The following is a 115,343-nucleotide window of genomic DNA, read 5'->3' as shown; positions in this document are numbered from 1 at the left end:
TCCCAGTTATCGTCATGGGTGTTACCCAGCGCGACGGTAATACCGCCCTGCGCCGATACAGTATGGGAACGGGTTGGGAAAACTTTGGATAACAGGGCACAAGTCTGGCCCGATTGGGAGATTTGCAAGGCGGCGCGCATACCTGCGCCACCTGCGCCGATCACCACGGCATCAAATTCTCTGACTGGCAAACTCATTTACACACCCCACACCACAACAAATCCATAAATTGCGTACGACAGCAGCGCAACCACAATCACAAACTGCAGCAGCAAACGGGTTGCTACTGGTTTCACGTAGTCAGTCAGCACTTGCCACATTCCAATCCAGCCGTGGATGAGAATCGAGAACAGCGTCAACATGGTGAACACTTTAGTGAAGGCAGATGAGAAGAAGCCATGCCAGACGTCATACGTCAGCGTGCCTGTCATCACGACAAAACCGAGGATGTAGATGATGTAAAGCGTCATTAAGATTGCAGCAGCACGCAGTAACAGCCAGTCATGGATACCGTTGCGTCCTAATGCAGAAGCATTGCTTACCATACGAGGACTCCAGCCAAAATTGAGAGCACGACAGTGATAACAAAAGCCGCTTGCGCGGAACGGGTTCCCACCTGCAGGGTTTCTTCCATAAAGCCAAAATCAGCCAACATATGACGAATACCGCCCACGACGTGATACGCCAGCGCAGTTAAAATGCCCCACATGATGAATTTGGCAAAGAAGCTATCCATGATGGATGCCGCTTGCAGGAAGCCTTCAGGAGAAGAGAGGGAGAGACCCAGTAACCAGAGCAGAATTCCGAGAGCGACAAAGGTGATCACGCCGGAGACGCGGTGGAGAATGGACGATATTGCAGTAACGGGAAACCGGATCGTCGAGAGATCCAAGTTAACAGGTCTTTGTTTTTTCACGGTTTTGCCCACACAGCTCTTTTTTATTTTGCTTCCTCCGGTCCTGAGTTGCATCAGAGACACAGCGTGTGTTCAGACTGCAACCGCCACCAAAATAGCAACATCCAGTGTTAAATAAAGCGGGTAAAACGCTGGGTGGCTCCTGGTGTCAGGGTGTTCCGGAGACCTGGCCGCAGTATAGGAGGATCACATTCTGATTACAATTCCCCTACAATCTCTTTGGTCACATTTAGGCTGAACAGTGATCACCTTCACGAATTTCACAATTTATACATTTTTAATTATCTGATTTGACAAAGAATCAACATTTCAGTTACAAACAATCGCATTAAAGCCCTATGATGCACAAAAGTTATGGGGATACACTTTCCCCTAAGCTCAAGTTATGTAACATTGCCAATACAAGTTATATAAAGCATCAGGTTATTGGTTACCAAGAAGTTATGTCGTGACAGGAACTTTAACATCCTCGATGTGCAGCATGTCATGCCCCGATGCCACCGAATGGCCCAAATTCAGCGTTTACTCTGTAACCTTGCCTAACCAACGTTACCGTAGAGTGATGCTGGGAAGATTGTGGTTTTATGCAACATGGAGGCTATTCTGGTGTCTAAGATCCTTACCTTAAAGGCGCTATGGAGACGAAATAATGACAGATAAAAAAGTGACGCTAACCCTACAAGATAATACGTCTGTTGAACTGGACGTGATGCAAGGCACGCTGGGACAAGATGTTGTTGATGTCCGCGCCCTTGGCTCTCAAGGCCTGTTCACCTTCGATCCCGGCTTCACCTCTACGGCGTCCTGCGAATCTAAAATCACCTTTATTGATGGTGACGAAGGTATTCTGTTACACCGTGGTTTCCCGATTGATCAGCTGGCAACCCACTCAAACTATCTCGAAGTGTGTTACATCCTGCTGAATGGCGAAGCCCCGACCCAAGCCCAGTTTGAAGAGTTCCGCACCACCGTTACCCGCCATACCATGATCCACGAGCAAATCACCCGACTGTTCCACGGCTTCCGCCGCGATTCGCATCCAATGGCGGTGATGTGTGGTGTGACCGGTGCGCTGGCGGCGTTTTATCACGACTCTTTAGACGTCAACATTGAACGTCACCGTGAAATCGCTGCGTTCCGCCTGCTGTCGAAAATGCCGACCATGGCAGCGATGTGCTACAAGTACTCGATTGGCCAGCCGTTTGTGTATCCACGTAACGACCTCTCTTATGCCGGTAACTTCCTGCACATGATGTTCGCTACCCCGTGCGAAGAGTACAAAGTGAATCCAGTACTGGAACGCGCGATGGACCGTATTCTGATTCTGCACGCCGACCATGAGCAGAATGCTTCAACCTCTACCGTGCGTACCGCAGGCTCTTCAGGCGCGAACCCGTTTGCGTGTATCGCCGCCGGTATCGCTTCACTGTGGGGACCGGCGCACGGCGGTGCCAACGAAGCGACACTGCGCATGCTGGAAGAGATCAGCACCGTTGATCACATCCCTGAGTTTGTTAAACGTGCGAAAGATAAAAACGATTCGTTCCGTCTGATGGGCTTCGGCCACCGCGTTTATAAAAACTACGATCCACGTGCCACCGTGATGCGCGACACCTGTCACGAAGTGCTGAACGAACTGGGCATGAAAGATGATCTGCTGGAAGTGGCAATGGAGCTGGAACACATCGCGCTGAACGACCCGTACTTCATCGAGCGTAAACTCTATCCAAACGTCGATTTCTATTCAGGCATCATTCTGAAAGCGATGGGCATTCCGTCTTCCATGTTTACCGTGATCTTCGCGATGGCGCGTACCGTGGGCTGGATTGCACACTGGAAAGAGATGCACGACGAAGGCATGAAAATCGCCCGTCCGCGTCAGCTGTATACCGGTTATACCGAGCGTCCATTCACCTCGGCGCTGGATAAATAAGAGAAAGGCGGCCATCTGGCCTAATGCTGGTCAGTTAAGCCAACGACAAGTGCGCCGGCCGGGGACACTTTTGGTCCGTCTGTCCTCGCGCCGCTAGCGCGGTACCTTCACATCGCTCGTCTGCCTGACGGACCGGCGGAGACGGGACCTCCTTGTCCCGGCTCCGCCTTTCGCCCGCGTTCTGCGGGCTCTCCTGGCTTCCTCGCTTCGTTCAGCGCTGCGGATTGCCTGCCCAAAAGTGTCCCCGGCCTGCTCATAAGCTTCAGTGCGTGTTATTGAAAAGGGCATATTTGCCAGGGGCGCTGGCGCGTCTGCTGCGGCATAAGGGCTATTCGCAGCGCTGAGGCTTTTACGTTGGGCCAGGAGCCTCACGCATGGATGCGTGAGGCAGTTCGGGGCGGCCAGGACGGCCGATCCCCGAACGATCCGTCGGCACGACGTGAAAGCCGAAGGCACCGCGCCAGCGGCGCGAGGACGGCCCGTGACGCAGCTGATGTGTCAGAGCCCGCACCAAATTTAAGAAGCATTAGGCCATCTGGCCGCCTTTTTTATTGCGCTACAACTGGCATCCCGGACACCAATAAAACGGCCGCGATGACAGCACGCCCTTCTCAATCACCGCTCCACATCGCCGACACTGTTTGCCCTGCCGATGAAACACCTCGAAGCGAAAAGCTGCCTCTTCGTGATACTTCTTCATGCTGCCACGCATCTGATACGACAAACGCGGCACCGCCAGCATCGCTTCACTCAATGCCGTCAACTGCTGCTCGCTGAGATCCTGCGCCCGATGCGACGCCAGCAATCCGGCGTGCCACAAAATCTCCACGCGCAGATAATTGCCGAGGCCGGCTAAAAAGGCCTGATCGAGTAACAAGCCGCTGAACTGGCGACGGCGAAAACGCGGCGACAGTAAACGCTCGCGCACCTCCTCAACCGTTAAACTGGCATCCAGCACATCCGGGCCTACACGTTGCAAAAACGGATGTGCCGCTAAGGTATCAGCATTGAGCAGCTCAATATCCGATGCGCTATACAGCAAAATGGTTTTATCGGCGGTAGCGAGTCGCACGCGCAGCTGGCGCGTGGTATTCGGCTGCGTGCCGGTTGGCACCACGCGCCACACGCCGTACAGCTGATTGTGGCTGTAGAGCGTCAAACCGTTAGAGAAGTGGGTGAGCAACGCTTTACCGCGTGTTTCGAAGGCGTTGATGGTGGCATCCATCAGCGCCGGTTCGTAGGTTTTCAGCTGTGGAAAGGCAAACCACACATCGGTGAGTGGTTTGCCGACCATTGCCTCTGCCAGCTGATCCGCCGCGCGGCGGATCTCCGGTCCCTCAGGCATAACAACTCCTGTTAATGCGTGGCGCCACCGACGACGCGGATATCATTTTCGGTACTCAGGATCACCTGCAGCGAGGTTTCCAGCGCCTGAATCACGCTAGACGTCGCCATGCTGGCCACGCCGGGATGGTGCACCGCTTGTTCCGGCATATACGGAATGTGGATAAAACCGCCGCGCGCCTTGCTGTTGGTGGTGTGAATCCAGTGCAGCAGGCTGTACATCACGTGATTACAGGTGAAGGTGCCGGCAGTTTGCGATACCGAAGCCGGCACGCCCACTTCGCGCAGCGCGGCAACCATCGCTTTGATCGGCAGCGTGGAGAAATAGGCCGCCGGGCCATCCGCTTCAATCGGTTGGTCGATAGGTTGCTGCTGGTTGTTATCCGGAATACGTGCGTCGTCCACGTTAATCGCGACACGTTCAACCGTAATATCGGCGCGGCCGCCAGCTTGCCCAACACACAACACGCGATCGGGTTGAATCTCGTCCAGCGCGCGCGTCAGCACTTCACCGCAGGTGGCAAACACCACCGGCAACTGGCGTACCACAATGCGCGCACCGGCGATCTCTTTGCCGTCGAAGGTGCGCACGGCTTCCCACGAAGGGTTAATAGTTTCGCCACCAAAGGGCTCAAACGCCGTCATTAACACCGTTTTCATTACAACCTCACAAGAACATCAGGAAGTAGAGCAGGAAAATATTCACTACCAACAGTAGCACACCGGTTGGCACCTGAGCCTTGATCACCGCGTTGCGGTCCGGCAGCTCCAGCAGGCGCGCGGGCACGATGTTGAAGTTGGCCGCCATCGGCGTCATCAGCGTGCCGCAATAGCCGGAGAACATACCAATCGCCGCCATTACCGCCGGATTGCCGCCGTGCTGCAGCACCAGAATCGGAATACCAATGCCGGCGGTCACAATCGGGAAGGCAGCAAACGCATTACCCATCACCATGGTCAGCAACGCCATACCCACCGCATAGACCGCGACGGCAATCAGACGATTATCCACCGCCAGATACTGCTCGGTGAGATGCGAAATCGCCGTGCCGACACCGGCACTGGTGAACAGCAGGCCAAGCGTGGCAAGGATCTGCGGCAGGATAAACGCCCAACCCACCGCATCCAGCAGACGACGGGTTTCCTGCATCGACTGCAGCGGCTTTTCGTGGGTGATTTTCAGCGCGATCAGCCAGCCCAGCAGGCAGCCAATCATCATTGAGAACAGCGTCACCAGCGTGGAGTGATTACCGGGACCAAACACGCGGTCCTGCAAGCCGGGAATATGGTTAAACGCCAGCACGCCAATCACCGTTACCAACGGGATCGCCAGCGCTGGCAGGAACAGTTTGTTATGCAAGCGTTTAGCGCTCTCCTGTTTCTGCTCATCGCTGCGCTGATGATAACGACCCAGACGCACGCCACCGAAACCGGCAATCAGCGCCATTAACACCACGGCCACGCCCACGCCAATATGCAACCAGCGGCGCCCCAATTCAGCATCGCCTGCCCATTGCCCCATCAGCTGGTAAGCACCATCACCAATCAGGAAAATCAAACCATACAATGCCCAGAACAGCCCGGTGGTAAAACGACGCGGGTTAGCGCTGTCACGCCAGGAAAGCACGGCAACCACCAGCAGGATCACGCCTGCCAGCCACATCAAATATTGTTGCTGGAACATTACTTCCCTCCTTTGGCGTTCAGCGCCTGCTGGTTTAACGCGCCTAATTCACGCGACAGTTGGCGATCAAGACGCACCAGACGAGCTGAATGAATGAGGAAAGCACAAAGAGCGGTCGGGATGCCCCACAACGCGATATGCAGCGGTTCGGTGCTGATACCGGCAGATTCCTGCATGAAGTTATGCATGAAGATAATCGCGCCAAAGGCAACGAAGATATCCTCGCCGAAGAACAGACCGATGTTATCGGTCGCCGCAGACATGGCGCGCAGACGATGGCGCACGTCTGGCGGGACGTCACCGTAACGGTTTTCGGTAGCGCCTTCAGCCATCGGCGCCAGCAGCGGACGTACCATCTGCGGATGGCCGCCAAGACTGGTCAAGCCCAGCGCGGCGGTGGCTTCACGCACAAACAGGTAGACGATCAGTAAGCGGCCGGCGGTGGCGGTTTTGATCTGCGCGATCCAGCTTTGCGCACGCTCTTTCAGACCATGACGCTCCAGCAAACCGATAACAGCCAGCGGCAGCAGCAGAATCAGCGGCAGGTTGCGCGTATTGAGGAAGCCTGAGCCGAGTTTTTCCAGAATGTCTGCCAGCGGCAGATGCGCCGCCAATCCGGTGACGAAGCCCGCCACAATTACCACCAGCACCGGGTTAAAGCGCAGCACAAAACCCAGAATGATGGCGGCAATACCCAACAGCGGCCAGAGGTTTACCACGTTATCCATGTTGTTCCCTTATGTGAAAAGACAAAGCCCGGCGTGATGCCGGGCAATGAGTAAAACGTTATGCGCTGGTGACAGCAATCTGATGTGTCGCAAAGGCGGCGCGCAGCGTGCGGGCGAACTGCAGCGCGTGTGCGCCATCGCCGTGTAAACAGACGGTTTCGGCGTTGACCTTGACCCATTCTCCGCTGATGCTCTGCACTTGGCGCTGCTGTACCATCGCCAGCGTTTGCGCCAGCGCCTGATCGGCATCTTCAATCATCGCGTGCGGCTGGCTGCGTGGCACTAACGCCCCGCTCGCCAGATAGCCGCGATCGGCAAACACCTCTTCGCGGGTGCGCAGACCATGATGCGCCGCCGCCGCAATCAATGCGCTGCCCGCCAATCCCACCAGAATCAATCCGCTATCCACGGCTTTCACCGCGCGCGCAATGGCATCCGCCAGTTGTGGATCGCTCGCCGCCTGGTTGTACAGCATGCCGTGCGGCTTGACGTGCACCAGCCGTTCGCCTTCGCTCTCCGCAATGCTTTTCAACGCACCAATTTGGTAGATCATCTGCGCATACACGGTTTCCGGCGGTAGCTGCATGGCGGTACGACCAAAGTTTTCCCGATCGGGGAAACTTGGATGGGCACCAATCGCTACGCCAGACGCTTTCGCCCAGCGCACCGATTGCAGCATGGTTTGCGCATCACCGGCGTGAAAGCCGCAGGCGATATTGGCTGAACTCACCAGCGTCAACAGTTCCTGATCGCTAGCGCTGCCTTCGCCGAGATCGGCGTTAAGATCAATCTTCATGTGCCAATCCCCAGGCTATTTGGTCGAAGGAGCGTTGTTGATGCTGTTTGGCGTGAATCGCGTCTTCCAGCGTGCAGTGGATAAAGTGAATCGGTTCGCCGAGGCGAATTTGCGCCAGATGATAGAGATCGGCTTCGATGATGCAGGCAATACGCGGATAGCCGCCGGTAGTTTGTGCGTCCGCCATCAACACAATCGGCTGACCATTGGGCGGCACCTGCACCACGCCGGGCACTAAACCGTGCGACAGCAAATCGCGCGTCGCATCGCGATGCAGTTGACGTCCCTGCAGGCGATAACCCATGCGGTTACTTTGCGGACTGAGCTTCCACGGGCTGCGCCAGAAACCCTGTTGCGCCTCACGCGAGAACTCGTTATATTCCGGGCCCGCTAAGGCGCGGATGCGGTTGCCCCACAGCAGCTGCCGCACGCCGGCTTTATCTTTGAAGTCGCGCGTCGCTTGGCCCAGCGGCAGTTCGTCGCCGTCCTGCAGTTTACGTCCCTGCCAGCCGCCAAACGCCGCCTTAAGATCGGTACTCACCGAACCGAGCATTGCCGGCACAGCAAAACCACCGTTGACCGCCAGATAGCTGCGCATGCCGCGCGTTGGCGTTGCCAGCGTCAGCACCTGCCCTTTTTTCACCGGCAGACGCCAGCCGGTCCAGACCGGTTTGCCATCCAGATCGGCATTGCAGCCCGCGCCGGTCAACGCAAACCAGCCATCACGGGTAAACTGCGCTTTAAATTGTCCCAGCACGATTTCCAGCACCGCGCTCTGCTCGGGGTTGCCTACCAGCATATTGGCGGTGCGCATTGCCGGTTGATCGAGCGCGCCGCCAACGCTGATGCCGTATTGGCGGAAGCCGGTGCGGCCGTGATCTTGTAACGAGGTCATCATGCCCGCGCGGAGAATTTTTAACATACGCCCTCCTGCTGCGGCACAAAGCGCACGCTATCGCCGGGGCGTAACAGTGTCGGTGGATGCTGGAGTGGATCGAACAGGCTAAGCGGTGTGTGACCAATCAGTTGCCAGCCGCCAGGCGCGGCTAAGGGATAGATGCCGGTTTGGCTGCCGCCGATGCCCACCGAGCCGCTCGGCACCAGCACGCGCGGCTCAGCGCGGCGTGGCGTGTGTAAACGCTCATCCAGGCCGCCGAGATAGGGGAAACCAGGCTGGAAGCCGATGAAATAGACCACGTAATCGATGCTGCTGTGCAGTTCTACCGCTTGCTTTGGCGTCATGTTGGCGCGATCCGCCACCACCTGCAGATCGGGCCCGCCCGCGCCGCCGTAAACTACAGGAATCTCGACGCGGCGCGATTCCGGCAGCTGCGCTTCGCTCTCTTCCCACCAGCGCTGCAAACGCTCAATGGCGTCCAATGCATTGAGTTGCGGGTCGCGCAGCAGCAACGTCAGGTTGTTCATTCCAGGAATCACTTCCTCTACCTGCTCGTTCTGCTGCAGTCGCTGACACAATCCCCAGATGCGCTGCTGACTGGTCAACGAAACCGGCGGTTCCAGTTCCAGCACCACCGCGCGCTCACCTAGCAGATAACAACGTGCTCGTTGCAAAAACAACCTCCTGGTCAAATTCAAAACATAACGTAGGGTCGCCATTCATAGCGACCGGGCATCACGTTTATGCGTAAAGGCAATAAGTTATGCGAAAGTGACAGAGATGTGTCAACAGATTTGCGCCCTTAAACGCAGGTTAAGGGCGTGAGAATGGAAGAATCAGGCAGGATTATCGATGTCGATAAAGGTCACATCAAGGCCATGATGGGCGGCTAACCATTCGCCCAGCGCCTTGATGCCGCCGCGTTCGGTCGCGTGGTGTCCGGCGGCAAAGAAGTGCAAACCTTGTTCGCGCGCGCTGTGGATGGTTTGTTCAGAAACTTCGCCGGTAATAAAGGCATCAACGCCAAAGGCTGCTGCGCTATCGATAAAACCCTGACCGCCGCCGCTGCACCAGGCAACGCGCTTGATCAATGCCGGCGCATTATCGCCGCAGTGCAGCGGTGTGCGACCTAATCGCTGGGCAATTTTCTGCGCCAGCGCCGTGCCACTCACTGGTTCTGCCAGCTCGCCCCACGGCACCAGCGGTTGAATCTCGCCTTTCACTTCAATATCAAACAGGCGCGCCAGCTGCGCGTTATTACCTAACTCGGAGTGCGCATCCAGCGGCAGATGCCAGCCATACAGGTTGATATCATTGGCTAACAGCGTACGCAGACGCTGGCGCTTCATGCCTTTGATTACGGGCGCTTCGCTTTTCCAGAAGTATCCGTGATGCACCAGCACCGCATCGGCGTTGCGCTTCACCGCTTCATCCAGCAGCGCCTGGCAGGCGGTGACGCCGGTGATGATGGTTTTGACCTCGGCGCGTCCTTCAACCTGCAAACCGTTCGGCGCATAGTCGCTGAAGGCGCTGTTATTCAGCTGCTGATTGACGATCTGTTCTAACTCGACATTATTCATTACGGCTCCCTGACCGCCTCAAGCCGCGCTGCGAGCGCGCTCAAAGGCGTCTAGTGTCTTTTTACGTGCGTCCTTATGATCCACGATTGGCGCGGGATAATCGAGTTTCTTGTTATTTTTCTGCGCCCACACCTGCGGCTGATGGATATCGCTGTCGGGCACTTCCTTTAATTCCGGCAGCCACTGACGGATAAACTCGCCCTGTTTATCAAAGCGCTCACCCTGCGTGGTGGGATTGAAGATACGAAAATAGGGCGCGGCATCGGTGCCGGTTGACGCTGCCCACTGCCAGCCGCCGTTGTTAGCGGCCAGATCGCCATCAATCAGCTGCTGCATGAAATAGCGCTCGCCTTCACGCCAGTCGATCAACAGATCCTTCACCAGGAAACTGGCGGTAATCATGCGCAAGCGATTGTGCATCCAGCCGAGCGTGTTGAGCTGGCGCATGGCTGCATCAACGATCGGATAGCCGGTTTTACCCTGCTGCCAGGCTTTTAGGTGCGCTTCGTTTTGCTGCCAATCGACATTGCGCGTCCAGTCGACAAACGGCTGATGCTTACACAGCGCGGGAAATGCCACCATCAGATGACGATAGAACTCGCGCCAGATCAATTCGTTCAGCCAGGTAAAAGCTTTGCCCTCGTTAAGCGCATCGGGATGCTCTTTTAATACGCGGTGCAGGCACTGACGCGGCGACAACACGCCTATCGCCAGATAAGCCGATAACCGGCTGGTGCCATCAATGGCCGGCAAATCACGTTGATCCGGATAATGTTGCACCGCCTGTTTGGCGAAGTGGCGCAGCTGTTTTAACGCGGCCTCTTCCCCTGCCGGGAACAAGCTGTCATCAAAAGCTTCACAGGGATAATCAAAGGCGGGAATCTTCTTTTTGATGCTGATGGGCGCGCCGTCACGCGCTTTCGGCGCGTGATAGCACTCCGGCAAGCCCTGATGCAGGCGACGAACAAAGGCTCTGCTGAACGGCGTGAACACCTTGAACATGGTATTACTGCCGGTTTGCACGCTGCCCGGCGGCAACAGCAGGCTGTCGTCGAATCCCTGACAAATCACGCCCTGCGCATCCAGACGTTTTTCTGCCCTGGCATCGCGTTCTCGTTCATTGATTTCGTACTGATAGTTGTAGAACAGCGCATCAACCTGCTGCTGCTGGCAAAATTCCGCCAGATAATCAATCGAAGCGGCAAAGTCATCACACTGATGGAAGTGCAAAGGAATGCCGCGTTCGGCCAGCGATGTCTGCAACAAAAGGAGATTTTGCTGGATGAACGCCGCCTGCTTAGGTGCCATGTGGTGCTGCTGCCACTGCTGTGGTGTGGCTATAAACAGCGCAATCACTGTAGCCTGGCTATCGCGGCAGGCAGCGGCCAGCGCCATGTTGTCATTGATGCGCAGATCGTTACGCAACCAAACTAAATGGGTGGTCATAAAGCCCCGAAATTATTGTCCGTAGCGCAAACGCAGCGCTTCCGGATAAGGATCAAAGTAGCGCTGTTGTGCCAGCCATGGATGCGGATATTCCGCCATGTAGTGTTTCAGCATGGTGATCGGTGCTAACAGTGGCTGCACGCCAAGACGATAGCGATCAATCAGTTGCGCCAGCTCCTGACGCTGCGGCGAACTCAGCTGCGGACGGAAGTAGCCTTGTACATGCATCAGCACATTGGTGTGATTACGTCGCGATGCCTGATGTGACATCAGGTGCATCAGGCGATTGCGGTACTCAAAGGCGTAATCCTCCAGCGAATCCCACTGATCCATCGCCGCGACAAAACGACCCATTTCGCGATACTCATCCTGCGCGTGAGAAAGCAGCAGCAGTTTGTAGCGGCTATGGAAGGCCATCAGCTTGTGACGTGATAATCCGCTGCGCCACATTTCGTTGAATTCATGCAGCGCGTAAACGCGGCCAATAAAGTTTTCACGGATAGCGTCATCGTGCAGACGACCATCCTCTTCCAGCGGCAGCCACGGCATCTCTTTCTGCAGAAATGCAGTAAACATGCCGGTGCCTGCTTTACGGTTGTTGTTGGTTTCAGGCTCGTAAACGCGGACGCGTTCCAATCCACAGCTTGGCGATTTGGCACACAAAATGTAGCCGCACAGATGATGCAGCGACTTGACCCGCTCAGCGGACCAGCGCTGCATCTCTTCTGTCACCTCTTCGCCGCCATCTTTACTGAAACAGAGATGGATATTTTCATCGCTCTCTTTTACCAGCCGCAAAGCCGGACGCGGCGTCGGCAAGCCAATCGCCATTTCGGGACATACAGGTTCAAAGCGCACAAATGGCACGAGTTCGTCCGTGGCGAAGGCAAAACGTTTGTGGCCGCCATCAAATCGGACGTTATCCCCGAGCAGGCAAGCGCTGATACCAACAGGAATTTTCTCGCTCATACTTGTACAACCTCAGAAATCTTGTAGAGATTTTAAGTGTAGCTGAAATGCGCGGGGATAACAGCGCTAACGCGCGGTGGGCGTGAATTTATCGAAAAAAAAACCCGGCGCTTCGCGGGAAGTCGCCGGGTTAATACTGCGCTGAAATCGCTTACCAGTGAATGCCGGCAGCCGCTTCCGACTGCGCCAGCCAGACCGGTTTAGTGCTGGTTTTGCACCACATACGATGCAGGTAACTGTACAAACGCGCGCGATCCGAGCGGAATAACATTACTGGCAGCGCCAGCAAACCGATTGCTACCACCAGCACGCGGCGCAGTACGATTTTATACAGTGGATATGCTCGATCCATTTTTTGGCCCCCTTGTGGTAAACATTGCGTTGAAATGTGATCTGGTTCAGATATTACCCGTTGTTGTGTAATTTTACTACTCATCCGACCACTTTATTTGCGCTTTTTTCCATCAATTTAAGTGGTGATGAAATTTAGTTACAGGATTGTAAATTTAACGATCTCTTCAAGTTAAAAACTTCGTGACGGACGTCGGGCCGCTTTATTGCTAAAGTGATGCGTTAACTTTTTTGCCGCTGGAGGCAGCGTGACGACCATCTTGATAGTGGAAGATGAAAAAGAGATTCGCCGTTTCGTGCGCCTGGCGCTGGAGAGCGAAGGCCTGAAAATTGTGGAAGCGGAGCAACTGCAGCGCGGCCTGATTGAAGCGGCAACGCGTAAGCCCGATCTGGTGATCCTCGATCTCGGCTTGCCGGATGGTGATGGCAATGACTTTATCCGTGAAGTGCGCCAGTGGAGCAGCATGCCGGTGATTGTGCTGTCTGCGCGTAGCGATGAGCAGGATAAGATTGATGCGCTGGATGCCGGTGCGGATGATTATCTCACCAAGCCGTTTGGCATTGGTGAACTGTTGGCGCGCGTGCGCGTGGCGCTGCGTCGCCATCAAAGCAGCCAGCCTGAACCGATTGTGAAATTTGGCGAAGTCAGCGTCGATTTGGCGGCGCGGCGCGTGCTGCGCAACCAACAGGAAGTGCATTTGACGCCGACCGAATTTCGTCTGCTGAGCTTACTGCTGAATAATGCCGGAAAAGTGCTGACCCAGCGTCAGTTGCTGAATCAGGTTTGGGGCCCGAATGCGGTGGAGCACAGCCACTATTTACGCATTTATATGGGCCACTTGCGGCAGAAGCTGGAAGCGAATCCCACGCAGCCCAGCCATTTGCTGACCGAAACCGGCATCGGCTATCGATTTATGCCATAAAAAAAGGCCGCTAAGCGGCCTTTTCTCTTCACCGCCCTATCAGGCGTTTTTCAGTACTTCGCTAACAATCTCAACCGCTTCTTTCTCGATTTGCTGACGATGTTCAGCACCCAGGAAGCTTTCGCAGTAGATTTTGTAAGCGTCTTCGGTACCTGATGGACGCGCGGCAAACCAGCCGTTTTCCGTCATCACTTTCAGACCACCGATTGACGCACCGTTACCCGGCGCGGCAGTCAGGCGTGCGGTGATCGGATCACCCGCCAGCGTATCAGCGCTCACCATTTCTGGTGACAGCTTAGACAGCGCCGCTTTCTGTGCCGAAGTCGCCGGAGCCTGCAGACGGTTATAGCTTGGCGCACCAAAGCGCTCTGCCAGTTCGTCATAATGCTGCTGCGGGTTCTTGCCGGTGACCGCTGTGATTTCAGCGGCCAGCAGACACATAATGATGCCGTCTTTATCGGTTGACCAGGCTGAGCCATCGAAACGCAGGAAGGATGCGCCAGCGCTCTCTTCACCGCCGAAACCGAAGCTGCCATCGAACAGACCATCAACGAACCATTTGAACCCAACCGGTACTTCTACCAGCTTGCGGCCAATGTCGTTGACGACGCGGTCGATCATTGCGCTGGAAACCAGAGTTTTACCAACAGCAACCTCTTTGCCCCACTGTGGACGATGCTGGAACAGGTAGTTGATCGCTACCGCCAGATAGTGGTTCGGATTCATCAGACCCGCAGGCGTGACGATGCCATGGCGGTCGTAATCAGGATCGTTACCAAAGGCCAGGTCGAATTTGTCTTTGTACGCCAGCAAACCGGCCATCGCGCATTCAGATGAGCAATCCATACGCACCACGCCATCTTTATCCAGATGCATGAAGCGGAAAGTCTGGTCGACCGCGTCGTTAACGATGGTCAGATCAAGATTGTAGTGCTCAGCAATGCGCTGCCAGTAAGCAATACCGGAACCGCCTAATGGATCGACGCCAATTTTCAGGCCGGCTTTCTGGATGGCGGCGAAGTCAATCACCTGCGCCAGACCTTCAACGTACGGCTGGATCAAATCCTGCTCAACGATGTGACCGCTCGCCCATGCCTGATCCAGCGGCAGACGTTTCACGTCTTTCAACTCGCCTTTGATCAGCTGGTTAGCGCGATCTTCCACCACTTTGGTGACGTTGGTATCAGCCGGGCCACCGTTTGGCGGATTGTATTTGATACCGCCATCTTCCGGTGGATTGTGCGAAGGCGTGATAACGATGCCGTCCGCCTGCGCGCCGCCGCGTTTATTGTGCTCAAGAATCGCGTTAGAGATAGCAGGCGTTGGCGTATAGCCGTTGTCCTGCTGCACAATCACGTCCACGCCGTTAGCGGCCAGCACTTCCAGCACGGACAGAATCGCCGGCTCAGACAGCGCATGCGTGTCTTTACCGACGTAGCATGGACCGGTGATGCCATTCTTTTTGCGCTCTTCAGCAATCGCCTGCGCGATCGCCAAAATGTGCTGTTCGTTGAAGCTTTGGCGTCCCGCGCTGCCGCGGTGGCCTGAAGTGCCAAATTTCACCGCATGATCCGGATTCGCCACATCGGGCTTCAGGACGTAATACTGCGAGGTTAATTGTGCAACGTTAATCAAATCGCTCTGCTGGGCAGGCTGCCCGGCACGGGGGTGATTGGCCATTGGCGCTTCTCCCTGACGCTTCAGTTAAATGGTGCCGCGAACTTTCTCTGTCAGTTCCTGTGGGAACTGCATAGCCAGCATGATGTGTTCCACCATGCTGCATTTGCGACCTGTATTGGTATTCGTGATCACCCAGTACGGCGTGCCGGGAACGTGCTTCGGCTTGGTATGGGTGCCATTTTGCAGCAGCGTGTGCTCGTCGCCCGCAAAGTAGACGCGGGTACGGCCCTGCAGCGAGGCAGTCGCTTCAGCAAACGCCGCCGGATCAAGACGATAGAGCGTTGACAGTACCAACATGAAGCGGTTAACCGCCTTATTCTGCTCGGCATATTCATCGGAGAGCAGCAGCTCACGTACCGCGCGGACGCGATCCTGAGGACGCGCTTCGCGGCTGGCAGGTTGCGCTTCTTTCACTAATGCACCAGCGGCGGGCGCAGCAGGTGCGCTCTGTCCGGCGGTGAACTTCAACATGCGGCGCAAAATATCAGTGGCGCTTTCACCAATGTGCTGCGTGTGGCTGGCAATATAACGGTAGAGTTCTTCGTCAACTTCAATCGTTTTCATCTTTTTCCGTACGATTCTGGCAAATGACAGAACCACGCATTAGTGCAACGGCCTTAGCAAAATCCAGTCGTGCAAAACGTGAGCGGGTTCTAACATAAGGATTATAAAGTTAAATCCGTGGCAGCCGATAGCGTTGGCAACGTTTCCGGGCAAAAGTCGGAATATGCCCTAATGCCCATCGGCCTGACTGCTGGACAGGTGAATCCATGATAACCTAAGCCAAGGTCACAACCGTAAGAACTTTAGCCATGATTTTGAACGCCCGTCTGCAAACTGAACAATCTGCCCCCGATGCCACGCCGATTCTGTTAATCCATGGTCTTTTTGGCAGCCTTGATAACCTTGGCGTGCTGGCGCGTGGGGTGCGTGATGCACGTCCGACGCTGCAGGTTGATGTGCGCAACCACGGCTTGTCGGCACGTAGCGATGAGATGAATTATCACGTGATGGCGCAGGACATCGTCGAAACGCTGGATGCGCACCAGATCGACCGCGCTGGTGTGATTGGCCATTCGATGGGCGGCAAAATCGCCATGGCGCTCAGTGCCATCGCGCCGGAACGCATCGAAAAAATGGTGATGATCGATATCGCACCCGTTGATTACCAAACGCGCCGTCATGACGAAATTTTTGCCGCTATTCGCGCCGTTACTGCCGCAGGCGTCACGCGCCGCAGTGAGGCCGCTGAGGTAATGCGCCAGCATATTGATGAAGAAGGCGTGATCCAATTCATCCTCAAGTCTTTAGCCGAGGGCGAATGGCGCTTTAATGTGCCGGTGTTGTGGGATAACTACAGCACCATCTCCGGCTGGAAAGAGATTCCTGCATGGCCGCATCCGGCACTATTTATCCGCGGCGGCGATTCGCCTTATCTGGATAATCAGCATCGCGATGCGCTGCTGCGTCAGTTCCCGCAGGCGCATGCACATGTGATCAGCGGAGCTGGACATTGGGTGCACGCCGAGAAACCCGATGCGGTGTTACGCGCCGTTCGGCGTTTTTTTAACCTGTAAAAGCAAAAGCTTGCCGCTTGCGCTTTAGGGTTGGCGTCAGGGAAGGCGCTGGAGTATGATGTCGCGCTAAAAATTTGCCACGGATATTTTTTCGCCGTGGTCGGGCCGATAATGTTTTAATCGCGCAGCGCCTTTCCGCCGTTCGCGCCCACTCAGTTTTACAAACCATGGCAAAAGAACAGACAGACCGCACTACGCTTGATCTCTTCGCAGACGAGCGGCGTCCTGGTCGCCCGAAAACCAGCCCGCTGACGCGTGATGAACAGTTACGCATCAACAAACGCAACCAGCTCAAGCGCGATAAAGTGCGTGGGCTGCGTCGTGTTGAGCTGAAGATGTCGAGCGAGGCGGTTGACGCGCTCAGCACGCTGGCCGATCAGCAAAACATTAGTCGCAGCGAATTGATTGAACAAATGCTGCTGGCACAGCTCAAACTGTCGTAACGCGCGAAGACCGCACGCTGGAACACAAAGTCACGGCTTTACAAGTTCCGCACTTTTTACCGGTCTGCTATTATTCGCATAACTGTGCAGTCAACTTACTTACTTTCACAATCAGGATTCAAGAGGTTACCTAACCCATGGCAATCGTAGGCATTTTCTTCGGCAGCGATACCGGCAACACTGAAAACATTGCAAAGATGATCCAGAAACAACTGGGTAAAGATGTCGCCGAAGTGCATGACATTGCTAAGAGCACCAAAGAAGATCTCGATGCATTCGACATCCTGCTGCTGGGCATTCCTACCTGGTATTACGGCGAAGCGCAGTGTGACTGGGATGATTTTTTCCCGACGCTGGAAGAGATTGATTTCAATGGCAAGCTGGTAGCGCTGTTTGGTTGTGGCGATCAGGAAGATTACGCCGAGTACTTCTGTGACGCGATGGGCACCATCCGTGACATCATCGAGCCAAACGGTGCGGTGATTGTTGGTCACTGGCCAACCGAAGGCTATCACTTCGAAGCCTCTAAAGGTCTGGCCGATGACAAAAACTTCCTGGGTCTGGCGATTGATGAAGATCGTCAACCAGAATTGACCAACGAACGTGTTGAGAAGTGGGTGAAGCAGATCTTCGATGAGCTGCAGCTGAAAGAGATTATTGAAGCTTAATTCCCTGCTCTGCCCGATGTGCGCGCTGCCTCACATCGGGCAACGGAATTTCCTATAAAAATAATAGCTACGGTTTTTTAACTTTTCCCCGCAAATCTGTAGAATACCCGCAATGGTCATCCGCTTATTCCTCTGGCAGTAGAATGAGGCTGAGTGAAATGGAATCCAAAACCCAAGCGTCCTGAAGACGTTAGTGACGTTATCCTTACAACCTTTGGTGATTAAGGACGTTGCCTTGGTTTTCATTTCACTGCTTGAGTTCTATAATGAGACGCAAATGAGAATGCGCGTTGACCTAAACATTCAAGGCCCCTGCGCCGCAAGTGACTAGCAAAGTAACAGGACAATATCCGCATGACTGACAACAACTCCGCATTGAAGAAGGCTGGCCTGAAAGTCACGCTACCCAGACTGAAAATTCTGGAAGTGCTTCAGGGACCCGGCCCCGAGTCCCATCACGTCAGTGCGGAAGATTTGTATAAGCGCCTGATCGATATGGGCGAAGAGATTGGTCTGGCAACGGTGTATCGCGTTCTTAACCAGTTTGACGACGCGGGCATCGTAACCCGTCATAACTTTGAAGGCGGCAAATCTGTCTTCGAATTGACTCAGCAACATCACCATGATCACTTGATCTGCCTGGATTGTGGCAAAGTTATCGAATTCAGCGATGAATCAATCGAAACGCGTCAGCGTGAAATTGCCACTCGCCACGGCATCAAGCTTAGCAACCACAGCCTGTACCTGTATGGTCACTGTGCTCTGGGAGACTGCCGCGAAGACGATACGCTCCACGATAAGTAATTGAGTGTGCTATGCAGTATAAAAAAACCGGCTTAAGCCGGTTTTTTTATATCTGAAATCAGGCAACGAGCGTTTCCTGCAAGTAGCGCCAGCGCGGAATGGCGGTGCTGCAATCCAGTACCGCCAGAGAAATGCGGGTCTGATTGGTGCCATTCATCATCTGCAATTCACGATACTGAATTGTGACTTCCTCACTTTGCTGCGAAATGATGGCGTGCTCACTGGTGGCAATTCGCATCCCTTCACGCTGCCCCTGCAACTGGCGAAACAGTGTTTCCATCTCATTAAGATCAAGCTGTTTACCCTGAGGCGTGACCATTTTGAAATCGGGATGAAAGTACGACAAGAACAGATCAATGCTGTCATCACTGCCTTCTGCCTGATTGAAAATACGTTCGATAAGCTGATGTAAAACCACCACGCTATGTTTGGCTTCCAGGGCGAGACTAGTCATTTTTTATCCTTTGATTACCCGCAGAGCAACGGCTGAGAGCGCATAGCCTACCTGAAAAAAAGTTTTTCACACTGGCAAATGGTTTAATTTTGCTAAAGTCAGAATAGTCGCAAATAAGGAATTAAAGGCTAATTGCAGTGAGCAGCATAAAAGGTCGTATCTGATTAAATCGAGACAATAAAAAAGGGCGATTACTCGCCCTTTCATGATCTTATCGTGCTAGCGACAAAATGTATTAATCGCCGATTTTTGCCCAGGTATCACGCAAACCAACGGTGCGGTTAAACACCAGTTTGGATGGCTGTGAATAGACGCTATCAGCACAGAAATAGCCTTCGCGTTCGAACTGGTACGGTGCCATTGGATCGGCTGCACGCAAACCTGGCTCAACGAAGCCCTGTTTGATTTCCAGCGAGTTCGAGTTGATGGTGGTGAGGAAATCCTCAGCCGCGCCCGGATTTGGCACACTGAACAGACGATCGTACAGGCGGAATTCCGCTGGCAGTGCGTGAATCGCAGAAACCCAATGGATAACGCCTTTCACTTTACGGCCATCGGCCGGATCTTTGCTCAGCGTATCAACATCGCAGGTACAATAGATGCAGGTGATATTGCCTTCATCATCCTTCGCCACTCGCTCGGCACGGATTACGTAAGCATTACGTAGACGCACTTCTTTACCCAGCACCAGACGTTTGTACTGCTTATTGGCTTCTTCACGGAAGTCCGCGCGATCGATCCACACTTCACGGCTGAATGGCACTTCACGCGTGCCCATCTCAGGTTTGTTCGGATGATTCGGCATGCTGATAATCTCTTCGTGACCTGCAGGCAGGTTCTCGATCACCACTTTCAGCGGATCCATTACGGCCATCGCACGCGGTGCGTTTTCATTGAGATCGTCACGAATGCACGATTCCAGTGAAGCCATCTCCACGATATTGTCCTGTTTGGTCACACCAATACGGCGGCAGAACTCACGGATGGAAGCGGCGCTGTAACCACGACGACGCAGACCAGACACGGTCAGCATACGTGGATCGTCCCAGCCCTCTACAACCTTCTCGCTCACCAGCTGAGTCAGTTTACGCTTCGACATCACCGCGTATTCAAGATTCAGGCGTGAGAACTCGTACTGACGCGGATGTACCGGAATGGTGATGTTATCCAGCACCCAATCGTACAGACGACGGTTATCCTGGAACTCCAGCGTACAGAGAGAGTGGGTAATGCCTTCAATCGCATCCGAAATGCAATGGGTGAAGTCGTACATCGGATAGATGCACCACTTGCTGCCAGTCTGATGGTGATCGGCAAACTTAATGCGATACAGCACTGGATCGCGCATCACGATGAAGCTGGAAGCCATGTCGATTTTGGCACGCAGACAGGCTTTGCCCTCTTCAAAACCGCCATCGCGCATCTTCTGGAACAGCGCTAAGTTCTCTTCCACGCTGCGATCGCGATACGGACTGTTTTTGCCCGGCGCCGTCAGGGAACCGCGATATTCACGGATCTCATCTGCTGACAGTTCATCAACATAGGCCAGGCCTTTGTTAATCAGCTCAACCGCATAGTTGAACAGTTGGTCGAAGTAATCTGAGGAGTAACGAATGTTGCCGCTCCACTCAAAGCCCAGCCATTGCACATCACGCTTAATGGATTCGACAAACTCCAGATCTTCTTTTACTGGGTTAGTGTCGTCGAAACGCAGATTGCACTGACCTTGGTAGTCTTGCGCGATACCAAAGTTCAGGCAGATAGATTTCGCATGGCCAATATGCAGATAACCATTGGGCTCAGGCGGGAAACGGGTATGCACACTGCTGTGCTTACCGCTCGCCAAATCTTCGTCGATGATCTGACGAATAAAGTTCGTTGGGCGGGCTTCAGCCTCACTCATCTCAAAATCCTCAAAAACTATAACGGGTGATTTGTACCACGAAGTAACGGAGTATGATCCACAAAGCGCAGGAGGGAAACAACCGTTTGTTGGTCGTTTTAAAACAAAAAAGGCAGGAATCGCTTCCTGCCTTCTGGCTCAATCACAAGGACTTAGCCTTTAACCTCGTACAGCGGGGTTTGGCCTGCAACCACTGAACCGGTTGCCAGTAAATTCAAACCAGCGAAATCATCGCTATTGCTGACCACAACCGGACTGATCATCGAGCGGGCGTTGGCATTGAGAAAGTCCAGATCCATTTCCAGGATTGGCTGGCCTGCAGTGACCGTTGCACCCTCTTCAACCAGACGCGTGAAGCCTTTACCTTCCAGTGCCACCGTATCCAGACCCATGTGCACGACGATCTCGACACCGTTTTCCGCTTCGAGGCAGAACGCATGGTTGGTATTGAAGATCTTCACCACGGTTCCGGCGGTTGGCGCAACCACGGTTTTACCGGTTGGTTTGATCGCCAGACCATCGCCGACTGCCTTGCTGGCGAACGCTTCGTCAGGCACATTTTCCAGCGCAACAATGTCACCGGTTACCGGCGCCAGCAGCGTAGCAATCACGGCTTTTTCACTGTTCAGCACGGCCTGAGGTTTTACTTCAGCAGCAGGCGCAGCCGTTGACGCGGCAGCGGATGCCGCAACCGGGCCTTTGCTCAGGACAGTTTTCATGGCCATCGCAATGCTTTCTGCCTGAGTACCGACGATGACCTGCACACTTTGTTTGTTCAGGCGGATCACACCTGAAGCACCAAGACGCTTAGCCACACCTTCATTAACCTGCGCAGAATCTTTAACGTTCAGACGCAGACGAGTGATACAGGCATCAATATGGGTCAGGTTTTCTGAGCCACCTACCGCCGCAATGTAACGACGTGCCAGAGATTCAGTTTGGCTTTCACCGTTGCCGCTGTTATCGACATTTACGTCATAACCATCGGTTTCATCGCCCGCAGAGAGTTCGCGGCCCGGTGTCATCAGGTTGAATTTCTGGATGGTGAAGCGGAACACCGCATAGTAGATAACGAAGAACACCAAACCTTGTGGGATCAGCATCCACCAGTGCACCGCCAGCGGGTTACGCGTTGACAGTACCATATCCACCAGACCCGCACTGAAGCCGAAACCGGCAATCCACTGCATGCTCGCGGCGATGAACACTGAAAGACCGGTCAGTGCCGCGTGAATCACATACAGCACCGGCGCCACGAACATGAAGGAGAATTCCAGCGGTTCGGTGATACCGGTAAAGAACGCTGCAAAGGCAGCTGCCAACATGATACCGCCGACTTTGGCGCGGTTTTCTGGGCGGGCGCAGTGGTAAATTGCCAACGCTGCACCTGGAAGACCGAACATCATGATTGGGAAGAAGCCCGCCTGATAACGACCAGTGATGCCTGGGATACCGGTACCTTCAGCGATAGACTGCGCGCCGCCGAGGAATTTAGGAATATCGTTAATGCCAGCAACGTCGAACCAGAATACCGAGTTCAGTGCGTGATGCAGACCAACAGGAATCAACAGACGGTTAAAGAAGGCGTAGACGCCCGCACCGATTGAACCCATTTTCTGGATATGTTCACCAAAACTCACCAGTCCACCGAAAATGATCGGCCAGATGTACATCAGCACGAAAGCGACGACAATCATCAGGAATGAGACAAGGATCGGCACCAGACGGCGGCCGCTGAAGAATGACAGCGCTTTTGGCAGCTCAACGTGGCTGAAGCGGTTATAAACCTCAGCAGAAAGAATCCCCACCAGGATACCCACAAACTGGTTATTGATTTTACCGAAAGCGGCAGGTACTTGCTCCACCGGTATTTTCTGAATCATCGCTACCGCAGCCGGTGAACAGAGTGTGGTCACCACCAGGAAGCCGACGAAACCGGTTAACGCTGCTGCACCGTCTTTATCTTTTGACATACCGTATGCCACACCAATGGCAAACAGCACGGACATGTTGTCGATGATCGCCGAACCGGATTTGATCAGCAGTGCCGCCAGCGCATTACCTGCGCCCCAGCTATCTGGATCGATCCAATATCCAACACCCATCAAGATTGCCGCTGCCGGCAGAGTCGCTACCGGCACCATAAGCGCGCGGCCGACCTTTTGCAGATATCCTAATACACTCACCTTATTCTCCCCCTATGAGACTGGCGTTTTGCCGTGGCGCAGGTTGATTTTATTATCCCGTCGCCCGGTACCTTGATGACACTTTTCACCACGAGGCGCAGTGTAAAGACAAATTAATTCGCCTCGCAAATTAAAACCACTACAACTGTGACTTTAATCACCAAAATGGTGGTTTGATAATGCGAAATGCTAGCCAGCACCACAAACTTATTTTATGATGAAAAATATCGAGTCGCACTTTTCCCGGATGGCTACGCTTAAACGCATTACGCTTAAAGGCAGAAAACTGTCAGAGAAACGGCAACTCCACATTTCCAATCTTAATTGAGGTGAAGACATGAGACTGATCCCTTTGGCCACACCGACCCAAGTGGGTAAATGGGCTGCACGCCACATTGTTAACCGCATTAATGCGTTTAAGCCTAGCGCAGAACGTCCTTTCGTGCTGGGCCTGCCAACCGGTGGAACACCGCTGGAAGCTTACAAGCACCTGATCGACATGCACAAAGCGGGCCAGGTTAGTTTCAAGCACGTTGTCACCTTCAACATGGATGAGTACGTTGGCCTGCCAAAAGAGCATCCGGAAAGCTATCACAGCTTTATGTATCGTAACTTTTTCGATCATGTTGATATTCAACCGAAAAATATCAATCTTCTGAATGGCAATGCCGAAGATATTGACGCAGAATGTCGCCAATACGAAGAGAAGATCCGCGCTTACGGCAAAATCAATCTGTTTATGGGTGGCGTAGGCAACGATGGTCACATCGCCTTTAACGAACCGGCTTCTTCACTCTCCTCACGTACCCGCATCAAAACCCTGACGCACGACACGCGCATCGCAAACTCACGTTTCTTTAACGGTGATGTGGATCAGGTGCCGAAATACGCCCTGACGGTCGGTGTCGGTACGCTGCTGGATGCCGAAGAAGTGATGATTCTGGTTACCGGCCATCTGAAAGCGCAAGCGCTGCAGGCGGCGGTTGAAGGTAACGTCAACCACATGTGGACCATCAGCTGCCTGCAGCTGCATGCCAAATCTGTCGTGGTCTGTGACGAGCCAGCCACCATGGAATTGAAAGTTAAAACCGTGAAATATTTCCGCGAAATGGAAGCGGAAAATATGAAAGGTGTGTGAGAACACGTTGTAACAAAACCTGCTGCGTTCAGGCAGCAGGCTTAGCCGGGAGAGAGAAACGATGTACGCATTAGTGAACGGCCGGATTTTTACCGGCCATGAAATTCTGGACAATCATGCGGTTGTGATTGCAGATGGCCTGATTGAGCGCGTGTGTCCGCGTGATGCCCTGGACGCGGCAATTGCACAGCAGGATGTGGCTGGTGCGTTTATCGCTCCTGGTTTTATTGATTTGCAACTCAACGGCTGCGGCGGCGTGCAGTTCAATGATGACATCAATGCACTGAGCGTTGAAACGCTGGAAATCATGCAGCGCGCCAACGAGAAGTCAGGCTGCACCAGCTATTTGCCGACGCTGATTACCAGCACCGATGCGCTGATGAAACGTGCCGTCGAAACCATGCGCGCCTATCTGGCGAAGCATCAGAATCAGGCGATTGGCCTGCATCTGGAAGGTCCGTGGCTGAATAAAGCCAAGAAAGGCACGCACAATCCTGAGCTGATTCGCCTGCCGGATGCCGAGCTGGTGGATTTCCTCTGCACCAATGCCGACGTCATCACTAAAGTCACGCTGGCACCTGAAAATGCAGGCAGCGAAGTGATTCGTAAGCTGCGCAATGCCGGCATCATCGTTTCAGCCGGTCACTCCAACGCAACCTATGAAGAAGCAAAAATCGGCTTCAGCGCGGGCGTCAGTTTTGCCACGCATCTTTATAATGCTATGCCAACCTTCGCCGGACGTGAGCCAGGTCTGATCGGTGCGCTGTTTGATTCGCCTGATGTATACTGCGGCATCATTGCAGATGGTTTACATGTCCATTACGCTAATGTGCGCAATGCAAAACGCATTAAAGGCGACAAACTGGTGTTAGTGACGGATGCCACAGCACCGGCGGGCGCGTCGATTGATCAATTCATTTTTGCAGGCAAAACAATATACTATCGCGATGGCCTGTGCGTGGACGAGAACGGTACGCTCAGCGGTTCTGCCTTGACCATGATTGAAGCGGTGCAGAACAGCGTTGAACATTGCGGTATCGCTCTTGATGAAGCGCTGCGTATGGCGACGCTCTATCCGGCGCAGGCGATGGGTGTGGAGAAGCAGTTAGGCACGGTCGAAGCAGGAAAAGTCGCCAACCTGACTGTCTTTACCCGCGATTATCAAATCACTAAGACGTTCGTCAACGGAGACAACGTCCTCAGCGAGTAAGCATTGAATGACCACTGGCGGCCAGTCTCAAATAGGAAATGTTGATCTTGTTAAACAACTCAATAGTGCTGCCGTCTATCGGCTAATCGATCAACAAGGGCCGATTTCGCGCATTCAGATTGCCGAACACAGCCAGCTTGCGCCCGCCAGTGTCACTAAAATTACCCGCCAGCTCATCGAGCGCGGCCTCATCAAAGAGGTGGAGCAACAAGCCTCCACCGGTGGGCGCCGCGCCATCTCCATCATCACTGAAACCCGTCATTTTCATACTATCGGCGTGCGCTTAGGACGTAATGACGCGACGTTGACGCTGTTTGATCTGAGTGGGAAATCGCTGGCGCAGGAAGATTATCCGCTGCCGGAGCGCACGCAGGAAACGCTGGAGAATGCGCTGTTCAATGCCATCAGCGCCTTTATGGCGGCGCATCAGCGGAAGATTCATGAGCTAATTGCCATCTCGGTGATTCTGCCTGGTTTGGTTGATCCCATTAACGGCATCATTCGCTATATGCCGCACATCGCGGTAAGTCACTGGCCGCTGGTTTCCAGCCTGAAAAAACGCTTTAACGTCACCAGCTTTGTGGGCCATGACATTCGCAGCCTGGCGCTGGCCGAGCACTACTTCGGTGCAAGTCGCGATTGCGCAGACTCCATTCTGGTGCGTCTACACCGCGGAACCGGTGCCGGAATCATCGCCAACGGCCATATTTTCCTCGGCAGTAACGGTAACGTCGGCGAGATTGGCCATATTCAGGTCGATCCGTTGGGTGAACGTTGCCACTGCGGCAACTTTGGCTGTCTGGAAACCATTGCAGCGAACGGTGCGATTGAAAACCGCGTGCGTCATCTGCTCAATCAAGGTTATCCCAGCACCTTAACCTTAAATGACTGCCTGATGCCGCAGATATGCCGCGCCGCTAACCACGGCGACGCGCTGGCGTGTGAAGTGATTGAGTATGTCGGCCGCTATTTAGGAAAGGCGATTGCTATCGCCATCAACTTGTTCAATCCACAAAAAGTGGTGTTGGCCGGTGAAATTACTGAAGCCGATAAAGTGCTGTTTCCTGCCATTGAAGGGTGCATTAACACGCAGACGCTTCCCGCTTTCCGTAAAAACTTGCCGGTGGTGCGTTCCGAGCTCGATCATCGCTCGGCGATTGGCGCCTTTGCGCTGGCAAAACGCGCTATGCTGAATGGCATTTTGCTGCAACATCTGCTGGAAGAGTAATCACCAGCCTGCTTATTTAGCAGGCCCGACCGGATGCAATCTATGACGATTAAAAGCGTAATCTGTGACATCGACGGCGTGTTGATGCACGACAATACCGCCGTTCCCGGCGCGAACGAATTTCTGCAGCGCATTCTGGCGAAGGATATGCCGTTGGTGGTGTTAACCAACTATCCTTCACAAACCGCGCTGGATCTGGCGAACCGTTTTGCCAACGCCGGCATTGACGTCCCCGATTCAGTGTTTTACACCTCAGCGATGGCTACCGCCGATTTCCTGCGCCGTCAGGAAGGGAAAAAAGCCTACGTGATTGGCGAAGGTGCGCTGATTCATGAGCTGTATAAAGCCGGCTTTACCATCACCGACGTCAATCCAGATTTCGTCATCGTTGGTGAAACGCGCTCCTTCAACTGGGAAATGATGCATAAAGCGGCTTTCTTCGTGGCCAATGGCGCACGTTTTATCGCTACCAATCCCGATACCCACGCGCGCGGCTTTGTTCCGGCATGCGGAGCGCTCTGCGCGGGCATCGAAACCATTTCCGGCCGTAAACCGTTTTATGTCGGCAAGCCGAGTCCGTACATCATGCGCGCGGCGTTAAACAAGATGCATGCGCATTCGGAAGAGACGGTCATTGTCGGCGATAACCTGCGCACAGACATTCTGGCCGGCTTCCAGGCGGGTCTGGAAACCATTCTGGTGCTGTCTGGCGTATCCACGCTGAGTGATATTGATGCGATGCCTTTCCGCCCGGACTGGATTTATCCTTCGGTTGCCGATATCGACCTGTTCTGATTCCAGCCATCACCTCTTCTTATAGCCCTGCTCATGCAGGGCTTTTGTTTTTTCTGGGGTTAAGCCTGACTTTGTTGCTCACGGCATGACCACAAAACGAACAAAAATGCCATTTCATTAGATACCATCTAAAATAACTGCGTATTAATTGAATAATATTCAATATTACTCGCTCATCAACATTCTTTTTATCAAAGAATCGCAATTTTGCTTGCGCTAACACCACCATTTAGCGCATTTTCTTATGCATCACGCAGTCAAGGCTGCCGGACAAACGTAGAAATAACTTCGCCACAAGGTGAGATCAGGAGTCAGTTATGTGTTCAATTTTTGGTGTGCTGGATCTGAAAAGCGATCCTATTGAGCTGCGCAAGAAAGCGCTGGAATCTTCTCGTCTGATGCGTCATCGCGGCCCGGATTGGTCAGGTGTTTATGCAGATGATAAAGCCATTCTGGTGCATGAGCGTTTGTCGATTGTTGACGTTAACAACGGCGCACAGCCGCTGTATAACGCTGACCACACCCACGTACTGGCTGTTAACGGCGAAATTTACAACCATCAGGCGCTGCGTGCTGAATTAAGCGATCGTTACGCTTTCCAGACCGGTTCTGACTGTGAAGTTATTCTCGCGCTGTATCAGGAAAAAGGCGTCGATTTCCTCGACGAACTGCAAGGCATGTTCGCCTTCATCCTGTGGGACAGCGTGAAGCAACAATATCTGATTGGCCGCGATCACATCGGCATTATCCCGCTGTATATGGGCAACGACGAGCACGGCAACCTGTATGTCGCTTCCGAGATGAAAGCGCTGGTGCCGGTGTGCCGCAGCATCAAAGAGTTCCCGCCGGGAAGCTACATGTCGAGCGCCGATGGTGAAATCCGTCGTTACTGGCAGCGCGACTGGATGGAATATTCCGCCGTTGAGCACAACACCACGGATGCCGCCGAGCTGAAGCATGCGCTGGAAGAGTCTGTAAAAAGCCACCTGATGTCTGACGTGCCTTACGGCGTGCTGCTGTCTGGTGGACTGGATTCATCCATCATCTCTGCCGTGACCAAACGCTTTGCTGCAAAACGCGTAGAAGATGCGGATAAGAGCGATGCATGGTGGCCGCAGCTGCACTCCTTCGCGGTTGGCCTGGAAGGTTCACCCGATCTGAAAGCCGCGAAATCGGTCGCTGAACATCTCGGCACCGTGCACCACGAAATCCATTTCACCGTGCAGGAAGGTCTGGATGCGATTCGTGACGTGATTTACCACATCGAAACCTATGATGTGACCACCATTCGCGCCTCTACGCCGATGTATTTAATGTCGCGTAAGATCAAAGCGATGGGCATCAAAATGGTGTTGTCCGGTGAAGGTGCAGATGAAGTCTTTGGCGGCTACCTCTATTTCCATAAGGCGCCAAACGCCAAAGAATTCCACGAAGAGAACGTGCGTAAACTGCTGGCTCTGCACATGTTTGACTGTGCTCGCGCCAACAAAGCGATGTCCGCATGGGGCGTGGAAGCCCGTGTACCCTTCCTCGACAAGAAATTCCTCGACGTGGCGATGCGCATCAACCCGGCAGACAAACTGTGCGGCAGCAACGGCAAGATGGAAAAACACATCCTGCGCGAATGCTTCTCTTCTTATCTGCCCGAGAGCGTAGCGTGGCGTCAGAAAGAGCAGTTCTCTGACGGTGTTGGCTACAGCTGGATCGATACGTTGAAAGAAGTGGCGGCGAAGCAAATTACCGACCAACAGTTGTCGACTGCCCACTTCCGCTTCCCTTACAACACGCCGAACTCGAAAGAAGCGTATCTGTATCGCGAGATCTTTGAAGAGTTGTTCCCGATTGCCAGCGCCGCAGAGTGCGTGCCGGGCGGTCCATCAGTGGCCTGTTCTTCTGCTAAAGCGATTGAGTGGGATGAAGCCTTCAAATCAATGGATGACCCATCAGGTCGTGCCGTTGGCGTGCATCAGTCCGCGTATAAATAAGGTTTTTACTCAACAAGATAAGGGGCTCAATCGAGCCCCTTTTTTATGCAATCTGTCGTGCAACCTTTGAAATTTGCCGAATAAATCACCAGCCTGGTTACAAGCCAGACAAACAGGCGTTTTAAGGCGAAAAACGGCAAAAAAATTGTTGACGCTACAAGACTCAATACGCATAATGCGCCCCGCAACGCCGATGAAGGTTACGCGAAAAAGATGGCTACGTAGCTCAGCTGGTTAGAGCACATCACTCATAATGATGGGGTCACAGGTTCAAATCCCGTCGTAGCCACCATCTTTTTGCGGGAGTGGCGAAATTGGTAGACGCACTAGATTTAGGTTCTAGCGCCGCAAGGTGTGCGAGTTCAAGTCTCGCCTCCCGCACCATTTCAGTCTTCGGCAGCCGGATGGGGTATCGCCAAGCGGTAAGGCACTGGTTTTTGATACCAGCATTCCCAGGTTCGAATCCTGGTACCCCAGCCAATCCGGATTATGTTGTGGATACAAAGTCGACGAATGGGATATCGCCAAGCGGTAAGGCACCGGTTTTTGATACCGGCATTCCCTGGTTCGAATCCAGGTATCCCAGCCATCGTCGGACGCAGTAAGCAGTACAAAGGCTACGTAGCTCAGCTGGTTAGAGCACATCACTCATAATGATGGGGTCACAGGTTCAAATCCCGTCGTAGCCACCAAATTATTGGGGTGTCGCCAAGCGGTAAGGCTCTGGTTTCTGATACCAGCATTCCGGGGTTCGAATCCCTGCACCCCAGCCAAAAAAAGACAATTTGATAAAACACCTATTGGGGTGTCGCCAAGCGGTAAGGCACTGGTTTCTGATACCAGCATTCCGGGGTTCGAATCCCTGCACCCCAGCCAAATTGCACAATAAAGCCCGCTTATGCGGGCTTTATTGTTTTCTGCGTTCGGAAATTAATCAGGAGCGCATAAAGCGCTCCCTACGATCATAAACCTAATGCGTAACGCAGCACCTTGCGTTTCAACGCTCCAGCATTCTCGGCCGCAATCAGCGCCAGATTTCGCGCAAAGCGCAGCGGCGGCAGCTTATTGCTAAACGCGAAGTAGAACAGATCCATCCCACCTTGCATCAGCAAGTTGTCCTTATAACGCTGGCGATGATAGCGCTGCAGCACAGCGTCCGATGACCAGAGTTCAGCCTGGTTGCGCGCCTCGACCAGCGTCGTGATCAACGCATCCACATCCCGATAACCCAGATTAACGCCCTGCCCGGCCAGCGGATTGATGGTATGCGCCGCATCACCCACCAGCGCCAATCCCGGCATCACATACCGTGTGGCATGACGCCGCACCAACGGGAAAGAGGCAGCAGTTTTCACCCGAACACGCCCAACGCGTGCTGGGAAGTGAGCATAAATCTCTTTCTCCAGCTGCTGGAGCGGCAAACTTTGCAGCTGGCGGATGCGCGCGGGCGCGTCGTACCACACCAGCGAAGCGCGACGATCAAACAGCGGCAGGAAAGCGCGCGGCCCTTGTGGCGTAAACTGCTGCCAGGTGGAATCGCCAGCATCCTGCTCGCACTCCACGCTAATCAGCATGCAGGATTGCGCATAGTGCCAGCCACGCACGCCAATGCCCGCTAACTGCCGCACACGCGAGTTGGCGCCATCTGCGCCGACCACTAAATGCGCATCCAGCGTTTGGCCGTTATCGAGTTGCACATGCCACCCGGCGCGATGCGATTGCAAACCCTGTAAGCTCGCCGGGCAAATCAGCGTGATGCCCTCTTCCTGCATTTTTTCCCACAGCGCACGTTGCAGCACGTTGTTTTCCACCATAAAGCCCAGCTCAGGCAGCCCAAGCGACGCCGCATCAAACTTCACATGCGCGTTTTGCCACTCCCAGGTTTCCAGCTGGCGATAAGGTGCACAGCGCATCGCCTGCACGCGCGGCCAGACATCCAGTTGCTGTAACAACGCCACCGAAGAGGCACCAATGGCGGAGATACGCACATCCGGCTCGCTGCTGGCATCAAAGATTGCGGGTTCCGCACGTTCAATCACCGCCACGCGGAACTGCTGCTGCGCCAGACCACATGCCAGCGCCGCACCGACCATGCCACCACCCACGATCACCACATCAAAATGTGAATCCTGCATCGACTCTAATCCTTCTTTTTGCCGTGAGGCCTTCCAGCATCACGTTGATAGCTAAAGTGTACCGGAAATTAGCCGCGCGATGCGATGCAGATACGTGAAGCCTGGTAACAACAGCGTCGAAGCATTACAATACGCGCCCTGCACTTCGCTTGAATCAATGGCTAGTTCGATGACCAAAAAACTGCACATAAAAACCTGGGGCTGTCAGATGAATGAATACGATTCATCAAAGATGGCCGATCTGCTGAACAGCACGCACGGCTACACCCTTACCGAGGAAGCTGAAGAGGCGGACGTTCTGCTGCTCAACACCTGCTCTATCCGTGAAAAGGCGCAGGAGAAGGTTTTTGCTCTGTTAGGTCGTTGGAAAAAGCTGAAAGCAACCAATCCCGATCTGATCATCGGCGTGGGTGGCTGTGTCGCCTCGCAGGAAGGCGAACGCCTGCGTCAGCGCGCCAGTTACGTCGATATCGTCTTTGGCCCGCAAACGTTGCATCGCCTGCCGGAGATGATCAACACCGTGCGCGGCAGCAAAAGCCCGGTTGTTGACATCAGCTTCCCGGAAATTGAGAAGTTTGACCGCCTGCCAGAACCGCGCGCCGATGGCCCAACCGCCTTTGTGTCGATCATGGAAGGCTGCAACAAATATTGTACTTTCTGCGTGGTGCCTTATACCCGCGGCGAGGAAGTCAGCCGTCCGAGCGACGATATTCTGCTGGAAATCGCCCAGCTTGCCGCTCAGGGCGTACGTGAAGTTAACCTGCTGGGCCAGAACGTCAACGCCTATCGCGGTGCCACTTTTGATGGCGACATCTGCACCTTTGCTGAATTGCTGCGCTTAGTGGCGGCGATCGATGGCATTGACCGAATTCGCTTCACCACCAGCCATCCGATTGAATTCACCGATGACATCATCGAGGTTTACCGCGATACGCCAGAGCTGGCGAGTTTCCTGCACCTGCCGGTACAGAGCGGTTCGGACCGCATCCTGACGCTGATGAAGCGCGCACACACCGCACTCGAGTACAAAGCGATCATCCGCAAGCTGAAAGCCGCGCGTCCGGATATCCAGCTGAGCTCGGATTTCATCATTGGATTCCCTGGCGAAACGCAGCAGGATTTTGAGCAGACCATGAAGCTGGTTGGCGAAGTGAATTTCGATGTTAGCTTCAGCTTTATCTACTCCATGCGCCCGGGCACGCCGGCCGCCGATCTGCCCGACGATGTGACAGAAGAGGAAAAAAAGCAGCGTCTATTCATCTTGCAGGACCGCATCAATCAGCAGGTGATGGCGTGGAGCCGACGCATGTTGGGCACCACACAGCGCGTGCTGGTGGAAGGCATTTCACGTAAGAATGTGATGGAACTGACCGGCCGCACGGATAATAACCGCGTGGTGAACTTTGAAGCGCCGGTAGAAATGATCGGTAAGTTTGTTGATGTCGAAATTGTTGATGTCTATGCCAGCTCCCTGCGCGGCGTGCTGGTGCGCACCGAAGATCAAATGGCGCTACGTGTGGCCGAAAGCCCCGCTTCGGTGATTGCTCGTACCCGCAAAGAGAACGACATCGGCGTCGGCATGTTCCAGCCTTGAAACCTCGAACGTTGAGCGACAGCGCACAAAGCGCTGTCGCCTGTTTCATCCCAAAGCCCTTGCTTTCCACAAGTGCTGCCCAAATATCGTTTCTGAAGCTTGCGCCTCGGCGTAGCGCCATAAATAATTCCATAAAGATGTTGAGAGATTGCTCTTCAGCATCCGGCACACTTTTTCAACTGGCCCTGAGTGACCTTAAGGATTCATTTGAATATCGAAACGCGTGAAATCGCCCTTGAACCGGCAGATAACCAACGACTGATGAGCTTGTGCGGTCCGATGGATGACAATGTGAAACAGCTGGAGCGCCGTTTGGGCCTTGAAATCAAACGCCGCGATAACCAGTTCACGCTCACTGGCCGCTCGCTGTGTGTGGACGCCGCCGTGAATATTCTGCGCACGCTGTACGTTGATACCGCCCCGATGCGCGGACAGATAAAAGATATCGAACCGGACCAGATTCACCTGGCGATCAAAGAGAGCCGCGTGCTGGAACAGAGCGCTGAGAGCGTGCCGGAGTTCGGCAAAGCGGTGAACATCAAGACCAAACGTGGCGTGATCAAACCACGTACGCCTAATCAGGCGCAGTACATCGCCAATATCTTCGCACACGACATCACTTTTGGTATTGGCCCGGCCGGTACCGGTAAAACCTATCTGGCGGTCGCTGCGGCAGTGGATGCGCTGGAGCGTCAGGAGATTCGCCGTATTCTGCTGACGCGTCCGGCGGTTGAAGCCGGGGAAAAACTCGGCTTCCTGCCCGGCGATCTCAGCCAGAAGGTCGATCCCTATCTGCGCCCGCTATACGACGCGTTGTTCGAAATGCTCGGCTTTGAGCGTGTAGAGAAGCTGATTGAGCGCAACGTGATTGAAGTGGCTCCGCTGGCCTATATGCGCGGACGTACGCTCAACGACGCCTTTGTGATTCTCGATGAGAGCCAGAACACCACCATCGAACAGATGAAGATGTTCCTGACGCGTATCGGCTTCAATTCCAAAGCGGTCATAACCGGCGACATCACGCAGATTGACTTGCCGCGCAGCACCAAATCCGGCCTGCGCCACGCCATTGAAGTGCTGGCAGAAGTCGATGAAATTAGCTTTAACTTTTTCCACAGCGAGGACGTGGTCCGTCATCCGGTTGTCGCACGCATCGTGAATGCTTATGAAGCCTGGGAAACCGCCGACCAGAAACGCCGTGATCAACAGGCAGAAGAGCGCAAACGCGAAGCTATCGCAGCGCAGCTTGCCAGCCAAACCAGCCCGCAGGAGCGTTCATGAGCGCGGTGATTCTTGATTTACAACTGGCCTGCGCCGATGAAAACCATCTGCCGGCAGAGAGTGATTTTCAACGCTGGTTGGAAGCGGCGGTAACGCCGTTTCAACCAGAAAGCGAAGTCACGATTCGTCTGGTGGATGAAGCTGAGAGTAATGAGCTTAATCTGACTTATCGCGGCAAAGATAAGCCGACCAACGTACTGTCATTCCCGTTTGAAGCACCGCCGGGTATTGAACTGCCGTTGCTCGGCGATTTGATTATTTGCCGTCAGGTTGTCGAGCAAGAGGCTGCTGAACAAGGCAAAACCGTCGAAGCTCACTGGGCGCATATGGTGGTGCACGGTACGCTGCATCTGCTGGGTTACGACCATATCGAAGATGAAGAAGCCGAAGAGATGGAGGCGCTGGAGACCGAGATAATGCTTGCTCTTGGTTATCCTGATCCGTACATTTCGGAGAAAGAAGACGCCTGAGCCGCTGGTTCAGGTTATTGCGCTGCTGGCGCGGATGCCGGCAGCCCCAATCCCTCATTAGAGAGAACTAAATAAAAACGCCATGAGCGACGACCATTCTCAAAACAGCGACGCACCCAGTAGTAAAAAGGGATTTTTCTCCCTGCTAATCAACCAACTGTTTCACGGTGAACCTAAAAACCGTGATGAACTGCTGGGGTTAATCCGCGATTCTGAGCAAAAAGAGCTGATTGATCAGGACACCCGCGACATGCTCGAAGGGGTGCTGGATATTGCCGAACAGCGCGTGCGCGACATCATGATCCCACGCTCGCAAATGATCACCCTGAAACGCAATCAAACTCTGGAAGAGTGCCTTGCGGTGATTATTGAATCTGCGCACTCACGCTTCCCGGTGATCAGCGAAGACAAAGATCACGTTGAAGGCATTTTGATGGCCAAAGACCTGCTGCCGTTTATGGCAAGCGCGTCTGAGCCGTTCAGCATCGAAAAAGTGCTGCGCACCGCTGTAGTGGTACCTGAAAGCAAGCGCGTCGATCGCATGCTGAAGGAGTTCCGCTCGCAGCGTTATCACATGGCGATTGTCATTGATGAGTTTGGTGGCGTCTCGGGTCTGGTGACCATTGAAGATATTCTTGAGCTGATTGTCGGCGAAATTGAAGATGAGTATGACGATGAAGAAGATCGTGATATCCGCCAGCTCAATCGTTACACCTATACCATGCGCGCCTTAACGCAAATTGAAGATTTTAATGAGGTCTTTGGCACCGATTTCAGCGATGACGAAGTCGATACCATTGGCGGATTGGTCATGCAGGGATTCGGCCACCTTCCCGCTCGCGGCGAAAGTATTGTCATTGATGGCTATCAGTTCAAAGTCGCCATGGCTGACAGCCGCCGTATCATCCAGGTGCATGTAAAAATTCCGGAAGACTCACCACAACCGCAACTGGAAGACGAATAATTTTATGGCTTTAGCCTCTCTTTACTCGCAGCAGCGGGTTCGCCTGCTGCTGGCGTTAATTACGGGTGCCATTGGCACCCTTTCCTTTTCCCCCTACGATTTCTGGCCCGCAGCGTTAATTTCGCTGTTTGGTCTGCAACTGTTGCTGCTGGAACGCCGCACTGCGCAGGCAGCAGCGATCGGCTTTGTTTGGGGCTTTGGACTGTTTGGCAGCGGCATCAACTGGGTTTACGTCAGCATCGCCACCTTTGGCGGCATGCCCGGCCCGGTGAACATCTTCCTGGTGATTCTGCTGGCGGCCTATCTGTCGCTTTATCCAATGCTGTTTGCCATCGTGCTCAACCGTTTCTGGCCGCGCGCCACAATCTGGCGTTTGGCTTTAGCGGCACCGGCACTGTGGCAAATTAGCGAGTTCCTGCGCGGTTGGGTGCTCACCGGTTTTCCGTGGCTGCAGTTTGGCTACAGCCAGATCGATGGTCCGCTAAAAGGCCTCGCGCCGCTGGCCGGTGTGGAAACCATTACTTTCCTGTTGATGGTGATCGCGGGCCTGCTGGTGCACGCGCTGCATCATCGTACGGTGAAAAGTTTGATTGCCGCCGCGCTACTGCTGTTATTGCCGTGGCCGCTGCGCATGTTGCAGTGGTATCAACCGCTACCGGAACGCAGCGTTGATGTTGCGATGGTGCAAGGCAATATTCCGCAGTCGATGAAGTGGGATCCGCAGCAGCTGCTGAACACGTTGCGCGTTTACACCTCATACAGCCAGCCGTTTATCGGCAAAGCGCCGATCATTATCTGGCCCGAATCAGCAATTACCGATCTGGAAAGCAACCAGCAACCGTTCCTGCGGGCGCTGGATGCAGACCTGCGTGCACGCGGCAGCTCACTGATTACCGGTATCGTGGATTCACGCGTAGAAGGCGATAATCGTTATCACGATTACAACTCTGTGATTGTGCTGGGTGGCCAGCAGCCTTACAGCTATCAGAGCCAGAACCGCTATCAGAAGAATCATCTGGTGCCATTTGGTGAGTTTGTGCCGCTGGAAGCATTGCTGCGTCCGCTGGCGCCGTTTTTCGATTTGCCGATGTCCTCTTTCAGCCGTGGCGCCTATGTCCAGCCGCAGCTCAAAGTGTCGGGTTATAACCTGACCAGCGCTATCTGCTATGAGATCGTGCTGGGTGAGCAAGTGCGCGCCAACTTTCGCCCTGATACTAACTTCCTGTTGACGATCTCCAACGATGCCTGGTTCGGTCACTCCATCGGGCCGTGGCAGCATTTCCAGATGGCGCGCATGCGTGCACTGGAGCTGGGACGTCCGTTGCTGCGTTCTACCAATAACGGTGTCACCGCGGTAGTAAATGCCAACGGTGAGGTGCAGAAAGAGTTGCCGCAGTTCACGCGTGATGTGCTGGAAGCCAAAGTGACGCCAACAACCGGCGAAACACCGTATGCCAAAGCAGGCATCTGGCCGGTGTGGATGCTGACGCTGATTGGCATTGTGGTGGCCATTCTGCGCCGTCGCCACTAGTTGAGGCTGCTATGCAAACAGGCGAAGTGAATACTTCGCCTTTTTTATGCGCTGTTTTCTCTTCCTTCCGTTGTGCTTTCCCCGATTCTCTGCTGGCTTTTTACACTTATTCATCGTGCTGGCACGATCATTGCTATTTATTTCAGTGATTTTCGCAAACATCGGCTTTTGTCAGCGTAATGCAACCTTTACGCACTAATTTATGGCAATGATGCGCACTCTATTAGCGCATTGGTGGATTTTTGCCTTTTATTGGTGCGGAGCGGCTCGCAAAAAAGAAACTTTTTTGTTTCATTGCGTTAACAATTCGCTATGTTAATCACTATCCTGCGTGCAGTTGCGCTATGGGATAACTAAAAAAGCAGCACGAAATACACACAACATCACAATCTGCGCAGTTTATGTTCTGCGCGACATCCATACGAAGGAGTTGGAACATGCAGATACGCAAAGTGGCATTATCTCTTTTGCTGTTGGGAGCAGCAGCGGGAGCGGCCCAGGCGGAAGATCTCACTGGTACCCTGAAAAAAATCAATGATAGCGGCGTTATCGTCGTTGGGCATCGTGAATCATCAGTTCCCTTTTCTTACTATGACAACCAGCAAAAAGTGGTTGGCTATTCACAGGATTATTCAAACGCCATCATCGCGGCTATCAAAGCCAAACTGAATAAGCCTGATTTGCAGATCAAAATGCTGCCGATTACCTCGCAGAACCGTATTCCACTGTTGCAGAACGGGACTTACGATTTTGAGTGCGGTTCTACCACCAACAACCTGGAGCGCCAGAAGCAAGCGGCATTCTCTGACACCGTGTTCATCATCGGTACGCGTCTGCTGGTGAAAAAAGGCGGCGACATCAAAGATTTCCCAGATCTGAAGGGCAAAACCGTTGTCGTGACCTCCGGTACCACTTCTGAAGTTCTGCTGCACAAGCTGAACGACGAGCAGAAAATGGATATGCGCATCATCAGCGCGAAAGACCATGGCGATTCTTTCCGTACGCTGGAAACCGGTCGTGCTGTGGCCTTCATGATGGATGACGCGTTGCTGGCGGGTGAACGTGCCAAAGCCAAGAAGCCAGACAACTGGGACATCGTGGGTACTGCGCAGTCGAAAGAAGCTTACGGCTGCATGCTGCGCAATCAGGATCCACAGTTCAAACAGCTGATGGATGAAACCATTGCTAAAGCGCAGACCTCTGGCGAAGCCTCAAAATGGTTTGAAACCTGGTTCAAACAGCCGATTCCACCAAAGAATCTGAACCTGAACTTCGAACTCTCAAGCGATATGCAGGCCCTGTTCAAAGCACCGAACGACAAAGCACTCTGAATTAACAACGACAACAAGGGCAGCCCCGCTGCCCTCTCGATTGCTGAACATGCGGTGCGGACAGACAGACTGTAACAGGCCGTTCCCCTGAAGCAGGATGCAAGACACCGCTCAACAATCTTATGGGTAGCCTCGCTACCCTTTTTTTACCGGAGCTCGTTATGGGTATCGATTGGAACTGGGGCATTTTTCTTGAACAGGCCCCGTTCGGCAATACGACTTACCTCGGCTGGCTGTGGTCCGGTTTTCAGGTCACCATTGCGGTGTCCTGCTGCGCCTGGATTATCGCTTTCCTGGTAGGTTCCTTATTTGGCATTCTGCGTACCGTGCCCAACCGCCTGCTGGCGGCGATTGGCACTTGCTACGTGGAACTGTTCCGTAATATCCCGCTGATTGTGCAGTTCTTCTTCTGGTATCTGGTCGCGCCAGAACTGGTCGGCGAAAAGCTGGGGATGTGGTTTAAGTCGGAGCTGGATCCGAACATTCAGTTCTTCCTCTCTTCCACTATCTGTCTGGGCTTGTTCACCGCTGCGCGCGTCTGTGAACAGGTGCGCGCAGCGATTCAGTCGCTGCCACGTGGTCAGAAAAATGCAGGCTTAGCGATGGGTCTGACGCTGCCGCAAACCTATCGCTATGTACTGCTACCGAATGCGTATCGCGTGATTGTGCCGCCGATGACTTCGGAAATGCTTAACCTGGTGAAGAACTCGGCGATCGCCTCGACCATCGGTTTGGTGGATATGGCCGCGCAGGCCGGCAAGCTGCTGGATTACTCCGCGCATGCCTATGAATCCTTTACCGCCATCACTCTGGCGTACGTCGGCATTAACCTGGTGATCATGCTGATTATGAGTGTGGTAGAACGCAAAATTCGCCTGCCTGGCAATATGGGAGGCAAATAATGTACGAGTTTGACTGGAGTTCGATTGTTCCCAGCCTGCCTTACTTATGGAATGGGTTAATCATCACCTTCAAGATCACCGCGATTGCCGTGGTGTTTGGCATTATCTGGGGCACGATTTTGGCGGTGATGCGTTTGTCGCCGATCGCGCCGGTGCGCTGGTTTGCCAAGCTGTACGTCAACCTGTTCCGCTCCGTACCCTTGGTGATGGTGCTGCTGTGGTTTTATCTGGTTGTGCCCGCGTTCCTGCAGCAGGTGCTGGGCTTATCGCCTAAATCGGATATCCGCCTGATTTCCGCCATGGTGGCATTTGCGCTCTTTGAAGCGGCGTACTATTCGGAAATCATCCGTGCCGGTATTCAGAGCATCTCACGTGGGCAATCCAATGCCGCGTTGGCGCTCGGCATGACGCACTGGCAATCGATGAAACTCATCGTGCTGCCGCAGGCGTTCCGCGCCATGGTGCCGCTGCTGCTGACGCAGGGCATCGTGCTGTTCCAGGATACCTCGCTGGTCTATGTACTGAGCCTGGCTGATTTCTTCCGCACCGCGTCAACCATTGGTGAGCGTGACGGAACCCAGGTTGAAATGATTTTGTTTGCTGGTCTGGTCTACTTCGTGATCAGCCTGAGCGCTTCGCTGTTGGTTACCTATCTGAAAAGAAAGAGGACGGTTTAAATGATTAGCCTGAAAAATGTTTCAAAGTGGTATGGGCACTTTCAGGTGCTGACCGACTGCTCCACCGAAGTGAAAAAAGGTGAAGTGGTGGTGGTCTGCGGTCCGTCTGGCTCAGGTAAATCAACGCTGATTAAAACCGTGAACGGCCTGGAGCCGATTCAAAAGGGCAGCATTCAGGTGACCGGCACCGAAGTGAACAACAAAAAAACCAACCTTGCTCAACTGCGCAGCAAAGTCGGCATGGTGTTCCAGCACTTTGAGCTGTTCCCGCATCTCAGCATCATTGAGAACCTGACGCTGGCGCAGGTTAAAGTGCTGAAGCGTGATAAAGCAGCCTCGCGTGAGAAAGCACAAGGCCTGCTAAAACGCGTTGGGCTCTCTGCGCACGCGGATAAGTTTCCTGGCCAGCTTTCTGGTGGACAGCAGCAGCGCGTGGCAATCGCGCGTGCGTTGTGTATGGATCCGGTGGCGATGCTGTTTGATGAGCCGACGTCAGCGCTTGACCCTGAAATGATCAACGAAGTATTGGACGTGATGGTTGAGCTGGCGAATGAAGGCATGACCATGATGGTGGTGACGCATGAGATGGGCTTTGCGCGCAAAGTCGCCAACCGCGTGATCTTTATGGATGAAGGGAAAATTATCGAAGACACCAATAAGGATGACTTCTTTAACAACCCGCAATCCGATCGTGCCAAAGACTTCCTGGCGAAGATTCTGCACTGATTCAATATCCTCAAGCCAGGTGCGCATTAATGCGCACCCTACAAAATCACCTCACTTTTGTAGGGTCGTCATTAATGACGACCTGGCTACCTTTCATCAGGGTTCAAACGGCTGACGCTGGAACTGATCGTGCCCACACTCCGGGCAGCGCGTTAAGCTCTCTGGCGTATAAATCGCCCGCGTGAAGCCGCACTTCTCACAAACTAAATTCCCCAGGCCGACCACTTCGCCGCTCTGGTAAACGCCGTGATGGCGCAAATCCTGAAACACCTCACGCCACTCCAACTGACTTTTATCGGTGATATCCGCCAGTTCTTTCCATAGGCTTTCGCGGATTACGCGCAAAAACACCGAATCGCCAACCACATCAGAAGACTCCTGATAGCTCAGCGCAAACTCGTGTAAATCACGGCGCACGGCACGCATTACTTCATTCACCTCGGCGAGTGACAGCGTTTTTTTCGCCAGCAAACTTTGCCGCGCTTCGGCCACCAGCGCATCAACATCGCGCTCGCCATGATCCAATCGCTGGGATAATGCTTCAATCGTTGCACGGTATTCCTGCGCCACGTTATTCATTTTGTTCTCCTTTCCGCTGCAGATACTGCTGTTAAGTTTAGCGGTTTTGTCACAATTGCATGGGCAGCAACCGGAGAAATCACAAAAGGGTGAAAGCGGCGGCGCATTCGGCAGAAATCCGGCCTGCGAGGGCGTGAAAAGTTGTTGAGGCGCAGCCTTATGGGTATGCTATGCGGATCTAAAAGTATGCTTAGCGATTTTCACAAAGGACCACAGGCAGCCATGCAAGAGCAATACCGCCCGGAAGAGATAGAATCCCGCGTCCAACAGCACTGGGACGAAAACGAAACCTTTAAAGTGACCGAGCAGGAAGGCAAAGAGAAATATTACTGCCTTTCGATGCTGCCCTATCCTTCTGGCCGCCTGCACATGGGTCACGTGCGTAACTACACCATTGGCGATGTGATTGCGCGCTACCAGCGTATGCTCGGCAAAAACGTCCTGCAGCCGATTGGCTGGGATGCATTTGGTTTGCCAGCCGAAGGCGCTGCGGTGAAAAACAACACCGCGCCTGCACCGTGGACCTACGACAACATCGCCTACATGAAGAACCAGCTGAAATTGCTGGGCTTTGGCTACGACTGGAGCCGCGAACTGGCGACCTGCCAGCCAGAATACTATCGCTGGGAACAGTGGTTCTTCACCAAGCTGTATGAAAAAGACATGGTCTATAAAAAGACCTCGGCGGTGAACTGGTGCCCGAACGATCAGACCGTACTGGCCAACGAACAGGTTATTGACGGCTGCTGCTGGCGCTGCGATACCAAAGTTGAGCGCAAAGAGATCCCACAGTGGTTCGTTAAAATCACCGCCTACGCGGAAGAGCTGCTCAACGATCTCGATAAGCTGGAAGATTGGCCGGAGCAGGTCAAAACCATGCAGCGCAACTGGATTGGCCGTTCTGAAGGTGTGGAAATCACCTTTGACGTTGCCAACAGCGCTGAGAAGCTGACCGTTTACACCACCCGTCCAGACACCTTTATGGGCGCTACTTATGTAGCAGTAGCTGCAGGTCATCCACTGGCGCAGCAAGCTGCTGCCACTAATCCTGCACTAGCTGAATTTATCGACGAATGCCGCACTACCAAAGTTGCCGAAGCTGATATGGCAACGATGGAGAAGAAAGGCGTGGCCACCGGCCTGTTTGCTATCCATCCGCTGACCGGTGAAGAGATTCCTGTGTGGGTCGCTAACTTCGTATTAATGGAGTACGGCACCGGTGCGGTAATGGCTGTTCCAGGCCACGACCAGCGTGACTGGGAGTTCGCCACCAAATACAACCTGAACATCAAGCCAGTTATCCTGAATCTTGACGGTTCAGAACCGGATGTAAGTGCTGCAGCAATGACCGACAAAGGCGCGCTGTTCAACTCAGGTGAATACAACGGTCTGGATCATCAGGCGGGCTTCAACGCCATCGCCGATGCGCTGGCAGCTAAAGGCGTGGGCGAGCGTAAAGTGAATTACCGTCTGCGCGACTGGGGCGTTTCCCGTCAGCGTTACTGGGGCGCACCAATCCCAATGGTGACGCTGGAAGATGGCACCGTAATGCCAACGCCAGAAGATCAGTTGCCGGTTATCCTGCCAGAAGACGTAGTGATGGACGGTATCACCAGCCCAATCAAAGCCGATCCTGAGTGGGCCAAAACCACCGTTAACGGCCAGCCTGCGCTGCGTGAAACCGACACCTTCGACACCTTTATGGAGTCATCCTGGTACTACGCGCGCTATACCTGCGCCAACTATCATGAAGGCATGCTGGATCCGGCGGCGGCGAACTACTGGCTGCCGGTCGATCAGTATGTTGGCGGTATCGAACACGCCATCATGCACCTGATGTATTTCCGCTTCTATCACAAGCTGCTGCGTGATGCTGGCCTGGTGAACTCTGATGAGCCAGCCAAACGCCTGCTGTGTCAGGGCATGGTACTGGCTGATGCGTTCTACTACCTCGGCGTGAACGGCGAGCGCAACTGGGTTTCCCCGGTTGACGTCACCGTTGAGCGCGACGAGAAAGGCCGCATTATTAAAGCCATCGACAACGAAGGTCGTGAAGTGGTTTACGCCGGCATGAGCAAAATGTCGAAGTCGAAAAACAACGGCATCGATCCACAGCTGATGGTTGAGCGTTACGGTGCAGATACCGTGCGTCTGTTCATGATGTTTGCTTCGCCAGCAGAGATGACGCTGGAGTGGCAGGAATCGGGCGTTGAAGGTGCCAACCGCTTCCTGAAGCGCGTATGGAAACTGGCTTACGAACACATTGCCAAAGGCGCGACCGTGGCGCTGGACGTCAACAGCCTGAATGACGATCAGAAAGCGCTGCGTCGCGATTTGCACAAAACCATCGCCAAAGTGGCCGATGACGTGGGTCGTCGTCAGACGTTCAACACCGCCATCGCTGCCATCATGGAGCTGATGAACAAGCTGATCCGTGCCCCGCAGGAGAGCGAGCAAGATCGCGCGCTGCTGCAGGAAGCGCTGGTCGCTGTGACGCGTCTGCTCTATCCGTTCACCCCGCACGCCAGCTATGTGTTGTGGCAAGCGCTGGGCGGCGAAGGGAGCATTGACGAAGCCAGCTGGCCGGTAGCCGATGAAGCGGCCATGGTAGAAGATTCGCTGCTGGTAGTGGTGCAGGTGAATGGCAAAGTGCGCGGCAAGATTACCGTTGCGACGGATGCCACGCAGGAGCAGGTGCAGGCGCGTGCTGCGCAGGAGCATTTGGTGGCGAAATATCTGGATGGCGTCACCATTCGTAAAGTGATTTATGTCCCTGGCAAACTGCTTAACCTGGTCGTAGGTTAAGTTCAGGAGGAACTGTGCGACAACTGATTATCAGGCTGTTTGTCCTGCTTGCGGTATTGATTACCGCAGGCTGTGGTTTCCACCCGCGCGGCACCACTTCGGTGCCGAGTGAGATGAAAACCCTAATCGTCCAGAGCGGCGATCCCTATGGCCCACTGGCACGAGCTGTGCGTCAGCAGCTGCGCATCAACAATGTCACCATCATTGAAGACAGCAAAGCGGCCAGTGCCAAATACCCAACGCTGCGTTTAGGGGCTGAAGGCCAGGGACGTGATACCGCATCGGTGTTCATCAGCGGTACAACCGCGGAATACTCACTGGTGATGACGGTCACTGCACAGGTTCTGCTGCCGGGTAAAGGTATCTACCCAATCAGCACCACTGTGTATCGTTCTTTCTTCGACAACCCGAACGCCGCACTGGCGAAGGATGCCGAACAGGATATGATCGTGCAGGAGATGCGTCAGCGCGCGTCCGAGCAGTTAGTACGTAAACTGCTGACCGTGCATGCCGCGCAGGAAAGCAACAAAGATACCTTGCCGCAGCCTGAGACGATTGCACCGGGACAGAACTCACCGGAAGTGTCCTCTTCGTCAGCCACCAGTCTGCAATGATCAGGATTTATCCTGAACAACTGAGCGCGCAGCTTCGAGAGGGGCTGCGCGCCTGTTATTTTCTCACCGGTAATGAACCTCTGCTGATTCAGGAAAGCGCGGATGCGATCCGTGCTACCGCGAGCGCACAGGGCTTTGAAGAGCACTTCAGCGTCACCCTTGATGCGCAAACGGATTGGGATGCGATCTTCGTCAGTTGCCAATCGCTTAGCCTGTTTACCCAACGCCAAACTCTGACGCTGCAACTGCCTGAAAACGGTCCAAACGCCGCTATCGCCGAGCAGTTGGTGAAACTCTCTACGCTGCTGCACAGCGATATTTTGCTGGTGCTGCGCATGGCGAAACTGACCAAAGCACAGGAGAACAGCGCCTGGTTCAAAGCGCTGAGCGCGCAAGCGGTGTTGGTACCGTGTCAGACGCCTGAACAGGCACAGCTGCCGCGCTGGGTGGCGAGTCGCGCCAAAGCGATGAAGTTGAGCGTCGATGATGCAGCAATCCAGCTGCTTTGCTACTGCTACGAAGGGAATCTGCTGGCGCTGTCGCAGGCGCTGGAACGCTTATCGCTGTTGTGGCCGGATGGTAAATTGACGCTGCCGCGCGTCGAGGCCGCTGTCAACGATGCCGCGCACTTTACGCCATTCCATTGGGTCGATGCGCTGCTGGCGGGAAAAAGTAAACGCGCCCTGCACATCCTGCATCAGCTGGAGAAAGAGGACAGCGAAGCGGTGATTCTGCTGCGCACGCTGCAACGCGATTTGCTCACGCTGCTGCATCTGCAACGTAATCAGGCGAAACAAGCGCTGCGCACGCTGATGGATCAGCAGCGTATCTGGCAAAACCGTCGCGCGCTGTTTACCGAAGCATTACAGCGCCTTGATGCGCAGCGTTTACAGCGTGCGGTGCATTTGCTGGCAGAGCTGGAACTCAGCATGAAGCAGGATTACGGACAAAACCTGTGGCCGCAGCTGGAAACGCTGTCGCTGCTGCTGTGTCACCGCGATTTCCCACTGAGCTTTACCGATGTCTAAACTCTACGCCCTGTTTGGCGGCACCTTCGATCCGATTCACTACGGTCATCTCCGCCCGGTAGAAGCGCTGGCCCAGCAAGTGGGTTTGAAAAAGGTCACATTGCTACCCAACAACGTGCCGCCGCATCGCCCGCAGCCGGAAGCCAGTGCGCAACAGCGCGTTGAGATGCTGCGCTGTGCCATCGCCGATCGCCCGCTTTTTGATATCGATACGCGTGAACTGGAGCGTGCAACGCCGTCCTGGACGGTGGCTACGCTGGAAGCACTACGTGCGGAACGCGGCACAGAACAGCCCCTCGGGTTTATCATCGGCCAGGATTCTCTGCTAACGTTAGCCAAATGGCATCGCTGGCAAGATTTGCTGTCGCTGTGTCATTTGCTGGTATGTAAGCGTCCGGGTTACGCCACCCAGATGGAAACGCCTGAGATGCAGCAGTGGCTTGATGAGCATCTCGCCGATGATGTGCAGCAACTTCATCACGCGCCAGTGGGACACATCTGGCTGGCAGATACGCCGCTGCTCGATATTTCCGCCACCGAAATCCGTCAGCGCCGCCATGCGGGAATCTCCTGCGCGGATTTATTGCCAGATGCAGTGATCGGCTACATCGATAGCGTTGGCTTATATCGCAGCTAAAGGCAGCATGCTATACTGCGCCGCTTCATTTTCGGCTACCTTTCTCGCATCGTTAGCCCGTCCGTAATCACCTGTTTTTAAGGGGAACCTTTTGCAAGGTAAAGCACTCCAAGAGTTCGTTATTGATAAGATTGATGATCTCAAAGGCCAAGACATCATTGCTATTGATGTTCAGGGCAAATCCAGCATCACCGATTGCATGATTATTTGCACCGGCACTTCAACACGTCACGTCGCTTCTATCGCCGATCATGTGGTGCAGGAATCGCGCACTGCCGGCCTTAAGCCGCTGGGTGTTGACAGCAAAACCGCCTCCGATTGGGTGGTCGTTGACCTGGGTGACGTGATTGTGCACGTGATGGAAGCAGAGAGCCGCCAGCTGTACGAGCTGGAAAAACTCTGGAGCTAAGACGTGAAACTGCAGCTTGTAGCCGTCGGCACTAAAATGCCCGACTGGGTTCAGACCGGTTTCATGGAGTATCTGCGCCGCTTCCCGAAAGATATGCCGTTTGAACTGATCGAAGTGACTGCCGGCAAACGCGGCAAGAACGCCGACATCAAACGCATTCTGGAAAAAGAAGGTGAAGCGATGCTGGCCGCCGTGGGTAAAGGCAATCGTATTGTCACGCTGGATATCCCCGGACAGCCGTGGGAAACCCCACAGCTGGCGCAGCAACTTGAACGCTGGAAACTGGATGGCCGCGATGTCAGCCTGTTGATCGGCGGTCCGGAAGGACTGGCGCCCGCGTGCAAGGCCGCTGCCGAACAAAGCTGGTCACTGTCAGCGCTCACGTTGCCACATCCGCTGGTGCGTGTGCTGGTAGCGGAAAGCCTGTATCGTGCGTGGAGCATCACCACGAATCATCCTTATCATCGTGAATAAACGCCTGACAACCCCAGACAATAAATGTAGCGGATGAAATTACAGAGCAACGCCTTTCGCGATTACACTGCCGAACAGAAACTTTTTGTCCGCCGAGCATTGGTGGCTTTTGTTGGCATTCTGCTGCTCTCCAGCATTCTGGTGGTCAATATGTACCACCTGCAAATTCTGCGCTTTGACGACTACAGCACCCGTTCGAATGAAAACCGCATCAAGCTGGTGCCGGTGGCGCCGAGTCGCGGCATTATTTTTGATCGTAACGGCGTGCCGCTGGCGTTAAATCGCACCATCTATCAGGCCGAACTGATGCCGGAAAAGGTCGAAAACCTGAAGCAGACCTTACAGGATCTGCGTCCGGTGCTGGATCTGACCGACGACGATATCGATGCGTTTGAAAAAGAGCGCAAACGCTCACGCCGCTTTACCTCGATTCCGGTCAAAATCGGTTTAAACGAGGTGCAGGTAGCGCGTTTTGCCGTCAATCAATACCGTTTTCCTGGCGTGGAAGTAAAAGGCTATCAGCGCCGCTACTATCCTTACGGCCAGACGCTGACGCACGTGGTGGGCTACGTCTCCAAAATTAACGATCGCGATGTCACGCGCCTCGATCAGGAAGGCAAATGGCCAAACTATGCGGCCACACATGATATCGGCAAGCTCGGCATCGAAAACTATTACGAAGATGTGCTGCACGGCAAAACCGGCTATGAAGAGGTTGAAGTTAACAACCGTGGCCGCGTCATCCGTCAGCTGCACGAGCAGTCTCCGCAGGCCGGACGCGATATCTATCTGACGGTTGACCTCAAGCTGCAGCAATACATCGAAACCTTGCTGACCGGCAGCCGCGCGGCGGTGGTGGTGAGCGATCCGCGCACCGGCGAAATCCTTGCGCTGGTGTCAACGCCGAGCTATGACCCGAACCTGTTTGTCGACGGCATCTCCAGCAAAGATTACAAAGCGCTGTTAAGCGACGAAAACCGTCCGCTGTATAACCGTGCGCTGCAAGCCTCCTATCCACCGGCTTCTACGGTGAAACCTTACGTTGCCGTGTCGGCGCTGAGCGCAGGCGTAATCAACCGCAACACTAGCCTGTTTGATCCCGGTTGGTGGCAACTGCCCGGCTCAGAAAAGCGCTATCGTGACTGGAAAAAATGGGGCCACGGACGCCTGAACGTCACCAAATCGCTGGAAGAATCGGCGGATACCTTCTTCTATCAGGTCGCCTACGATATGGGCATCGATCGCCTGTCAGAGTGGATGACCAAGTTTGGTTACGGCCATCGCACCGGCATTGACCTGCCGCAGGAGAGCGCGGGCAACATGCCAACGCGCGAGTGGAAGCTGAAGCGCTTTAAGAAGCCGTGGTATCAGGGTGACACCATTCCGGTTGGTATCGGCCAGGGTTACTGGACCGCGACGCCGATTCAGATGAACAAAGCGATGATGATTCTGATTAACGACGGCGTGATCAAGGTGCCGCACTTGCTGCGCGCCACGCGTGAAGGCCAAACCATGGTGCCCTATCGCCAGCCGCCGGATGCACCGATTGGCGACATTCACTCAGGCTACTGGGAAATTGCCAAAGACGGCATGTATGGCGTCGCGAACCGCGCCAACGGTACGGCACACAAGAGTTTTGCCGATGCGCCCTACAAAATCGCCGCCAAATCCGGTACCGCACAGGTTTACGGTCTGAAAGAAAATGAAGTCTATAACGCGCACAAGATTGCAGAGCGTCTGCGCGACCATAAATTAATGACCGCTTACGCGCCGTACGATAAGCCGCGCGTGGCCGTCACCATGATTCTGGAAAACGGCGGCGCAGGTCCGGCTGTCGGCACCGTGATGCGCCAGATTCTCGACCACATTATGTTAGGCGACAATAATACCGTGCTGCCAGAAGCCGTACCAACGCCGCCCGGCTATGAAGGTGAATAACAATGTCCATGAACGATAGTCCGCAGAAAAGATCGATCTGGACGCGCATCCATATCGACCCGCTGTTTATGCTGATCATTCTCAGCTTGCTGACCTACAGCGCCATCGTCATCTGGAGCGCCAGCGGACAGGATCCCGGCATGACCGAGCGTAAGTTCGGGCAGATCGCTATGGGAATCGTCATCATGCTAGTGCTGGCGCAGGTACCGCCGCGCGTCTATGAAAGCTGGGCGCCCTATCTCTATATTGTCTGCGTGATATTACTGATCGCGGTGGATGCATTTGGCCACATCAGTAAAGGCGCGCAGCGCTGGCTCGATCTTGGTTTTGTGCGCTTCCAGCCCTCGGAGATCGCCAAGATTGCCGTGCCGCTGATGGTGGCGCGCTTTATTAACCGCGATGTCTGTCCGCCGACGCTGAAAAACACCGGCATCGCGCTGGTGCTGATTTTCATGCCAACGCTGCTGGTGGCGGCACAGCCTGACCTGGGTACGTCGATTCTGATCGCCGCTTCCGGTCTGTTTGTGCTGTTTTTATCCGGTATGAGCTGGAAACTGATTGGTATCGCCGTGCTGCTGGTGGCGGCCTTTATCCCGATTTTGTGGTTCTTCCTGATGCACGATTATCAGCGCGACCGCGTGATGATGCTGCTCGACCCGGAAAGCGATCCGCTTGGTGCCGGTTATCACATCATCCAGTCGAAGATTGCTATCGGTTCCGGTGGCCTGCGCGGCAAAGGCTGGCTGCACGGCACCCAATCGCAGCTGGAATTCCTACCTGAGCGTCATACCGACTTTATTTTTGCCGTGTTAGCGGAAGAACTCGGCCTGGTTGGTGTGTTGTTATTACTGGTACTCTATTTGCTACTGATCATGCGCGGACTGATTATTGCTGCGCGCGCGCAAACCACCTTTGGTCGCGTGATGGCGGGCGGTTTGATGCTGATTTTATTCGTTTATGTTTTCGTTAACATTGGCATGGTAAGTGGTATCTTACCGGTGGTTGGCGTACCGCTGCCGCTGGTGAGCTACGGCGGATCGGCATTAATTGTGTTAATGGCTGGATTTGGCATTGTGATGTCGATCCATACTCATCGAAAAATGTTATCTAAAAGCGTTTAAGAGGCTGCACATGCGTAAGGACTGGCTTGGGGTTGCACTGGCATCATTGGTACTGGCTGCCTGTTCCACACCGGAACCGCAGAATAATACTGCGCCACCGCAACCGGCCTATAACGGCCCGGTAGTGGAAATTCCTGGCGTGGAACCACGCTATGAACCGATCAATCCTTCCACCAGCCAGGATTACAGCGTCAACGGTAAAAACTACCGCGTGATCAAAGATCCCTCGAACTACAGCGAAGTGGGTTTAGCCACCTGGTACGGTGACGAAGCGCAGGGGAATCGCACTGCTATCGGTGAATCTTACGATCCGGAAGCCATGACCGCCGCGCATCCTACGCTACCGCTGCCGAGCTATGTGCGCGTCACTAACCTCGCCAACGGTCGCCAGATTGTGGTGCGCGTTAACGATCGCGGTCCTTATACGCCAGGCCGCATTATCGACCTGTCGCGTGCGGCAGGCGATCGCCTGAATATCTCTAACAATACTCGCGTGCGCGTTGATTACATCAAAGTGGCGCCGGATGGCTCAGTTTCTGGTCCCGGCACCATCGGTACCACCGTCGCCAAACAGAGCTACGCCCTGCCCGCACGTCCGGATCTCGGCGGCGGCATGGTGATGATGGGCGGCAGCGCCAATGCTGCGCCAGCGCCTGCACCGCAAGATGTGCGCGCGGTAGATAACAGCACCTTGCAAAGCAGTGACAGCTTGGGTGCGCCAGTTCAGAGCAGCGGCTTTCTCGGCGCACCGCAGCCGTTAGCCACGGGTGTGCTGGAAGGCAGCGAGCCGGTTGCCGCGCCAGCAGCACCAACCTCTTCCGCGCCATCCGCAGCAGCAGCGCCTGCCAGCAGCCAGAATGCCCATGCCGGCAGCGGTTATGTGGTGCAGGTTGGCGCGATTAACGATCCAGTGCGTGCACGTCAGCTGGCGGAAAGCCTGGGTAAACGTTTTGGCGTACCGGGCGCCGTTGAAGCCAATGGCAACGTCTATCGCATTCAGTTAGGTGGCTATCAAAGCCGTGCCGAAGCCGCCGCCTTGCAGCAGCGTCTGAACACTGAAGCGCAAATGAGCTCATTTATTACCACTGCCCGTCCATCGATGTAACGGACAGTGGCATTTCCTGCTGAAACTGATTTGCAAAGCAAGATGTCGCCCGATCGGGCGTTTGCTATAGTTAGGCACTTTTTTCACTCTAAACCCACGGATGTTGTAGTCCTGAACATGAATACGCTGAAACCTTCTCGTTTTCTGAAACGCCTGACAGTGGGATCACTGGTCGCCCTTTCTCTCAGCCATGCCGCTTTTGCGGACGATGTTAACCTTAAGACTATGATTCCGGGCGTACCGGACATTGATGCTGAAGCTTATGTGCTGATCGACTATAACTCCGGCAAAGTGCTGGCCGAAAAGAACGCGGATGCACGCCGCGATCCAGCAAGTTTGACCAAAATGATGACCAGCTACGTGATTGGTCAGGCGGTCAAAGCGGGCAAAATCCATAACGATGACATCGTGACCGTGGGCAAAGATGCCTGGGCAACCGGTAATCCGGTATTCAAAGGTTCATCCCTGATGTTCCTGAAACCAGGCGATCGTGTACCGGTTTCTCAGCTGACGCGCGGCATCGTGCTGCAATCAGGTAACGACGCTTGTGTGGCGATGGCGGATTATGTTGCCGGCAGCCAGGACGCGTTCGTTAACCTGATGAACAACTACGTTGGCGCACTGGGCCTGAAAAACACCCACTTCCAGACCGTGCACGGTTTGGATGCCGAAGGCCAATACAGCTCGCCGCGCGATATGGCGTTGATCGGCCAGGCGCTGATCCGTGACGTGCCAGATGAGTACGCGGTTTACCGTGAAAAAGATTTCACCTTTAACAACATAAAGCAGACTAACCGTAATGGTTTGCTGTGGGATACCAGCCTGAACGTGGATGGCATCAAAACCGGTCATACGGACGCAGCGGGCTACAACCTGGTTGCCTCTGCAACTGAAGGCCAGATGCGTTTGATCTCCGCAGTGATGGGCGGCCGTACTTATAAAGGCCGTGAAACCGAGAGCAAGAAATTGCTGACGTGGGGCTTCCGCTTCTTCGAAACCGTGGCACCGCTGAAAGCAGGCAAAGAGTTTGCGTCTGAGCCCGTGTGGTTCGGTGACAGCGATCGTGTTCAGCTGGGCGTGGAAAAAGATGCCTATCTGACCATCCCGCGTGGCCGCATGAAAGACCTGAAAGCCAGCTACGTGCTGAACAACACTGAACTGCACGCACCGCTGCAGAAAAATCAGGTGGTTGGCAGCATCAACTTCCAGCTGGATGGTAAAACCGTTGAACAGCGTCCGCTGGTGGTGCTGAACGAAGTGAAAGAAGGCGGTTTCTTCGGCCGCATCATCGATTACATCAAACTGATGTTCCACCACTGGTTTGGCTAAGGCGCGCTTGAAAAAACGCCAATTTGCCCCCAAATAAGCTACTATCTTTGCTCCCGCCTCGGCGGGAGCCTGTTTTTTTAAGCACCGGAGTCAATGTATGAAAACCAAATTGAATGAACTGCTCGAATTCCCTACGCCTTTCACCTACAAAGTGATGGGTTTGGCGCAACCGGAGCTGGTTGATCAAGTGGTTGAAGTGGTGCAGCGCCACGCGCCAGGCGATTACAAACCGGACGTTAAGCCAAGCAGCAAAGGCAATTATCACTCGGTTTCCATTACCATTATCGCCACCCACATTGAGCAGGTTGAAACCCTGTACGAAGAGCTGGGCAACATCGAAATCGTGCGTATGGTGTTGTAATTCTGGCGCTGGCAAAGTTCGCTTTGCCAGCGTTATACTCTGCCTTCCACTCTTTACCGGATCTCTGCTTTGTCAGCTAATACGCTTCTTGTTCGTCAACTCGGCCAGCGCGATTGGCAACCCATCTCCGATGCGATGCATCACTTTACCGATCAACGCGACAGCAACACCGCCGATGAAATCTGGCTGGTGGAACATCATCCAGTGTTTACCCAAGGTCAGGCAGGTAAAGCCGAACATCTGCTGATGCCGGGCGATATTCCGGTGGTACAAAGCGATCGCGGCGGCCAGGTTACCTATCACGGCCCCGGCCAACAGGTGATGTATGTGCTGATCGACGTGAAACGTCGCAAGATGGGCGTACGCGAGTTGGTGACGGCACTGGAAGAAACGGTGATCGCCACGCTGGCCGACTATGACATCAGCGCGCGTGCGCGACCGGATGCGCCAGGCGTGTACGTGGGCGATGACAAGATTTGCTCGCTGGGGCTGCGCATCCGTAAAGGCTGCTCGTTTCACGGCCTGGCGCTGAATGTGGCGATGGATCTCGCGCCCTTTCTGCGCATCAATCCCTGCGGATATGCCGGGATGCAGATGACGCAGCTCAGCCAGCTGCAGCCGGGCGTCACGCCCGCCGATGTACAGCCGCGTCTGGTGCAGCATTTCGCCCGTTTAAGCGGATTTACCCAACTGGAATGGCAAAGTGATGCTGCAGTCTGACCTTGACTGTACGTGCGCATTTACAAAATTGTAACTTTTGCACTGGCTAATCGGCTGCTTATGAACAGACGAGATGATATAATTTTTGCCATATTTTCAAAAAAAGTTGAAAGCCTGGTTCTCAGTTTGAGTGAGGAAGCTTTCAAATCGCAATCCCGACCGGAACCTGCAGATTTATGAGTAAACCAATTCAGATGGAACGTGGCGTCAAGTATCGCGATGCCGACAAAATGGCGCTGATCCCGGTGAAAACCGTGATGGTTGAGCGTGAAGAAATTCTGCGTAAGCCGGAATGGATGAAGATCAAACTGCCTGCAGACTCCAGCCGCATTCAGGGCATCAAAGCCGCGATGCGTAAAAACGGTCTGCACTCGGTGTGTGAAGAAGCCTCCTGCCCTAACCTTGCCGAGTGTTTTAACCACGGCACCGCGACCTTTATGATCCTCGGCGCGATCTGTACCCGCCGCTGCCCATTCTGCGACGTGGCGCATGGTCGTCCGAATATGCCTGACGCTAACGAACCGCTGAAACTGGCACAAACCATCGCCGATATGGCGTTGCGTTATGTGGTGATTACTTCGGTGGACCGCGATGACCTGCGCGACGGCGGTGCTCAGCACTTTGCTGACTGCATCAGCGCGATTCGCGAAAAAAGCCCTACCATCAAAATTGAAACGCTGGTGCCGGACTTCCGTGGTCGTATGGATCGCGCCCTGGAAATTCTCACCGCAACGCCACCGGATGTGTTTAACCACAATCTGGAAAACGTGCCGCGCGTTTACCGTCAGGTTCGTCCGGGCGCCAACTACGATTGGTCACTGAAGCTGCTGGAGCGTTTCAAAGAAGCGCATCCGGATATCCCGACAAAATCGGGTTTGATGGTAGGCCTGGGCGAAACCAATGCCGAAATCGTAGAAGTGATGCGCGATCTGCGTCGCCACGGCGTCACCATGCTGACGCTGGGGCAATATCTGCAGCCAAGCCGTCACCACTTGCCGGTACAGCGCTACGTTAGCCCAGCCGAGTTTGATGAGATGAAAGAGGAAGCGATGGCGATGGGCTTCACCCATGCCGCCTGCGGCCCGTTTGTGCGCTCGTCTTATCATGCTGATATGCAGGCCAAAGGTCTGGAAGTTAAGTAATATTCCTCGCGATTGCGTTCTTAATAGGGCGCAATCGCAAAAATCTCCTTAAAAGTCTTAATCCTTGTCTTAAATCTGTCGCTTTAACCGCTGAGGGCATAAGAGCCTATTTCTTTTTCTCAGTGTATTTTTTTGAAGGTCAGATAATGCAAACATCCTTTCATATAGATGTGCTCGATGCTTCCCGAGTACCCGATGTGTCAGGTCAATCCTCGGGTTCGCGGCAATACAGTGCATCTGAAGAGAGTCTGGATGCGCTGAAAGCGCGTACCACTCCGATCGACAACACCAATCCGTATGTTTCACCCCATGCTTCATGTGCACATGCGTTTTTAGCAACCGCCATTAGCATTGAACATCGCTATGATGAAATCCATCTACAGTTACCGGTTCGCCTTGACGCTTCTCATGCTGCTGTCCCCTTAATTTCTCAGACAACGCCGGAGAAATCAGAAGAGGTGTCTTATGTTGCGGGTTTACAAATTGAATATCCGATATTTCATTCAGAGCCTGAAATCCACTGGAACTTCGATCTGCTTGACGGCGCAAACATTCCCCCCCTTTCTTCCTTTGAATTGTCTCACGTCAGTCTGCAAACATCTGAGATTGAAATAGCTGATTTAGCGGAACTCAATATCATAACCACCGAAATTGCTGCGGTTTTGCTTCCCCTCGCACAAAACGCAATGGAAATGGTCGATATGGAGCTGATGGATTTGGTGATGCAAGAGGATGCAGAGCCGATGGCAATGTTACCCATGTTATCTATCGAAGAGGTGCTTGAGGGTGGATCAATTCAAAACGAATTATCCGCACCTGAATCATGGCAGTATGCTGCGATTGAAGAAAGGGAGACGATCGAGGACGTTAATATCGTCTGGCATTAATTCCAAAACAAAAACCAGACTGGCGACAGTCTGGTTTTTTATCAACGTAATAAATATTTACACTTATTGACGTTCGGCGCAGAGATTACTCTTTGTGGCTGACACGTTCAGCAGGCGCTTCTTCAGCGCTGCTTTTGGATGCGCCGGATTCATCATCTTTCATGGCTTTCTTGAAGCCTTTGATTGCGGAACCCAGATCGCCACCCAGTGAACGTAACTTGTTGGTGCCAAAAAGCAGTACGATGAGCGCACCGATGATCAGCAGTTTGGCAATACTGATACCTTCCATAATTTACCTTTCAACCAATGTGAAAAACGGACCTGACTATTAACGCGCAGTTTATAAACGGCCTCAACTGCAATCTGTAACAGAGTGAGACCGCCCGCCTAAATAAAGCGGCTGAGAAACGCCTGCGTGCGCGGATGCTGCGGATTACCAATCACCTGCTCGGGACTGCCTTGCTCCACCACCACGCCACCATCCATAAACACCACGCGATCGGCCGCCTCACGCGCGAAACCAATTTCATGGGTCACCACAATCATGGTCAGCCCTTGGTCGGCTAAGGTGCGCATGGTGGCCAGCACTTCGCCGACTAACTCCGGATCGAGTGCCGAAGTCGGTTCATCGAACAGCATCAGCGCCGGTTTAATCGCCAGCGCACGCGCAATCGCCACACGCTGCTGCTGACCACCTGACAGATGACGCGGCCAGGCATCAGCTTTATCACTCAATCCCACGGTCGCCAACAGTTCACAGGCATGCTTGAGCGCGTCCTGCCGCGCAAATTTGTGCACACCAATCGGCGCTTCAATGATGTTTTGTAGCACCGTCATATGCGGATAGAGATTGAACTGCTGAAACACCATGCCGATTTTCTGACGCTGATGAGCAATTTTACGCGCCGACAGGCGATGCAAAATACCGCGCTTCAGCTCATAACCTATCTGGTCGTCTCCCACCATAATCGAACCGGCATTCATGTCTTCCAGATGATTAATGCAGCGCAAAAAGGTAGATTTACCCGAGCCCGATGGTCCGAGAATCACTACCACTTCACCCGGAAACACATCGAGATCGATGCCTTTTAGCACTTCGTTATCGCCATAACTCTTCTGCACATTCCGCGCTCGCACCAGCGGCTGAACTTCACTCATACATCCTCCTTCAGACGATGCGCGACGGCTGGCGCGGCTTCGTTAGCGGCAACACGACGTTTGTTCACCACCGTGCGGGTGGTGCCGCGTGCGTAGTAACGCTCGATAGCGGACTGACCCACGTTGAGAATCGAGGTGATAAACAGATACCAGATCACCGCGACCATCAGCATCGGGATAATTTCAAAGGTGCGGTTATATACGGCCTGCACCGAGTACAACAGATCGCCCATGGCGATCACACTCACCAGCGACGTCGCTTTGATCATGCTGATCAACTGGTTGCCGGTTGGCGGAATGATCGAGCGCATCGCCTGCGGAATGATCACTCGTCGCAGCGCACGGCTGCGGCTCATGCCAAATGCCTGCGTGGTTTCAACCTGACCGTTATCCACTGACAGCAAGCCGGCGCGAATGATCTCGGCCATATAGGCTGCTTCATTGAGCGCCAGCCCGGCAATCGCCGCGGTCAATGGTGTAATCAGATCGTTGGTATTCCAGCTGGCAAAGGTGATATCCATCCACGGGATAGTGATCGAGATCGTGGGAAACAGTGTCGAGAGGTTGTACCAAAAGATCAGCTGCACCAGCAGCGGCGTACCACGGAAAAACCAGATGTAGAGCGACGACAAGCCGCTCAACAATTTGTTTTCCGAAAGACGCCACACGCCCAGCAACAGCCCCAGCAGCGTGCCGAGAATCATCGACACCACCGTCAAGCCGAGCGTAACCTGCAGGCCTTTCATCACCGAACCTTCGGTGAACCATTGCAGCACCACGTTCCACTCAAAATTGGGGTTGGTCGCCACCAGCCAGAGGAAGTTCGCGGCAATAACCAGCACCAAAATCCATGAGATCCAGCGCCCATACGTGGGCGCACTGCGGGCAAAAGCCACATCGCGCTGCTGCACGTCGGCCTTATCCCTGGCTCGCGAATTGTTGGTGACCGGACTCATTTTGCTGCCCCTTGCGCCAGGTTACGTCCCGGTTGCTGCAACACGTTACCGTCTAACTTCCACTTCTTCATGATGGCCGCGTAGGTGCCGTTACTGAACAGCTCTTTGTAAGCATCCAGCACTACGTTGCCCAGCTCCGATCCTTTCGGTACCACGGTGCCCTGGAAAATGTCGCCAAAGCCGTTTTTCTTGCCTTTGCCCGCCAGCTCCAGCTGACCATTAGCCTGTTCGATGAAGTAAGTCAGCGGCGCCTGCGACGAGAAGAAGGCATCGGAACGTTTTGAGCGTACGGCTAAAATCGACGACGGCTGATCGGTGAAGGATTGCACCACCACCGCCGGTTTACCCGCCGCGACACAGGCATCGGACTGCTTGCGAATCACCTGTTCCGCTGAACCCGCCGCCATCACCGCAATGCGTTTACCGCAGGTATCTTCCAGACCGTTAATCTTGGATGGATTGCCTTTCTGTACGCCAAACACCACGAACTCTTGCACGAAGTCGATAAAATCGACCTTCTGTTGACGATCCGGATAATCCCCAATCGGCCCAATCGCCATCTGGTAGCGGCCAGAATTAATGCCGGTAAGCACACCTGATAAACCGCTGACGGTGGCATGTTCAATCTTCACGCCCAGCAATTGTGCCAGCGCTTCGGTGAGATCGGCGGAGGCACCATCCATTGAGTGCGGACCATTAACGATCTCGTACGGAGGAAAGGAACCGTTGTTCACCGAGATCATTTTGCCGCTGCTTTTAATCTCTGCTGGCAAACGATCGTGCAGTGCCTGATCCACTTTTTGCGCAGGAATAGCGTCGGCCGCCTGAGCCAAGCAGGCCGTCAGGCCCAATGAAAGCGCTATGGCGGTAGTAAGAATTTTCATCAGTCAGATTCCCCTGCGATCAAAGTGGTTTAAGTTCGGGACGAGCAAAACAGCGATTCTCCAGCACCGGCAGTACACTGCGTGCATAGGCGATGCGCTGCGGATCGAGATCGGCAAACACCAGCGCGGCCGACTCCGGCGCTTTGGCAATCGCCACGCCCAGCGGATCGATCACCAGACTGTTGCCAATGTTGCGTGGACCGCATTCGCCCACCGCCACCATGTAGCAAGTGTTTTCCAGCGCACGCGCGGTGGTCAGCAATTCCCAGTGCATCTCTTTCAGCGGACCTTTTACCCACGCCGCTGGCAGCACCAGCACATCGGCGCCGTCAAGCACTAAGCGACGCGCCAGCTCCGGGAAGCGCACGTCGTAGCAGGTCATCAACCCGACTTTCATGCCTGCTACGTCAACCAGCGGCGGAATCTCGCGTCCTGGATTGACGCGCTGCGACTCCTGCATGGCGAAGGCATCGTACAGGTGCAATTTCACGTACTCAGCGATGATTTCGCCGTTGCGAATGGCGATCAGCACGTTGAGCGCCTTCTGCCCTTCGGTCGGCACGTGTACGCTCATCATGGTGGTCAGGTTGTTGCCTTTGCTAACCGCCAGTAACTGCGTGACGAAAGGACCATCCAGCGGCTGCGCCGCCTTCAGCACCAGATCCGGATCGGCGATATCACGCGCCAGCACGCCTTCCGGCAGCACCAGCAGATCCGCGCCGCCCGCCAGCGCCTGGTTCATCAGTCCGATGCAGATATCGGTGTTTTCCTGCCATTCGCGGCTGACGGCAAATTGCCCCATTGCTACTTTCATCATTATTCTCCTCGCGCCGCAGCCGGGAAAATCGCTTCCGGCGTCAGCAATGTTTGGGTTAGGCCTTGCTGGAACAGCTCATTCGCAAAATCGGCAATCATCTTTTTGTTAACCGAAAATCCGTTCTGATTCCAGTTGGCGGGTAATTCCTGCGCGGTGCGCCGCAAATCGTCCAGCAGCCACGGTGTGGTGTCGGCGTATTTCTCGCGCTTCTTCATCCACATCTGGTACGAACGATCGATGATGTCGCTCAGCGCCTGAGGCAGCCACGGATGCGCCTCGGCTAAGGCAGGCTTCAGCGCCAGTAAATGAATGCCCGGCACATAGCCGACGCGATTAAAGTAGTCGCGCTCGGCTGCGGCAAAATCCACCTGCAGCTGGCGCAGCCCCGAATCGGCGAGGAAGAAACCTTCCGGCATAAAGGGGGTAAAGACTGCATCCAGCTCGCCCGCCTTCAGCAGTTCAATCAGAGGGCGCTCGCCTGGCGCCGGTTCAATTCGGCCCGGACGACCAAAACCGGCCAGACGATCAACAATAGGATGATCTTCGGTCAAACGACCGGCAAACCAGTACGCATCATCAATCTCCACGCCCGCTTCTCGCAGCACGGTGCGCGTCCAGGTGTTGCCTGAATCCTGCCAGCCGGTTACGCCGATCTTTTTGCCTTTCAGCTGCGCTGGCGTGGTAATCGGGCTGTCGCTGCGCGTGATGATGCAGCGCTGGCGGAAACCGCGCATCAGGAAGTGTGGCAGGCCCAGTAGCGAAGTGTCACCTTTGGCTCGTGCCTGAGCAAAGCGGCTAAATGACACTTCACCGGCGTCGTATTTCTCGCTGGTGGCGAGGTTATCCACCAACGTGCCAACGCGATCGATCTCCAGCGTGAAACCTTCCGGTTTGATATCGCCGAGTGCCAGCGGTGTGAAGTAATCCCAGTCACGTACCGCCAGTCTGATGGTTACCATAGTTATGCCTTCCCCGTCTGTTCTGCCAGCCCTGCGGCTGTGATTATTTATGCAGCAAATAGTGCTTGAATTTGAGTCTAAAACGCGAATACTAATCTGAACAATCTATTATTTGTTACTGAACAAAGGATTTTCTTATGACGCAAAGTGTGGATTTGGAGTGGCTTAGCCAGCAGATCACGGATGCCTCCGTCAAAGGCATCACGCATGCGGCATCAACACTGATTCGCGATGGGCAGATTGCGGTAGGCATGCAAATGCCAGCGGTACGCGAGTTGGCTGAGCGACTGGGAGTGAGTCCGGCAACGGTTTCCGCTGCCTGGGCGCAACTGAAGAAGCAGAAAGTGCTGGCGGGGAAAGGTCGCAGCGGCGTGTGGGTGAGCGGCAACAGCGTAATGCCGCGTCCGATTCGTTTCGAGAAGATTGGTAATTACGGTGAGAATGTTCAGGCGTCGCTGGCGATGGCCTCACCTGATCCAACGTTGTTACCGGATCTGCGTCAGGCGATGCTGGCTGGCATTGCCTCACCGCAACTGAATAGCTATCAGCGCGAGGCGATTTCACCGCAATTGCAGGATGCCGTGACGCCGCGCTGGCCCTATCCCGCTGAAGCCTGGCTGGCGACCGACGGCGGTTTTGATGCCATGAACCTGATCGTGCAAACCTTGCTGTCACCGGGCGATCGTGTGGTAATTGAAGATCCTACTGCCACGCGATTACTGGATATTTTAGACAACATTGGCGCTGAAATTTTACCATTGCCATGTGATGAACAAGGGCCAATTCCCTCGGCGCTGAGCGCGCTAATGCAGAAATCGCCGGCGATGTTTATCTATCAACCGCGTACCCATTCAGCTACCGGACACAGCGTGAGTCAGCGACGCAGTGCAGAGCTCGCACGCGTGCTGGCGAACAGTAGCACCATTATTGTGGAAGATGACGGCATTGGCGATCTTTCGCGCTGGCCTGTGTTTAGCCTCGGCTTCCACTATCCTGAACGCGTGCTGCATGTGCACTCGTTTTCCAAAGCTTATGGACCAGATTTGCGTCTGGCGGTGTTATCAGGCACTGCGGAAATGGTGAAACGCCTGCAAGCGTGGCGCAATTTTGGCGTCAGCTGGACCAGCCGTATTTTGCAGGATGCCGTGGCGTGGATGCTCAACGACGAGCAGACTCAGCAGCGTATTCAGCAGGCCAAAGCCACTTACGCGCAGCGTCGCCAGCAGTTGCTGGCAGCGCTAGCGAAACGCGGTTTAGTGCTGGAGGAACGCGATGGATTAAGCGTGTGGATTCCAGTGGAATCGGAGCAGTACGCGATGATCACGCTGGCTGCGCGGGGTATCGCCGTGCTGCCCGGTGAACGCTGCAGCATTAACAGCCGGCAATTTATTCGCGTCAGCGCGGCGCTGCTGCCTTTTGCACAACTCGACAGCATCGCCGATGCCATTGTAATTGCCAGCGGACGCGAGTTAAATCTTAACCCAGATCTTTAATGTGATAGCGCGGTGATTCCACATAGCCTTCGCGCGCATAGAACTGGTTGGCTTTGAGGCGCGATGAGTGGCAATGCACTTCCATGCGATCGCAACCACGTGAACGCGCCAGCTGTTCGGCGTGATTCAAAAGCTGCTGTCCACTTCCCTTGCTGCGTTCGCCTTCGGCAATACAGAAATAGCTGATGCGGGCAAAATCACCGGCCAATGCCAGCTGTGGAATAAAGTGCAATGACAGAAAGCCCAGCACCTGATTGCCGTGTTCAGCGACCAACAACGTTTCATCGGGATGACCAATAAGCTGCGCCAAACGCGTATCAATAAATCCTTCCGTCGCGCTATAACCTAATTCGGTTAATAACGCGCTCAATGCAAAACTGTCTTTTGCCTGTGCCTGACGTATGTTCATCCTGCCTCCTCATTTTCCCTGAGCAGTTATATAGCGTTGCCGGATAAAAATCTGCAAGTAAGCATTGGTGTGGCTGTGTTACGGAAGTTATCTGTGAGATGTGCCGCAGAATCTATCTGCAGACAAAGCAGCGAGCTGATTTAAGCATAAAAAAAACCCGCCAGGAGGCGGGTTTTCAGAATTCGAACTGTTAAATTACAGTGCGATAACGTTAGCAGCTGATGGGCCTTTAGCACCGTCAGTGATTTCGAACTCAACGCGCTGACCTTCAGCCAGAGTTTTGAAACCGTTGCTGTTGATTGCAGAGAAGTGTACGAATACATCTTTGCTGCCATCTTCTGGAGTAATGAAACCGAAGCCTTTCGACTCATTAAACCACTTTACGTTACCTTTGATCTTAGACATCTATATTACCTTTACATGAAAAAAGGACACTAAACTGTGTCGACGTCTAGTACAGCAATTGCGGTGACATTTGTCCAGTGCGATTTGATGAAAAAGTGATAAATATTGATTTTTTGCATGCCGATCACACTTTCTGCACGCTACTAACGCTTAAAACTCAAATCTCAGCCAGGCAAAATAGACATTGCCGTTATTGTAAGTGCCGGGAATATAAGTCATTTGGAAAGTGGCTGGACCATATCCGATTGATGCTAAAGGTAATATCAGTGGAACCGGAATGTATTTCCAGTTATCCCTCGCCGTTACGCCCGCCGTATATCCCGCACCCAAATGGAAGTTTTGATCGCTAAGCGGTCGCCATGTCGCTTCCCAACCGTAACCACCAATTGGCTCCCATTTGTTAAACGAGTCTTTAAACGCCATCAGGTACAGGCCGTGCCAGTTGCCTTTTTCATCCCAGCGTGAAACACCCGCACCCGCGCCCCACGGGCGTTCGTTGTACTTATCGATATGTTCATCGTCGTAAGTCCAACGGTTATGCCAGGTAATCGCCGGCAGATAAAAATCGTAACTCTGCGGCTGCGACCAGGTTTGCGACACGTTGTCGCTAAAAGTGTTCCAGCCAGATTTGATGGCTTGTGAAGTTGTAACCGCTGATGCTGAAAATGAGACCGATAAGGTCAAAATGCAGCCTAACAAAGCTGCAGAAAAGTGCCGATTCACAACATAATTTCCTGTTAAGTCATGCTGAAAAATTTATTACCCGGAGGCGGATTTTTCAGGTTCCTTTACGACGAGTTTCTAACGTAATTGCCAGGATGATAGTAAAAAATGAACTTAATCTCTCCAGGCAAATTCTTGGATGTTGGCGAATTTTACCTCAAGCAGGACGCGAAATTGAAACGTCAGATAAACGGATAGGCATTACCGCGGAATGTACATAAAGTGCAAACCTGCTGTAATGATAACGGCAAGCAACAAGATAGCTTTCAGAGACTTAGCGCAAACAATTCACATACGGAATAAGTTAATAAAATTTATCAATTGAACTCATCAGACGAATAAGATAAATCTCGATACTCCAGGACGGAGATGGGGAAAAAACTGACATGACCATTCGTTGTAGCCGCTGCGGTTGCGCTAAATTTTTTTACACCTTATCGGACTGCGAAAAGGTCGATTCGACAAATCATCATGGCGCCTGCTGCGCACGATGTCAGAAACCGCTAAATCTGCACGATCTCATTCTGCCTGTCTTATCCTGTAAAGACAGCGAAAAATCCTATGCTGAATAAAAATTCAGGCACCCGCAGGTGCCTGTCGTTGTCAGAAAATCAGTTTAAAGACGCCTGTAATTGTCAGTAATCCAACGATGAAGATGATGGCGATGACCCACAGAATTATTTTCATTGTTCGCTCCTTCAAGTATGAAAAATAACGTGTCTGTTAACCAGTATAGATGATCATTCTGCCTTCGCTGGGCGCTGCGAGCGTGGTCACAGCCCTAAGTTCTCATTTCGTCTGACGCAGATTATTTTCTGCGAGACGGGTCGCAGCATTCGCTTTTCCTTCCCCTTATTACCGCACTCAGCGCCCGTCTACAGGCTAAACTTACTTCGCCTGAAGAGGCCTCAATTGTTATCAATGCCTACGTAACAAGGAGATTCTTATGAGCACGATTAATACCAGCATGGGGCGTTACAGCCTTAAGGCAAAGGATTACGGCAACCACATCAGCGGCAGTATTGCGATAAATGATGAAGGTGGCACGCAACTCACCATGCAGGAGTTTGAAGAGCATTATCTTGACGATGTCGTCAACAATGTCATTTATCCGGTCACCGGCGGGAATCGAGAAATTACCCGCGCGTTACGTGATCAAATGGTCAAAGCGGGTTTTGAACAGCCGCACTGAGTTTTTGGGCCACACGTTGTGGCCCTTTACTTCTTTATCGCTGACTTGCGGTTATTACTGGTTTCGTCGCAGGATGCAATATCGTTCATGATAAGGAGATTAACCGCGTGAGTACTCTGCATCTTATTCCCCCTCCCCGCCTTCATCAGTTTGTTCAAGCCATTTGGTTACATGCTGGCAGCAGCGCCGAAGAGGCGCGCCTGGTCGCTGACCATTTGGTGGCTGCGAACCTGGCGGGTCACGATTCACACGGCGTTGGCATGATTCCGAGCTACATGAAATCGCTGGCGCAAGGTTTTCTGCAACTCAATCAACATGCCAGCGTGGCAAAAGACGCCGGTGCGGTGTTGACGCTACATGGCCATAACGGTTTTGGTCAGGTCGCGGCGTTTGAGGCGATGCAGCTTGGCATTGAGCGCGCGGCTAAACTCGGCATTGCAGCGGTTGGTTTACACCATTCGCACCACATTGGTCGCATCGGCCATTGGGCGGAACAGTGCGCAGCCGCCGGTTTTGTCTCGTTTCACTTCGTTAATGTGATGGGCGATCCCATGGTGGCGCCTTTCAACGGTAGCGATCGTCGTTTTGGCACCAATCCGTTCTGCGCCATTTTCCCGCGTCGCAATGCCAAACCGCTGCTGCTCGATTTCGCCACCAGCGGCATCGCCTTTGGTAAAACGCGGGTGGCGTGGAACAAAGAGCAGCAGGTCGCGCCAGGTTATCTGATTGATCATCAAGGCCAGCCGACCATCGAACCGGGCGTGATGCATCAGGCGCCGTATGGTTCGCTGATGCCGTTTGGTCTGCACAAAGGCTATGCGCTGGCGACCATGTGCGAAATCCTCGGCGGCGCGCTGTCGGGCGGCCGCACCACGCATGATGACACGCTGGTCACCAGTCACGATGCCATTTTCAACTGCATGACCACCATCATCGTTAATCCGGATGCGTTTGATGCGCCCGCAATGCAGGAAGAGGCAGAATCATTCCTCGATTGGGTGAAACAGTCGCCGCAAAGTGGCGATGCACCGATTCAGGTGCCCGGCGAGTGGGAAGAGCAGAACCGTGTGATCCGCGAACGCGATGGTATTCCACTGGATAGCAATAGCTGGGAGCAAATCTGTGACGCGGCGTTACAGGCAGGTATGCCGCAAGAGGAACTCGCGGCGTTCCGCGCCTTGACGCAGTAAACCGCAAGCGGCTGAGGCACGATGCCTCAGCCTTGATGCTTAGATGACGTTGGCAAGCAGTAAACAACCCACCAAACCGCACACCGAAATGATGGTTTCCAGCGCCGACCAGGAACGGAAAGTTTCGCCGATGGTCAGGTTGAAATACTCCTTAAACAGCCAGAAGCCCGGATCGTTGACGTGAGAGAAAATCACGCTGCCAGAGCCGACCGCAATCACCATCAGTTCCGGGCTGGCGCCGCTGGTGACAATCAACGGTGCGACAATCCCGCCTGCCGTAATCGCCGCCACGGTCGCGGAGCCCAGCGCAATACGCAGCACAGCCGCAATTGACCACGCCATGAAGATGGGCGACAGATTGGTTTCGTGCATCATGCTGGCGATGTATTTATCGACACCGCTGTCCACCAGCACCTGTTTAAACGCTCCGCCACCGCCAATCACTAACAGCATCATCGCGATGATCTTGATCGAATCGGTGATGGTGCCCATCACTTCATCCATGCTGCGGCCACGGTTCAGACCGAAAGTGAAGATGGCGATCAGCACCGCAATCAAGGTTGCCATGATCGGGTCGCCAAAGAACTCGGCATACGGCAATAACACGTGACCTTTCGGCAGCAGCATTTCCGCCACTGCGCGCAATGCCATCAGCACCACCGGCACCAATGCCGTCCACACGCTGACGCCAAAGCCAGGCATCTCAGCTTCAGTAAAGGTTTTTGGGTTCCACAAGCCTTCCGGGATCGGCTTATCAATGCCTTTCAGGAAGCGCGCATAAACCGGACCGGCAAGAATAACGGTTGGAATTCCCAGCAGCGTTCCGTACAGCAGCGTTTTACCCATATCGGCGTTGAACAGCGTCGCGATCGCGGTTGGTCCCGGATGCGGTGGCAGGAAACCGTGCGTAACGGAAAGTGCTGCCGCCATCGGTACACCCACGTACAGCAATGGCACACGTGCGGAAGCGGCGATGCTGAACACCAGCGGCAGCATCAGCACAAAGCCCACTTCATAGAACAGCGCAAAGCCGACGGTGAAGCCGGTCAGCACCAGCGCCCACTGAATATGCTTCTCGCCAAACTTAGCGATTAACGTGGTGGCGATGCGCTGCGCCCCGCCGCAATCCGCTAGCAGTTTACCCAGCATCGCGCCGAAGCCCATGATCAGCGCGAGGCTGCCCAAGGTGCCGCCGACACCGGTTTTAATCGATACGATAACTTTGTTGACCGGCATGCCCTGCATCATGCCAACGGCCAGCGCCACCAGAATCAGCGCAATAAATCCGTTCAGTTTGAAACGAATCATCAGCAGCAGCAGTAACGCTACGCCAATCGCCACATAGAGTAATGGCATAATTTTTCTCCACTTTTGCGCGCGGTGAATCACCGGCAGCGGTTTATTTTGGTTATCCCAGAGGACATGAGAATCAACAGCGTGCGCCGCAGGAAAACATCCTGCTGAGCAATGTTACGGGTATCATGTTAAGGGTAACATTGCGTACAAAGCACCTGCCGCAGCGGCGGAATTTCTGTTTTGCGAAGATGATCAACTTTTTGCCGGCGGGTTATCAGAATGTTTGCAGCGGGAGTGTCATGGCTTTTGGTTACACTAAGGTCTTTACGCCAAACAAGAAGGACATGCAGGTGAGTGAGAATCTGATCGAGTTGTACAGTAATCAACAAACCCTGTTTGGTCGCGGCAGCATTGACCAGCTGATTCCGCTGCTGGCGGCCAATACCCAGCCGACGCTGCTGTTTTGCGGCCGCTCATTCCTTAACGGTCCAGCCTGGGCGCGCCTGGGCGCCGCGCTCAACGATCAGATCATCGGTTACGAGGTCGTCAGCCATGAAGCCTCGCCGGATGAGATTGATGGTTGGGTGCGGCGCTGGCGCGGTCATGTTGATCGCGTGGTGGCGATTGGTGGCGGCAGCGTGCTGGATGCGGCCAAAGCCTTCAGCGCGATGATGCAACATCCGCTGAATACCGCACGCTATCTGGAGAAAGTCGGTGATACGCCTGTGCAAGCGGTGACCTTGCCGCTGATCGCCATTCCTACCACGGCGGGCACCGGCAGCGAAGCCACGCAGAATGCGGTAGTGACCGATCAGCAGCACATTCAGGTCAAAGCGTCGCTGCGCCATCCGGTCTTTGTGCCGCAGGTCGCGATTCTCGATCCCGACCTGCTGAAAGGCGCGCCAGACAGCGTGCTGGCAACCTGCGCCATCGATGCCTTCACCCATTTATTCGAAGCCTATCTGTCGCGCAAAGGTAATCTGTTTACCCAACAAACCGCGCTCAATGGACTGCGACTGTTCTTCCAAGCGTGGCCGGATTTAAACCGTGATGACGAACGTGGTGATGCCGCGCGAGAAGCGATGATGATGGCGTCATGGTTGGGTGGCGTGTGTCTGAGTAGCGCCGGATTGGGCGTGATCCACGGTATTGCTGGAGAGTTGGGGGCGATCAAACCGTTCCATCACGGCGAAGTGTGCGGACGCTTACTGTTCCCGTTCCTCGATGTGCTGGCGGAAACCGAGCATGTTGAGCAGCAACGTTTGATGGCGCAGCTCGGTCAACAGCTGTTGCCGGACGATCCCGCGCCGCCCGCGTTGGCGTTGAAAGCCTGGATCCAGCAGCAGGCGATCGTGCCGTTCTGGTTAGACGGCCCAACGCTGTCAGCCACCGACGTGGACTGGATTGTGTCGCGCGCCAATAGCAAAAACGGTTGGGTCAGCTACGACGCACCCACGTTAACCGAGATGATCGCCGCCGCCTGGCGCATCGTCTAAATGATAACGGGCAGCCAACGCTGCCCTCATGCTCGTCAGTTAAGCGTTTTTCGGTCACCATAAATGGCGACGCTACAAGGATTGGCGCGTTTTTCGTAGGGTGCGCATTCATGCGCACCTGCATGCATATGGAAATTAACGCTCAGCCACTTTAAACATCGCGATCTCTTGCGCCAGCTGCGCCGCTTCATCACGTAGCGCCTGGGTATTTTCGGCGGTTTGCGTCACCAGCATCAGGTTTTGCTGAATACCGCGCTCCATCTGCGAAACCGCCAGCGTAACTTCGGCGATACCTTTGCTCTGCTCATCGCCGGCCACGCGCATCTCGCTTACCACTTGCTTCACTTTATGCACGTCAGTGACCAGTTGCGAAAGCTGCTGCCCCGCGCCTTGCACCAGCTTACTGCCGGCCAGCACGTTGCTATCGGAATCGGCGATCAGCGCTTTGATCTCCTGCGCCGCCGTGGCGCTGCGCTGGGCTAAGGCCCGCACTTCAGACGCCACCACCGCAAATCCGCGTCCCTGCTCACCGGCGCGTGCCGCTTCCACCGCCGCATTCAGCGCAAGGATGTTGGTTTGAAACGCGATGCTATCGATCACCGTCAGGATCTCCGCCACACGGCGCGACGAGGATTGGATAGCGCCCATGGTGCTCACCACTTCGCCCATCACGTCGCTGCTGCTGCGGGCAATCTGCGCGGTCTGTTCGGCGGCAGCATCAGCCAGTCGGGTATTTTCGGCGTTTTGCTGCACGGTCGCGTTAAGCTGCTCCATCGCCGCCGCGCTCTGTTCAAGCGCTGCGGCCTGTTCGGCAATTTTCTCCGACAGCGCGGTGTTACTGTGCGCCAATCCTGATGCATTGGCCGCCACCGTTTCGCCGCTGCCCTGCACGCGAGTAATCACGCCCGCGATCTTATCGACAAAGCTGTTGAACGCACCGGCGATATCCGCCAGCTCATCGCGCCCACTTTTGGTCAGGCGGCGGGTTAAATCGCCATCGCCATTGGCAATCTCATCCAGCGCAGCATGCGTGGCCTTCAGGCGCTGGCCGATGCGTTTGGTAAACGCCCAGGTTAACAGCAGCAGCACGATCATCGCCGGAATCAGGAAGGTGAAGATGTCGCGCATCATGGTGCGCGCAAGACCGCTGACCGCACTTTCCGGTGTTACGAGGCCAATCACCCAACCGGTTCCGGGCATGCGGAACAGCGTGACCTGTGCGCTGGTGTGCAAGTAGTCGTCATTGAAATCCGACAGCTGCAATACCTTACCATCGCCTTTTAACTGAGCGATACGTGCGGCCAACGGTGCCAGCCAGCTGGATTTTTCCGCCAGGCTGCTTAGGGTGGTGAGCGATTTCACATCCTGACCTGGGTAATAGAGCAGATTGCCCGCGCTATCGAGCGCAAAGGCATAGCCGCCAGTCACCTGCCCTTTCTGCTGCATAAAGCCCGCGAGGTTATCCAGCTGCACATCCAGCGTCGCGACACCGGCAAAACGATCGCCCGCCGCGTACGGCACGCTGCAGGTCACCATTTTCACGCCGGATACCGGATCCTGATAAACCTCAGACCAGCCGCAACGATCGCGTGGTCCATTGCGCACCGCGCTGTACCAGCTTTCCTGTTGATAGCCGTTGCCCGCAGGCAGGTTGTAGTCATCGGAGTAGGCCAGCGCGCCGTCACTCTGCCGCGCCCAGAAGAAGCTGCGACGCTGCACACCGGCGCTAAAAGCATCGGGTTCCGGCCATACGCCGCCACCGGCAATGGTTTTATTGCCGCTGCTATTGATGATTTGCGGGAAACTTTGCTGCCACAACGTAGCATCGTGCGGCAACACTTCGGCAAGGCGCGCCATGCTGACGGCTTCGCCTTCAATGCGCACCAGTTGCTGATTTAATTGGCTGACCAGATTGCTACCGGCCTGCTCAATCAGCGTATGGCTGGCCTCGATGACGCGCGGTTGGCCGCGCAACAACAGAACGGAGAACACCACTGCGGTTGTGACGCACAGTAATATCAGGCCACCCAGCGTCATGCGGGTAGCCAAACGGGTTGGCAACATAATTTATCCTTTCTAACCGACTGCATTAACGATTGAGATAAGAAGTGCCGCTCAGCGGCGAATTGTGCGTTCCGTCACAATCGAATATCGGCAAAGCAAAGAATAAATTCAGCTATAAATGATGATTAGATGACAAACGGCGGTTTGCCGGCCAGCATCTGCTCAATCACCTGTAAAACGCCCTCGTCATTATTACTCGGTGCTTCAAAGCGCGCCGCCTCTTTGACCTTCTGCGGTGCATTCGCCATGGCAAAACTGAAGCCAGACTGCTGCAGCATTTCGAGGTCGTTACCGCCATCGCCAAACACCAGAATTTCACTGCGTTTGATGCCCCAGCGTTTGCCCAGCAGATCAAGGCCATGACCTTTGTGGTTGCCTGGCACAATCAAATCCACCGATCCATGACCGCTGGACGTGGCGGCAGCCGCACCCTGATGCAGACGCTCAATGTCCGCCATCAGCGGTTCCACGTAATCATCAGACAGATTTAACGCGAACTTAAACAGCTTATCGCCCGCCACTTCATCGAGGCTGCGAATCGCCTTCAGGCGATGGCAGTAGTGACGCATTTTCACCAGCCACTTTTCATCGAGGCCTTCGAAATAGTACGCGCTGTCGCGTCCGCACAGGATGTAACGCAGTTCGGGATAATTACCGTTGTGCAGCGTATCCAGCACCGCATCAATATCCTGGCGGGAGAACTCGCCGCAGAATAACTCTTCATCACGATCGATAATCCACGCGCCGTTCTCCGCCACGAAAGCAATTTCGCTGGCGATCTCAGGGAAGAAGGATTTGAGTTGGTAATATTGGTTGCCGCTGGCTACCACAAACTTGATGCCGCGCTGCTTCATTTCCTGATAGCAGGCGTTAAAACGCGCGCGATTGTACTGTTTATTGTCGTCGAGAAAGGTGCCGTCTTTATCCACCGCCACCATTTTTACCACGGTCATCATCACTCCTTAACGTATCGAAAGGAAAAACGGGTCGCAGAGAGAATAACCTGGTGAGCGGATAAAGCGGAGAGAAACACGGATGGCCGAAGCCATCCGCTGGGGAAGATTAGTTGAAGGCGCCGTTGAGCAGAATCGCGGTGATGATGCCGGTTGCTGCGGCCACCAGCACGTAATTACCATCGATATAAGCCCAATGCTCACCACGCGGTGGCTCATACAGACCACGGTCGCGCCAGTCATCTACGCGATAGTGCGGACCACGAAACTCCGGCGGTGCCGGATAGCCGCGACGGAAGTCATGGCCGCCCCAGGCGAAGCGGTCGCCGCCACGATGCCCTTCCGGCATCCGATGGTCAGCGTAATGGTCGTGACGATCCGGGCCAGGTCCGCGATCGTGATCGTGGCCACGGTCGTGATTATCACCGCGATCCGGTCCGCGGTCGCCGCCATGATCCGGGCCACGTCCATGGTCCTGATGCTGGTCGCCGCCGTGCGACTGCCAGCGCTGGTCACCTGGGCCGTCTGCCCAAGAGACGCTTGAAAACAGTGTGCTGCATGCAATAAATGACGCAATAAGACTTAGTGTTGTTTTTTTCATGGTGTTGCCTCCAATGATAACGGCGGTTGCTGTGCCGTTGAGCATTACTATTGATTAAATGGAGACAGAAAAGCATTTCCAAAACTCTTAAAAAACGGATACTTACAGGAAATTACGTCAACTTATCACTTTCTTAACGATTGTGTATTTTCTGACATTAGCTGGATCGAACGGAAGCATGCGCGTTTATTGGGGAGAAAGCGGGGAATATAAAGAAAAACCCGATCGCAAGGATCGGGAGGATAATTCAATTTCCATAAATTGCATAAAGGGGTAAACCCTGCAAAAGTGAGGGTAAAACTGAAGCACACAACGCCACATCACTAGCATTGCCGGTAAACAATACCATTTAAAATTGAAAAGTTCTTTTGAAAAGGGCTACTTTTCAGAAAAATACGTAAAAATTAAGTGACAAGATGAAATAATATTTTGCGAAACGTTGTTTCAGTCAAAATAAGGTCTGTGCTCTGACCAGATTCAGCGCGACATAAATACGACCGCCGGAAAGCAACATTAACGTCTTAACAAGAAAGAAAAATAACTCATAAAATCAATGCATTTTGACCAAGCAACCGCTTTTCATGCTGCATTATGCGATCAGAGTTCAGTGTAATTCATCATTCACCCGCCATTATTACGATACAATTCCTTTCCTGCCCCATTAATTCACACCAGTGATTAATATCGCGCTTAATATATTCTCTGTTGCGCAACACGTTAATACTGTGATTTCGACAGCGTCGTTATTTAAGGAAAACGTTTACATGGAAAGAATATTAGTCAGTGCTTGCCTGATGGGATACGCGGTGCGCTATAACGGCAGCGATAAGAAACTTATCTCCGACACCTTAGCGCGCTGGCGCAGCGAACAACGTCTGGTCATCCATTGCCCTGAACTGGCTGCGGGCTTAAATACGCCACGTTTACCCGCAGAAATTCACGGCGGCAGCGCAGAACAGGTATTAACCGGCGTGGCGCGCATCCTTGAATCGGATGGCAGCGATGTCACACAACATTACGTGCTGGCGGCGTGGCTAGCGCTGCGTGCGGCGCAAGACGCGCGCTGTCGCTTTGCCCTGCTCACCGATGGCAGCCCAACCTGCGGCAGCCAGCGCATCTATGACGGCAGCTTTAGCGGCCAGCAGCGGTCCGGTCACGGCGTCGCAGCTGCATTACTGCGTCAGCACGGGATTGAAGTGTTTGCCGAATCACAGCTCACTGAGTTGATTCAGCGGGTCGCTGACGCCGATAAATGTCGCGTGGTCGATGCCGGATGACGCGCTAACGCCGCAGCAGGACGAATCGGTCGACGCACCAGTTCACCGCTGCAATTAGGGCAGCGCTGCGCCAACGCGCCTTCCGCGCAGGCAACACAGAAGGTGCATTCAAACGAACAGATGCGTGCATCAAGCGACTCCGGCGGCAGATCTTTATCGCAGCATTCGCAGTTAGGACGTAGTTCCAGCATGATTTCCTCCGGTGAGTTTCAGCCACCATCATCACTGTAATAACGTCGCTGCACCAGCCAGTGAACAGACATCAGGCGGACAAATCGGGACATTGTTTGTCTGCACTCGTCAGGCGCTTAAGCGAACCATCTGACCTAAAAACATTACATTCCCCGAAAGGCGTTCTATAGTTCAATCGCCTTATCTACTAACGAGACACTGTAATGCGTATTAAAGGACTTAATTTAGGCTTCTTTATCGTAATTTTGGCGATTGTCACCTACGCCTTTTTTGATGTGCTGACACCTTATTTTTCTGCCATTTTCTGGGCCGCGATTCTGGCGGTGATCTTCCATCCGCTGAAGTCGCTGTTGCGTCGTAAAATGGGCGATCGTAACGGTCTGGCTGCGTTTGCCACACTGCTGATTATCTGCCTGATTGTGTTCACGCCGCTGGCGCTGATCACCTCTTCGATGGTGGTTGAAGTCAACACGGTGTACACCAAGCTGCAGAACAACTCCGCGCAGTTCCCGACGGTGTTTGCCGATCTGCTGCAACATCTGCCATCGTGGGCGCGCAACTATCTTGCCGATAACAACCTGAACAACGCGCAGGAGATTCAGCAGAAGCTCTCTGGTTTTGCGCTGAAAGGCGGCCAGTACATGGCGGGCAGCGTGTTCCTGATCGGCAAAGGGACCTTCACCTTTACCGTTGGCTTTGGCGTGATGCTGTATCTGCTGTTCTTCCTGCTGAAAGATGGCGCCTGGCTGGTGAATTTGATTCTGGAAGCGCTGCCACTTTCTACCTACGTGAAACATCATCTGATGATGAAGTTCGCAGCGGTGTCGCGCGCCACGGTCAAAGGCACGGTGGTAGTTGCAGTGGTGCAAGGTGTGTTAGGCGGCATCGCCTTCTGGATCACCGGCATTGACGGCAGCTTGCTGTGGGGCACCTTGATGGCGTTCCTGTCGCTGATTCCGGCGGTCGGTTCTGCGATTGTTTGGGTTCCGGCAACTATCTTCTTCTTCGCCACCAGCGCCATCTGGAAAGCCCTGTTCCTGATTGGCTTCTTCGTGGTGGTAGTTGGCTTGGTGGATAACATCCTGCGTCCGCTGCTGGTCGGTAAAGATACCAAAATGCCAGACTATCTGATCCTGATCTCCACGCTGGGCGGCATGGAAGTGTACGGCATCAACGGCTTTGTCATTGGTCCGCTGATCGCTGCGCTGTTCATTGCCTGCTGGAATCTGCTTTCCGGTCGCGATAACCGCGAGAACTCGGAAGAGATCGATGAAGAGTTTATCGAAGAGGGTAAAACCCGCGAGGAAGAGGGCAAAATCCGCGAGTAAGCGTTCAAATGGCTACCGTTTATCGGTAGCCGCATTCCCGCATGAGAATATCGTCCCGCCATTTGCTATCATCGTTGCATTGATTACGGCTTGCGACAAAAGAGAACAACATGTCCATGGAATCCTCCTTAGCGCGTGAAAATCAGGTTCTGTCAGTATTCGATTTCGACGGCACGCTAACTATTCACGACAGCTTTATCCCCTTTCTGCGCTTCAGCTTTGGCAAACGTGCGTTCGCACGCAAAATTGCCCGACTGGCAATGCCAACGCTGCGCTGCATGCGTAAAAAGCTAACGCGTGATGAGTTAAAAGAAGTGTTGATTCACACCTTTTTAACCGGCGTTGAGGAGAAATGGATTCGCCAGCAGGCACAACTTTTCTGCGCGGCCAACTGGAACAAGTTGATGCGTCCAGCCGGACTGTTAGCGGTTGCCGCTGAAGTGAACTCCAGCGCGGAAGTGACCATCTGTTCCGCCTCGCCTGCGATGGTATTAGAACCGTTCGCCGAGCGTCTGGGCATCAACCTGATCGGCACCCAATTAGAAGTCGTCGACGGCATTCTCACCGGAAAGATTACCGGCCATAACTGCCGCTGCGGGCAAAAGGTTAAGCGACTGGAAAGCGTCTATGGCCCGTTGCATAACTATCACCTGCGCGCCTGGGGCGATACGCGCGGTGATTTTGAATTACTGGCCGCCGCGCAGGATCCACACTGGCGTCATTTCCATCCAACGTGGAAAAAACGCCGCGTGCCAATGGAAAAACTGCGCATGCTGCGTCTGGATCCTTAGCCGCACCATTCGGGCTGATCAGTAAATCCGGTCAGCCTTTGCCGCATCCAACCACGGCTTAAACTCCTCCAGCAGCAGATCGTATAAACGGTCTTCCGCCAGGCTGGCAAAGTTGTCGATGGCGAAGAAATGGGTGTTGTCGATGCGGCGTTCGTTGAAGTTATCCAAATCCTGCAAAATGCCATAGTTACTGCCGCCGAGGCCGACAAATTTCCAGAAGATGGGATAGTTAGCCGAGCGACGAATCGCCTCTTTGATGGCGCGGGTTTTGCTGATGCCGCCGTCGGTAATAAACACCACGTACACTGGCAAATCGCTGTGGCGGAAGGTATCAATCAGCTCTTCCATCACCGGCGGTTCATTGTTGGTGCCGCCCAAGCCAGGTAAAATTTCCCACGCCGATTTCTTGCCGCCACGCTGAATGGTGGCGATGTAGCCATCAAGATTATCCAGCGTCACATCGGGATATTTTGCGTGCTGCTGACCGAAACCCCAGACATCCATCGAACCGTCATCATCAAACTGTGCCGCCAGCACCGCAATGCGATCTAATACTGCCTGCACGTTGCCCTTACTGAACTGCCCTTTCATCGAACCTGAAGCGTCCAGCACAAATGCCACCTTGGCTTTCACCGTTTGCAGCTGGTATTTGCTCAGGCTAACGGTGGCATTTTTCGCAAGGCTCACCAATCTTGGCGCTTTCTCTTGCAGCTTTTTCTCCAGGCTAACCACGGTTGGCGTGGCTGGCTGAGCAACGGGCTGGGCGATGTCGACGCCGTAATTGCGCGCCAGTGGTTCGAGCCCGCCGTTGAATCCCTGCCCCAGCGCACGGAGTTTCCAGCCGCCATTGTGGCGATAGACTTCGGCAAGGATCAGCGCCTTTTCACTGCGCCCGAGCGTTTCCGGGCTGAACTGCGCAATATTCTCGGCGGTTAAAGTCAGGCTGTTGAGCGCATTAATCGCTTCATCGCCATCAATCACTAAGGTGACGGCAAGTTTACTGACGCTGGCGGCAATCTTTGTCAGGTCCAGATTAATGGTGCAGCCTTGCGGCGTGCTCTGCATGACCACACTGCGATTGGCGGTTGCGGGCTGATTGAAGAAGATGAAATCCGCGTCACCGCTCACTTTTCCAGCGGCATCGAGCAGGAAAACGCTGGTATCCACGTCTCCGCGCAACGTGGGTGAAGCGGCATAGTGCAGGCGCAACGTCAGTTCAGTGGTGTTCAGCGGCAGATTCTGACCCGGTTGTAACATCATACTTTTAACCTCCTGTTAAAGAATAATATTGCTCAGCTAAGCGCTGCATCCACTCTTCATATATTCCGTAGCGGCGCGATCTATCGTCCAGGTGCGCATGAATGCGCACCCTACAAACACGTAGGGTCGCCATTCATGGCGACCGATTAACGCTTCGCGCTACGGAATGTGCACTTTGTGGTTTTGATCCGTTATTTAGACAGCAAAAAGCCCCGGACCAGCCGGGGCTTTGTTAGCAATGCTTTAAATCAGACGCTCACGCCGTGCTGCGAAGCCAGCGCTGACAGACCGCCTGCGAAGCCCTGACCAACGGCTTTGAATTTCCACTCAGCACCGTTGCGATACAGCTCACCGAACACCATCGCGGTTTCAGTAGATGCATCTTCAGACAGGTCGAAACGGGCGATTTCAGCGCCGTTGTCATTGTTGAAGATACGCATGAAGCTGTTGCTCACCATGCCGAAGTTCTGCTTACGCGCTTCTGCATCATAAATGGTGACCGCGAAGACCAGTTTTTTCACGTCAGCCGGTACTTTAGACAAGGTGATTTTAACCTGCTCGTCATCACCATCACCGGCACCGGTGCGGTTATCGCCCTGATGCTCAACGGAACCACAAGCGCTCTGCTTGTTATTGAAGAAGATGAAGCTGGCGTCGCTCAGCACTTTACCGTCGTCACCGACCATAAACACTGACGCATCGAGGTCGAAGTCCTGACCATCTGTTACACGTGCATCCCAACCCAGACCCGCCATGGCAACATTCATGGTTGGTGCTTCTTTAGTCAGGGAAACGTTACCGCCTTTTACCAGAGAAACTGCCATTTTAAAGCTCCTGCTTTTAATTGGATGATGCGGGCAGCGCGTGGCTGCCCGTGTTAATTAAGATGCGTTAATGCCGTACTGAGCACACACCGAGGCGAGGCCGCCGGCATAACCCTGGCCTACCGCGCGGAATTTCCACTCGGCACCGTTACGGTACAGCTCACCAAACAGCATCGCGGTTTCGGTGGAGGCATCTTCGGTCAAATCGTAACGCGCCACTTCACTGCGATCGTCATCGTTCACCAGGCGGATAAACGCGCCGGAAACCTGACCAAAGCTCTGACGACGGGTCTGCGCATCATGGATGGTGACCACAAACACGATCTTGTCGACGTCGGCTGGAATCAGATCCAGTTTGATTTTCAGCGACTCATCATCGCCATCGCCTGCACCAGTACGGTTGTCACCAGTGTGCGAAACAGAACCGTCGGAAGAGACCAGGTTGTTATAGAAAATGAAGTCAGCATCGCCACGGACTTTGCCGCTGGCGGACAGCAAGAACGCTGACGCATCAAGGTCAAAGTCCTGACCATCGGTGGAACGTGCATCCCAGCCAAGGCCAACGAGGACGTTTTTCATGGTTGGTGCCGCTTTGCTCAGCGAAACGTTACCGCCTTTAGAAAGAGAAACGCTCATTGTAATTACCTCTTGGTTAATGATTTTTCAGACACATTACTGGCAGAAGATCAGCTCTCTTCTTTTTCCTCGGGTTTACCGGGGAACATCACGCTGAGTACGATACCAACAGCTAACACGCCGAGTACCACAAACAGGCTGGCGCTAGCAGAGATGCTGTAGCCGTGATGCCAGATATGATCGGTAGCATTCAGACCCAGTTTCACCGCGATGAAGAACAGCAGCACGATAACGGCTTTCTCGAGGTGAACCAGATACTGCTTCAATGCTTCAAGTACGAAGTACAGTGTACGCAAGCCGAGGATGGCGAACATCATGGCGCTATAAACGATCAGCGGTTCACGGCTTACCGCGATAATCGCCGGCACGGAGTCAAAGGCGAACATCACGTCAGAGAGTTCAACCACCGCCACACACAGCATCAACGGCGTGGCATACAGCGCCGCTTTCTTGCCGCGACCAATCGCAACGTCTTTGTTTTCTGGCTTCTGCAGCTCTTCATCAACTTCTTTCTGATTCAGCAGGAAGGCGTTACCGCGCATTTTTGGCCAGATTGGGAAGAAGCGCTTCACCATGCGATAAGCAAGATGCTGCGAGTAATCTTCGATCTCGTCGCTGTCGTCGCCGCTTTTCAGCATCATCACTGCGGTCCAGGCTACGATCAGCGCAAACACGATTTCGACGTACGGGCCGAGACTCAGCAAGCCGGTTCCGATCGCCACGAAGATGCCACGGAATACGATGGCACCGATGATGCCCCAATAGAGCACGCGGTGACGGTAGCGGTCCGGAACGGCAAACCACGAGAAGATCGCCATCATGACGAACAGGTTATCAACGGAGAGTACTTTCTCCAGCGCATAACCGGTCACGAACAGGCTGGCAACTTCAGCGCCGTGATGGATATAGAGGAAACCGGCGAAACCCATCGCCACAGCCACCCAAAACACCGACCACAGCGCCGCGCTTTTCAGCGAAATCGGCTTGTCGCCGCGGTGCATGAACAGGTCGATAAAAATAGCTCCTACTGACAGCGCGATGAAAACCGCGACTGTTTCAGTTGGGAAGCCAATGTGCGTAGACACCATGATGAACCCTTAAAAGATAAAAAATTACAGACCAAATATTGCTGGATCAAAGCCCAAAGCGACGGCGATCTCGCGCACCGCTTTCTGCTCGTCAGCATCAAAATCACCATCACTCTTACCGACAGCAATACCTACGCGGATCGCCAACTGCGCGGCTTCCGGCTGATCTTTCAACGCCATGATGTACTTCATGGTTTCGCCCTTACCAATTTCCAGATCGAAATCGAAGCTGCTCACCAGCTTGTTGAAGAACTCAATCACTTCATTAGTATCAAAGACTTTTAATTCCTCAGAGGCGCGCAGGAAACCGATCATCTTCTGTTTCTCTTCCGCGCTTACGCTGCCGTCTGCGACCGCAATGCGTGCGCAAACCGCTACCGTACCCTGCATAAATTTCTTGTTCTTAAAGCGGCTAACTTGTTTGGTTAATTCATCACGGCCGGAATTAAATGCGCCTTTAACCTTGTTGAAAAAGCTCATAGTGAATCCTCTGTCTGAAATTATTTGGAACCGGCTCGCCAGTTGAATCCCCAACCGAAAGCTTTATCCATATCGGAATGCCCGTTAAAGAACTGATTGATACGCTCGACGCGGATACTGCCGTTCTCATTGACCAGGCGAGCAATCGCACACATGTTGCGGCGATTCTCCCCTTCAGTCATACGCGTTTCAATCGGTGGCTGGTCTGGAATGTGCAGCGTCACTACGCCATCCGTTTTGTCCCAGCTCGCCGCACCTTGATAAATGAAGGCGAAAACCAACACTTCGCGAATCTGACTCCATTCGCGACCGTTGATGTGCAGCCATTCGCCATCGGTCACTTCGCCGGTACGATCATCGCCCTGCAAGTGTACGAAAGGTTTGGCATGCATGGCGCCAAAATTGCCGCCCAGCGCCTGGATCACACCGCGCGAACCGTCTTGCAGCTCAACGAAGGCGCCAAGATCGAGATCCACGCCTTTGTTGCCGCCGAACAATCCGCGCAACCCGCCGCCACCGCTGTTAGTTTCACGGTGCCAGTTCAGATTGATGCGGATCTCACCGAAGTTATCGCGCTTGGTCAGGCTGATGGCGGGCTTCTCTTTGGTGAGAGAAACTTTGCTCAGATTGATTTTTGCTGGTGCTGGCGTGGGTGCTGGAGCCGGTGCTGCCTGCGGTGCAGGTGCAGGCGTTGGTGCAGGCGCAGGTTCCGCTATATCCACACCAAAATGTTCCGCCAGCGGCTGCAAGCCGCCGTTGAAACCCTGCGCAATAAAGCGGAATTTCCACTCATTATTGCGACGGTAAAGTTCGCCGAGGATCAACGCCGCTTCCTGACGTCCCACCAGCTCCACGTTGCCGCTCAGCAGCACGTTGCCGCCCTGCTCCACCTGAATCGCCAGACGTTGCAGACCCGACACGTTGCGGCCGCCGTCACAGGTGACGGTGAAGGCCACTTTTTGCACCTCAGGACGCAAGCGGGTGAGATCGACAGAAAAGGCGGAGTTGTGCCCTTCGCTTTTCAGGCTGATGGTGCGGTCATCGTTATCCGGCTGGCCGTAGAACACCATATCGGCATCGCCATTAACTTTGCCGCTGGCGAACAAACGAAAGGCGGAAGCATCAACGGCGGCGCCAGCGAGCACGCGCACCGTCAGCAGATTTGCAGGAACGGGAGCATTGCTCCCCGGCGTCATATTCATTAGCGCACCACTGCGGCAACGATGTCGTTTTGCATCGCATCGATGGTACGACCGGCACTCGCGCGGCCATGCGCCGTGAAGTCCCACAATCCGCCATTGCGGTGCAGCGAAGCAATCACGATGCCGGTATGGCTGCCTTGCTCAGTCAGCTCATAGCGCGCCAGCTCTTTGCCGTTTTGATCAACCACGCGGCAGAAGGCATTTTCCACTTCGTTGAAAGTTTGGCCCTGGAAGCTGTTCACGGTGAACGCCAGATACTCAACGTTGGCGGGCAAACGTGACAACTCAACGTTGATCACTTCATCGTCGCCATCGCCTTCGCCGGTACGGTTATCGCCGCTGTGTTTAACCGCACCACATTTGGAGGTTAATGCGCGGAACCAGATGGTATCAATGGCATTACCGGATTGATCCAATAATACGCAGCTGGCATCGAGATCGATTGAATCTCCGCCGCCGCCAAATAGCTTGCCTAACAAGCCTTTCTTTTTAATTGGATCCCAGCCTAAGCCGAAATGTAATTTATTCAGCGAAGCGGTTTGTTTGCTGAGTGAGACCGTCTGATTCTTGCTTAATGAAACCATGTCATAATTCCTTCAAACAGGTTTGAAAAGGGTTTTATATTTGCATCAAATTCCATGAGGGCAAAATCATATCATGAGGATATTCATGATCAGCATTAATTTTCACAGCAATTTCATGAAACACAATAAAGTGTTGCAGAAGAACGACTTAAGAGAATCCAACTCAAATAGACAACGCACTAAACATGACAATTCTTTACATTAAAATTCATAAGGTTACGTTAGGGTAAAAAATCATATTATGATTGACTCGTTTCGAGGTGAGAAATAAACTCGCCAGTCATAATCCAGCCACCAGCCTCTTGCGGAAATAATTAGAAATGTCTCACAAAATTTGGCTAATGGAAGGTTTATCCTCCCAACGCGATATAATTAATGGCATTACATCTACAGCTAAAAAACATAACTACAACGTGTCGATTTATGCATCACATCGCCAATCGCGTAATGAAATACTTTCTCTGGCCGATCATGCATTAATTGAACCTGGTGATATTAATCAGCGCCTCGAATTTATTCTTTCTACCGTAAAAAAATACGCCATTCAGGCGATCCATACCGGTCGACATGCGCATTGGTTTGAAGCCCATCGCGCCGCTATTGAAGCCAGCGGTGCGCGCTTAACCACCGGCGCACGCGAGGTCGCCATGCTGGATCTGGCCGATGACAAAGTCGCGTTTGCCCACCATATGAAAAGCCTGAATTTGCCGGTGGTGCCTTCACTGCGCGTTGATTCACCCGTACAGTTGCGCGAGTTGATCGCCCGTAAGCCCTTTGGCGATCTGCCGCTGTGCGTTAAGCCGGTTACCGGTATTTATGGCATGGGATTCTGGCAGTTTGATGAAAGCGTCTCGCCGATGGCGGCGTTTACCCATCCGGATACGCGCCGGGTGAAAGCCGAATATTACTTACAGGCGCTGGAAGCCGTCGACAGTATGGAGCCGCTGGTCTTGATGCCCTATTTGCCGGGCCCGGAATATTCGGTTGATATGCTGGCGGAAAACGGCAAAGTGCTTGCCGCCGTAGCGCGACGCAAAGAAGGTGCGCTGCAGTATCTGGAGAACAGCGGCGAAGCCTTTGAGCTGGCGCAAGCCTGCGCCGCCGCTATGGGCGCAGATGGTTTGATCAACGTGCAGACGCGCAATGATGCCAGCGGCAAACCGCTATTACTGGAGATCAATATGCGCCCTTCCGGCGGCATTGGTTACACCCGTTTCAGTGGCGTAAATCTTCCCGGATTGTTTGCCCTGCGCCAGCTAGGCTTGATCAGTCAGCAGCAGGTGCTCGACGACGCCCGCCGCGACTTCACGCCAGCAATCGTCCGAGCGCTGAGCGACGTGGTGGCGTACAACCCCGTCCTGTCCAACCAGGTTCAATGAGGAATTATCCATGACCACACTTTGGAGCAGGACGCTTTCATGCGGCACGCTGAGCGTTACGCCAACCGGCGGCATCAGCGTCATCGACGATCTGTTTGAGATCGCCGAGCGCCGCAATCCCAAGCGCGCTTTTCTGTTCGTCAGTAAAGTACTTGGACGCCACATACCGGTCGCACCGGAGAAAATGCGCGCCGTTTATCGCCAGCTGGCGGAGCAGTTCCCGCCGCTTTCTGACGGTCCGGTGCTGTTTATCGGCATGGCGGAAACCGCCGTTGGTCTGGGCGCAGGCGTATTTGATGAAGTGCGCCAGCGCGTGAGCGAACCGGTGTATCTCACCTCGACGCGCCATCCGCAGCAGGCGGATTTGCTGTGCGAGTTCAAAGAGAATCATAGCCACGCCACCGATCATCTGATTTATCTGCCCGATGATACGCAACTGCGCCAGCGCGTGCTCAACGCGCGCACGCTGGTGATGATTGATGACGAAGCGACCACCGGCAACACCTTTATTAATCTGCTCGAAGCGCTGCGCAACGACGGCGGCTTAAAGCAGATCGAGCAGGTTATCGCCGTCACGCTCACCGACTGGAGCGGCGATGCGTTACCCGCGCGCTGTCCGGTGCCGGTGCGCACCGTATCGCTGGTGCAAGGCGACTGGCACTGGCAGCAGGATCCCGACGCCGCGCTGCCGCCGATGCCCGCCGTGGCGCTTAACGATGCCGCCACCGTGCCAATAACCGGCAAACAAAGCTGGGGCCGACTCGGCATGGAAACGCCAGCGGGCGATCTTGGCCACACGATTCAGGCGCAGCCGGGAGAAAAAATCCTCGTGCTCGGCAGCAGCGAATTTGTCTGGGAGCCCTTCTTGCTGGCCGAACGTCTGGCAGCACAAGGCGCTGAGGTGAAATACAGCTCCACTACGCGCTCGCCGATCGCCACCGGATTTGCCATCGAATCGGCTATCGCCTTTGGCGATAACTACGGTCTCGGCATCGCCAATTTCGTTTACAACGTGGCACATCAGCAGTTTGACCGCATTTTGCTGTGCATCGAAACGCCGGTCGACAGCGTGGATCCGCTGTTAACCACGGCACTGGCCAAGGTTGCGCCACAGGTGGAAGTGATCAGCTATGAATAAACCGGTAATTTTTTCCGACCTCGACGACACGCTATTTCAGACGCGCCGCAAAATGGTGGACGAGCTGGATCTTGAGCCGTTCCGCACCGGCGCGCTCGATCTCAGCCTGCAGCCGCGCAGCTTTATGACCGAAGAGCAGTCGATGCTGGTCGACTGGATGATCGAGCAGGCCGATTTGATCCCGGTCACCGCACGCGGCACCGAAGAGATCGCGCGCGTGCAGATCCCATTCCGTTCATGGGCGGTGACCACGCACGGCGCGGTGATCCTCAATCCGCAAGGTGAGGAAGATGCCGCATGGCGCGCGCACATGCTGGAAAAACTGACGCCGTACGGCCCGGCGCTGCTCTCGATGCAGCAGGCGATCACCGATCTGATGGCAGAGCGCGACATCAACGGCTGGGCGCGCATCAACTATGAATATGGCGTCACGCCGATCTATCTGGTGATGAAGCACCGCGACAGCACGCGCCTCGAAGAGCTTTACGCCATCGCCGATGAAATCGAGCAACGCTTCCCCACCGCCGGCTATTACATCCATCGCAACAGCAACAACGTAGCCTGGCTGCCGAACGTGGTGGAAAAAGGCTTAGCCGTCAGCTACCTGCTGGAAAAACTGCGTAGTGAGCGCGGCGTCTTCCCGGTAATTGGCCTCGGCGACAGCCTCAGCGATCACCGCTTTATGAAGCTGTGCAGCTGGTACGGCATTCCACGCCAAAGCCAGTTTGCCGAGCGCATCAACCAATCCATATTCGGAGAACAATCAGATGGTGAATAACCTGCCTTTCTCTGGATCGTACCAAGCCGGCGACGTCGAATTCCTGCTCAAGCCCGTCGAGATCGACATGACGCCGGTGGAGCAAAAAGAGCAGCTGATCCAATCCGGCGCACGCCACTATTCCGAGATGTTGAGCCAGGAACCGGAACCGACGCGCTGGCACCTTGAGCTATTTTCCCGCGCGCTTGACGAAGGTGCCGGACGTCTGGCGAAAGAAGTCACCATGCTGGCGCAGACGCTGGCACACCAGTTTGGCGACACGCCGATTGTGCTCACAAGCCTGGTACGTGCGGGTGTGCCGCTCGGCGTGATGCTGCAACAGGCGCTGCGCGCGATGGGCCGCGAATCCTACCATTACGGCATCAGCATCATCCGCGATCGCGGGATTGATCAGGCCGCGCTGGAGATCATCGAAGCGCGCCACGGCACCAAAGGCATTGTGTTCGTTGATGGCTGGACCGGCAAAGGCGCCATCACCGGCGAGCTGATCCGCAGCCTCGAACATCGTCCCGGCTATCCGGCGCAACCGCGCTTGGTGGTGCTGGCCGATCCGTGCGGCAAGGCGTGGCTTTCGGCCAGCGATGATGACTGGCTGATCCCGTTTGGTATTATGGGCGCGCCGGTGTCGGGCTTGATCTCGCGCTCGTTGTGGTCAGAAGAAGGCTTGCACGGCTGCGTGCAGTGCGACCATCTGGCGCAATACGATTGCAGCCAGCAACTGGTGAACACCGTGGCGGAATACGCGCGTTCGCTGGATGTCAGCGCCCTGCCCGCTTGCCTGCAGGATCCACAACATCAACAACAACTTGTGGCGCAAAGTGAAGCGGTGATCGCCATGCTGGCGGCACGTTATCAGGTATACAGCATCAACCGCATCAAGCCGGGCATCGCCGAAGCCACGCGCGCCGTGCTGCGCCGCGTGCCGGATCAGGTGCTGGTGCGTTCGGTGAACGATCCCGACGTGGCGCTACTGGTCTATCTTGCCCAACAAAAAGGGCTGACCATCACAGAAGCGGGTGCCGATCTTGGGCAATACCGCGCCGTGACGATAATCAAAAAGGTGCTGTGATGAACGGCCGTCTCTCTCCGTGGCGTTTGGGCGCGACGCTGTATATGCCGGCGGTGCGCAGCGATATCGTCGATGCCATTCTGCACAACAAAATCAGTGGCCTGCGCTCGCTGGTGATCTGCCTGGAAGATGCGGTCAGTGATGCGGATTTGCCGCAGGCGCTGCACAATCTCCAGCAAATCCTGCATGTTTTGAATGCCGAACAGCGCGCCAATGGCAACGCGCAGTGGCCGCTGGTGTTTATCCGTCCGCGTAACAGCGAGATGGGCGCTTGGCTGGTGGAAAACCTCAACCTCAGCGCGATAGACGGTTTCGTGTTGCCGAAATTCACCGCCGATTCTTTGCCGTTGTGGTGGCAGATTCTCGAACCGAGCCATCTGTGCATGATGCCGACGCTGGAAACCGAAGAGGTATTCGACGTGGTGGCAATGCGCGAACTGGCCCTCACGCTGCAAAACCATGTTTGCCGCGAGCGCGTAATCGCCCTCCGCATCGGCGGTAACGATTTGATGAATGTGCTGTCGCTGCGCCGCTCGCGCCACTTCACGCTCTATGACAGCCCGATGGGTTACACCATCAAAATGCTGGCGGCGGTTTTCGCGTCGCGGGATTTTGCGTTGACCGCGCCGGTGTGCGAGCACATCGACGATCAGCAGATTATGGATCAGGAACTGGCGCTGGATATCGCGCACGGATTGGTGGGCAAAACCGCCATTCACCCGAGCCAGATTGGCAAGATTCAGGACATGCTGATGGTTTCCGCCAGCGATCAGGCGGATGCCTTCCGCATCCTCAACTCAAGCCAGGCGGTATTTAAATCGCAGGGCGCGATGTGCGAACCGGCGACGCATCGCCGCTGGGCCGCCGCAATCCTAGCCCGCGCGCAGGAATACGGCATCGCACCCGATACCCGCGCAGATGGCGCGTTGATGCTGGTAACCTGACAAACCCCGTAGGGTGGGCATTCATGCCCACTGTGTTACCACCGAACCACAAACCAAACGCAAGAATTTTCTGACCCTATTTACCTGATATTTAAATACCCTCTGATACTGTCGAAAACCGTTTGCCAGGAGGGCGATACCGACCATTGACCACTAACGCAGGCCTCAATCGACCATGCAACTCAGTACCCGACAGACACGCGTATTCATGCTCGCCTCACTGCTCAGCAGCGGCAAACCGGTAGCCTCCAGCCGCATTCTCGCCTCGCTCGACTGCTCCGAACCCACGCTGACGCGCGCGCTAAAAGAGCTACGTGAATCCTGGTCTGCGGAGATCAAATACAGCCGCCTCACCCACTGCTACCAACTCACCGAACCCGGCAAGCTGGATAAGAAAAGCCTGCGTCATATTAATGAAGCGCTCAAACTCAATGCCGAACTGCAACAGAGCGAAACCGTCAGCAGGGTATTTCTGGATAAAGAGAAAAAGAAAGCGGTGTCGCTGTCTTTGCGTATGTCTGTTTTAAGGAAAATCGATCAGGTTGTAAGACTGAGTGAAACGACAAGAAGTGATGCGGTTGAGATGCTGGTTGAGAGCGGGCTGGATGAGTTGATTGAGAGGTTGATGCTTAAAAAGAATTAGTTCAAACGACAGCAATACTTCACCAGTTGGCTAATAGCGCTTTTTAGCGCAATGACCTCCAACTAACTTCAGCGATGCAAACCTACCCCCTTAAATGATTAATGGACCTCATCGACCTGGATATTGTCCCCTAACCTCCCAAAACTGTTAGCGTAATCACGTTTCATCGATCGTTATTTTCATCATTAGCATTCACATCATCGCACCACATGATAACTAACACAAATCAGCATCCCTTCGTTATTAATTATAAATAAATCAATGCTTAAAATAAAAATTCGCAATAACCGAATCGCGTTAAAGCTCTTTTTAATATCGAATGTAAAACCTAATATAAAAGTGGAATCCTGTTTCATAAACTCAAATTGTTAGTTTGATTAACTATCAATCAATGTAATATCATCAGTGCCGTTGATAGTTAGAGACCGCCTTTTTAGGCAGATAGTCCACATTTGCTCGGCTAAGTAAGCAGCGTGAGCAACAACAACTCCCCAATTGAAATCGGTAATTGGGTTAATGGATTAACAATGTTCAGGCGTTACCAGGAAGGTACCCATGACGTTTTCACAACACAACATCACAGCCAATACCCTCGATGCGCTGATGCAGGATACCTGGCTATTGGCGCTCGCGGTCCGCAATGGGCAATCGATCACAATTGATGATGCGCTCTACCAGCGTTGCTTCAATATGATTCAACAGGTTCAGGATCAACTCACTACAGCGGGAGCACCAGCCTCTCTCTGCGAAGAAATCAAATTTGCGCACTGCGTGTTTCTCGACGAACTGATCATGACCATTCCGGAAACTGATATCTCTGCCTGGTGGAAACGCACACCTTTGCAGGGGCACTTTGTCGGGCACCTCAATGGTGGTGAGCATTTCTACGAACGCATCCAAAAACTGCTTCGTGAACCTGCAACAGCTGAAGCCGCCATTAGCTGCTACTACAGAATATTGATTTTTGGGTATGCCGGAAAATACCGAACGGAAGATATTGAGGAGCGCCAATCGCTGATGCAGCAGCTAAAAGCGCGGTTACCGCAGCAGATTGGATCTGCCGACACAGCGGTAATTATCCAGCGTTCAAAACATAAAATATTTTTCTGGCAGCGTTCTCCCTGGTTGATTCGCAGCGGTGTGCTGGTTGCCGTTATCGTCGCCACTTTCATCATGAATGGTCATCTGCAATATCTGTTAGTCAAAGGGTAGGCTTCGGGCAAACAAATTTCAGGAAGGAATCTGTAAATGGGCAAAAAGGATTTTGTTATTACGGGCGGCAAGACGCCGGTATATAACCACTATCAACTGAGCATCCAGATGCTGAAAAGTCAGCGTCCCGATATCCTGTTGTCGGTGCTGCGTTTTAGCGGTGAAGAGGCATTGAATTCGCCGTGGAAGTACAGCATTGAACTCACCAGCGCTACACGCGATATTCCCGCCGATATTCTGATTAACAGCACGGCCCAGCTATTGTTTTATCCTGATGGCCAACCCTGGCAGTCAGTGGAACCCCGCATTTTGCGCGGTGTAGTTACCGCTTTCCAGCAGTGTGAATCCTCTGCTGACGAAACACGTTATGTGGTAACGCTGGAATCGCGCCTTGCGCTGCTAAAAAACAGCCTGACCTATGCCGTTTACCAGCATAAAAGCGTACCGGGTGCGGTAGAGGATATCCTCAAACGCTGGGAATATTCCTCGCTGGATTATCACTTTCGCCTGAATACGCAGTATCCAATTCGCGATTTCTATATCTCATATGCGGAGAGCGATCTCGCCTTTATTGAGCGTCATCTATCGCGCATTGGTGTCTTTTATTACTTCACCTGGGATGAAGAAAACCACCGTGATGTGCTGGTCCTCGGTGACAGTGCGCAGGCCTATGATGCTGAGCAAAGCATCGCTTTCCGCCATCCGTCAGGGTTATTTGACGGCGGCCAGGAATCACTCTGGGATATTTCAGTTAATCGCCAGTCCGTTGCCGCTAGCACACGGCTTAATGATGAGTATTATCGCAATGCGCAAAATGACATGCAGGCGCAAGCGGAAACCGATCCTGATAAACCTGCGCTTACGGGAGAGCTGTATCGCTACGGTGAAAACTATCAATCGCTGGGCAAGGAGTACCAGGCTCTGCCGGAACAGGGACAGTGGTTTGTCAAACGCCGTCAGGAACGGCTGGTAACGGAGCAGGTCACTTTCGACGGTATGAGTAACGGCATGGATATCCGTCCGGGCATGGTGATCTCGCCACAGGGTAAAGAGTGGCCGGATGCGCCGGATGGCCTGCTGGTGGTGTCCACCTCTTCAACCCTTATTTCACGCGATACTGCCTATGTTATCCGCTTTACCGCCGTTCCCGTTCGCCCGCAAAGCACTTATCGCCCGCCGTTGAAAAGCTGGCCGCACATTGCAGGCACGCTGCTGGCTCGCGTCACCAGCCCGGTAGAAAATGCGCAATATGCAGAACTTGATGAACATGGCCGCTATCGGGTGCGTTTTCAGTTCGATCTGAACGAAGCCTGGCAATCTGGTTTTGAAAGCGTACCGGTGCGGCTGGCGAAGCCTTATGCAGGCAATGTCTACGGCTGGCACTTTCCGCTGATAGCCGGAACGCAGGTGATGATTGCCTTCACCAACGGCGATCCTGACAGGCCTTATATTCTCTGCTCGGTACATGACTCTCGTCATGAAGATCATGTCAATCTCTATAACTATCAACGCAATGTGCTGAGAACTCCGGCGAATAACAAACTCCGATTTGAGGATCGTCGGGGATATGAGCATGTCAAACTGTCGACGGAATTTGGCGGTAAGAGCCAACTCTCACTCGGACATATCGTCGACAGTTCACGTAGCAAGCGCGGTGAAGGGTTTGAGCTGCGTACAGACAGCACCGGTACGCTGCGAGCCGGTAAGGGCCTTTTCCTGACGGCAGATGCGCAGACCTCTGCAACCGGACCGGTACTGGAAATGACATCGGCAGTAAGCCTGGTCAAAGGTGCGATCAGCCAGATCAGCGACTGGCAGTCGATCACTCAGTCTCACCATAATCTCCAGCCTGATGCCACGCATCTCAGGGCTTATCTGGCCGCCGTCGACCAGCTCAAATCCCCTGCCATGTTGCTGAGTGCACCGGAAGGGATTGGCGTTGTCAGCCCTAAAAGCATTCTGCTGAACTCAGGCAGCACTCTGCATCTGCAAAGCCAGACGGAAACCAGCATTGCCAGTGGCAAACGCATTCAGGTCAACGCCAGCCAGGCGATTTCTTTGTTGTCACAACAGGAAGGGATTCGCATGGTATCGGGGCAAGGCCCGCTGACGGTGGAATCGCACGGCGATACCCTGGGGCTGACGGCGATGAAAGATATCAGCGTGCAAACCGTTCAGGGTGAACTGCGCCTGACTGCGAAAAACGGCATTGTGCTGGGTTGCGGCGGCGCAACCATTAGGATTACGCCGCAGGGTGATATTCAAATCCATTCACCGGGTAAAACCAGCATCCGTGGCGTCCATGCCTGGAATTCTCCTGCCAGCGAAGAAACCGCGCTGCCGGATCTGCCTAAATCCGTGTGCAAAGAGTGCCTGAAAAAGGCGCAGGAAGCCGCGCTTGCTTTCGCGCCAAGGGGATAGCGATGACGGACATGAATAATAGATGGTTGAAACAGGCTATCGCGCTTTGCACTGCTGCCGGTCTGGATTATCTCGATGTGCTGGTTGATCAGGCGGGCACAGCACAGCCGCTGCAGCAGGCGCTGAACCTGATCACCCCACCATTACGCTGGTTTGAGCTGTTTGCAAATACGCCGGAAGCGGCAACGCCAGAATATTCACCGCTAGTGATGCGATTGCATTTTAGCATCAGCAACCACCAGCGCTGGCTGGAACAGCTGGTGGATCACTTTTCCTGGACGCCGCGGTTGACCTTGCTGATATCGCCACTGGCATTCGACCTGCTGAGTAGCCATTTGCAGGCACTGTCACAGGTTCACTGGGAAGAGCAAACCGGTTTGCTGCGCTACTACGACAATCGCGTATTCCCCTCGTTACTTGAGCATGTCCTGACGCCAGAGCAGCAGGCGGCTTTCACCGATATTGCGCTGTTCTGGAGCTGGCGGGATCGTGATGACGAGGTGGTGTGGAAAACCGGAAGCTGGACACCGGATCGTCAACTTGCTGATGCTCCAGAGATGAATCGCATCAACGATGCACAAGTTGAGCTGATGGGATGTATTAATGATGCCGAGATGTTGATGAAGGAGCAGGCAACTTCAACTCTTTCGCGAGAGGAACACTTTGCGCAATGCCTGGCAATTGCCATCAGAGCAAGCCGGGCGGGATATATAGGCGATCTACTGGACTACAAGGAATAAAGCGAATGAAGAAATGGATATTTAGTACGCTGAGCAAACAGTTAATCTGCGCAATTTTGTTTGTGCAGCTAGCTGGATGCGGGACATTGATGCGCGGAGAAAGTACCGAAGAAGTTTATCGCGGAGTTGATACCGATATACGCAATACCACTAATGCATTCATGTGGTTATTTACTGCTGGAATTTTACCAATTTTCTCAGTTATTTCGATGCCCTTTGATGCAGTGATCGATACACTTTTGTTGCCTGTCGATCTAGCCATGAGCAATTCGCCTAAAGTTTTTAAACAACCCTCGGCAAATTATGTCCCAGTTTTTGCCGTCAATATGACGGGTCAACCAGACGTTGATTATACTATTCGAAAAAAAAGCACTGGAGAAATACTTACTCAATCCCGAAGTAGAGTTATTCCTCAGGCTGGTAGCGCATCAGGAAAACTTGATAAAGCATCCCTGATGACAAAGGATAATCCATCTATTCCCCCGGAATCTGTAACGATTAGCTGGGATGCTGGAACAAGGCTTCTACAAGCAGAGACGACGGATATCAGCGACTTCACTGAATCATATACTCGCGATGAATCTCTGCTTAAAGCCGTAAGTGTCATCGCAATATTTTTTCCTTGCAATCGAGTCATGCTGGTTAATTATGACTCTGAATTTTACAACTACGATTTCATTCATAAAAAAGCCATACAAGATGTTTTCCAGAAATTACAGTCATTATCCGAGCGTTCTCAGTGTTCTGCTTCAGGACAGATAACGTTAATGATGGAAGGAGCCTGGAAATGAAAAAGAAAGCATTCGATTGGTTGTATAAAGGATTGTTTTTTATCGTTGCTGCAATACTTTCAGGTTGCTCGCAGGCAAAAAGTGATGACGGTTATACCGCTGGTGATCTTCGTGCAGTAAACCATGTCGAGGGTCAGGGTATAAATGGTTTTTCAGTGAATGGATACCACGTTCCAGGTTTAGGCGGGGGATATTGCTGCATCATGCTTCCTGAAAAATGGACGCCTGATTTGAAAGCTCGGGTTGAATGGGAAGTTGACCCCAATCCTAATGTAATTTTACCTCCACTAGGAACGGATGAGTTCCGTAAAGCATATGAACAGCATAGAACAAAATATCAACAATACAGTGCCATCGTTAATATTCCGCAGTTTGGCAAGGAGCGCTGTGGCTTAACTGTTCACTTTCTACCTTGTAATAAGGTGAAGGTCACAACTGTTTGTTCCGGGTATGGCACTGAGAATTATCCGATCAAGGAACCGCTTAACATGAAGGAGCCACCGGCATGTCCCGTGAAATGAGCCTCGCGTTGCCTTGCTTTGCGCCTCCGGTGTTTCCTGATACTGGACGCTTGCAACTTAGCGAAATGCAGGTTAATGGCAATTACAAAAAGCAGATTCGCGAAGAAATTGATTACCGAGCCAGTCTTGCCGAAGAAATCGGTAAGAAAGGCATCGTCCCATGCTGTAGAAGCCTACATATCAGCTTATTTTTCGATGGGACGGGAAATAACGAAGAGAACGATACGCGTATTGCTAAACCATCGCATCCTACCAATATCGCGAAGTTGTATCATGCGACATATCAAAATGCTGATGGTGAAGGCTATTTTCGCTATTACATTCCTGGTGTTGGCACGCCCTTCCCTAAAATTGGCGAAATGGATTACAGCAATGATGGTCTGGCTTTCGCCGCTGGCGGAGAGGATCGAATTAACTGGGCGTTGCTGAGATTAGTGGATGCTTTGACTTATGCCATCACCAAAGGAGCCAAACGGCTAGATGATGGAGTAGCTAAAGGAATGCTGCCCAGCATGCAAGCTCGTGGAGCTTTTTCAGGGGAAGTGAACCGACGTAATGTTATTAACCCTTTGTTAAAAGCATTAGAAAGTCTGGCAGCGCAAACCCAGCAGCCCCATCTTCTGGGTATTAAGTTGTTTATCTACGGATTTTCTCGCGGAGCTGCTGAAGCGCGGACCTTTGTGAACTGGTTAACCCAGTTACCCGACCCCAAGTTTAAAAACGATCATCTGCAACTTGCTGGTTTACCCATCAGTATTGAGTTTCTGGGATTACTGGATACGGTGGCGTCTGTTGGAGCAGCTCACATGATGCCGGGTGCTGCAGGACATATGGGCTGGGCAGATAATAGTCAGCAATTGCCTGACGAGCGTAAATATCCTGGATTAATTAAATGTTGTCGGCATTTTGTTGCCGCACACGAACAGCGCTTATGTTTCCCTCTTGACTCAGTTCGTCGCCCTGATGGCAGTTACCCGGCCAATACTCAGGAGGTCATTTATCCCGGGATGCACTCAGATGTTGGCGGCGGTTATCCTCCAGGGGATCAAGGGAAATCATGCAATGGCACTGGAGAATTATTATCGCAAATTGTTCTTCACGATATGTATGTTGCGGCATTTGAGGCGGGTGCACCATTAGCAGTTTTACCTAAAAGTATCTCTGCACTAATAAAGGACGTTTCACCATCAAGAGCTATGTCTCCTGAATCACAAGGAGAATTCGACTTCAGTAAAACGCTGGTCAGGCGCCTCAACATCTGGCGTCAAACCCTGCTCAACACCACTCTGCAAGGCAGCGAAGAGGCTGGAGATACATCGGAAGGTTATCGCGCCTATCAACTTTCTCAGACACTTGAAAGCGCGCTAATCGATCAAATTGGCTGGATCACCGCCTGGCGCATTGGTCGTTATGCTCACGGCAGCATGCTTCCTCAGGGCGATAAGTTTGCCAACAGTTTCTTTAACAAAGCACCTCAGCTAACTCCTGAAGGGCTTAAAAAAGAAGCAGAAGATCATAAAGCAGCGGTAAAAGCGCTTAACTCACGCCGAGCAGAGGCCAAAAAGAGCCGCCTGCCGCTGGACGAAAGTTTACAAGGCAAACCCGATCTTGATCCGACTAACGCTCAATATCAACTCCGCGAAGCTGCGCGTGAATTCCAACACGACTATAAGCTGTGGCGGCGAGACATTAATGGTGGCTTGATAGATAAAACTGCGCAGATCGTTCTGGATGTGATCCCCAAGCACGCCATCTTCCTGATCAACGGTGACGATGAAGACGCGGAATACGCGCAGATGAAAACCGATGGCAATCGTCGTTATCCGCAGCTGTTTATCGACAAGCTGGGCAACGGCATTCGTACTCAACCGCGTGCTGACTTGTTAGCCCTTTACGATGAACAAATCCACGATTCCCGCGCCTGGTTTATGCAAAGTGCATTGGGGGGACGTGAACCCTGGGGCGGTTATTTCCGCTATCGCATGCTTTACTGCGGCAACCAGACCAATAAGAACCTCCGTTTGATTTCCGTCGAAGGCAAAGTTATCAACGCCGCGCCAACCTCCAATAACGTCATCTATTTTATCGAGCCAAAAACCGCTTATAACAATGTGACTTATAAAGTGAAGGATATGTCGACCGGTGTCGTTCAGACACTTACTCCACCAGAGGCAACCACCCAACCAGGCGCCGTAGTTGCCCTGGCTCGCACCAGTGTGGTGAGCGAACAACATCAGGCCATGATGACCTCTGCCATCGATATGCTGAAATCATCGGGAGCGCGAGTGGTATGACACTTAAAAAACTGGTGCGTGTTGGCGATACGCTCAAACCTTACGGTGGTGAAGTGCTCAGCGGGAGCTTTGACGCGTATGGCAAGCCGGTGGCCTGCGTCAATGACAAAGCGAAATGCAACGAGCACGGCATGACCACCCTCATTCAGGGAGCAACCAATAGCACCGTAAACGGTAAAGCGGTGGCGCTCGATGGGCATAAATGTGCCTGCGGTTGCACACTGGTCAGTTCCCTACCTGATATGGATGTCTGCGGATGAATCAACCGCCGGTTTATGCCGATTACGCCACCATTTACCCGGTCCGCTGGCGGCGCTGGTGGGTGGCATTGCCCGTGCTGCTGTTTATATTGGCGATGACCACCATGCTGTTATGGCCGGAGGGAAAGCCGACCCGTTCGCCGCTTTTCTGGTTCTGGGCGCTGGTCTTGCCGCTGCTGTGCTGGTTGCTGGCGGTGACGCTGCGCTGGCTGGTGTGGCTGCAATCTAGCGATAACAGCCAGACGCACTATGTAGAAACCTCGCTGGCGCTCGATGCCTGGTGGCGAAAGCGCAGCCAGGCCTTGCCGGTTGAAGCCGTGTTGCTGGTGACGCCAGTTGGAGACGACGCGTCGGAACATCTGGCGCTGTTGTCGCACCCTGCGGACTCTCCACAACCGGGCATCAATGCAGCAGGTTACGCGGAGTTGCGTTGCCCGCTGGTGCTAAACAGCACGCGCAATCGCCCAGAAATGCTGGCGGTTTATCTCGCCAATCGCCTGGTGACGCATCTTCGCCAGTCAGGTGAAACACGCCCGATCACGCATCTCTGTTGGCTGGGTGATGACCAAAGTCTGCTCGCCTTTCGCGAAACCTTGCTGGCAGCGGGCATGGTTTTGCCTGAAGAAACCATTCGACTTAGTGCAATTGATGGCGCAGACAATGTTATCGATCTCCTCGCCAATTCAGCTCCGGCTTTGCTGCTGTGTGCCGGAAGCGGCGAAGGATTGTCTGATTTCACCCCGGTTGCCGGGGAAACGGCCTTTGTCTGGCTCTGCTCTGCACAGGGGACTGCGCTGATGCATCGATCGGAGCGCTGGCAACCGGCGTTGGGTGAAACGGCCACTCTGGCCGTCGCACAGCTTTCCCGTTATTCCGGATTAAGTGATACGCCGGATATGGTGATCGCGGCGGATGCCCCCGCCATGGAAGCGTTGCTGGATGGCGGCTGGTCCGCGTTGGATCACGTACTTGCCCCGTGGCTCGGCAATGCCGGGCAAATAACACCGTTTACGTTACGGTCGCTGGCGCTGCTCTCGGCGCTCAACGGCCAGTCCTGCGGCTGGATCGCCGCAGAAATGGAATCTCAATACATTACAGGAGTTTGTATTCCCCGTGGAAACATCCCGCACTAATCACCGGCACTCGCTGTTCTGGCTGGTTTGTGGCTATTTGCTTGCCGTAACCCTGCTGGTGCTGACTGGCGCAGGGCTCTATTACTTCGCAGGCAGCAGCATTGACTTTCCGGAGGCTCTGCCGCGCCAGATTGCTTTCTGGTCATTGATGGTCTGGCTGGCGCTGGTGTGGTTCTGCCCACTGTTTATTCTCGCCTGGCGCGGGCTGGTGCGACTCAACGCGCGTGAAGCAACAGGCGCAGCAGATTCGCAGAAACAGCGTCCTGCAGAATATTCGTGGGTGCAGGACATTATTACCCAGATGCGCTACCAGTATCGGTGGCGCTGGCGCAGCCGGGTGCGCATTCTGCTGGTGGTCGGCGATGAGCATCTGGTTGAACAGAGTATCCCTGGCCTGACAACTCAACACTGGCTTGAGGGGCATCATACCTTGCTGCTCTGGCACGGCAGCCCGCAGGAAGATCCGCTACCCGCGCAGCTGCGGGCGTTGCTTAAAATTCGCCGCCAGCTGGCAGATGCGGTGGTCTGGGTAGTGAACGCCGAAGCGGAAATGACCCAGGATGTGCTGGATACCACGGCTCGCCAGATGCAGAAGCGCTACAGCCTGTTGGGCCAGGATATCCCGCTTTGGCTATGGGAAATTCACGCGCCCTCTCTGCATAGCGCCACCGCGCAGGGGATCGGATTCACCATCGCGCAAGGTGATAGTGCGGACGATTACCGTCAGTCACTCGATGATCTTGAGCACCAGTTGGTTGAGCGCGGCATGCAGCAGACTGAGCGTAATCGCCAGCACAGTTTCTTACTGGAGCTGGCGCACGCGCTGCGCAGCGGTGGATCTGCTCGCCTGACACGAACCTTGTCGCAGCTCTCCGTAGGTGCAAGGGCGCTGCCGCTGGCTGGCGTGGTACTCAGCCAGCCGGAGACCACCGGAAGCGCTTCATTGCGTCATGCCTGGCAGCCGGGAAAAGCCTGGCTGGATTTACTGGCGCTACGCTGGCGCAGGCCGGTAACTAACGGGGCCTCATGGCGGAAAACGTTGCTGACGCTCTGCTCCTGCCTGCTGGCGGTGTGGATGGCCTGCCTGGTTTTTTCCTGGATTGCCAATATTCGCCTTATACAGGCAGATCAGCATCTTGCCGCCGCCGCAACAGATTCCCGTCAGCCGCTGCAGCAGCAACTTTCAGCTTTGCGCGAGTTACAGAAAGAGATCGAGCGTCTGCAGCATCGCCAGCAATATGGTGCGCCCTGGTATATGCGTTTTGGCCTCAGCCAGAATGACGCACTGTTGGATTCTATGTGGCAACAATGGCAGCAGGCGGCAATGCCGCTACTGCGTGATGCATCTGTCAAGCGCCTGACTACGCTGATGAGCGGCTGGCGTAACCTGCCGCCCGACAGCCCGCTGCGGGCCGATGATGCCAAAAGCATGTATGACCTGCTCAAGGCGTACCTGATGCTGGCGCATCCCGAACAATCCGATCCGGCATTTTTCAGCACCACGCTAATGAAGGTCTGGCAACTGCGTGATGGCATTCAGGACGCCAACTGGCTTAATAATGGCGGCGCTATGCTGGCCTTTATGATGACGAATCTGCCTGCGCACCCAGAGTGGCAGTTACAACCGGATATGCGACTGGTCAGCAGTATGCGCTCAGAGCTGCTGCGTCAGATTGGTGCCAGCAATGCAGAGACCTCGCGCTATCAGAAGCTCATCGAGCAGGTGTCCCGTGATTATGCTGATATGACGCTCAGTGAGATGGTCAGCGGCACCGACAGCAGCAGGTTGTTCAATACCGATGAAACCGTGCCTGGCGTCTTTACACGCAAAGCATGGGAAGAGGCAGTGCAACCGGCGATTGAGCAAACGGCTAAAGTGCGGCGCGATGAAATCGACTGGGTGCTGAGCGATAACAAAACTGCCAGCAATAATGATGTCTCTCCGGAAACGCTGAAAGCGCGGCTGACAGATCGCTATTTCTCCGATTACGCCGGAGCCTGGCTGAAATTCCTCAACAGCCTGCAATGGCAGCGGGCGGAGAGCCTGTCGGAATCGATTGAACAGTTAACCCTGCTGGCCGATATACGCCAGTCACCTTTGATTGCGCTGATGAACACGCTGAATGCTCAGGGCCGAACGGGGCAAACAGGCGGCGATTTGACCGATTCGCTGGTGAGCTCTGCAAAGAATCTGCTCAGCAGCGACAAAACCAGGGCCATCGCCAGACCACAAGGTGCACGTGGCCCAATGGATGACGCCTTTGGACCTTTGCTGGCGCTGACCGATTCCGGCGCAGCGGCTAAAGATAGCCTCAGCCTGCAAACATTCCTGACACGTATCACCCGTGTTCGTCTGCGACTGCAGCAGGTAACCAACGCGCCGGATCCGCAGGCCATGATGCAGTCGTTAGCATTGACGGTGTTTCAGGGCAAAGCCGTTGATCTCACTGACACCCGCGATTACGGCAGTTTGATTGCCGCCAGCCTCGGACAGGAGTGGAGCGGGTTTGGTCAGGCGGTATTTGTCGAACCGATGGTGCAGGCGTGGGAGCAAGTGCTCAGCCCCACCGCTGAAAGCATTAACAGCCAGTGGCAGAACGATATTGTAACGCCTTGGGATCAATCGTTTGCCGACCGCTACCCGTTTGCTAACCGACAAAGCGATGTCTCCTTACCGCATTTAGCGCAGTTTATGCGTACCGACACCGGACGTATCGCGCAGTTCGTCAACAGTCGCCTCGGTGGCCTGCTGCGGCTCGAAGGCGATCGCTGGGTGCCGGATGCCATGAACAGCCAGGGACTGACGTTCGATCCTGCTTTTCTCAGCGCGCTTAATAAACTGACGCACATCGCGAACACCGCATTTGTCCGGGGAGATGTGGAACTGCATTTCCAGATGATGGCAAAACCTTCCCGCGACGTGGTGGAATCGGAGCTGACGGTGGATCGCCAGAAGCTGCAATATTTTAACCAGGAAGAGAACTGGAAAACGCTGAACTGGCCAGACAACCGCTGGCAACCACAAACCATGCTGACATGGCGCAGCACCCATACTGGAACCCGCATTTATGCCGATCACCCTGGAAGCTGGGGCCTGATCCGCCTGCTGGATAAAGCCCGCATCACCGATCTGGGGAACAACATCTACCGTGTTGTTTGGCCGACGCCGGACGGGCTGGCATTGAACTATCAGATTCGCACAGAACTTGGCAGTGGCCCGCTGGCGCTTCTCGAGTTGCGTGGCTTCCGCATGCCTGCGCGGATATTTATTTCCGCTACGCAGAGTGAAGTTGCGTATCAGGGAGGTGAACAATGAGGGTTCGTTTCGCCCATGTGTTGTTGATTTGCCTCTCGGCAATGTTGCTGAGCAGTTGTGGAGCCTGGCAAAAAACCAAACAGGGAACAGCAAGCATTGCAGATGCCGTGTTTTATCGCCAGGTCAACACCCTGCACCTGACCTTCACTGCACGTACAGCGATTAATCAGGACGATGCCCAGCAGTCGATGCCCTTGCGGCTGATTATTTTGCAGCTCAGCACGCGTCAAAGTTTCGATAACGCCGAATACAGCAGCCTGCTGGCACAGCCAGATTTGGTGCTGAAAGAGAGTCTGGTGGCGCAGCGGCAGCTCAGCGTCATGCCGGGACAAAGCGTCAGCCTGGATATGCCAATGGAGAAGCAGGCGCAGTTTGTCGCGGTCGTGGGCTTGTTCCGCCAACCGGACCGGGAGCGCGGCACATGGAAACGGGTGCTGAGCCGTGAGGAGCTTGATCCGGATTCACCACGCACAATTGAAGTAAGGGATAACACCCTGAATTTGGAATTATTGAAGTAACTATTCAATTTAACGGCAGGAGCCACAAAGTGACGCTATACGAAATAAAACCGAAGTTTCAGAATTTATTAAGACCGCTGGTCGTCAGGTTACATGCGCAGGGTATCACCGCGAACCAGGTAACGTTGTTTGCCATGCTCACCTCTGTGGTATTGGGCGCATTGTTGATGTGTTTCCCCGATCCACGCTTTTTTATCACCCTGCCCGTTTTCCTGTTTTTCCGCATGGCGTTAAACGCCATTGATGGCATGTTAGCCAGGGAATTCAATCAGCAATCCACCATCGGGGCGATCCTCAACGAGGTGGGTGACATTATCTCCGATGCCGCACTCTACCTCGCTTTTGCCTTTGTTACAGGCATCTCTCCCTGGTTGGTTGTGCTGGTCGTGCTACTTTCCTGGCTGAGCGAATTTTGCGGTGTGATGTGCCAGACGCTGAACGGCATCCGTAGCTACCGTGGTCCGTTGGGCAAAAGTGACCGCGCATTACTCTTTGGTGCTCTCGGCCTGGTGATTGCGCTGTGGCCGCAGTATATCGTTTACGCTGACGCAGTGTATGCCATTGCCGCCCTGTTGCTGTGTTGGACCAGCCTGAATCGCTGCCGCAATGCGATGGAGGCGAAAAATGGCTGACTCCACACAAGTGCTTTATTACTGCCTGGGCGGTATCTTCGGCGTTCTCATTCTGGCGACGCTGATTATTTTTGTGCTGAGAAAGTGCCGCCCACAACGCAACTGGGTGGAATTGCAGCAGCGCGTTAATAGCTGGTGGGTCATTATCTGCCTGTTCTCGTTAGCAATGCTGTCGCCGAAGTGGCTGGCGCTGACCTTTTTCGGCTTCATCAGCTTCCTGTCGTTAAAAGAGTATCTGACGCTAGCACCCACGCGGCGTTATGACAGTATGCCGCTGCTGTGGATGTATGCCGCGATCCCGGTGCAATATCTCTGGACCGGCATGGCCTGGTACGGCATGTTCATCATTTTTATCCCGGTTTACGTCTTCCTGTTCCTGCCGGCTCGCATGGTGATTGCCGGTGATACCAAAGGTTTTCTGCACTCTGCGTCGGTGATGCACTGGGGCATGATGACCACCGTGTTCGCTCTGAGCCACGTTGCCTACCTGATGACTTTACCCGGTGCCGACGCCAGTGCCGGTGCGCTGCTGGTGTTCTTCCTCGTTGCGCTGACTGAGCTGAATGATATTGCCCAGTATCTGTGGGGAAAATCGCTGGGCAGGATTCGAGTAACGCCCAAAGTCAGCCCAAATAAAACGCTGGCCGGTCTGCTGGGTGGCATCCTTACCACCATGTTGCTGGCTGTGATTCTTGGCCCGCTACTTACTCCGATGAGTTATCTCCACTCGCTGGGTGCTGGGTTGATTATTGGTGCAAGCGGCTTTTGCGGCGATGTGGTGATGTCGGCGATCAAGCGCGATTTTGGTGTGAAGGATTCCGGCAAATTGCTGCCCGGACACGGTGGCATTTTGGATCGACTCGATTCACTCATCTACACCGCGCCGCTGTTCTTCCACTTCTATTACTACTTCTACGTGTAGGAGGCGCACATGAACCGAATGCTGCGCTGGATCTTTACCCTTTGCATCGCTTATCCGGTGGTGTGGATCTGGCTGGGTGTCGCCGTTGCCAACCGCAAGAAGCTACCGAAAACAGGCCCGGCGATCATTGTGGCGAACCATAACAGCCATCTGGATGTGCTGACGCTGTTCACGCTGTTTCCCCTTTCGACGCTGGTGAATGTACAGCCGGTTGCTGCGGCTGATTACTTCCTGAAAAACAAAGTGGTGGGTTGGTTTGCGCTCAAGGTGATTGGCATCATCCCGGTATATCGCGGGGCGCATCAGGCTAATCCGTTGCAGGCCTGCGTCGATGCACTGGCGGAAAAGAAAATCGTGATTATTTTCCCGGAAGGCACGCGCGGCGAGCCGGGGAAACTGTCAGAAATTAAATCTGGCCTGTGGCATCTCAGCCAGCAGTGCCCGGATGTGCCCATCATTCCGGTCTATATGCACGGGCTGGATCGCTCAATGGGTAAAGGTCAGAAAATACCGGTGCCGTTCTTTATCGATATTTATATCGACGATCCGCTGCGTTATCAGGACAACAAGGCCGAATTTAAAAGCGCGTTATTAAATCGTTTTGTCGAATTACAACAGCAAGCCATAAGGAAATCATCATGAGCCAGGAAGCACGTTTATTTCAGGAAGGAGCTTTTTCAACCAGCGACGGTGAATCACTCTATTTTCGCCACTGGCCCGCGCAGGATGCGCAGAGCAAAAAAGTGATTGTGCTATTTCATCGCGGGCATGAGCACTCAGGACGTTTGCAGCATGTTGTCGATGAGTTACAGATGCCGGATGCCCATTTTTACGCCTGGGATACGCGTGGACACGGACATTCGCCGGGAGAGCGAGGTTACAGCCCAAGCCTGGCTCGCTCGGTGCAGGACGTCGATGAATTTGTTCGCTTTGTCGCTGAACAAGCCAAGGTGAGCATTGAAGATATTGTTGTGATTGCGCAAAGCGTCGGCGCGGTGCTGGTTGCTACCTGGGTGCATGATTACGCGCCTAAAATTCGCGGTATGGTGCTGGCATCTCCAGCGTTTAAGGTGAAGCTGTATGTGCCTTTCGCACGCGCGGGTTTAGGTTTGCTGCAACGTATTCGCGGTCTGTTTTACGTGAACTCTTACGTCAAAGGGAAATTTCTCAGCCACGACCCAGAGCGCATTAGCAGCTTTGAGCAGGATAAACTCATCGCCCGCCAGATTGCGGTGAATATTCTGCTGGATCTGTATAAAACGGCGGAACGCATTGTTTCTGACTCTTCCGCCATCACCGTGCCAACACAACTGCTGATTTCCGGCGATGATTTTGTAGTGCACTCCAAACCGCAGAAAAAGTTCTATCAGGGTCTGCGTAGCGCCATTAAAGAGCAGCATATTCTGCCCGGTTTTTATCACGACACGCTGGGTGAAAAGGATCGCCAGCTTGCTTTCGATAAAATGAAGGCGTTTATCGAACAGCTTTACCACGCTGCACCTTACACCTTCGATTACAGCCATGAAGATCAGTGGAGTCCGGGCGCTGATGCGTACCGTGAGTTGCAGGCACCACCTAAGCGCAGCTCACTACAAGGCATGTCTTACGCTTCATTAAGTTTTGGCATGAAAACCATTGGCAGGCTGTCTAAAGGCATGCGCCTGGGATATGAAACTGGCTTCGACTCTGGCAGCACGCTGGATTATGTCTACCGCAACACGCCTGAAGGCACCGGCATTGTTGGCCGTATCATCGACAGGCAGTACCTCAACAGCATTGGCTGGCGCGGCATTCGCATGCGCAAAGAAAATATCCAGCAGGTGATTGCGCAGGCCGTAGCAAAACTGCAAGAGCACAACTTGCCGATTCGCGTAGTCGATATCGCCGCCGGACATGGCCGCTACGTTCTTGATGCGCTGGAGAAACAGCCGGGAATTGAAAGCATCCTGCTGCGCGATTACAGCGATCTGAATGTGGAAAAAGGCCAGGCGCTGATTGAAGCGCGTCATTTAGGCCACCTCGCGCAGTTTAAAAAAGGCAATGCCTTTGATTATGACTCGCTGGCCACACTCGCGCCTGCGCCGACGCTGGGCATTGTCTCCGGCCTGTATGAACTGTTTCCGAGCAACCAATTAATCAAAACATCGTTGGCCGGGTTGGCAGCAGCCATTCCGTCGGGCGGCGTACTGGTTTATACCGGGCAACCGTGGCATCCGCAGTTAAAAACCATCGCATGGACCTTAACCAGCCACCAGAACGGTATTCCCTGGCTGATGCGCGTACGCAGCCAGAAAGAGATGGATACGCTGGTCGAAGAAGCTGGATTTGAGAAGTGCCATCAGCTAATTGATGAGTTTGGCATCTTTACCGTGTCGCTGGCGGTAAGAAAATAGCATGGCTGAATCGTTGCTGACACAACGCTCTTTTCGCCCCTGGAAACAGGGGCTTTGCTGGCTGATGTTGCTGGGGCCACTGTTTTTTCTCAGCTACGGGCAGGTTAACACTTTCACCGCGACCCGCGATGATGTGGCAAGCCTGGTATTTGCCTGGGAACGCTCGATCCCGTTTGTTCCCTGGACTATTGTGCCTTACTGGAGCATCGACGTGCTTTATGGTATTTCGCTGTTCATCTGCACATCAAGACAAGAGCTGATGCGTCACGGCTATCGCCTGCTTGCTGCATCGCTGGTGGCGTGTGCTGCTTTTTTACTTTTCCCGCTGAAGTTTACCTTCACGCGCCCGGAAACCCAGGGTGCGTTCGGCTGGTTGTTCCGCCAGCTTGAACAGTTTGATTTGCCCTATAACCAGGCACCTTCGCTGCACATCATTCTGACCTGGCTGCTCTGGCTGCGCTTTCGCCAGCATCTAAATAGCAATGCGAGAATCGTTGCGGGCGGTTGGTTCCTGCTGATTGCTGTCTCCGTACTGACCACCTGGCAACACCATGTTATCGATGTAATTAGCGGGATTGTGGTCGCGGTCATCATCAGCTACCTGATTCCGATTAGAGGGGAATGGCGCTGGCAGCGGCCCACTTGGCACGCGCGACGTCTTGCGGGTAAATACTGCCTGGGAGGAATGCTGTTTTTAATGGCGGGCGCAGCGATTCCCAGTGGTTATTTACTGCTGTGGCCTGCCGTAGCGCTGCTGTCAGTGGCTGCGGGCTATGCCGGCTTGGGCGTGACGGTATTCCAGAAAAGCAACCACGGCAACTTATCTCTCTCCGCCCGCCTGCTGCTTTTACCCTATCTGATAGGCGCGAAGATTTCCCGCTGCTGGTTTTCCCGGCATACCGCGCAATGTAATGAGATTGCCGCTGGCGTATCGCTGGGCAGGTTTCCGGACAAGGCGCAGCAAGATTTGGCAGTTTTTGATCTGACCGCAGAATTACACAAAGGCAACCGGAACGCACAGAGTTGGCAGGCCTATCCGCTAATGGATCTGCTGGTGCCAGACATTGAGCATTTGCGCACTTCAGTAAGACAGCTCCAGCAACTGCACCGGGAAAGTGACAAGGTGTTGGTTTGCTGCGCGCTGGGTTTATCGCGCAGTGCCACGGTGATTGCGGCGTGGCTGCTGGCGGAAGGGCATGCGACGTCTGTCGCTCAGGCCGTTGAACTCATCCATTCCCGACGCCCGCAGATTGTTCTCACCCCTGCACACATTGAAATACTGGAAGCCTTCAGCAAGGAACAGCTATGTCAGACATCATGATGACCAACCGAATTGTGCAAATTCATCTGGCAAGCTGGCGCTACTTTGCCGCGCTGACACTGCCACCGTTGGCGCTGATACTCAGCCTTCTCTACTCCGCGCTGAGTCTGCCGTTAATGTTGTTGTTCTTCATCACACACTACTACTGCTGGCGTTTATGGCTTGATGAACGGCTCTTCGCTTTGCTCAATAACGAAGACGATCTTGCTGAGTTTGACCGGGGCATGGCGCAGCTGTGGCCGAAAAAATTTTCCCGCCCGCGTTCTCTGGCAGATCGCCTGCACGGAACAAGAGTCATGTTTTACCGGGCAATGATCTCACTACTGGTGCTGTGGATGGTTTCACTCTGCTCAGTGATTTATCAGGCACTCACGCTGGCTGAGTAGGTGAACAATGAACGCTCATGATTTTCTAAAATATTTCGACAGCGAAATGCGTTATCTGAAAGCTGCTGCGCAGGAGTTTGCTGAGGAATATCCGGAGGCGGGACGGCGACTGGGTGTCGACGGCAAATCTCTGAAGATGGATGACTCGGTCGAGCAACTGTTTCAAGGCTTCTCGCTGATGATGGCGCAGATGCGTCGCAAGATTGATGACGGTATTCCGGAGCTGACGGAGCCGCTGCTCGGGCATCTGCTGCCCGTGGTCAACCGCACGCTGCCATCAATGTCTGTGGTGGAACTTACGCCCGATAGGGTCGCTCAGGTACGTGACGCGGTGCTGCCGGCAGGCACAACGCTGCTGACCCGACCGATGGATATTACTGGCCTGCGCTGCCCGTATCGCACTACCGATGCGCTGAAATTGCATCCGCTGACGCTGGGCGAGATAACGACGCCCTTCCATCCTGATGGACACCAGATGATCTCCCTGCGGTTTTCACTCAGCCCTCAGGCAGATCCGAGCCAAATCGATCTCAGCGATATCCCGCTCTATATCCACGGAGATCGCCCGGTGCAGTCGCTGATGTATCAGGCCCTAACCAACCATATTGAAAGAATTACTGTTCGCCAGCCGCAGAGCGATAACTGTGATCCAAAACCCTTTAGTGGCGACATCCGTGCCCGCTGGCAGCAGCACTGGCACTCGGTCTGGCCGGAAAGCGATAGCCCAGCCTTGTGCGGCGAAGTGCGCCCGCTGCTGGAATATTTCAGTTTCCCGGCTCGCTACGCCTTCTTTACTTTATCGGGGCTCAACACGCTTCTCTTCAACGAAAGCTGCCGCGAGGTGATTCTCGATATTCACCTTAGTCAGCCACTTCCTCGTGATATTTCCCTGCCGGCGGACGCGCTGCGTATTCACTGCGTGCCGGTGATTAACCTGTTTACGCTGAACGCCGAGCCGCTGAAGGTGAAGCCTGCAGTGCTCGATTATCGTCTGCGTCCGCACCGCCTGCGCGATCAGCACACTGAGATTTACAGTGTTGATGAAGTTGCCGCCAGCGAAACACTGGATAAGCGGCGTTATGTGCCGTATCGGCACTTCCGGCAAAAAGGTGGCATGTTGCAACGCAAAGAGTCCTGGCCGGAGCGATATTTCCATACGCGTGTTTGGCGTGGTGTCAGCGGTCTTTATGAAACCTTGCTGATGCTGGGTGGCGATGAAAGCGAGACCGATCGGGGCGAGGATGATGCCACGCTGTTTATGAACATCACCTGCACCAATGGTAACTATCCGCGCATGGCGCTGGAGAAAGCCGTATTTGATGGAAGCGCGGTCACCGGCAACCTGACGTTGCAGTGCACAACGCGTCATCCCCCTTCTATGCCTTATTACCCGCCAACTACGCAATTATTTCAGTGGCATGTGATGTCGCTGCTGCATCCGCGCGCCCTGAGCCAGATGATTAACGACGCTGCAAGCCTCCGAGCCGTGCTGGCGCTGTTTGACTGGAGCAATGACGATAACAACCGCCGTCGCATCAGCGGTATTCGTCACGTCAGCTGGCGTCAGGACTATAACGCCTCGTATCACTGGCACGGCGTGCGTATTCGCGTGGCGCTCGATGAAACCCAGTTCAGCGGTACCGGCGATGCCCGCCTGTTCTGCGAGTTGCTGGAACAGTTCCTGACGCAGTACGCCAGCGTTGTGCGCTTTACCCAGCTGACGGTGCTGCTGACCGCTTCGGGCACCGAGTGGGCCTGGCCAGAGCGGCGCATTGACAGGGTGCTGATGTGAGCGACGAAAACAAGAAACCGTTCTGGCTGGACGACAAAGGCCGTGACCAGACGGCGCAGTATAACTTTTACCGCTTCTGCCGGTTGCTTGAACAGACGACCGGCAGCCGTCTTGGCACGGGCCACACGCCAGAGAGTGATCCGGTGCGATTTCGTCCCAATCCGCATTTGGGCTTTCCCGCTGGAGAGCTAAAACGCACGGAAATTGACGTCGATAACCCGGATGCGATACCAACGGTCAGAACCAACTTCTTCGGCCTGTACGGTGTGGATTCACCGCTGCCCACCAGCATCATTGATGATATCAACCAAGGCCGCGATGGTGCGGATGCGATGGCGGCGTTTCTGGATATCTTCAATCATCGGTTGATGACGCAGTTTTACCGCATCTGGCGCAAGTACAGCTATCCTGCCACCTTTGAGCCGGGCGGTACCGATGCGGTTTCGCAAAGCCTGATGGCGCTAACCGGCATTGCCCACAGCGGCGACCAACCTTCATCACGCCTGCTAGCGATACTTAAACCGTTGCTGCATACCACGCACACTGCTGAAGGTATTGCAGCGGTGATCAACAGCCAGGCACCGAACACCAAAGTTGAGGTTTTCGCACACCATCCGGTGACGATGCCGGTGGCAAAACGCGCCCGACTTTCACTTAAAGGTGGCATGACACTTGATCAGAATCCGATCCTGGGTGATGAAACTCGCGTGGCTGATTACTGCTCACGGGTTGAGCTTTCAACAGACGATCCTGATGAGGCAAAGGGTTGGATGCCTAACGGGCAACTCAGGCAGGACGTGATGGCGCTACTGCGCACGTATCTGGGCTGCGACTATGATTTACGGTTTTGGCTGACGATTCCCACCAAATTGCTGCCAATGCCGCGGCTGGGCGATGCCGGGTTGTTTAATGGATACAACATGATGCTGGGGTTGAGGGAGGATAATCGGAGCGCGATGCCGGAAACGGTGCACATCAAAGTGGGAAAGCTGCGAGAAAGTAATGTTAAATAACATAAACATCGAGAGTGAATAAATGGAAGAAATAAACTCAACAATTAACTTCTCAACTTTAATAAGCAACGAGTCGCTTAAGCTATCTCTAGGTGTACTTATTCCAGGGTTAATAAAAGCCGCGTGGCCACTTATAAAAAGATTGGCAGGCATTCATTATGCTGAGAAGGCAACTATCACTGAAAAAAGAGCAAAAGCACTTAGCTGCATTTCCGAGTTGTACACAAAAAGTATAAATACTGCCACGGAGAATGCTGTTAAGGCACTATATGATGTAATAGGAATGCAGTACTCGGTAAAAGTAAACGAGCTGCTTTTGACATTCCTCAGAGAGCGAAATATCAGCTATGAAGATCGAGACTTTCAAGGCTTCATTAAAACCCCTTGCATCAAGGACATTCAGAACGACTCGTTTAATAGTTACAATAAACGGTACAGAAAGTTAAGAGGTCTTCAACTCGCATTCATCAGTATCATTTCGCTGATTCTTCTCACTGCTTTATTTATATTTGCAGAAATAGCTAAAACCTCATCTGGAACCGAACAAGTGTTTTTCATTGTGCTCGCTATGTCAGCCTATTTTTTAAATGTGTTTTGGTTCCTTTTCATGATGAGTCAGTTTGAAAGATTCAGAAGAGCAAGAATTTTTTACAGAACATTTTCTCCATGGCTACAACAAAAATTGCGTGAGGAAGCTGATATTCAGACAAAACAACAACAGAAGCTGAACTGGCAGAATAAATATTTGCGCACAGACACGCAAATGCTACATCACTTTTATGATTAATCGTTCAGAGGGTTACGATCCTGGAATGCACCACCCAGACGATAGTAATATTGCGCCTGGTAACTACTGAACTTTAATGTATCTTTAATGATAAGTAGCTTTAAATTTGGCTTAATTTTGTAAAAATGCCCAACTCCAATTGTATGATTGAAATACATTAACGAAACGCCTAATTTGTGTAAAATCATCACACTTTCATGAACTCAACCTAACCGGAAATGCTATGGCTGGCGTGAACAAAGCTCAACTGACTGAAACCGACATCGTAACGAAATTCATCCTACCAGCCATCAAGGCGGTTGGTTGGGATGACATGACGCAGATTCGTCAGGAGGTGAAGCTACGAGATGGCAAAGTCGTCGTTCGTGGCAAGTTAGCATCCCGCCAAAAAGTGAAATCTGCCGACATTGTTCTTTATCACAAGCCCGGTATACCGTTGGCAGTCATTGAAGCGAAAGCCAACCAGCATGAAATTGGCAAAGGCATGCAACAAGGATTGGGCTATGCCGCTTTGTTAGAAGTGCCATTCATATTCGCCTCCAACGGCGATGGCTTCATTTTTCACGATAAAACCCACCCTACTCAGCTTGAACGTGAAATTACGCTTGATGATTTCCCCACTCCTGCTGAGTTATGGGAAAAGTTCTGTATCTGGAAAGGTTATACCGCCGAACAGTTGCCTATCATCTCCCAGGATTACCATGATGATGGTTCCGATAAGTCACCACGCTATTATCAGCTTCAGGCAATCAATAAAACCCTTGAGGCTATCTCAGCAGGCCAAAGCCGCATATTGTTGGTGATGGCTACTGGAACCGGAAAAACGTATACAGCGTTCCAAATCATCTGGCGATTGTGGAAAGGCAAACATAAGAAACGAATTCTATTTCTAGCCGATCGTAACATTCTGGTAGATCAAACCCGCATCAACGATTTCCAGCCTTTCGGCCAAGCGATGACAAAAATAACTGGCCGCACGGTTGATCCCGCTTTTGAAATTCATCTGGCGCTGTATCAGGCATTAACTGGACCCGAAGAGCAAGATAAGGCGTATAAGCAAGTTGCCCGTGACTTTTTCGACCTGATCATCATTGACGAATGTCATCGTGGCAGCGCGGCTGAAGATAGTGCATGGCGCGAAATACTGGAATATTTCAGTAGCGCAACCCAGGTTGGTTTAACGGCCACACCGAAGGAAACGCATGAGGTCTCAAACACCGATTACTTCGGTGAGCCGGTTTATACCTATTCGCTTAAGCAAGGCATTGAAGATGGCTTCCTCGCTCCTTATAAAGTGGTACGCGTCGATATCAATGTAGACTTGCAAGGTTGGCGTCCATCGAAAGGGGAAGTCGATAAAAATGGTGAGTTGATAGAAGACCGCATCTATAACCAAAAAGATTTCGATCGCAACTTAGTCATTGATGAGCGCACCCAACTGGTAGCGGAAACCATCACGGATTACCTCAAGCGCACCAATCCAATGGATAAAACCATCGTCTTTTGTAATGACATTCCCCATGCAGAGCGGATGCGGCGTGCACTGGTGAATCTCAACGCAGCGCAAATGAAAGAAAACGACAAATACATCATGCGCATCACAGGTGATGAGATTGAGGGCAAAAAACAGCTCGATAATTTTATTAATCCGAAAAAGCCATATCCGGTCATCACCGTAACATCGGAATTGATGACAACTGGGGTAGATGCCAAAACCTGTAAGCTGGTAGTGCTTGAGCAGAATATCCAGTCGATGACCAAGTTCAAGCAGATCATTGGACGCGGTACACGCATCGATGAACGCTACAACAAGCTGTGGTTTACCATTCTTGATTTCCGAAAAGCGACTGAACTGTTCGCAGATGAGCGCTTTGATGGATTGCCAGTGAAAGTTATAACCACTACGCAAGAAGAGGTTGCCGATCCTGATTCCGATTTTGATGAACAACTAGAAGACGAAGCGCTGGATGCCGGTAGTCAACCTGATCATGCAGAAGATATATCACCAAGTTATCCATCTGACTCGGCAACGGAAGCGGAACCTGAAGGTGAACTGCCGGAGTCTGACGAAGAACGACGTAAGAAGTTTTACGTAAGAGGTGTTGTTGTTAACGTTCTTTCTAAACGTGTTCAGTATTACGACGCTGACGGCAAACTGGTCACCGAATCTTTCCAGGACTACACCCGCCGCACACTGATGAAAGAATACGCTTCATTAGATGACTTTATTCAGCGTTGGCAAGGTGCTGAGCGTAAGCAGGCCATTATCGAAGAGCTGGAACAGCAAGGCATTATCTGGGATGTACTGACCGAAGAAGTCGGCAAAGATCTGGATCCCTTTGATATGCTTTGCCATGTCGTTTATGGACAGCCGCCGCTTACCCGCCGTGAACGCGCGGACAACGTACGCAAGCGCAACTACTTCACTAAGTATTCTGAATCAGCGCAAGCTGTGCTGAGTAGCTTGCTCGACAAATATGCCGATGCTGGTGTGAAAGAAATCGAAGATATCCAGGTACTGAAGCTCCGTCCTTTTGATACCATGGGCCGCCCTTTAGAAATCATCAAAAAGAACTTTGGTGACAAGGAAAGCTACATGAGTGCCGTTAGCGATTTGGAAAAAGAAATCTACGATCTCCCCCCTCGCTCGGCATGATCCTCTTTCAATGTCTGTCATCGTGGTAAATGCACGATGGCAGACTTTTTTATTACGGAAACCGCAACAAACATGTCTATCAGTTCAGTAATCAAGTCCTTACAGGACATCATGCGAAAAGATGCCGGTGTGGATGGCGATGCGCAGCGCTTGGGTCAGCTTTCATGGCTACTGTTTTTGAAAATTTTCGATACTCAGGAAGAAGAGCTTGAGCTGGAAATGGATGCTGAAGAGTATCGTCTGCCTGTTCCCGCAAGATATCTTTGGCGCAACTGGGCAGCTGATGCAGAAGGCATCACGGGCGACGCGCTGCTTGAGTTTGTGAATGATGATCTCTTCCCTGCCCTGAAAAACCTGACTGCACCTCGCGATAAAAATCCGCGCGGCTTTGTGGTGCGGGAGGCCTTCAGCGATGCCTATAACTACATGAAAAACGGTACGCTGTTGCGTCAGGTGATCAATAAACTTAACGAGATCAATTTCGGTGACAGTAATGAACGCCATATGTTTGGCGACATCTACGAACAAATTCTGCGGGATTAGCAGAGCGCAGGTAACGCTGGTGAATTTTATACACCACGTGCCGTAACCCGTTTTATGGTTAACCGCATCGACCCTAAATTGGGCGAGCGTGTTATTGATCCTGCCTGCGGCACCGGCGGATTTCTGGCCTGTTCCGTTGATCACATCCGAGATAATTACGTCCACAACACCGACGATCACCAAACGCTGCAGAAGCAGATTCACGGTGTTGAGAAGAAACAGCTCCCGCACTTGCTTTGTACCACCAATATGCTGCTGCACGGTATTGAAGTCCCGGTGCAGATTCGCCATGACAACACGCTGAGTAAGCCGCTCTCCTCCTGGGACGAGCAATTCGATGTCATCGTTACCAACCCGCCGTTTGGTGGTACAGAAGAAGACGGTATTGAGAAAAATTTCCCTTCTGAAATGCAAACGCGCGAAACCGCTGATCTCTTTCTGCAACTGATTGTGGAAGTGTTAGCGGATAAAGGTCGCGCTGCTGTCGTTCTGCCGGATGGCACGCTATTTGGCGAGGGTGTTAAAACCAAGATTAAAAAGCTGCTGACGGAAGAGTGTAACCTGCACACCATCGTGCGTTTGCCGAACGGCGTGTTTAACCCGTATACCGGTATTAAAACCAATATTCTGTTCTTCACCAAAGGCCAGCCGACTAAGGATATTTGGTTCTACGAACATCCTTACCCAGATGGTGTGAAGAACTACAGCAAAACCAAACCGATGAAGTTTGAAGAGTTCCAGACGGAAATCGATTGGTGGGGCAATGAAGCCGACGGCTTTGCCAGCCGTGAGGAGAGCAACCAGGCATGGAAAATCAGCATCGACGACATCATCGCGCGCAACTTCAACCTGGATATCAGGAACCCGTATCAAGGCGAAATTATCAGCCATGACCCGGATGAATTGCTGGCGCAGTATCAGACACAGCAGGCGGAAATCAGCGAACTGCGTAACCAATTGCGTGACATCCTTGGTGCCGCACTGGCAGCCAACAAGGGGGTGAACTGATGACCGTTGAGAAGCTGATCACCGATCATATCGATACCTGGTCCTCTGCGCTACAAACCCGCTCCACGGCGGGGCG

General features: G+C 53.6%; 110 protein-coding genes, 7 tRNA genes and 1 pseudogene (2 of these 118 cut by a window edge). 76 read left to right on the top strand and 42 right to left on the bottom strand.

Features of this window, described 5'->3' with window-relative positions:
- The 3 genes in view from sdhA to sdhC are tightly spaced (each overlapping or abutting the next) and all read right to left on the bottom strand, a layout consistent with a single transcriptional unit that may run on beyond the window.
- Positions 1 to 197: the 5' portion of a succinate dehydrogenase flavoprotein subunit gene (sdhA, locus tag BM323_RS17960; protein WP_036649196.1), read on the bottom strand. The gene continues 1,570 nt to the left of window position 1, outside the view; the window shows 197 of its 1,767 coding nt (coding positions 1-197); it begins with the start codon at positions 195 to 197; its stop codon lies off the left edge, out of view.
- Positions 198 to 545 carry a succinate dehydrogenase membrane anchor subunit gene (sdhD, locus tag BM323_RS17955; protein WP_008107364.1) on the bottom strand — a complete coding sequence of 116 codons (348 nt, stop codon included), beginning with the start codon at positions 543 to 545 and terminating at the stop codon, positions 198 to 200.
- The gene (sdhC, locus tag BM323_RS17950) at positions 539 to 970 is read right to left on the bottom strand and encodes a succinate dehydrogenase cytochrome b556 subunit (protein WP_008107362.1); all 432 of its coding nucleotides are present in this window, start codon (positions 968 to 970) and stop codon (positions 539 to 541) included. The genes sdhD and sdhC overlap by 7 nt, the downstream gene beginning before the upstream one ends.
- Positions 971 to 1,565: 595 nt before the next feature.
- Here sdhC and BM323_RS17945 point away from each other — a divergent pair.
- Entirely contained in the window at positions 1,566 to 2,849 is a 1,284-nt protein-coding gene (locus tag BM323_RS17945; protein WP_008107361.1) for a citrate synthase, read from the top strand.
- Positions 2,850 to 3,405: 556 nt separating this feature from the next.
- Here BM323_RS17945 and nei read toward each other — a convergent pair.
- From nei to BM323_RS17890, 11 genes are all read right to left on the bottom strand, one after another.
- Entirely contained in the window at positions 3,406 to 4,194 is a 789-nt protein-coding gene (nei, locus tag BM323_RS17940; RefSeq protein ID WP_008106999.1) for an endonuclease VIII, read from the bottom strand.
- 11 nt (positions 4,195 to 4,205) lie between these two features.
- Positions 4,206 to 4,853: a pyroglutamyl-peptidase I gene (gene pcp / locus BM323_RS17935; protein ID WP_008107000.1), complete on the bottom strand. Its 648-nt coding sequence runs from the start codon at positions 4,851 to 4,853 to the stop codon at positions 4,206 to 4,208.
- Between the two features lie 7 nt (positions 4,854 to 4,860).
- The gene (locus BM323_RS17930) at positions 4,861 to 5,877 is read right to left on the bottom strand and encodes a DUF979 domain-containing protein (protein WP_008107003.1); all 1,017 of its coding nucleotides are present in this window, start codon (positions 5,875 to 5,877) and stop codon (positions 4,861 to 4,863) included.
- Positions 5,877 to 6,605 carry a DUF969 domain-containing protein gene (locus BM323_RS17925; protein WP_008107005.1) on the bottom strand — a complete coding sequence of 243 codons (729 nt, stop codon included), beginning with the start codon at positions 6,603 to 6,605 and terminating at the stop codon, positions 5,877 to 5,879. The genes BM323_RS17930 and BM323_RS17925 overlap by 1 nt, the downstream gene beginning before the upstream one ends.
- Before the next feature lie 58 nt (positions 6,606 to 6,663).
- On the bottom strand, positions 6,664 to 7,401 hold the full coding sequence (pxpA, locus tag BM323_RS17920) for a 5-oxoprolinase subunit PxpA (RefSeq protein WP_008107007.1): 738 nt from the start codon (positions 7,399 to 7,401) through the stop codon (positions 6,664 to 6,666).
- Positions 7,391 to 8,323 carry a 5-oxoprolinase subunit PxpC gene (gene pxpC / locus BM323_RS17915; protein WP_008107009.1) on the bottom strand — a complete coding sequence of 311 codons (933 nt, stop codon included), beginning with the start codon at positions 8,321 to 8,323 and terminating at the stop codon, positions 7,391 to 7,393. The genes pxpA and pxpC overlap by 11 nt, the downstream gene beginning before the upstream one ends.
- Complete coding sequence (gene pxpB / locus BM323_RS17910; RefSeq protein ID WP_008107011.1) at positions 8,317 to 8,973, bottom strand: 5-oxoprolinase subunit PxpB; 657 nt, start codon at positions 8,971 to 8,973, stop codon at positions 8,317 to 8,319. The genes pxpC and pxpB overlap by 7 nt, the downstream gene beginning before the upstream one ends.
- Before the next feature lie 162 nt (positions 8,974 to 9,135).
- The gene (locus BM323_RS17905; protein WP_008107013.1) at positions 9,136 to 9,879 is read right to left on the bottom strand and encodes a type 2 GTP cyclohydrolase I; all 744 of its coding nucleotides are present in this window, start codon (positions 9,877 to 9,879) and stop codon (positions 9,136 to 9,138) included.
- Between the two features lie 18 nt (positions 9,880 to 9,897).
- Positions 9,898 to 11,325, bottom strand: a complete 1,428-nt coding sequence (gene phrB, locus BM323_RS17900; RefSeq protein ID WP_008107015.1) for a deoxyribodipyrimidine photo-lyase — start codon at positions 11,323 to 11,325, stop codon at positions 9,898 to 9,900.
- A gap of 12 nt (positions 11,326 to 11,337) precedes the next feature.
- Positions 11,338 to 12,294 carry a YbgA family protein gene (locus tag BM323_RS17895; RefSeq protein WP_008107017.1) on the bottom strand — a complete coding sequence of 319 codons (957 nt, stop codon included), beginning with the start codon at positions 12,292 to 12,294 and terminating at the stop codon, positions 11,338 to 11,340.
- A gap of 151 nt (positions 12,295 to 12,445) precedes the next feature.
- On the bottom strand, positions 12,446 to 12,646 hold the full coding sequence (locus tag BM323_RS17890; protein ID WP_008107019.1) for a YbfA family protein: 201 nt from the start codon (positions 12,644 to 12,646) through the stop codon (positions 12,446 to 12,448).
- Between the two features lie 247 nt (positions 12,647 to 12,893).
- On the opposite strand from BM323_RS17890, the gene kdpE reads away from it, so the two are divergent.
- A complete protein-coding gene (kdpE, locus tag BM323_RS17885) occupies positions 12,894 to 13,568 on the top strand; it encodes a two-component system response regulator KdpE (RefSeq protein WP_008107021.1) in 675 nt (224 codons plus the stop codon).
- 39 nt (positions 13,569 to 13,607) lie between these two features.
- Here kdpE and pgm read toward each other — a convergent pair whose 3' ends face one another.
- Positions 13,608 to 15,248: a phosphoglucomutase (alpha-D-glucose-1,6-bisphosphate-dependent) gene (pgm, locus tag BM323_RS17880; protein ID WP_008107023.1), complete on the bottom strand. Its 1,641-nt coding sequence runs from the start codon at positions 15,246 to 15,248 to the stop codon at positions 13,608 to 13,610.
- Between the two features lie 24 nt (positions 15,249 to 15,272).
- A complete protein-coding gene (seqA, locus tag BM323_RS17875; RefSeq protein ID WP_008107025.1) occupies positions 15,273 to 15,812 on the bottom strand; it encodes a replication initiation negative regulator SeqA in 540 nt (179 codons plus the stop codon).
- 248 nt (positions 15,813 to 16,060) lie between these two features.
- Between seqA and ybfF the strand changes: the two genes are divergently transcribed.
- The 4 genes from ybfF to fur all read left to right on the top strand — a co-directional run bounded on the left by ybfF (position 16,061) and on the right by fur (position 18,740).
- Entirely contained in the window at positions 16,061 to 16,825 is a 765-nt protein-coding gene (gene ybfF / locus BM323_RS17870) for an esterase (protein WP_008107026.1), read from the top strand.
- Between the two features lie 167 nt (positions 16,826 to 16,992).
- Positions 16,993 to 17,268 carry a LexA regulated protein gene (ybfE, locus tag BM323_RS17865; protein WP_007890670.1) on the top strand — a complete coding sequence of 92 codons (276 nt, stop codon included), beginning with the start codon at positions 16,993 to 16,995 and terminating at the stop codon, positions 17,266 to 17,268.
- Between the two features lie 137 nt (positions 17,269 to 17,405).
- Entirely contained in the window at positions 17,406 to 17,936 is a 531-nt protein-coding gene (gene fldA / locus BM323_RS17860; protein WP_008107028.1) for a flavodoxin FldA, read from the top strand.
- Between the two features lie 354 nt (positions 17,937 to 18,290).
- Positions 18,291 to 18,740 (top strand): ferric iron uptake transcriptional regulator, encoded by a 450-nt coding sequence (fur, locus tag BM323_RS17855; RefSeq protein ID WP_007890672.1) that lies wholly within the window; start codon positions 18,291 to 18,293, stop codon positions 18,738 to 18,740.
- Between the two features lie 58 nt (positions 18,741 to 18,798).
- On the opposite strand, the gene BM323_RS17850 is transcribed toward fur, so the two are convergent.
- The 3 genes from BM323_RS17850 to nagE form a co-directional block, all read right to left on the bottom strand.
- The gene (locus tag BM323_RS17850) at positions 18,799 to 19,194 is read right to left on the bottom strand and encodes a hypothetical protein (RefSeq protein ID WP_008107033.1); all 396 of its coding nucleotides are present in this window, start codon (positions 19,192 to 19,194) and stop codon (positions 18,799 to 18,801) included.
- Between the two features lie 235 nt (positions 19,195 to 19,429).
- Positions 19,430 to 21,097, bottom strand: a complete 1,668-nt coding sequence (gene glnS / locus BM323_RS17845) for a glutamine--tRNA ligase (RefSeq protein WP_008107035.1) — start codon at positions 21,095 to 21,097, stop codon at positions 19,430 to 19,432.
- A 152-nt stretch (positions 21,098 to 21,249) separates the two neighbouring features.
- A complete protein-coding gene (nagE, locus tag BM323_RS17840) occupies positions 21,250 to 23,283 on the bottom strand; it encodes an N-acetylglucosamine-specific PTS transporter subunit IIBC (protein WP_091004153.1) in 2,034 nt (677 codons plus the stop codon).
- A 337-nt stretch (positions 23,284 to 23,620) separates the two neighbouring features.
- Between nagE and nagB the strand changes: the two genes are divergently transcribed.
- The 12 genes from nagB (at position 23,621) to BM323_RS17780 (ending at position 30,515) form a co-directional block, all read left to right on the top strand.
- Positions 23,621 to 24,421 (top strand): glucosamine-6-phosphate deaminase, encoded by an 801-nt coding sequence (gene nagB, locus BM323_RS17835; RefSeq protein WP_008107039.1) that lies wholly within the window; start codon positions 23,621 to 23,623, stop codon positions 24,419 to 24,421.
- Positions 24,422 to 24,482: 61 nt separating this feature from the next.
- Entirely contained in the window at positions 24,483 to 25,631 is a 1,149-nt protein-coding gene (nagA, locus tag BM323_RS17830) for an N-acetylglucosamine-6-phosphate deacetylase (protein WP_008107041.1), read from the top strand.
- A gap of 7 nt (positions 25,632 to 25,638) precedes the next feature.
- On the top strand, positions 25,639 to 26,859 hold the full coding sequence (locus tag BM323_RS17825) for a DNA-binding transcriptional regulator NagC (protein ID WP_008107043.1): 1,221 nt from the start codon (positions 25,639 to 25,641) through the stop codon (positions 26,857 to 26,859).
- A 42-nt stretch (positions 26,860 to 26,901) separates the two neighbouring features.
- On the top strand, positions 26,902 to 27,654 hold the full coding sequence (locus tag BM323_RS17820; protein WP_036649098.1) for an HAD-IIA family hydrolase: 753 nt from the start codon (positions 26,902 to 26,904) through the stop codon (positions 27,652 to 27,654).
- A 317-nt stretch (positions 27,655 to 27,971) separates the two neighbouring features.
- Positions 27,972 to 29,639: an asparagine synthase B gene (asnB, locus tag BM323_RS17815; protein ID WP_008107047.1), complete on the top strand. Its 1,668-nt coding sequence runs from the start codon at positions 27,972 to 27,974 to the stop codon at positions 29,637 to 29,639.
- 215 nt (positions 29,640 to 29,854) lie between these two features.
- Positions 29,855 to 29,931 (top strand) — tRNA-Met (locus tag BM323_RS17810).
- A gap of 7 nt (positions 29,932 to 29,938) precedes the next feature.
- Positions 29,939 to 30,023: transfer RNA gene (locus BM323_RS17805), tRNA-Leu, on the top strand.
- Between the two features lie 21 nt (positions 30,024 to 30,044).
- Positions 30,045 to 30,119: transfer RNA gene (locus BM323_RS17800), tRNA-Gln, on the top strand.
- 34 nt (positions 30,120 to 30,153) lie between these two features.
- Positions 30,154 to 30,228 (top strand) — tRNA-Gln (locus BM323_RS17795).
- Between the two features lie 26 nt (positions 30,229 to 30,254).
- Positions 30,255 to 30,331 (top strand) — tRNA-Met (locus tag BM323_RS17790).
- A 6-nt stretch (positions 30,332 to 30,337) separates the two neighbouring features.
- Positions 30,338 to 30,412 (top strand) — tRNA-Gln (locus BM323_RS17785).
- Positions 30,413 to 30,440: 28 nt separating this feature from the next.
- Positions 30,441 to 30,515 (top strand) — tRNA-Gln (locus BM323_RS17780).
- 86 nt (positions 30,516 to 30,601) lie between these two features.
- Here the strand turns inward: BM323_RS17780 and ubiF are convergent.
- The gene (gene ubiF, locus BM323_RS17775) at positions 30,602 to 31,774 is read right to left on the bottom strand and encodes a 3-demethoxyubiquinol 3-hydroxylase (RefSeq protein ID WP_008103646.1); all 1,173 of its coding nucleotides are present in this window, start codon (positions 31,772 to 31,774) and stop codon (positions 30,602 to 30,604) included.
- Between the two features lie 169 nt (positions 31,775 to 31,943).
- Between ubiF and miaB the strand changes: the two genes are divergently transcribed.
- The 9 genes from miaB (at position 31,944) to BM323_RS17730 (ending at position 41,250) form a co-directional block, all read left to right on the top strand.
- Positions 31,944 to 33,368, top strand: coding sequence for a tRNA (N6-isopentenyl adenosine(37)-C2)-methylthiotransferase MiaB (gene miaB / locus BM323_RS17770; RefSeq protein ID WP_008103648.1), 1,425 nt, complete (start codon positions 31,944 to 31,946; stop codon positions 33,366 to 33,368).
- A gap of 207 nt (positions 33,369 to 33,575) precedes the next feature.
- Positions 33,576 to 34,649, top strand: a complete 1,074-nt coding sequence (locus BM323_RS17765; RefSeq protein WP_008103649.1) for a PhoH family protein — start codon at positions 33,576 to 33,578, stop codon at positions 34,647 to 34,649.
- Positions 34,646 to 35,119, top strand: a complete 474-nt coding sequence (gene ybeY, locus BM323_RS17760; protein ID WP_008103651.1) for an rRNA maturation RNase YbeY — start codon at positions 34,646 to 34,648, stop codon at positions 35,117 to 35,119. Before BM323_RS17765 ends, ybeY begins: the two co-directional genes overlap by 4 nt.
- A gap of 82 nt (positions 35,120 to 35,201) precedes the next feature.
- Complete coding sequence (corC, locus tag BM323_RS17755; RefSeq protein ID WP_008103653.1) at positions 35,202 to 36,083, top strand: CNNM family magnesium/cobalt transport protein CorC; 882 nt, start codon at positions 35,202 to 35,204, stop codon at positions 36,081 to 36,083.
- 4 nt (positions 36,084 to 36,087) lie between these two features.
- Positions 36,088 to 37,614 carry an apolipoprotein N-acyltransferase gene (lnt, locus tag BM323_RS17750; RefSeq protein ID WP_008103655.1) on the top strand — a complete coding sequence of 509 codons (1,527 nt, stop codon included), beginning with the start codon at positions 36,088 to 36,090 and terminating at the stop codon, positions 37,612 to 37,614.
- Between the two features lie 437 nt (positions 37,615 to 38,051).
- Positions 38,052 to 38,945 carry a glutamate/aspartate ABC transporter substrate-binding protein gene (locus BM323_RS17745; protein WP_008103657.1) on the top strand — a complete coding sequence of 298 codons (894 nt, stop codon included), beginning with the start codon at positions 38,052 to 38,054 and terminating at the stop codon, positions 38,943 to 38,945.
- Positions 38,946 to 39,106: 161 nt separating this feature from the next.
- Positions 39,107 to 39,847, top strand: a complete 741-nt coding sequence (locus tag BM323_RS17740; RefSeq protein WP_008103659.1) for an amino acid ABC transporter permease — start codon at positions 39,107 to 39,109, stop codon at positions 39,845 to 39,847.
- Complete coding sequence (gene gltK, locus BM323_RS17735; RefSeq protein ID WP_007890689.1) at positions 39,847 to 40,524, top strand: glutamate/aspartate ABC transporter permease GltK; 678 nt, start codon at positions 39,847 to 39,849, stop codon at positions 40,522 to 40,524. The genes BM323_RS17740 and gltK overlap by 1 nt, the downstream gene beginning before the upstream one ends.
- Positions 40,525 to 41,250: an amino acid ABC transporter ATP-binding protein gene (locus BM323_RS17730; protein ID WP_008103661.1), complete on the top strand. Its 726-nt coding sequence runs from the start codon at positions 40,525 to 40,527 to the stop codon at positions 41,248 to 41,250. It abuts the gene before it with no gap.
- Between the two features lie 96 nt (positions 41,251 to 41,346).
- On the opposite strand, the gene BM323_RS17725 is transcribed toward BM323_RS17730, so the two are convergent.
- The gene (locus tag BM323_RS17725) at positions 41,347 to 41,829 is read right to left on the bottom strand and encodes a zinc ribbon-containing protein (RefSeq protein WP_008103663.1); all 483 of its coding nucleotides are present in this window, start codon (positions 41,827 to 41,829) and stop codon (positions 41,347 to 41,349) included.
- 222 nt (positions 41,830 to 42,051) lie between these two features.
- On the opposite strand from BM323_RS17725, the gene leuS reads away from it, so the two are divergent.
- The 14 genes from leuS (at position 42,052) to BM323_RS24395 (ending at position 56,399) form a co-directional block, all read left to right on the top strand.
- Positions 42,052 to 44,634 (top strand): leucine--tRNA ligase, encoded by a 2,583-nt coding sequence (gene leuS, locus BM323_RS17720; RefSeq protein WP_036648255.1) that lies wholly within the window; start codon positions 42,052 to 42,054, stop codon positions 44,632 to 44,634.
- Positions 44,635 to 44,648: 14 nt separating this feature from the next.
- The gene (gene lptE / locus BM323_RS17715) at positions 44,649 to 45,248 is read left to right on the top strand and encodes an LPS assembly lipoprotein LptE (protein WP_008103668.1); all 600 of its coding nucleotides are present in this window, start codon (positions 44,649 to 44,651) and stop codon (positions 45,246 to 45,248) included.
- Positions 45,245 to 46,276 carry a DNA polymerase III subunit delta gene (gene holA, locus BM323_RS17710; protein ID WP_008103670.1) on the top strand — a complete coding sequence of 344 codons (1,032 nt, stop codon included), beginning with the start codon at positions 45,245 to 45,247 and terminating at the stop codon, positions 46,274 to 46,276. Before lptE ends, holA begins: the two co-directional genes overlap by 4 nt.
- Entirely contained in the window at positions 46,269 to 46,913 is a 645-nt protein-coding gene (gene nadD, locus BM323_RS17705; protein ID WP_008103672.1) for a nicotinate-nucleotide adenylyltransferase, read from the top strand. Before holA ends, nadD begins: the two co-directional genes overlap by 8 nt.
- Before the next feature lie 91 nt (positions 46,914 to 47,004).
- Positions 47,005 to 47,322 carry a ribosome silencing factor gene (rsfS, locus tag BM323_RS17700; RefSeq protein WP_008103673.1) on the top strand — a complete coding sequence of 106 codons (318 nt, stop codon included), beginning with the start codon at positions 47,005 to 47,007 and terminating at the stop codon, positions 47,320 to 47,322.
- A gap of 3 nt (positions 47,323 to 47,325) precedes the next feature.
- Positions 47,326 to 47,796, top strand: a complete 471-nt coding sequence (rlmH, locus tag BM323_RS17695; protein ID WP_008103678.1) for a 23S rRNA (pseudouridine(1915)-N(3))-methyltransferase RlmH — start codon at positions 47,326 to 47,328, stop codon at positions 47,794 to 47,796.
- Between the two features lie 33 nt (positions 47,797 to 47,829).
- Positions 47,830 to 49,734: a peptidoglycan DD-transpeptidase MrdA gene (mrdA, locus tag BM323_RS17690; protein WP_008103683.1), complete on the top strand. Its 1,905-nt coding sequence runs from the start codon at positions 47,830 to 47,832 to the stop codon at positions 49,732 to 49,734.
- 8 nt (positions 49,735 to 49,742) lie between these two features.
- On the top strand, positions 49,743 to 50,855 hold the full coding sequence (gene mrdB, locus BM323_RS17685; RefSeq protein WP_036648258.1) for a peptidoglycan glycosyltransferase MrdB: 1,113 nt from the start codon (positions 49,743 to 49,745) through the stop codon (positions 50,853 to 50,855).
- A 10-nt stretch (positions 50,856 to 50,865) separates the two neighbouring features.
- Entirely contained in the window at positions 50,866 to 51,960 is a 1,095-nt protein-coding gene (gene rlpA, locus BM323_RS17680) for an endolytic peptidoglycan transglycosylase RlpA (protein WP_008103687.1), read from the top strand.
- 117 nt (positions 51,961 to 52,077) lie between these two features.
- Positions 52,078 to 53,289, top strand: a complete 1,212-nt coding sequence (gene dacA / locus BM323_RS17675; protein WP_008103689.1) for a D-alanyl-D-alanine carboxypeptidase DacA — start codon at positions 52,078 to 52,080, stop codon at positions 53,287 to 53,289.
- 97 nt (positions 53,290 to 53,386) lie between these two features.
- Positions 53,387 to 53,650 (top strand): DUF493 family protein YbeD, encoded by a 264-nt coding sequence (gene ybeD / locus BM323_RS17670; RefSeq protein WP_008103691.1) that lies wholly within the window; start codon positions 53,387 to 53,389, stop codon positions 53,648 to 53,650.
- A 69-nt stretch (positions 53,651 to 53,719) separates the two neighbouring features.
- Complete coding sequence (gene lipB / locus BM323_RS17665) at positions 53,720 to 54,370, top strand: lipoyl(octanoyl) transferase LipB (RefSeq protein ID WP_008103694.1); 651 nt, start codon at positions 53,720 to 53,722, stop codon at positions 54,368 to 54,370.
- Between the two features lie 176 nt (positions 54,371 to 54,546).
- Positions 54,547 to 55,512 (top strand): lipoyl synthase, encoded by a 966-nt coding sequence (gene lipA, locus BM323_RS17660; RefSeq protein WP_008103696.1) that lies wholly within the window; start codon positions 54,547 to 54,549, stop codon positions 55,510 to 55,512.
- Positions 55,513 to 55,658: 146 nt separating this feature from the next.
- Positions 55,659 to 56,399, top strand: a complete 741-nt coding sequence (locus tag BM323_RS24395; RefSeq protein WP_008103698.1) for a hypothetical protein — start codon at positions 55,659 to 55,661, stop codon at positions 56,397 to 56,399.
- 85 nt (positions 56,400 to 56,484) lie between these two features.
- Here the strand turns inward: BM323_RS24395 and tatE are convergent, their stop codons facing one another.
- From tatE to BM323_RS17625, 6 genes are all read right to left on the bottom strand, one after another.
- Positions 56,485 to 56,688 (bottom strand): twin-arginine translocase subunit TatE, encoded by a 204-nt coding sequence (gene tatE / locus BM323_RS17650; RefSeq protein ID WP_008103699.1) that lies wholly within the window; start codon positions 56,686 to 56,688, stop codon positions 56,485 to 56,487.
- A gap of 98 nt (positions 56,689 to 56,786) precedes the next feature.
- The gene (locus BM323_RS17645; protein ID WP_008103701.1) at positions 56,787 to 57,557 is read right to left on the bottom strand and encodes an amino acid ABC transporter ATP-binding protein; all 771 of its coding nucleotides are present in this window, start codon (positions 57,555 to 57,557) and stop codon (positions 56,787 to 56,789) included.
- Positions 57,554 to 58,513 carry an amino acid ABC transporter permease gene (locus BM323_RS17640; protein ID WP_008103703.1) on the bottom strand — a complete coding sequence of 320 codons (960 nt, stop codon included), beginning with the start codon at positions 58,511 to 58,513 and terminating at the stop codon, positions 57,554 to 57,556. Before BM323_RS17640 ends, BM323_RS17645 begins: the two co-directional genes overlap by 4 nt.
- A complete protein-coding gene (locus BM323_RS17635) occupies positions 58,510 to 59,397 on the bottom strand; it encodes an ABC transporter substrate-binding protein (protein WP_008103705.1) in 888 nt (295 codons plus the stop codon). The genes BM323_RS17640 and BM323_RS17635 overlap by 4 nt, the downstream gene beginning before the upstream one ends.
- A gap of 19 nt (positions 59,398 to 59,416) precedes the next feature.
- Positions 59,417 to 60,211 carry a deaminated glutathione amidase gene (locus BM323_RS17630; RefSeq protein ID WP_008103707.1) on the bottom strand — a complete coding sequence of 265 codons (795 nt, stop codon included), beginning with the start codon at positions 60,209 to 60,211 and terminating at the stop codon, positions 59,417 to 59,419.
- Between the two features lie 2 nt (positions 60,212 to 60,213).
- Positions 60,214 to 61,173, bottom strand: coding sequence for an ABC transporter substrate-binding protein (locus tag BM323_RS17625; protein WP_008103709.1), 960 nt, complete (start codon positions 61,171 to 61,173; stop codon positions 60,214 to 60,216).
- Between the two features lie 137 nt (positions 61,174 to 61,310).
- Here BM323_RS17625 and BM323_RS17620 point away from each other — a divergent pair, with 137 nt between their 5' ends.
- Positions 61,311 to 62,666, top strand: a complete 1,356-nt coding sequence (locus BM323_RS17620; protein ID WP_008103710.1) for an aminotransferase-like domain-containing protein — start codon at positions 61,311 to 61,313, stop codon at positions 62,664 to 62,666.
- On the opposite strand, the gene BM323_RS17615 is transcribed toward BM323_RS17620, so the two are convergent.
- The 3 genes from BM323_RS17615 to pagP form a co-directional block, all read right to left on the bottom strand.
- Positions 62,650 to 63,075, bottom strand: coding sequence for a GNAT family N-acetyltransferase (locus tag BM323_RS17615; RefSeq protein ID WP_008103712.1), 426 nt, complete (start codon positions 63,073 to 63,075; stop codon positions 62,650 to 62,652). The two genes, BM323_RS17620 and BM323_RS17615, sit on opposite strands and share 17 nt — an antisense overlap.
- Before the next feature lie 195 nt (positions 63,076 to 63,270).
- The gene (cspE, locus tag BM323_RS17610) at positions 63,271 to 63,480 is read right to left on the bottom strand and encodes a transcription antiterminator/RNA stability regulator CspE (protein WP_007890714.1); all 210 of its coding nucleotides are present in this window, start codon (positions 63,478 to 63,480) and stop codon (positions 63,271 to 63,273) included.
- A gap of 150 nt (positions 63,481 to 63,630) precedes the next feature.
- Positions 63,631 to 64,203, bottom strand: coding sequence for a lipid IV(A) palmitoyltransferase PagP (pagP, locus tag BM323_RS17605; protein WP_008103714.1), 573 nt, complete (start codon positions 64,201 to 64,203; stop codon positions 63,631 to 63,633).
- Positions 64,204 to 65,149: 946 nt separating this feature from the next.
- On the opposite strand from pagP, the gene BM323_RS17590 reads away from it, so the two are divergent.
- Both BM323_RS17590 and BM323_RS17585 read left to right on the top strand, forming a co-directional pair.
- On the top strand, positions 65,150 to 65,395 hold the full coding sequence (locus BM323_RS17590) for a hypothetical protein (RefSeq protein WP_008103719.1): 246 nt from the start codon (positions 65,150 to 65,152) through the stop codon (positions 65,393 to 65,395).
- A gap of 107 nt (positions 65,396 to 65,502) precedes the next feature.
- The gene (locus BM323_RS17585) at positions 65,503 to 66,585 is read left to right on the top strand and encodes a malate/lactate/ureidoglycolate dehydrogenase (RefSeq protein WP_008103721.1); all 1,083 of its coding nucleotides are present in this window, start codon (positions 65,503 to 65,505) and stop codon (positions 66,583 to 66,585) included.
- Positions 66,586 to 66,624: 39 nt separating this feature from the next.
- Here BM323_RS17585 and gntT read toward each other — a convergent pair whose 3' ends face one another.
- Positions 66,625 to 67,941 (bottom strand): gluconate transporter, encoded by a 1,317-nt coding sequence (gene gntT / locus BM323_RS17580; RefSeq protein ID WP_008103722.1) that lies wholly within the window; start codon positions 67,939 to 67,941, stop codon positions 66,625 to 66,627.
- 125 nt (positions 67,942 to 68,066) lie between these two features.
- Between gntT and BM323_RS17575 the strand changes: the two genes are divergently transcribed.
- Positions 68,067 to 69,377, top strand: a complete 1,311-nt coding sequence (locus BM323_RS17575; protein ID WP_052025988.1) for an iron-containing alcohol dehydrogenase — start codon at positions 68,067 to 68,069, stop codon at positions 69,375 to 69,377.
- Between the two features lie 135 nt (positions 69,378 to 69,512).
- On the opposite strand, the gene BM323_RS17570 is transcribed toward BM323_RS17575, so the two are convergent.
- The 3 genes from BM323_RS17570 to BM323_RS17560 form a co-directional block, all read right to left on the bottom strand.
- A complete protein-coding gene (locus tag BM323_RS17570) occupies positions 69,513 to 71,441 on the bottom strand; it encodes a methyl-accepting chemotaxis protein (protein WP_008103727.1) in 1,929 nt (642 codons plus the stop codon).
- A 125-nt stretch (positions 71,442 to 71,566) separates the two neighbouring features.
- Positions 71,567 to 72,394, bottom strand: a complete 828-nt coding sequence (locus BM323_RS17565; RefSeq protein ID WP_008103729.1) for a Cof-type HAD-IIB family hydrolase — start codon at positions 72,392 to 72,394, stop codon at positions 71,567 to 71,569.
- Between the two features lie 109 nt (positions 72,395 to 72,503).
- The gene (locus BM323_RS17560) at positions 72,504 to 72,995 is read right to left on the bottom strand and encodes an RcnB family protein (protein WP_008103731.1); all 492 of its coding nucleotides are present in this window, start codon (positions 72,993 to 72,995) and stop codon (positions 72,504 to 72,506) included.
- A gap of 764 nt (positions 72,996 to 73,759) precedes the next feature.
- Here BM323_RS17560 and BM323_RS17555 point away from each other — a divergent pair.
- Complete coding sequence (locus BM323_RS17555; RefSeq protein ID WP_091004150.1) at positions 73,760 to 74,272, top strand: 2-thiouracil desulfurase family protein; 513 nt, start codon at positions 73,760 to 73,762, stop codon at positions 74,270 to 74,272.
- On the opposite strand, the gene BM323_RS17550 is transcribed toward BM323_RS17555, so the two are convergent.
- A complete protein-coding gene (locus tag BM323_RS17550) occupies positions 74,224 to 74,463 on the bottom strand; it encodes a DUF1272 domain-containing protein (protein ID WP_008103735.1) in 240 nt (79 codons plus the stop codon). The genes BM323_RS17555 and BM323_RS17550 overlap by 49 nt on opposite strands.
- Positions 74,464 to 74,667: 204 nt before the next feature.
- Between BM323_RS17550 and BM323_RS17545 the strand changes: the two genes are divergently transcribed.
- Both BM323_RS17545 and BM323_RS17540 read left to right on the top strand, forming a co-directional pair.
- Entirely contained in the window at positions 74,668 to 75,792 is a 1,125-nt protein-coding gene (locus BM323_RS17545) for an AI-2E family transporter (RefSeq protein ID WP_008103736.1), read from the top strand.
- Between the two features lie 110 nt (positions 75,793 to 75,902).
- Entirely contained in the window at positions 75,903 to 76,583 is a 681-nt protein-coding gene (locus tag BM323_RS17540) for an HAD family hydrolase (RefSeq protein ID WP_008103738.1), read from the top strand.
- A gap of 18 nt (positions 76,584 to 76,601) precedes the next feature.
- Here BM323_RS17540 and BM323_RS17535 read toward each other — a convergent pair whose 3' ends face one another.
- The 7 genes from BM323_RS17535 to BM323_RS17505 form a co-directional block, all read right to left on the bottom strand.
- Positions 76,602 to 77,843 carry a vWA domain-containing protein gene (locus BM323_RS17535; RefSeq protein ID WP_008103740.1) on the bottom strand — a complete coding sequence of 414 codons (1,242 nt, stop codon included), beginning with the start codon at positions 77,841 to 77,843 and terminating at the stop codon, positions 76,602 to 76,604.
- 248 nt (positions 77,844 to 78,091) lie between these two features.
- Positions 78,092 to 78,667 carry a TerD family protein gene (locus BM323_RS17530; protein WP_008103742.1) on the bottom strand — a complete coding sequence of 192 codons (576 nt, stop codon included), beginning with the start codon at positions 78,665 to 78,667 and terminating at the stop codon, positions 78,092 to 78,094.
- A gap of 57 nt (positions 78,668 to 78,724) precedes the next feature.
- Complete coding sequence (locus BM323_RS17525) at positions 78,725 to 79,303, bottom strand: TerD family protein (RefSeq protein ID WP_008103744.1); 579 nt, start codon at positions 79,301 to 79,303, stop codon at positions 78,725 to 78,727.
- 50 nt (positions 79,304 to 79,353) lie between these two features.
- On the bottom strand, positions 79,354 to 80,391 hold the full coding sequence (locus tag BM323_RS17520) for a TerC/Alx family metal homeostasis membrane protein (protein WP_008103746.1): 1,038 nt from the start codon (positions 80,389 to 80,391) through the stop codon (positions 79,354 to 79,356).
- A gap of 24 nt (positions 80,392 to 80,415) precedes the next feature.
- Positions 80,416 to 80,871: a tellurite resistance TerB family protein gene (locus tag BM323_RS17515; RefSeq protein ID WP_008103747.1), complete on the bottom strand. Its 456-nt coding sequence runs from the start codon at positions 80,869 to 80,871 to the stop codon at positions 80,416 to 80,418.
- Between the two features lie 20 nt (positions 80,872 to 80,891).
- On the bottom strand, positions 80,892 to 82,073 hold the full coding sequence (locus BM323_RS17510; protein ID WP_008103749.1) for a TerD family protein: 1,182 nt from the start codon (positions 82,071 to 82,073) through the stop codon (positions 80,892 to 80,894).
- Positions 82,073 to 82,657 (bottom strand): TerD family protein, encoded by a 585-nt coding sequence (locus BM323_RS17505; RefSeq protein WP_008103751.1) that lies wholly within the window; start codon positions 82,655 to 82,657, stop codon positions 82,073 to 82,075. Before BM323_RS17505 ends, BM323_RS17510 begins: the two co-directional genes overlap by 1 nt.
- 320 nt (positions 82,658 to 82,977) lie before the next feature.
- Between BM323_RS17505 and BM323_RS17500 the strand changes: the two genes are divergently transcribed.
- From BM323_RS17500 to BM323_RS17360, 28 genes and pseudogenes are all read left to right on the top strand, one after another.
- On the top strand, positions 82,978 to 84,036 hold the full coding sequence (locus BM323_RS17500; RefSeq protein WP_008103754.1) for an ATP-grasp domain-containing protein: 1,059 nt from the start codon (positions 82,978 to 82,980) through the stop codon (positions 84,034 to 84,036).
- A gap of 10 nt (positions 84,037 to 84,046) precedes the next feature.
- Positions 84,047 to 85,174, top strand: coding sequence for a phosphoribosyltransferase domain-containing protein (locus BM323_RS17495; RefSeq protein ID WP_008103756.1), 1,128 nt, complete (start codon positions 84,047 to 84,049; stop codon positions 85,172 to 85,174).
- Entirely contained in the window at positions 85,167 to 85,952 is a 786-nt protein-coding gene (locus tag BM323_RS17490) for an HAD family hydrolase (protein WP_008103758.1), read from the top strand. Before BM323_RS17495 ends, BM323_RS17490 begins: the two co-directional genes overlap by 8 nt.
- Entirely contained in the window at positions 85,942 to 87,021 is a 1,080-nt protein-coding gene (locus BM323_RS17485) for a cysteine protease StiP family protein (RefSeq protein ID WP_008103760.1), read from the top strand. Before BM323_RS17490 ends, BM323_RS17485 begins: the two co-directional genes overlap by 11 nt.
- Positions 87,021 to 87,965, top strand: coding sequence for an HpcH/HpaI aldolase/citrate lyase family protein (locus tag BM323_RS17480; RefSeq protein ID WP_008103761.1), 945 nt, complete (start codon positions 87,021 to 87,023; stop codon positions 87,963 to 87,965). The genes BM323_RS17485 and BM323_RS17480 overlap by 1 nt, the downstream gene beginning before the upstream one ends.
- 175 nt (positions 87,966 to 88,140) lie before the next feature.
- On the top strand, positions 88,141 to 88,608 hold the full coding sequence (locus tag BM323_RS17475; protein WP_008103765.1) for a hypothetical protein: 468 nt from the start codon (positions 88,141 to 88,143) through the stop codon (positions 88,606 to 88,608).
- A 555-nt stretch (positions 88,609 to 89,163) separates the two neighbouring features.
- Positions 89,164 to 89,820, top strand: coding sequence for a type VI secretion system protein TssL, short form (gene tssL, locus BM323_RS17470; protein WP_008103767.1), 657 nt, complete (start codon positions 89,164 to 89,166; stop codon positions 89,818 to 89,820).
- Positions 89,821 to 89,856: 36 nt separating this feature from the next.
- On the top strand, positions 89,857 to 92,241 hold the full coding sequence (locus BM323_RS17465) for a type VI secretion system Vgr family protein (RefSeq protein WP_008103768.1): 2,385 nt from the start codon (positions 89,857 to 89,859) through the stop codon (positions 92,239 to 92,241).
- 2 nt (positions 92,242 to 92,243) lie between these two features.
- Positions 92,244 to 92,981, top strand: coding sequence for a DUF4123 domain-containing protein (locus BM323_RS17460; RefSeq protein ID WP_008103770.1), 738 nt, complete (start codon positions 92,244 to 92,246; stop codon positions 92,979 to 92,981).
- A gap of 5 nt (positions 92,982 to 92,986) precedes the next feature.
- On the top strand, positions 92,987 to 93,772 hold the full coding sequence (locus BM323_RS17455; protein ID WP_008103772.1) for a YceK/YidQ family lipoprotein: 786 nt from the start codon (positions 92,987 to 92,989) through the stop codon (positions 93,770 to 93,772).
- On the top strand, positions 93,769 to 94,293 hold the full coding sequence (locus BM323_RS17450) for a DUF3304 domain-containing protein (protein WP_008103774.1): 525 nt from the start codon (positions 93,769 to 93,771) through the stop codon (positions 94,291 to 94,293). The genes BM323_RS17455 and BM323_RS17450 overlap by 4 nt, the downstream gene beginning before the upstream one ends.
- Positions 94,278 to 96,587 (top strand): T6SS phospholipase effector Tle1-like catalytic domain-containing protein, encoded by a 2,310-nt coding sequence (locus BM323_RS17445; protein WP_008103775.1) that lies wholly within the window; start codon positions 94,278 to 94,280, stop codon positions 96,585 to 96,587. The genes BM323_RS17450 and BM323_RS17445 overlap by 16 nt, the downstream gene beginning before the upstream one ends.
- Complete coding sequence (locus BM323_RS17440; RefSeq protein ID WP_008103777.1) at positions 96,584 to 96,847, top strand: PAAR domain-containing protein; 264 nt, start codon at positions 96,584 to 96,586, stop codon at positions 96,845 to 96,847. Before BM323_RS17445 ends, BM323_RS17440 begins: the two co-directional genes overlap by 4 nt.
- Positions 96,844 to 97,980: a hypothetical protein gene (locus BM323_RS17435; protein ID WP_008103779.1), complete on the top strand. Its 1,137-nt coding sequence runs from the start codon at positions 96,844 to 96,846 to the stop codon at positions 97,978 to 97,980. Before BM323_RS17440 ends, BM323_RS17435 begins: the two co-directional genes overlap by 4 nt.
- Positions 97,961 to 101,296 (top strand): ImcF-related family protein, encoded by a 3,336-nt coding sequence (locus tag BM323_RS17430; protein WP_091004147.1) that lies wholly within the window; start codon positions 97,961 to 97,963, stop codon positions 101,294 to 101,296. The genes BM323_RS17435 and BM323_RS17430 overlap by 20 nt, the downstream gene beginning before the upstream one ends.
- Complete coding sequence (gene tssJ, locus BM323_RS17425; RefSeq protein WP_008103783.1) at positions 101,293 to 101,814, top strand: type VI secretion system lipoprotein TssJ; 522 nt, start codon at positions 101,293 to 101,295, stop codon at positions 101,812 to 101,814. The genes BM323_RS17430 and tssJ overlap by 4 nt, the downstream gene beginning before the upstream one ends.
- Before the next feature lie 29 nt (positions 101,815 to 101,843).
- Entirely contained in the window at positions 101,844 to 102,446 is a 603-nt protein-coding gene (locus BM323_RS17420) for a CDP-alcohol phosphatidyltransferase family protein (RefSeq protein WP_008103785.1), read from the top strand.
- Positions 102,439 to 103,368 carry a phosphatidate cytidylyltransferase gene (locus tag BM323_RS17415; protein ID WP_008103787.1) on the top strand — a complete coding sequence of 310 codons (930 nt, stop codon included), beginning with the start codon at positions 102,439 to 102,441 and terminating at the stop codon, positions 103,366 to 103,368. Before BM323_RS17420 ends, BM323_RS17415 begins: the two co-directional genes overlap by 8 nt.
- 9 nt (positions 103,369 to 103,377) lie before the next feature.
- Positions 103,378 to 104,010: a lysophospholipid acyltransferase family protein gene (locus BM323_RS17410; RefSeq protein ID WP_008103789.1), complete on the top strand. Its 633-nt coding sequence runs from the start codon at positions 103,378 to 103,380 to the stop codon at positions 104,008 to 104,010.
- Positions 104,007 to 105,761, top strand: coding sequence for a bifunctional alpha/beta hydrolase/class I SAM-dependent methyltransferase (locus BM323_RS17405; RefSeq protein WP_008103791.1), 1,755 nt, complete (start codon positions 104,007 to 104,009; stop codon positions 105,759 to 105,761). Before BM323_RS17410 ends, BM323_RS17405 begins: the two co-directional genes overlap by 4 nt.
- A gap of 1 nt (position 105,762) precedes the next feature.
- Positions 105,763 to 107,082 carry a phosphatase PAP2/dual specificity phosphatase family protein gene (locus tag BM323_RS17400; RefSeq protein WP_036648212.1) on the top strand — a complete coding sequence of 440 codons (1,320 nt, stop codon included), beginning with the start codon at positions 105,763 to 105,765 and terminating at the stop codon, positions 107,080 to 107,082.
- Positions 107,067 to 107,468: a hypothetical protein gene (locus tag BM323_RS17395; protein WP_008103795.1), complete on the top strand. Its 402-nt coding sequence runs from the start codon at positions 107,067 to 107,069 to the stop codon at positions 107,466 to 107,468. The genes BM323_RS17400 and BM323_RS17395 overlap by 16 nt, the downstream gene beginning before the upstream one ends.
- A 7-nt stretch (positions 107,469 to 107,475) precedes the next feature.
- Complete coding sequence (gene tssF / locus BM323_RS17390; RefSeq protein WP_008103797.1) at positions 107,476 to 109,260, top strand: type VI secretion system baseplate subunit TssF; 1,785 nt, start codon at positions 107,476 to 107,478, stop codon at positions 109,258 to 109,260.
- Positions 109,257 to 110,273, top strand: coding sequence for a type VI secretion system baseplate subunit TssG (gene tssG, locus BM323_RS17385; protein WP_008103799.1), 1,017 nt, complete (start codon positions 109,257 to 109,259; stop codon positions 110,271 to 110,273). The genes tssF and tssG overlap by 4 nt, the downstream gene beginning before the upstream one ends.
- Before the next feature lie 22 nt (positions 110,274 to 110,295).
- Positions 110,296 to 111,060: a hypothetical protein gene (locus BM323_RS17380; RefSeq protein WP_008103801.1), complete on the top strand. Its 765-nt coding sequence runs from the start codon at positions 110,296 to 110,298 to the stop codon at positions 111,058 to 111,060.
- A 223-nt stretch (positions 111,061 to 111,283) separates the two neighbouring features.
- The gene (hsdR, locus tag BM323_RS17370; protein ID WP_008103805.1) at positions 111,284 to 113,716 is read left to right on the top strand and encodes an EcoAI/FtnUII family type I restriction enzme subunit R; all 2,433 of its coding nucleotides are present in this window, start codon (positions 111,284 to 111,286) and stop codon (positions 113,714 to 113,716) included.
- A gap of 72 nt (positions 113,717 to 113,788) precedes the next feature.
- Positions 113,789 to 115,267: pseudogene (locus BM323_RS17365) on the top strand (N-6 DNA methylase).
- Positions 115,267 to 115,343 carry the beginning of a restriction endonuclease subunit S gene (locus tag BM323_RS17360; protein ID WP_008103809.1) on the top strand. Its footprint extends 1,714 nt past the window's final position, so the window shows 77 of its 1,791 coding nt (coding positions 1-77); its start codon is at positions 115,267 to 115,269; its stop codon lies off the right edge, out of view. Before BM323_RS17365 ends, BM323_RS17360 begins: the two are co-directional and overlap by 1 nt.

Origin of the sequence: Pantoea sp. YR525 (assembly GCF_900116775.1) — a bacterium.
GTDB lineage: Bacteria > Pseudomonadota > Gammaproteobacteria > Enterobacterales > Enterobacteriaceae > Pantoea > Pantoea symbiotica.
Note: the sequence above shows the minus strand (reverse complement) of the source record. Positions and strands in the feature narration are given on the sequence as shown.

Excerpts from the sequence above, each read along its gene's own strand:
- BM323_RS17930 (WP_008107003.1), bottom strand. The coding sequence starts at position 5,877 with ATGTTCCAGCAACAATATTTGATGTGGCTGGCAGGCGTGATCCTGCTG.
- BM323_RS17645 (WP_008103701.1), bottom strand. The coding sequence starts at position 57,557 with ATGAGTGAAGTTCAGCCGCTGGTGCGAGCGCGGAATGTGCAGAAGAGT.
- corC (WP_008103653.1), top strand. The coding sequence starts at position 35,202 with ATGAGCGACGACCATTCTCAAAACAGCGACGCACCCAGTAGTAAAAAG.
- BM323_RS17510 (WP_008103749.1), bottom strand. The coding sequence starts at position 82,073 with ATGAATATGACGCCGGGGAGCAATGCTCCCGTTCCTGCAAATCTGCTG.
- BM323_RS17440 (WP_008103777.1), top strand. The coding sequence starts at position 96,584 with ATGACACTTAAAAAACTGGTGCGTGTTGGCGATACGCTCAAACCTTAC.
- fur (WP_007890672.1), top strand. The coding sequence starts at position 18,291 with ATGACTGACAACAACTCCGCATTGAAGAAGGCTGGCCTGAAAGTCACG.
- ybeD (WP_008103691.1), top strand. The coding sequence starts at position 53,387 with ATGAAAACCAAATTGAATGAACTGCTCGAATTCCCTACGCCTTTCACC.
- rlpA (WP_008103687.1), top strand. The coding sequence starts at position 50,866 with ATGCGTAAGGACTGGCTTGGGGTTGCACTGGCATCATTGGTACTGGCT.
- BM323_RS17550 (WP_008103735.1), bottom strand. The coding sequence starts at position 74,463 with ATGCTGGAACTACGTCCTAACTGCGAATGCTGCGATAAAGATCTGCCG.
- nagB (WP_008107039.1), top strand. The coding sequence starts at position 23,621 with ATGAGACTGATCCCTTTGGCCACACCGACCCAAGTGGGTAAATGGGCT.
- mrdB (WP_036648258.1), top strand. The coding sequence starts at position 49,743 with ATGAACGATAGTCCGCAGAAAAGATCGATCTGGACGCGCATCCATATC.
- BM323_RS17740 (WP_008103659.1), top strand. The coding sequence starts at position 39,107 with ATGGGTATCGATTGGAACTGGGGCATTTTTCTTGAACAGGCCCCGTTC.
- BM323_RS17745 (WP_008103657.1), top strand. The coding sequence starts at position 38,052 with ATGCAGATACGCAAAGTGGCATTATCTCTTTTGCTGTTGGGAGCAGCA.
- fldA (WP_008107028.1), top strand. The coding sequence starts at position 17,406 with ATGGCAATCGTAGGCATTTTCTTCGGCAGCGATACCGGCAACACTGAA.
- pxpC (WP_008107009.1), bottom strand. The coding sequence starts at position 8,323 with ATGTTAAAAATTCTCCGCGCGGGCATGATGACCTCGTTACAAGATCAC.
- BM323_RS17820 (WP_036649098.1), top strand. The coding sequence starts at position 26,902 with ATGACGATTAAAAGCGTAATCTGTGACATCGACGGCGTGTTGATGCAC.
- BM323_RS17525 (WP_008103744.1), bottom strand. The coding sequence starts at position 79,303 with ATGAGCGTTTCTCTTTCTAAAGGCGGTAACGTTTCGCTGAGCAAAGCG.
- holA (WP_008103670.1), top strand. The coding sequence starts at position 45,245 with ATGATCAGGATTTATCCTGAACAACTGAGCGCGCAGCTTCGAGAGGGG.
- BM323_RS17500 (WP_008103754.1), top strand. The coding sequence starts at position 82,978 with ATGTCTCACAAAATTTGGCTAATGGAAGGTTTATCCTCCCAACGCGAT.
- BM323_RS17540 (WP_008103738.1), top strand. The coding sequence starts at position 75,903 with ATGTCCATGGAATCCTCCTTAGCGCGTGAAAATCAGGTTCTGTCAGTA.
- ybeY (WP_008103651.1), top strand. The coding sequence starts at position 34,646 with ATGAGCGCGGTGATTCTTGATTTACAACTGGCCTGCGCCGATGAAAAC.
- BM323_RS17400 (WP_036648212.1), top strand. The coding sequence starts at position 105,763 with ATGGCTGAATCGTTGCTGACACAACGCTCTTTTCGCCCCTGGAAACAG.
- BM323_RS17570 (WP_008103727.1), bottom strand. The coding sequence starts at position 71,441 with ATGTTGCCAACCCGTTTGGCTACCCGCATGACGCTGGGTGGCCTGATA.
- BM323_RS17560 (WP_008103731.1), bottom strand. The coding sequence starts at position 72,995 with ATGAAAAAAACAACACTAAGTCTTATTGCGTCATTTATTGCATGCAGC.
- BM323_RS17725 (WP_008103663.1), bottom strand. The coding sequence starts at position 41,829 with ATGAATAACGTGGCGCAGGAATACCGTGCAACGATTGAAGCATTATCC.
- BM323_RS17475 (WP_008103765.1), top strand. The coding sequence starts at position 88,141 with ATGCAACTCAGTACCCGACAGACACGCGTATTCATGCTCGCCTCACTG.
- glnS (WP_008107035.1), bottom strand. The coding sequence starts at position 21,097 with ATGAGTGAGGCTGAAGCCCGCCCAACGAACTTTATTCGTCAGATCATC.
- sdhC (WP_008107362.1), bottom strand. The coding sequence starts at position 970 with ATGCAACTCAGGACCGGAGGAAGCAAAATAAAAAAGAGCTGTGTGGGC.
- BM323_RS24395 (WP_008103698.1), top strand. The coding sequence starts at position 55,659 with ATGCAAACATCCTTTCATATAGATGTGCTCGATGCTTCCCGAGTACCC.
- tssF (WP_008103797.1), top strand. The coding sequence starts at position 107,476 with ATGAACGCTCATGATTTTCTAAAATATTTCGACAGCGAAATGCGTTAT.
- BM323_RS17545 (WP_008103736.1), top strand. The coding sequence starts at position 74,668 with ATGCGTATTAAAGGACTTAATTTAGGCTTCTTTATCGTAATTTTGGCG.
- BM323_RS17480 (WP_008103761.1), top strand. The coding sequence starts at position 87,021 with ATGAACGGCCGTCTCTCTCCGTGGCGTTTGGGCGCGACGCTGTATATG.
- BM323_RS17925 (WP_008107005.1), bottom strand. The coding sequence starts at position 6,605 with ATGGATAACGTGGTAAACCTCTGGCCGCTGTTGGGTATTGCCGCCATC.
- BM323_RS17535 (WP_008103740.1), bottom strand. The coding sequence starts at position 77,843 with ATGATGTTACAACCGGGTCAGAATCTGCCGCTGAACACCACTGAACTG.
- BM323_RS17905 (WP_008107013.1), bottom strand. The coding sequence starts at position 9,879 with ATGAATAATGTCGAGTTAGAACAGATCGTCAATCAGCAGCTGAATAAC.
- hsdR (WP_008103805.1), top strand. The coding sequence starts at position 111,284 with ATGGCTGGCGTGAACAAAGCTCAACTGACTGAAACCGACATCGTAACG.
- BM323_RS17555 (WP_091004150.1), top strand. The coding sequence starts at position 73,760 with ATGGAAAGAATATTAGTCAGTGCTTGCCTGATGGGATACGCGGTGCGC.
- pcp (WP_008107000.1), bottom strand. The coding sequence starts at position 4,853 with ATGAAAACGGTGTTAATGACGGCGTTTGAGCCCTTTGGTGGCGAAACT.
- BM323_RS17640 (WP_008103703.1), bottom strand. The coding sequence starts at position 58,513 with ATGAGTCCGGTCACCAACAATTCGCGAGCCAGGGATAAGGCCGACGTG.
- BM323_RS17825 (WP_008107043.1), top strand. The coding sequence starts at position 25,639 with ATGACCACTGGCGGCCAGTCTCAAATAGGAAATGTTGATCTTGTTAAA.
- BM323_RS17405 (WP_008103791.1), top strand. The coding sequence starts at position 104,007 with ATGAGCCAGGAAGCACGTTTATTTCAGGAAGGAGCTTTTTCAACCAGC.
- BM323_RS17485 (WP_008103760.1), top strand. The coding sequence starts at position 85,942 with ATGGTGAATAACCTGCCTTTCTCTGGATCGTACCAAGCCGGCGACGTC.
- gntT (WP_008103722.1), bottom strand. The coding sequence starts at position 67,941 with ATGCCATTACTCTATGTGGCGATTGGCGTAGCGTTACTGCTGCTGCTG.
- BM323_RS17465 (WP_008103768.1), top strand. The coding sequence starts at position 89,857 with ATGGGCAAAAAGGATTTTGTTATTACGGGCGGCAAGACGCCGGTATAT.
- nagA (WP_008107041.1), top strand. The coding sequence starts at position 24,483 with ATGTACGCATTAGTGAACGGCCGGATTTTTACCGGCCATGAAATTCTG.
- BM323_RS17495 (WP_008103756.1), top strand. The coding sequence starts at position 84,047 with ATGACCACACTTTGGAGCAGGACGCTTTCATGCGGCACGCTGAGCGTT.
- gltK (WP_007890689.1), top strand. The coding sequence starts at position 39,847 with ATGTACGAGTTTGACTGGAGTTCGATTGTTCCCAGCCTGCCTTACTTA.
- BM323_RS17625 (WP_008103709.1), bottom strand. The coding sequence starts at position 61,173 with ATGGTAACCATCAGACTGGCGGTACGTGACTGGGATTACTTCACACCG.
- BM323_RS17620 (WP_008103710.1), top strand. The coding sequence starts at position 61,311 with ATGACGCAAAGTGTGGATTTGGAGTGGCTTAGCCAGCAGATCACGGAT.
- BM323_RS17850 (WP_008107033.1), bottom strand. The coding sequence starts at position 19,194 with ATGACTAGTCTCGCCCTGGAAGCCAAACATAGCGTGGTGGTTTTACAT.
- seqA (WP_008107025.1), bottom strand. The coding sequence starts at position 15,812 with ATGAAAACGATTGAAGTTGACGAAGAACTCTACCGTTATATTGCCAGC.
- phrB (WP_008107015.1), bottom strand. The coding sequence starts at position 11,325 with ATGACCACCCATTTAGTTTGGTTGCGTAACGATCTGCGCATCAATGAC.
- BM323_RS17630 (WP_008103707.1), bottom strand. The coding sequence starts at position 60,211 with ATGAAAGTAGCAATGGGGCAATTTGCCGTCAGCCGCGAATGGCAGGAA.
- BM323_RS17410 (WP_008103789.1), top strand. The coding sequence starts at position 103,378 with ATGAACCGAATGCTGCGCTGGATCTTTACCCTTTGCATCGCTTATCCG.
- BM323_RS17635 (WP_008103705.1), bottom strand. The coding sequence starts at position 59,397 with ATGAAAATTCTTACTACCGCCATAGCGCTTTCATTGGGCCTGACGGCC.
- miaB (WP_008103648.1), top strand. The coding sequence starts at position 31,944 with ATGACCAAAAAACTGCACATAAAAACCTGGGGCTGTCAGATGAATGAA.
- lipA (WP_008103696.1), top strand. The coding sequence starts at position 54,547 with ATGAGTAAACCAATTCAGATGGAACGTGGCGTCAAGTATCGCGATGCC.
- BM323_RS17490 (WP_008103758.1), top strand. The coding sequence starts at position 85,167 with ATGAATAAACCGGTAATTTTTTCCGACCTCGACGACACGCTATTTCAG.
- tatE (WP_008103699.1), bottom strand. The coding sequence starts at position 56,688 with ATGGAAGGTATCAGTATTGCCAAACTGCTGATCATCGGTGCGCTCATC.
- pgm (WP_008107023.1), bottom strand. The coding sequence starts at position 15,248 with ATGGCCAATCACCCCCGTGCCGGGCAGCCTGCCCAGCAGAGCGATTTG.
- leuS (WP_036648255.1), top strand. The coding sequence starts at position 42,052 with ATGCAAGAGCAATACCGCCCGGAAGAGATAGAATCCCGCGTCCAACAG.
- BM323_RS17890 (WP_008107019.1), bottom strand. The coding sequence starts at position 12,646 with ATGGATCGAGCATATCCACTGTATAAAATCGTACTGCGCCGCGTGCTG.
- BM323_RS17505 (WP_008103751.1), bottom strand. The coding sequence starts at position 82,657 with ATGGTTTCATTAAGCAAGAATCAGACGGTCTCACTCAGCAAACAAACC.
- BM323_RS17565 (WP_008103729.1), bottom strand. The coding sequence starts at position 72,394 with ATGACCGTGGTAAAAATGGTGGCGGTGGATAAAGACGGCACCTTTCTC.
- cspE (WP_007890714.1), bottom strand. The coding sequence starts at position 63,480 with ATGTCTAAGATCAAAGGTAACGTAAAGTGGTTTAATGAGTCGAAAGGC.
- BM323_RS17445 (WP_008103775.1), top strand. The coding sequence starts at position 94,278 with ATGTCCCGTGAAATGAGCCTCGCGTTGCCTTGCTTTGCGCCTCCGGTG.
- pxpA (WP_008107007.1), bottom strand. The coding sequence starts at position 7,401 with ATGAAGATTGATCTTAACGCCGATCTCGGCGAAGGCAGCGCTAGCGAT.
- BM323_RS17520 (WP_008103746.1), bottom strand. The coding sequence starts at position 80,391 with ATGGTGTCTACGCACATTGGCTTCCCAACTGAAACAGTCGCGGTTTTC.
- BM323_RS17730 (WP_008103661.1), top strand. The coding sequence starts at position 40,525 with ATGATTAGCCTGAAAAATGTTTCAAAGTGGTATGGGCACTTTCAGGTG.
- BM323_RS17575 (WP_052025988.1), top strand. The coding sequence starts at position 68,067 with ATGTTAAGGGTAACATTGCGTACAAAGCACCTGCCGCAGCGGCGGAAT.
- mrdA (WP_008103683.1), top strand. The coding sequence starts at position 47,830 with ATGAAATTACAGAGCAACGCCTTTCGCGATTACACTGCCGAACAGAAA.
- ubiF (WP_008103646.1), bottom strand. The coding sequence starts at position 31,774 with ATGCAGGATTCACATTTTGATGTGGTGATCGTGGGTGGTGGCATGGTC.
- dacA (WP_008103689.1), top strand. The coding sequence starts at position 52,078 with ATGAATACGCTGAAACCTTCTCGTTTTCTGAAACGCCTGACAGTGGGA.
- lnt (WP_008103655.1), top strand. The coding sequence starts at position 36,088 with ATGGCTTTAGCCTCTCTTTACTCGCAGCAGCGGGTTCGCCTGCTGCTG.
- tssL (WP_008103767.1), top strand. The coding sequence starts at position 89,164 with ATGACGTTTTCACAACACAACATCACAGCCAATACCCTCGATGCGCTG.
- BM323_RS17395 (WP_008103795.1), top strand. The coding sequence starts at position 107,067 with ATGTCAGACATCATGATGACCAACCGAATTGTGCAAATTCATCTGGCA.
- nei (WP_008106999.1), bottom strand. The coding sequence starts at position 4,194 with ATGCCTGAGGGACCGGAGATCCGCCGCGCGGCGGATCAGCTGGCAGAG.
- BM323_RS17615 (WP_008103712.1), bottom strand. The coding sequence starts at position 63,075 with ATGAACATACGTCAGGCACAGGCAAAAGACAGTTTTGCATTGAGCGCG.
- BM323_RS17895 (WP_008107017.1), bottom strand. The coding sequence starts at position 12,294 with ATGAGCGAGAAAATTCCTGTTGGTATCAGCGCTTGCCTGCTCGGGGAT.
- sdhD (WP_008107364.1), bottom strand. The coding sequence starts at position 545 with ATGGTAAGCAATGCTTCTGCATTAGGACGCAACGGTATCCATGACTGG.
- BM323_RS17415 (WP_008103787.1), top strand. The coding sequence starts at position 102,439 with ATGGCTGACTCCACACAAGTGCTTTATTACTGCCTGGGCGGTATCTTC.
- BM323_RS17530 (WP_008103742.1), bottom strand. The coding sequence starts at position 78,667 with ATGGCAGTTTCTCTGGTAAAAGGCGGTAACGTTTCCCTGACTAAAGAA.
- asnB (WP_008107047.1), top strand. The coding sequence starts at position 27,972 with ATGTGTTCAATTTTTGGTGTGCTGGATCTGAAAAGCGATCCTATTGAG.
- ybfE (WP_007890670.1), top strand. The coding sequence starts at position 16,993 with ATGGCAAAAGAACAGACAGACCGCACTACGCTTGATCTCTTCGCAGAC.
- BM323_RS17435 (WP_008103779.1), top strand. The coding sequence starts at position 96,844 with ATGAATCAACCGCCGGTTTATGCCGATTACGCCACCATTTACCCGGTC.
- BM323_RS17590 (WP_008103719.1), top strand. The coding sequence starts at position 65,150 with ATGAGCACGATTAATACCAGCATGGGGCGTTACAGCCTTAAGGCAAAG.
- BM323_RS17380 (WP_008103801.1), top strand. The coding sequence starts at position 110,296 with ATGGAAGAAATAAACTCAACAATTAACTTCTCAACTTTAATAAGCAAC.
- BM323_RS17945 (WP_008107361.1), top strand. The coding sequence starts at position 1,566 with ATGACAGATAAAAAAGTGACGCTAACCCTACAAGATAATACGTCTGTT.
- nadD (WP_008103672.1), top strand. The coding sequence starts at position 46,269 with ATGTCTAAACTCTACGCCCTGTTTGGCGGCACCTTCGATCCGATTCAC.
- BM323_RS17515 (WP_008103747.1), bottom strand. The coding sequence starts at position 80,871 with ATGAGCTTTTTCAACAAGGTTAAAGGCGCATTTAATTCCGGCCGTGAT.
- ybfF (WP_008107026.1), top strand. The coding sequence starts at position 16,061 with ATGATTTTGAACGCCCGTCTGCAAACTGAACAATCTGCCCCCGATGCC.
- BM323_RS17460 (WP_008103770.1), top strand. The coding sequence starts at position 92,244 with ATGACGGACATGAATAATAGATGGTTGAAACAGGCTATCGCGCTTTGC.
- tssJ (WP_008103783.1), top strand. The coding sequence starts at position 101,293 with ATGAGGGTTCGTTTCGCCCATGTGTTGTTGATTTGCCTCTCGGCAATG.
- BM323_RS17455 (WP_008103772.1), top strand. The coding sequence starts at position 92,987 with ATGAAGAAATGGATATTTAGTACGCTGAGCAAACAGTTAATCTGCGCA.
- BM323_RS17450 (WP_008103774.1), top strand. The coding sequence starts at position 93,769 with ATGAAAAAGAAAGCATTCGATTGGTTGTATAAAGGATTGTTTTTTATC.